The organism is Flavobacterium sp. FlaQc-28 (genome assembly GCF_044007415.1).
Lineage (GTDB): Bacteria > Bacteroidota > Bacteroidia > Flavobacteriales > Flavobacteriaceae > Flavobacterium.
In genome coordinates this window covers 1-115343 of record NZ_JBIPCM010000004.1, presented here as the reverse complement: position 1 = coordinate 115343, position 115343 = coordinate 1, and the positions used below count along the sequence as shown (strand labels likewise).

Here is a 115343-nt window from a genome sequence, read left to right as displayed (position 1 = left end):
CTAAAACAAGTTTTCCTGTATAGGAATTACAACTATTATTACCTGAAACCTGACTTTCTTTTGTATTAAAATTTATGGTTGGTTTCTTATTTGGATATAATCCTTCAAAAGCAATTCTTGGCCCCGTAATAAAATTAAGTTCCCAACTTCCATCAAGTTTAGCCACTGCATCACTTTTTTTGCCTTTAGAAACACTACAAGAAATCAGCATTATACTAAGAAAGGCTAAAATCGAAATTCTTTTCATCATAAAATAAAGTATTAAATTTAAACAAATTGAGCCTTTTTTTGAATAAAAATAGGGCCTAAAATCACTACTAATTTACGCATTATAATCCGTTTCGTATTGGTACTTTCAATAAATTACAAGGAATAGTTTGACTTTTTTTTAACTTTTACAACCTAGCTTTGTCGTTATTTTATGTTAAATTTACTTAATATTTAATTTAAATGCCCATAAATATGAAAAAAATAATCGCGTCTTTCGCTATAATTACAGCTTTAGTCATTGGTTGTAAAACAAATACAAAATCAAGTGATGCTAAAACTCTGACGGTTGCTTTAGAACCAAAAAGCAACAGCAAGGTAGCAGGAACAGCAACTTTTACAGAGAAAAACGGTAAGGTGACCTTTACAGCAAAAATATCTGGATTAACACCAGGTGTTCACGCTATACACATTCACGAAAAAGCAGATTGTACTTCGGCTGATGGAAGTTCTGCAGGCGGACACTGGAATCCAACTTTTAAAAAGCATGGAAAATGGGGCGTTGGAGAATATCACAAAGGTGATATTGGAAATTTCACCGCTGATGAAAAAGGAAATGGGACTATTGCAATGACAACTGATGAATGGTGTATTGGATGCGAAGATGAGACAAAAAATATTCTAGGAAAAGGTTTAATTGTTCATCAAGGTACTGATGACTTTACTACTCAACCAACTGGAAATGCCGGCGGAAGAGTTGCTTGTGCAGGAATTATCAAATAAATAAAACCTATAACCACTATTTTTTCACAAAAATCTAGTGGTTATTTTATTTTATATTCACACTAAAACAAGAAAAAGATATAGCTTTGCAGCTATAAATTGAAGTCAATGATTAACCCATCTGCACCAGGCTGGATAGACAAGTATTTTAGCGAACAAAAGTTTTCAGAAGCAATCCCTTTTGAGACTACAGATTCGTTCTACTATAAAGTTAGAGAAACTGGTTTTATTTATGGACATATTATTGCTATTGATTCTCGAATTCCAATTCCGATAAAAGGCTGGTTTAAAACCGAAATTTCGAAAGTCGCTTTACTAAATACGCTTTACAATGTTTTTTGTTTAGAAAAAAGAGATTTTGAACCTCTGCATTTTATTACCGAAGTTTTAAAATTCTACAAACAAATGAATCCTGAAGGTTTCAATTTGTTTAAAATTTTACTGCCAAAAGATACTCCTTCTTTATCTCTAGAAAATATAATAGATCAAAGAGTACAAACAAACGATAGTATTATCAGCAAAAACTTTTCACATTTAGTTACCAATGCCCTTTTGTTTATTGATGTTTTGGCATTTAGACAATATTTAGTGCATGGCGAAATACCTGAAAAATATTTAAAACGAATTGAAGAAACTGTTCTTGGAATTGTTGCACTGGCATTAAAAACCAAAACCATCAAATCTCAGCATGATGATTTGTTAATTAAACTTTTTGAAGCATCTATTCGTTACTCGAAATTCTCGAAAGTTACTGTTGAAACTTTAGAGACCTTACAACTGGACTATTTCAGCAATAAATTAGAGCAATATTACCTAATCGATATGGCTGGAATGGCTTTATGGAGTGATGGCGTTGTAGAAAATGAAGAAGCCTACTTTTTATATTCATTAGGATCGATGATGGGCGTTTCTGATGATTTTGTTTCAAATAGTATTGCTACAACAAATGCTTTTATTACCACTCATAAAAAGAAAATCCCCTATTTTAACTACTCCAATCCGGTAAAACATTTTTACGATCAAATGACACACAGCGTTGTAAAATTGATTGTAAGAAACAAAAACAGGTTGGTCAAGGAAATTATCCAAAGTAAAGAATTAATGGTTCTGTTGGCTTATTCTACCACCCGAGATTTGGATGCCAAGGAAAAGAAAAAAGTAAAAAAACAACTTTTAGATATTTGCAAAACCATTCCGTCGCTTACCATTTTTTTACTTCCAGGCGGAAGTTTATTACTGCCCATTCTAATCAAGTTCATTCCAACATTATTACCGTCTGCTTTTAATGAAAATCTAGACGAAAACGAATAAAAAAATCGCCCTTTTGAGGCGATTTTTTTAACAATTTTATTTAACTATTAAAGATCAAGTTGATAAACTTCATCAAGCTCTTCGTTTGAACTAATATTTACATTCAAGTCAGTAACAAAACCAGAATTTAATCCATAAACCCATCCGTGAAGCATTAAATCCTGACCATTCTTCCATGCACCTTGCACAATCGAAGTTTTTGCCAAGTTGTAAACCTGCTCTTTAGCATTGATTTCAACAAAAGCATTAAAACGCTCTGTTTCATCTTGAATTGAGTTTAAATATTTATCGTGTAAACGATACTCATCTTTAATATGACGAATCCAGTTATCGATAATTCCAACAGACTGCTGACCCATTGCAGCTTTTACACCGCCGCAGCCGTAATGTCCGCAAACAATAACATGTTTTACTTTTAAAACATTAACCGCATAATCCAGTACACTTAGCATATTCATATCTGAATGCACTACCATATTGGCAATATTTCTGTGCACGAAAACCTCTCCGGCTTTTGCTCCAATAATTTCGTTTGCAGGAACACGACTGTCAGAACATCCAATCCATAATAAAGGTGGAGTCTGTCCTTTTGCTAAATCAGCAAAAAAATTAGGATCTAATGCTAATGATTTCTCAACCCATTTTTTATTATTCTCAAGTAACTGCTTATAAAACTCTTTCATTTTTTTGATTTTTTGATTGGTACTTCAACATGCTTAAACATATTAAAAATAACTTAGGGTAAAGTTATCTAATTTTCTAATACTTCTCACCATGAAGAAATACCTTTAATTAATATAATTTGCTTAAACTTTTTCTTTTTGTACCATTTCTCTCTTAGCTACATCGTAATAATGCTCTATAGAAACATGATTATTATTTTCAGGCGTATTTTCAAGTTCGTATGCTTCTTTAAATCCTTTCAGCTTCACTTCGATATTTTCATCAATAGCACGAGTTTCTTTAAACTCACGAATTAAATCTAAAACATCGTGTGCAATATACTCCGTATCTTCTGCACTAATTACCACTTTAGAATTTTCAGGAATCTCATTCAATGTTAATTTAATCGCTGCTTTGTTCAAGAATGAAACCTCTTGCGCTAAATCGATATGAATAATATCTCCGTCTTCGTATTCTTCTTTTTTAAAGCTGTAAGCTCTTTTTAAGTTACCTCTTAATACGAAAATAACACTAATAATAATTCCTAACGCCACACCTTTAAGTAAATCTGTAGCCACAACAAATACTAATGTTGCAACGAAAGGTATGAACTGATACTTTCCTTTCTCCCAGAAATGTTTAAATGTTGCAGGTTTAGCTAATTTGTATCCTACTAAAATTAAAACGGTAGCTAATGTTGCCAATGGAATTTTATTCAAAATTGCAGGAATCGACAACACACTTATCAATAATAATACACCGTGAATAATCGCTGACATTTTTGATTTTGCACCTGCATTATTATTTGCAGAAGATCTCACTACTACAGAAGTCATTGGTAAACCTCCTAAAAGAGAACTCACAATATTACCAATACCTTGTGCTCTAAGCTCAACATTTGTATTAGTATAACGTTTTTGAACGTCCATTCTGTCTGCAGCTTCAATACATAAAAGTGTTTCAATAGAAGCTACAATGGCAATTGTAATAGCAACTACCCAAACTTGAGGATTTGTAACCGCAGCAAAATTTGGTGTAATTAGAATAGATTTAAATTCATCAAAAGATTTTGGAACTGGCAATGAAACCAAATGTTCTTTTGCAATCGCCAATGAGCTTCCTGAAGAAACAAAAAATTCATTTAAAACTACTCCTAAGATAACAGCAACAAGCGCACCAGGAACTAACTTTAATTTCTTTAAAAAAGGAACTTTATCCCAAGAAATTAAAATTACAAGCGAAACAACCGAAATTACCACTGCTCCTAAATGAATGTGATTAACTACATCAAACAAGAATGAAAATGAATTACTTCCGTCATTTTGAATGAAAGCCTGATCACCTTCAAAATCTGCGTCGTAACCAAAAGCGTGAGGTAATTGTTTTAAAATAATAATGATTCCAATACCTGCCAACATTCCTTCGATAACATTTGTTGGAAAATAATTAGAGATACTTCCGGCTTTTAAAAATCCTAATGCTAATTGAATTAGTCCTGCAATAAAAACAGACATTAAAAACACATCAAAAGCACCAAAATCAGTAATAGCGGTTAAAATAATAGCGGTTAATCCAGCTGCAGGTCCTGAAACACTAATATGCGACTGGCTTAAATAACCTACCACGATACCACCAATAACACCTGCAATAATTCCAGAAAACAAAGGCGCTCCTGAAGCCATTGCAATACCTAAACACAATGGAAGAGCCACCAAAAAGACCACTAAACCTGAAGCAAAGTCAGATTTAAGGTTGGCAAAAAGATTAATTTTTTTTGTCATAATACAATACTAAATAAATTATTCATCAAAGATTTACCGCACTTAATCAAAAATGCAGTTAGTTCAAAATAAATCGGAAGTATTATACTAAGTTGGGAGGGGGAGCAAAAATACTCGGTGAAATATTGTCAAGTTTTACAATATTTTCAGACGCTATTGTCTTTTTTTCAATATAAACAGGCATAACAACTTCATGTTGCAATATTGCTGGGTATACAGCTGCCTTAAGTTCTTTATGTGAATGCTCCTCTTCAGAAAAACTGAAAAATATAGACGTATCACTGCTTTTCTTCATCACCGTTACAATTGTAGGGGTCGATAAGAAAGCAATAAATATGAATAATAATATACGAGCAACTAATTTCATTCCCGCAAAAATAACGTTATACAAACAAAATCAAAGCGTCAAGCTGAAATTTTCATAGAAATTTAACATTCATAAAAATGGCAGAATAAGTAAATTACTCATTCTGCCACTTAATTTATTTAAAAACAAGTTATTATAACTCCTCATCAAGCCAAGCATTCATCATCCAGATCGTTTTTTCCTGCTCTGCAATAAAATCACTCATCATCGAATTCGTACCTTCATCGTTAATTTCAGCAGATTTATTCAAAATTTCACGCTCAATCTTTAATAAATCTGATAAAGAACTCACAATTAAATGAACTGCTTTTTCATCATTTGAAATATTTTTTCCAACAGTTAACTTATTATTTTTTATATAATCTTCAAATGTGTGCAAAGGCGTTCCTCCAATTGTCAAAACTCTTTCGGCGATCATATCAATTTTTAACTGAGAATCTGTGTATAATTCTTCAAATTTAACATGAAGATCAAAGAAGCGTTTTCCACGAATATTCCAATGAATTCCTCTTAGATTTTGATAATAAACTTGAAAATTTGACAATAGTACATTTAATTCTTTTACTAATAACTCTGATTCTTTTACTGGAAGTCCTAAAATATTTGTTTTCATGATTTTCGTTTTTATAATGTGTTTACTACAAATTTAAGGCAACTTCTTCAAAAAAAACATAAAAAAAAATTATATTTAGTTATTTTTGCATCAAAAAATTCTATTAAAATGACGATAACTCAATTACAATATGTATTAGCTGTTGCAGAGCATAAAAATTTTACGCTTGCTGCTGAAAAATGCTTTGTGACTCAGCCTACTTTAAGTATGCAGATCCAAAAAATTGAAGAAGAACTAAATATTTTAATATTCGACCGAAGCAAAAAACCTATTCAGCTTACAGATATTGGGCAAAAGATTGTAAACCAAGCAAAAAATATTGTAAACGAAGCTGACCGAATTAAAGATATTGTTGAACAGCAAAAAGGTTTTATTGGCGGAGAATTTCGATTAGGAATTATCCCAACCATTATGCCGACTCTTTTACCTATGTTTTTAAATAATTTCATTAAGAAATATCCAAAGGTTAAACTTTTAATTGAAGAGCTTAATACAGATGAAATTATTATAAAATTAAAAAACGGCCATCTTGATGCTGCAATTGCGGCGACTCCGCTTGAAGATGAAAAAATAAAAGAGATCGTTTTATACTTTGAGCCATTTGTAGCCTATATTCCAGAACATCACAGCAGTTTTCAAAAAGAAGAAATCGAAGTGGCTGATTTAAACATTAATGAGATTTTACTTTTACAAGACGGACATTGTTTTAGAGATGGAATTTTGAATTTATGCAAACATAGTGCTGATACTGAACAAAATAATTTTCAAATTCAAAGCGGAAGTTTTGAAACTTTAATAAAATTAGCCGACGAAGGTTTGGGCACAACATTACTTCCGTACTTGCACACTTTAGATTTAAAAGAATCCGATAAACTGAAGCTGCGAAATTTTAAGGAACCAAAACCTGCTCGCGAAGTAAGTTTAATTTACCCTAAGAGCGAATTAAAAATGCAAATCATTGATGCACTTAGATCAACAATTGCCGGCGTCGTAAAAGGAGCCATTGTTTTTCAAAATGTGCAAATCATCAGTCCGCTGCAAAAGAAATAAAAATAAAAAAGGAGCCAACTTGGCTCCTTTTCTTTTATACTTTAATTAGTAGTAGACTTTGTTTAAGTTCTGGTTTTTCAATTATAAAATTTAATAACCATTCTTGCAATTGTTCCATTTCGTATGGCAACAGTGTTTTGATAGCTTTTTCTAGTTCTTTACAAAAAAGTATCGGATCGAAACTTACTCTTTCAAGTATTGATTTCGTGTAATCAAACATTATTTTTGACATAATAAAATAAGATTTTCGGGGGTTATCTATTATTTTAAACTCGAGCCAAATTTAAGCAAATATCATTCATAAAGACAATTTTTAACTTATTTTTTTAAAAACTTTAGCAGCGAATACGTTTTCTTACTACACATAAATCAATCTAGAATCGTTCTAAACAACTCATTTAAACCTTTTTAAAAGCTCGAAACATTTCTCTTTTCCCAGGAGGACCTGTTAATTTTTCAACAGTAAAACCAACCTCAATCATACTTCTTTTAACAACTCCTCGAGCGGCGTATGTAACAAGAACGCCGTTTGGCTTTAAACTATTGTACATTTTCTGAAAAATGGCTGTACTCCAAAGCTCCGGTTGTACTCGATATCCAAAAGCATCAAAGTAAATCAAATCAAAAATTTCTAAATCGTCAATTTCATCAAAAAATTGTTTTCTTTTAGTTAACGAAAATCTTGAGTTGATTGTCGCTTCATGATCCCACTCGCTTTCATGCATTTTTTTAAATACTTCCGAAAAATTTTCTGCCTCTAATTCTTGAACATAATTCATTGCCAAAACTTCACTTGCATCAATCGGATACGCTTCTACTCCAACATAATTAATATACTGCTGTTTTTGTTCTGATTCTAAAAAAGTAATAAAAGCATTTAAACCAGTTCCAAAACCAATTTCAAGAATAGAAACCGGATTACTTTCAAATAATGACAACCCATTTTTTATAAATACGTGTTTTGCTTCTTGAATAGCACCATGTTTGGAATGGTAACTTTCGTTCCATTCTTCCAAATGAATTGTAGTTGAACCATCTAGCGTTTTAATTATTTCTCTTTTCACTATTTTCAAATTTTACAATGACTTTACATTGATTTATAGTCCATTTTCTTAGTCAAATTTAGTCAAAACAAATGCGTAAAGCCTTAAAAAACGACACTTTTTTCATAAAATCTTTATAAAACTTCGCTAAAATTTTAGGTTTATTATAAGATAAACAAATCTCAGTCAAATACAGGAATTAATGCAGTTTTACTAAACAAATTATATATTTTTCCGTAATTTTGCATTCAACAAAACCTAATCTTCATCAGATCATTACGTTAGATTTTCATTTGAAAGAATACAAATTAGATAAAAACTTTACATAATTATGAGTACAACTCAAACAAGCAAAATTGAAATCAGAAAAGCTGAATCGTCTAAGATAAGCTCTGTAGACTTTGAAAACTTAAGCTTTGGTGCTGTATTTACAGACCATTTATTAGAATGTGATTATAAAGACGGACAATGGCAGACTCCGGTCATTAAGCCGTATGCTCCTATTTTAATGGATCCATCTTCTAAAGTCTTTCATTATGGACAAGCTATTTTTGAAGGAATGAAAGCTTACAAAGATGAAAATAATGATGTTTGGTTGTTTAGACCTGATGAAAACTACAAGCGTTTCAACAATTCTGCTGTTCGTATGGCGATGCCAGAAGTTCCAGAAGACGTATTTATGGAAGGTTTGAATGAATTATTAAAAATCGACCAAGAATGGATTCAAAGAGGAAATGGTGCAAGTATGTACATCCGTCCTTTTATGATTGCGACAGGACCTGGAGTTATTGCAAATCCATCTGACGAATATAAATTTATGATTTTACTTTCTCCTGCAAAATCTTACTATGGAGGCGAAGTAAAAGTAATTATTGCTGAACATTATAGTAGAGCTGCAAATGGTGGAATTGGTGCTGCAAAAGCAGCTGGAAACTACGCTGCTCAGTTTTACCCAACTAACTTAGCAAACAAAGATGGTTTTCAACAAGTTATTTGGACGGACGATGCTACGCATACAAAATTAGAAGAAGCTGGAACAATGAACGTTTTCTTCAGAATTAATGATACTTTATTGACAGCTCCAACAAGCGAAAGAATTTTAGATGGTATTACCAGAAAAAGTTTAATTGCAATGGCTGAAAAAGAAGGATTAAATGTTGAAGTTCGCCCAGTAATTGTTTCTGAACTAGTTGAAGCTGCTAAAAACGGATCTTTAAAAGAAATCTTCGGAGCTGGTACTGCTGCAGTTATCAGTGTAATTAAAGGATTCTCATATAAAGGTGAATATTATGAAATGACTCCAGTAGAGAATTCATACGCTTCATTCTTAAAAGAAAAACTAACAAGTCTTCAAAACAAACTTTCTGAAGATACTTATGGATGGACAGTTAAAGTTCAATAATCCAAAACCATATAAAAAGAGAAACCCGATAGATTTAAACAATTTATCGGGTTTTCTATTTTTCTTTCTTATTAAATCGTGGAGATAAAGTTAAACTCAATCTTGTCATTTCGACGAAGGAGAAATCTTCGTGAGTAGCTCTACAAAAATTGTTGATTTGCTATGTGGAGTTTCTTGCGAAGATTTCTCCTTCGTCGAAATGACAAAAATAACGCAAAGCTTTGTAAACTTGCATTTTTATAAGAACAGCAGAAAAAAAACTTAGCACTCGATAGCTATCGGGATTGCGTTTAATCTTGTTTACAACAACTTCGAAAAATCAGGCTTAAAATAATTTGGTCCTTTCATTACTTTTCCATCTTCACGATAAATAGGCTTTCCGTCTTCGCCAAGTTTACTCATATTACTACGCTGAATTTCATCAAAAACAGCTTCAATTTTATCCTGCAAGCCATGTTCGATAATTGTTCCGCACAAAATATACATCATATCACCAAGTGCGTCAGCAATTTCAACTAAATCATTATTTTGAACCGCTTCAAGATATTCTTCATTTTCTTCTTTCATTAAATTATAACGAAGCTGTTTTTTAGTTTCTCCTAAATCAGCAATTGGCGTATGGCTGTGACCTATTTTAAAAGCAGTATGAAATTCTGTAACTGCATCCAGTTGTTTCTTCATGTTTTTATTTGATTAAATGAAATGGCAAATTAGCAACAAATCGTATACAATTCTCTAAATTTGTCAAAAATAATTTTTAAAGTATGTTTAGTCAAGGACAATTAATTTTCGGACTCTGTTTTTTTATCGCATTTGTAATCATAATGATTTTTGCTTACCGTAAAGATCTAGCACTGCATAAAGTTTTTTACAAAGGAAATTACAAAGTCCTTATTGCATTTCTTCTTTTTATTGCGATTTTATTCGTCATCAAAGTCTTTCTAAAAAGATAAGCAGTAAACTTAAACTTTCAAGAAAAGCACAATTTAACCTTTCCCCAATCGTTATTTTATAAAATCCAGTAATTGGAAAAAAAATTGAATCCAACTTTTATTTTTGTTATTAGTTTGGACTCGCAATAAAATTTATAACTTTACGCAAAACCTGCATCAATGAAGATTCTAAAATATTTATTTCTTTTACTATTATTAAGTTTAGTCGCTCTAACCGTTTTTGTTGCTACCCAAAAAGGGATTTTTTCTGTTGAAAGAAGCAAAGTCATCAATTCGCCAAAAGCTACAGTCTATAATTATGTAAATGATTTTAGAAACTATGAAGATTTTGAATCTTGGTCTACAGAAGATCCATCAATAAAAATGACTTTTCCGAACAAAACCAGCGGAAATGGAGCATCATTTTATTGGTCAGGTGATGAAGGTAATGGAAATGCAATTACCCTAAAAACAAAAGAAGGTGAAAGCATTGAACAAAAAATGAAATACGACGGCACGGAAGCTGATGTAACTTGGACTTTTAAAGATACTTTGGCAGGTAAAACAAAAGTTACCTGGAAAGCAAAAGGAACTATGAGCTTTTTGTTTAAAATATACACGGCGCTAAATGGCGGTTCTGACAAGGTTATTGGAACAATTTACGAAAAAAGCCTCGCAAATATTGACAAGAATTTAGATTACGAAACAAAAACTTATGCTGTGGAAGTAAATGGAGTAGTAAAGAAAACTGAAACTCCTTATATCAAACAGACTTTTACCAGCGAAATTCAAAAAGTAAATAAAAATGCCAGAATTGTTATTCCAAAACTTATTCAGTTTAGCGAAACCAATGGCTTAACTGCAACTGGAAAACCGTTTATTATTTATCATACTTACGACACTGCATCAGGATTGGCAAAAATTTCGATATGTCTTCCTATAAACAAAGAAATCTCAATTAGCTCTGGAAGTGATATTTTATCAGGGAAACTAAATGGTTTTGATGCTGTAAAAACAACTTTAAAAGGTGATTATTCGCATACAAACGAAGCTATTTCAAAAACAACAGCATATATTAATAATCAAAAGATAAAACCAGAATTAAGCTGGTCGCATCTTGAAGTTTTATCAATCAGTAAATTAGATGTAAAAAGCCCATCTAAATTACTAACAGAAATCTATTTCCCTATTATTCCTAAAATTGTTCCTGCAGCGCCAGTCAGCTCACCAGTTTATTCGTCTGAACCAGAAGAAGGTGCTGACACCGTAAGACCCGAAACAGCAAAACCTGCCGCAACGAAACCTGCAACACCAAAGCCGGCAGCTCCAAAACCTGCCACACCACCAACACAAACTCAAGAAGAAGAGCAGTCAGAATTTTAAACTTTTAAAGGTCATTAAACCTTTTGTTTAAAATTCATTCTAACATTATATAAAAGGTTTGATAAATCAAAAAGTTTGACAGACGAGAAGGAATTTATACAACAATTATTAAATCCTAAAACGCAAAATACAGCGTTTCAAAAACTCCTATCTGATTATCAAAAACCATTGTATTCTCATATTCGAAATATTGTTTTGAATCATGATGATGCTGACGACGTTTTACAAAACACTTTCGTTAAAGTATTTCAGTACCTAAAAAACTTCAAGGAAGAAAGCAGGCTTTTTTCCTGGATGTATCGCATTGCAACAAATGAAGCTTTGACTTTTTTAAATCAGAAAGCAAAACTAAATGGTATTACTTCTGAAAGTCTGCAAAATAAAACAATTGATAATTTAAAATCAGATGTTTATTTTGATGGAGATGAAATTCAGATCAAACTTCAAAGAGCAATAATTACATTACCAGAAAAACAACAGTTGGTTTTTAAAATGAAATATTTTGAAGAATTAAAGTACGAAGAAATTTCAGAAATTCTTGGAACATCGGTTGGCGCACTAAAAGCATCTTATCATCATGCTGTAAAAAAAATAGAAATATATGTTACATCAAATTAAACCTTTTACAGCAAAACTTATCTTATTGTTATTATGAAAGCATTTAAACTAGAAAACGAACCGAAAATATCATCAGGATTTAAAACTCCTGAAAATTATTTTGATACAATTTCGGTAAAAGTTTTACAGCAGATAAACGAAGAAGAAGTTAAAGTAATTCCGATATACAAACGCAAAAAAACAATTACCCTTATTGCTGCCGCTGTAGTAGGTATTGCATTAATGATTCCTGTTATCAACAATTATAATGCAACATCAAAAGAACTTGATGAAGCAACTTTAGAAACCTATTTGTCTTATCAATCAAATTTGAATCAATACGATTTAATTCGAGAATTAGACACTAAAGACATTGAAAAGCTGAATAAAAATGTTGCACTGGAACAAGAAACTCTAGAAGACATTTTATCTTCTAATCCAAATATTGAAAATTTAATTTCTGAATAAAAAACAAAAAAATTAAAATATGAAAACTAAAAATATACTAACATTCCTTCTGTTTTTAGTAAGCTTTTCATTTTATGCTCAAAATGACAAAGCAGATGATAAACGTGAAAAGATCAAAGCATATAAGGTTTCTTTTTTAACAACTGAATTAGAACTTACTTCAACTGAAGCTGAAAAATTTTGGCCTATTTATAATACTTATGACGATAAACAGTATGAACTGCGTCATAACAAAATGAAAACTTACCTGCGTAAACTAGATGATGATAATCTAAGTTCTCTTTCAGAAAAAGAAGCAGCTGCGTTATTATCTCAAATTGAATCTACAGATAAAGAACTGTATCTTTTGCGCGAAAAATACACAGCAAATCTTAAAAAAATACTTTCGGCAAAGAAAATATTAAAGCTTAAAAAATCGGAAGATGATTTTAATCGAAAATTATTAAAACAATACCGAGACAAAGCAGGAAAAAATTAAGCTTCTTAAAAATACAACAGCGATAAGAACCCTATATAATAATACTTACTTTATTATTTAGGGTTCTTGTTTTTTACTTAAAATTAAGTCGAACTACTTTATTATGCCCTGCAGCTATTGCTGTATTTCTATTAATAAAACGAACAGTAAAAAATTTAGTATCTGTAGATAATTGTGTCCAATTTTCACCTCCATTTTGAGAATACTGTATTCCCTCAGAGCCGACGCAAATAATTTCTTTTCCATTTCCTCCTGGAACATACTGGACGCATGATGCATATCCAAATCCCATATTCTGTCCTATCAATTCCCAAGTTTTTCCGCCATCTTTTGTAAAAGCCTTATTATCTACTTTTCTGCTCGGAATCTCATAATCACCTCCTGCAATAAAGCCGTGTTTAGAATCATAAAAATCTGCCGTAAAAATACCAGTCATCGCTTTTCCCTGCACAATTGGAGTCTCAACAACTTTCCATGTTTTTGCTTTATCTGCTGAATAAAAAACACGTGCTTTTTTTCCGCCTGAAACAAGCCAAGTATCATTTCCTTTAATAACAATATTAGTATTACTTGCGGCAAAAGCGGCTTCTCCAACTGCATTTGTAGGTAATTTATCCGATAATATTTTAGTCCAAGTTTCTCCGCCATCACGAGTAACAATTATAGAAAAAGTATCTTCTGTTGGATCTCCAATAGCAATACCTTCTTTATCATTCCAAAACTGCATGCTGTCGTAAAAAACTTTCGGATTAATCTCTTTGTAAACCAGTTTTACTTTTTTGTCTTTTTTATCAACAGAATAGAGCAATGCTGGATTTGCAACACTTAATAGAAACACATTTTTTGAAGTTTGTGCAATGCTTCTAAATTCTAACTTAAGTGTATCGCGATAAATATGTTCTTCAAACTTTTCTTTTTTATCTAAATCATAATAGCCAAAACGAGAATTATCAGCTCCATACCAAACTTTATTTTTATCAATTAAGATCGCTCTTATACTTATTTTATCTTTAAACAAAGTATCTATTGTCATTGATGTAAAACCACTGCTAAAATTAACTTCGGTTTTATAATTAAATGTTCTAAATGACATCAATAAAATAAAAATACTGCAAAATAAAACTAGTTTTTTCATATAAAAATAAGATTTGGCTGTTGCTAAAATACAATTTATTATAACATTTCAAATAAGTTTTCTCTTTTTTATAAAACAACTTTTTGCTCCTCTAATATCCATTAAACAAAAACACATCTCTAATCAAATAAAACACAATTAACTGAACAACAAATACTTAAAAACACATTAAGCAATAAATAAATTTGTGGCACAGTAATTGGATATCTCCCAATATTAATATTTAATAGATTTTATCATGAAAACTAAACTACTTTTTATAGCGCTCGCAGCACTAGTTTTAGGTTCTTGTTCAGCACAAAGCCAAGCTACTGTTTACGCAAAAAACTCAGATATTAGCGACAACTTAGATCTTAGAGCAGTTGCTTCGATGTTTGGAGAATCAGCAAATCTTCAAGATTTTGAAAGACGTTTAAATGACCCTAAATATCAAATTTCAAATCTTGATTTAAATGGCGATGATCAGGTAGATTATTTGCGTGTGATAGAATCTGTAGAAAACAGAACACACGTTGTAATTATTCAAGCTGTATTAGATCGCGACGTTTATCAAGATGTAGCTACTATTGATGTAGAAAGAGACAATTACAATAAAGTTAGCGTTCAGATTGTAGGAAACTCTTACTTATATGGTACAAACTATATTTATGAGCCCGTTTACAATGTCGTTCCAGTAATTTATTCTTCGTTCTGGGTTACCAATTACAGACCTTATTATTCATCATGGTATTGGAATTATTATCCAACTTATTATGCTGCCTGGAGTCCGTATCCTGTTTACAGATATAGAAATAACATCAACGTTTGTATCAATGTAAATAATAGCTACAACTACGTAAACTATAGAAGAAGCTATAGAGCTCCAGTACTTTACGAGTCAAGACGTACTTATGGTTACGAAAAAATCAGACCTAATTATAGTTTTGAACAAAGACATGCTAATACTGGAAACAGATACGATTTAGATCAAAGACGAATTGCAAGCAGAGAATCAAATAGATCTCAAAATACTTATAATTCAAACAGATCAAACACAAACAGAGTATCTTCCAACAACGATTCTGGAAACAACAGAAACTATAACGATAATAGATCAACTTCTAATAGAAATTATAACAACACGAATCGTTCAACAAATTCTAACAGAGAAAATTCAACAGTTGTATCAAATCCGGTAAGAACCGAAAATAACAGAAACAATTCGAATGTTTCCTCTCCAAGAACTTCTTATGAAACTAGAACAAATAGAGTTTCTGAACAATCAAATCAGCCATCAAGAAATTATTCTGAAAGCAGAGCAAGTTCAAACAATAGAATGAGTACTGAAAGAAGTGTTCCTGTACAAAGAACTGAATCATCAAGAAGCTATTCTGACAGAAGTTCAACAAACAGAACTGTCAATCAATCAGCTGCACCAGTACAAAGAACAGAATCACCAAGAAGCTATTCTCAAAACAGAGGTAGTTCTGACAACTCCTCTTACTCAAGACCTCAAAGCGCACAGCGTTCTGAATCGTCAAGAGGAAATCAGGAATCAAGAAGCAGCCAGCCACAGAGAGAAAGCGGTTCTGGTTCAAGAGAAGGCGGACGAAGAGGATAACTTAAATATTTCTATTTTTTATTTAAAACTAAAAGCACAATTTGGGGATTGTGCTTTTTTTTATCTTTTTACTTATAATAGCTGCTAATTTGTTTTAAAACAGTAAATTTGCAACCGTCTTTTATAAAAATATACATGAGCGCATCGCATAAAAACTTACATAGTAAGTTGTCTATAGGGGGTTTATTGATAACATTAGGGATTATTTATGGAGATATTGGTACATCTCCATTGTATGTAATGAAAGCCATTCTTGGCGACCATACCATTAATGCCGACATTGTATTAGGCGGTATTTCATGTGTGTTTTGGACTTTGACTTTACAAACCACTATAAAATATGTGCTTATAACTTTAAGTGCCGACAATCATGGCGAAGGCGGGATTTTTGCCTTATACGCTTTAGTCAAAAAAACCAAAATACAATGGCTCATTGTGCCCGCGATTATTGGAGGAAGCGCACTGCTTGCAGATGGTATTATTACACCGCCAATCTCAATTTCATCAGCGGTTGAAGGAATTAGAGCATTCTACCCAACAATGGAAACTCAAACCATTGTTTATATTGTAATTGCCATTCTTTTTGTCTTATTTACGATACAACAATTTGGAACTAAACTAGTTGGAAAGTTTTTCGCTCCAATGATGCTGATTTGGTTTGCGATGTTAGGAACATTAGGATTTATTCAGATTATGCACTTCCCTGAGGTTATTAAAGCTATAAATCCGTATTACGCATATCACTTATTGTCTGTTCATCCTGATGGTTTCTTTGTTCTTGGTTTTGTATTTTTATGTACGACAGGAGCTGAAGCTTTGTATTCAGACATGGGACATTGCGGTCGAAAAAACATTAGAATAAGCTGGATGTTTGTAAAAACGACTTTGGTATTAAATTACTTTGGTCAAGCAGCCTATCTTATTCACCATGAAGGAAGTACTTTACAACAATTAGGCGGTGAAAACGGAAATCCGTTTTACCTTATTATGCCGCATTGGTTCTTACCATTTGGTATCGTTGTAGCAACTTTGGCAGCGGTTATTGCTTCTCAAGCACTTATCAGTGGATCATTTACTTTGATCAATGAAGCAATGCGTTTGAATTTCTGGCCAAAAGTAAAAATCAAATATCCTACTGAAGTTAAAGGACAATTATATATTCCGTCAATAAACTGGTTATTGTTTTTTGGTTGTGTTGGTATTGTACTGCACTTTGAAAAATCAGGAAACATGGAGCATGCCTATGGTCTTGCTATTATTTTATGTATGATCATGACAACCATTTTGCTGAATTATTACTTAATCATGAAACGTGTAAAACTGTATTTCATGGTGCCTCTTATTACGATTTACTTATTAATCGAATTCAGTTTCCTTATCGCAAACATTACAAAATTTGCCGAGGGAGGTTATGTAACTTTAATCATTGCGAGTATACTTATTTCTATAATGACGATTTGGTATCTTGCTAAAAAAATCAACAAGAACTATACAAAAGTTGTCAAAATTGACGATTACAAAAAGGTATTAACCGAGTTGAGCGAAGACCTTTCTATTCCTAAATATGCTACGCACTTAGTATACATGACTAATGCAAATCGTGTTGACGAATTAGAGGAAAAAGTAATTTATTCGATCTTACAAAAACGTCCAAAAAGAGCCGATATTTATTGGTTTGTTCACGTAAACATTCTTACTGAACCTTATAAAACACAATATAAGGTTACAGAAATTGCTAAAGACGACATTTACAGAATCGATTTTAATTTAGGATTTAGAGAACCTACAAAAATCAATTTAATGTTTAGAGAAGTAATTCGAGATATGGTAAAACGCGGTGAAGTCGATATCACAAGTCGTTACGAATCATTGAACAAAAACAATATTATTGGAGACTTTAAATTTGTATTATCTGAGAAATTTTTATCTAATGATAATGACTTAAGATGGCACGAGAACATCATCATGAACTCGTATTTCTTCATCAAGAAACTAAGTTTGTCTGAAGAAAGAGCTTTTGGTTTAGACAGCAGTTCTGTTAAAGTAGAGAAATTCCCAATGGTGCTTCATGCTCCAGAAAACATTGGATTAACGCGTATTGTTCCTAAAGAATAAAAAACGTTCAAAATATTTCAAAAAAACACTCTAATTAAGAGTGTTTTTTCTTTTAATGAGAATCAGAAATAAGATTCAGTATTAAAAATTTAACTTTCAATCAATTAATAGTACCTTTGCAACTCAAATATTAGAAATGAGATTACACAGAAATTTAGTTTATACTACCATCGATTCTTTAAATGCAATTTTCAATGAAGGAGAATACGCAGACAAAGTGGTAGCCAGAGCATTAAAAAAAGACAAACGTTGGGGAAGTTCTGACAGGAAGTTTGTTGCTGAAACGATATACGAAATTGTTCGTTGGAAAAGATTATACGCAGAAATTGCAGAAGTTAAAGAACCTTATGACAGAGACAATCTATGGAGAATGTTTGCTGTTTGGGCTGTTTTAAGAGGATACCCAATCCCAGATTGGAGACAATTAGAAGGGACTCCTGAAAGAAAAATAAAAGGACGTTTTGACGAACTTTCGAAAGTGAGAGCTTTAAAAGAATCTATTCCAGACTGGATGGACGAATTGGGCGTAAAAGAACTTGGAGAAAAAATTTGGTCAAAAGAAATTACAGCTCAAAACCAGCCAGCTAAAGTTATCCTGAGAACCAATACATTAAAAGGTACCAAAGAAAACTTAAGAAACACTTTGATGGATTTAAATATTGAAACAGAATATTTAAAAGATCAGCCGGAAGCTTTAGTTTTAAAAGAAAGAGCAAATGTATTCTTGACAGATGCTTTTAAACAAGGGCTTTTTGAAGTTCAGGATGCCAACTCACAATTAGTTGCCGGTTTTCTAGATGTAAAACCTGGAATGCGTGTTGTAGACACTTGCGCTGGAGCAGGTGGAAAAACATTACACATTGCCTCTTTAATGGAAAATAAAGGACAACTGATTGCAATGGATTTGTATGAAAGCAAACTAAAGCAACTAAAATTAAGAGCAAAAAGAAATGGTGCTTTTAATATTGAATACCGTATCATTGACTCTACAAAAGTGATCAAAAAACTGCATGAAAAAGCAGATCGTGTATTAATTGATGCGCCTTGCAGCGGATTAGGCGTTTTAAAAAGAAACCCTGATTCTAAATGGAAATTACAACCTGAGTTTATCGACAATATTCGTAAAGTTCAGAGTGAAGTTTTAGAAAGCTATTCTAAAATTGTAAAACCAGGCGGAAAATTGGTTTACGCAACTTGTTCTGTTTTACCATCTGAGAATCAAGAACAAGTACAAAAGTTCTTAAAAACCGAAATCGGACAGCAATTTACTTTTGTAGAAGATCGTAAATTATTGGCTTCAGAATCTGGTTTTGACGGATTTTATATGGCACTTTTAGAAAGAAAGAAATAAGATTAAATTCTATCCCGATAGCTATCAGGATAAATCCCAAATTCCAATTTTCAAACTTGGAATTTGGGATTTTTTTATTTGGCTTTTTTAAGATTGTAAACTAGGTTTACGCAGCAGTTTTCCGTTTTCATTTTCTTTAAATTTCGGAACAAAAACAATTTCTTTTGGCTTTTCGAATTTCCCTAAAACATCAAAAAAATCTGGTCCAAAATCTTGTTTTTCGCCTTCAATCACTAAAATTAGTTTTTCACCTAAAGTCGTATCCGGCACACCCGTTACAAAAAAACGACTGTTAATTTTTCCCGTTAACTTCGCTTCAATCTGCTCAGGAATAAGCTTTACTCCGCCGCTGTTAATTACATTATCAAATCTTCCTAAAAAGCTAAACTGATTCTCATTTACTAAATCTACTAAATCATTAGTGACAATAGGCTCATCAGAAATCGAAGAGACATAAATAACCAAACAACCGCGATCATCTTTTTCAATCTTTACATTTGGCAAAATTGAAAAAACACTTTCCCCTACTCTTTTGGCAGCAATATGCGTTATGGTTTCCGTCATTCCGTAAGTTTCATAAATCTCCGTTTTTAAAGGCAGTAATTTTTCCTCAAGCGAACTGTCAATTTTTGCTCCTCCAATAATTAACTTTTTAATGTTTTTTAATTTTTCAATTGAATTTTGAACCTGCAAAGGCACCATTGCTACAAAGTCATACTGCTTATTATTATAAGCCAAAGGCTCTGTACTTGGTACAACAACATCAAGTTCTAAACCTAATATTAAACTTCTAACCAGCATCATTTTTCCTGCAATAAACTGAGTTGGTAAACAAAGCAGTGCTTTATCTCCCGGTTTTAAACCAAAGAAATCTCCTGTTGCCAATGCCGATTGGATCATTGCTTGTTTCTCAAGCCTAACTAACTTAGGAAGACCTGTTGTTCCCGAAGTAGTCATTTCGATATAATCCTTATGATCAAACCAATCCAGAAAAAATTCACCAATAGATCGCTCGTATGCATCGCCTTCTTTGATAAAACTATATCCAATTTGACACAAATCGGCTGCATTCAAATGATAGCCATCTAATTTAAAATAATTGTGTACATTTTTATGTGTTAAGTTTTGCATGATTGTATTTAATTTGATAATTCTGTTAGATTAATTTTACCTGTTAATTTCTCTTTCCAATTGGTCCAATTGTATTTTTTACTATAGATAAAAAGCAATATCGGATACACCACTACAACTGGAAAAATGACATCAAAACCCGCCGAAGGTTCTGATAAATCAATAAAAACAGAATGCGTCTGAAAAACAGTCCAATCTGCGGTAACCAATAAAGCTCCTACAAGATTATTAGCGGCATGAAAACCTAAAGCCAGTTCCATTCCGTCATCCATTAATGTTATAATTCCTAGAAACAGACCCGTTCCTATATAATACACCATTATAATGTATCCCATTTTTGTAACCTCAGGATTTAAAATATGCATAAACCCGAATATTAGTGAAGTCATCATAAGCGGAAACCACTTATTCTGTGCTAAATTAGCGAAGCCCTGCATTAAATAACCTCTAAAAACATATTCTTCTGTACTTGTTTGAATAGGAATTAAAATACTGCCTATAACTACTAAAATCAAAAACGGAATCAGCTTAAAATTCCACACAAATTTTTCAGGCGCTTGAAAATACAAGACAGAAAAACTTGCAATAGAAAAAAACGACCATAAAATAAAAGAGAACAAAATACGACTCCAATCGACTTTTTTTCTCCCTGTTGTAACTGACAACATGGTTTGATGATGTATGTATTTTACAACAAAATAAACACCTGCTAGAGCAAAAACAAACGAAATCATTATTAAGAACAGAGTAAGATTTGGTTCAAATATTTTTAATGCCGCATCATTATCGGTTGGAAAACCAGTTTTATCGGAGAAACTTTTCCAAAAAACTGCAATTGTAAAAGGCACCTGCCCAACAAATGAAGCTGTTATAATAAAAACCGATCCTAAAAGATACTTCCAAAATTTATTTTCAGGTTTAACACCTTGCTCTAAAAACATATATTTAAAATTTTTAAAATGAGAATTCTATTTAAATAGTAAATCCTATTTTTGTTATTGCTAAAATACCGCTTTTTTTAGAGAACCTATTTCAGCACACTTTAAATATAACAAAATGATACAAATTTATCACAATCCACGCTGCGGAAAATCAAGAAACTGCCTTGCTTTTATTGACCAGACAAATCAAGAATATGAAATAATTCCATATTTAACTGAAACACCAAGCTTTAGTGAATTAAAAGAACTTATTGAAAAATTAAACCTTCAGCCTAATGAATTGATTAGAACCAAAGAAAAAATTTGGATAGAAAACTACAAAGAAAAGACATTGACTAATGATGAAATTATTCAAGCAATGACTGATAACCCAATTCTAATTGAACGTCCAATTGTTATAAAAGATGGAAAAGCAATTATTGGGAGAGATTTAGATAAAGTAGCTTCTTTTTTAGATTAATACTAAATACCAAATTAACATTTTTTTATGATCTTACACTTTAAACCAAAAGCTACATTTGCGGTCTAAAGAATCAAAGAAACCAAAAAAAAATGAAGAAAATCAAATTCGCTGTAATTCTTGTATTACTTTTTACAAGTTTTTACAACTATGCACAGCAGGGACCGCCTGCAAAAAACAAGGTAAAAGTTACTGGGAAAGTTTTAGAAAAAGTAAGCAAACAACCATTGGAATATGCAACAATTTCAATAACTGCTCCAAACGATACTAAAGTTATTGCTGGTGGAATCACTAATCCTAAAGGTGAATTTGATGTAGCTGTTGCACCTGGAACTTATGATATTAAAATTGAATTTATTTCGTTTAAATCAACCGAATTAAAACAAAAAAGCATTCAAGGGGATACTAATTTAGGAGTTGTAAATTTATCCGAAGATGCAGCTCAATTAAATGAAGTTGTTGTTCGTGCAGAAAAATCAACAGTAGAAATTAAGCTGGACAAAAAGGTTTACAATGTTGGTCAAGATATGATTGTAAAAGGCGGAACTGTTAGTGACGTTTTAGACAATGTACCATCAGTTTCTGTTGACACTGAAGGAAATGTAAGTTTGAGAGGAAGCGATAATATTAGAATTTTAATTGACGGAAGACCTTCTCAAGCCATTAATGTTGCCGAAGCTTTACGCCAGCTTCCTGCAGATGCAATTGATAAAGTTGAAGTTATCACAAATCCATCAGCACGTTACGATGCTGAAGGCGGCTCAGGAATCATCAATATTGTTCTTAAAAAAGGTAAAAACCAAGGTTTTAACGGAACTTTTATTGCTTCTGGCGGACTTCCTGAGGCCTATGGATTAACAGGAAATCTAAATTATAAAACAGAAAAACTAAACTACTTTACTACTCTAGGCTATAACCACAGAACTAATGAGGGAGGTGGTTTAACCAACACCTCTTACTATAATGCTGATGGTACACCAAAAGGTTTCTTAGATGAAGATCGTGATACCAAAAGAGAATCTGACGGATTTAACGGAAGAGCTGGAATCGAATGGACTGTTGCGCCAAATGCTTTCTGGACAAATGCTATCAATTACCAAAAAAATTCTGGCGACACCAGAGATTTAATCAATTACAGTAATTTTGACTCAAATAGTAATCCTACAGGTAATTCTTTTCGTTTAAATAACGGAGAAACCAATAGTCAAAATATAGAATACACTTCGAATTTGATTAAAAATTTCAACGATAAAGGACACAAACTTACTGCTGATTTATCGATTTCAAGAAACACAGATAATAACAGCAGTATTATTACCGCTTCGCCAAACTATAATACAACGCTAAACGATCAAGTACAAAAACAAGTTCAATTACAAGCAGATTATGTATTACCTTTAGGCAAAGGTGGTCAGTTTGAAGCGGGATATAAAGGAAGTTTTGGTGATTTAAATAATGAATACTTCGTTACAGATGATTCAGGAGCAAAAGATCCAAACTTATCCAACACTTTAGAATACAAAGAGAATATTAATGCTCTTTATACCCAATACGGCTTTAAAGTAAATAAATTTTCGTATTTATTTGGTTTACGTTGGGAAGACACTAATATTCAAGTAAACTTATTAGACAATAACGATTTCAATACTAAAAAGTACAACAACTTGTTTCCAAGTGCTTTTATCAGTTATGAAATTTCAGATCAAAGCAACTTTACAGCAAGTTACAGCAAGCGTTTAACAAGACCTAGAGGCCGTTTTATGAATCCAGCTGTTAACTACTCAAGTAATGTAAATATTTTTCAAGGAAATCCTGATTTAGATCCATCATTAACAGACAAATATGACATTGGTTATATCAAGCGCTGGGACAAAGTAACTTTTAATACTTCAGCTTATTTTGAAGACACTAAAGATGTATTCAGCTTTGTTAGAACTCCAAACGGCGAAGAAGTAAATGGAATTCCTGTTATTTTAAGCAGACCTATAAACTTAGGAAAAGAGCAAAAATTTGGTTTTGAGTTTACCTTGAATTATACTCCATTTAAATGGTGGAGAGTAAACAGTAACTTCAATCTTTACAACGTAAAAACAACAGGAGAAAATACTTATGTTGACACTAATGGCAATACAGTAGTGCAAAATCTTGACAATCAAGCTAATTCTTGGTTTGCAAGAATCAACTCTAAACTGACTTTACCATACAAAATTGACTGGCAATTGAATGCTACTTACAATGGCGAACAAAAAACAGCTCAAGGTAAAAACTTAGGTCAATTTGGAATGAATACTGCTTTAAGCAAAGATGTTATGAAAGATAAAGCAACAATTGCTTTCAACATCAGCGATATCTTCAATTCAAGAATCATGAGATCGTACACTTACCTTCAAAATGATACCACTCTTGAAAGTCAGAGATCATATGGCGAAATGCAATTTCGTAAACGCCAATTCAATTTATCATTTACTTATCGTTTTAACAAACCTAAAAATGATAGAGAAAAAGCACCAAGAAATGACGGCGGTGGTGACGGCGGCGGCGATTTCCCTGGATAAGCTATATTAAACTCCAATACTAAAAAATCCAAATTCCAACTTTAAGTTGGAATTTGGATTTTTTTATTTTCAGTCTTTCATTTAGCTGTCCAACTTTCCTAAAGTTTAAAACTTTGATAAAATTATAAACTCAAAGCATTGGAATTTCCTTTTTTTTTTGGGGCACAAAAAAAAAGAACCCAAAGGGTTCTTTTTTATGAAATCAATCTAATATTAAATTGATTGTTCTTCTTGTCTTTTTTTGGCTCTTTTTTCTTTGAACATTTCCCAGCTTGCTCCCGTAACCCAATAAGATACGAAACCAACTAAGAAAAACATTAACCAAAACCCTATAGTTAGTACGGTTAAGAAAAGTAAAAAGCCTAAGTACTGTGAAAATTCAAACATGTTTTCCGGAATTTTTGAATGTTACGACAAATGTAGGTTATAAATTCTTCCTTGGCAATAAAATCTAAATCAATTTTCATGAAATAACATTTATACGTATATTTATATTCATTTTAAATAAGCTTTTTTTCAAGAATGTTATTCAACTCTCTAAAGTAGAACAACATGAGTATTTCTAGGAGCTGAAACCTGCTGTATGCTGTATCTTTTGTGTCGAACACCGCCACAAAAGGATGTCGCTTCCATCAGGGCTAGAGCAATCATTTTCAAAAGAAACTCATTTTTCAAACAAAAAAGCAACACCTTTTACATTTCACATTAACCGAATACATTTTACAAACAACATATTTACAACAAAATGAAATACAGAATAGAAAAAGATACCATGGGCGAAGTTCAAGTCCCAGCCGATAAATATTGGGGTGCACAAACAGAACGTTCTCGAAATAATTTTAAAATTGGAAATTCAGGATCGATGCCTAAAGAAATCATCGAAGGATTTGCTTATCTAAAAAAAGCGGCCGCTTATGCGAATTATGATTTAGGTGTTTTAGCAATCGAAAAAAGAGATGCTATTGCCGCCGTCTGCGATGAAATTCTGGAAGGAAAATTAGACGATCAGTTTCCATTAGTCATTTGGCAGACAGGTTCTGGTACTCAAAGCAACATGAATGTAAACGAAGTAATTGCAAATCGCGCACAAGTTCTAAAAGGCTTTGAAATTGGCGAAGGCGAACAATTTATCAAAGCAAATGATGACGTTAATAAATCACAGTCATCAAATGATACTTTCCCAACTGGAATGCATATCGCCGCTTACAAGATGGTAGTAGAAACTACAATTCCCGGAGTTGAAAAACTGCATGCTACACTGACCAAAAAAGCTTTTGAATTCAAAAATGTTGTAAAAATTGGCCGTACACATTTAATGGACGCCACTCCGCTTACACTCGGTCAGGAAATTTCAGGTTATGCAGCTCAACTTGCGTTTGGACTAAAAGCGCTAAAAAACACTTTAGCACATTTATCAGAAATCGCTTTGGGCGGAACAGCAGTTGGAACAGGATTAAACACTCCAAAAGGTTATGATGTAAAAGTTGCTTCATATATTGCAAAATTCACAAACCACCCTTTTATAACTGCCGAAAATAAATTTGAAGCTTTGGCCGCACACGATGCAATTGTTGAAACACATGGTGCACTAAAACAATTAGCTGTTTCTTTAAACAAAATTGCAAATGATGTGAGAATGTTGGCTTCTGGACCACGTTCTGGAATTGGCGAAATTCATATTCCAGAAAACGAACCTGGATCTTCTATCATGCCTGGAAAAGTAAATCCAACACAATGTGAAGCTTTAACAATGGTTTGCGCTCAAGTAATTGGAAATGATATGGCAATTGCAGTTGGTGGAATGCAGGGACATTACGAATTAAACGTTTTTAAACCAGTTATGGCTGCCAACTTCCTGCAATCAGCTCGTTTACTTGGAGATGCCTGCGTTTCATTTGATGAACATTGCGCACAGGGAATTGAACCAAATTATAAACGAATTAAAGAATTAGTAGACAATTCTCTTATGCTTGTAACAGCACTAAATACAAAAATTGGTTATTACAAAGCAGCGGAAATTGCTCAAACGGCTCACAAAAACGGAACAACACTTAAAGAAGAAGCTGTTCGTTTAGGCTATGTATCCTCTGAAGATTTTGACGCCTGGGTTAGACCTGAAGATATGGTTTAATTTTTTTGTTTCAGGTTTTAAGTTTTAAGTTTCAAGCTGAAATACCGAACGAATAAAATGAATTTAAAAAAGGGGATAAAATTTAAAATTTTATCCCCTTTTTTAAATAACGTGAAACTCGAAACCTGAAACAAAAATTCTTATTTACCATCTACATAATCCTGCAAATAACTGAATCTTTCAGTTAGTTTACCTTTTTCAGTGATTTTTGCACGTTTTAAAATTCCATCTTTATCTCCATTGAAAAAAGCAGGAATTACATGCTCCATAAATTGCTCTCCGAAACCTTCACTAGCATCTTTCGGAATTTCGCAAGGCAGATTATCTACTGCCATCACTGCAACAGCTGCGGGATGAAAAAAATCAACTTCTCGATCTTCCAAAGGAAAATAACCATACAAAGGTTCTGCAATGGTCGACGAACGGATTGTACAAGCAATTGGTCCATTAACATCACATGAAATATCAGCTACAACTTTCAACTTGCAATCACTCGCATTCAACATTTCTTTTGTCAAAATCATAGGAGCATTGTTAGCATAAAAATGACCTGCAAAATAAATATCTGAAACCTTAGTAAATCTCTCAAAATCTGAGGTATATTCTTCTGGGTGATTTACAAAATCTTTAAAATCTAAAATTTGACCATCAAGTCTTTTATTATATTCTAAAACATCCAACTGAACATAAACAGCCTGTGCATATTTTTTAGTCAAATAATTATCAATCGTAATTTCTTTTACTTTAATAGCGTCTAAAATTTCCTTAGCTCCGCTGCCCACTTTTCCAGTTCCAGTAACGACAAATTTCAAAGCCGGCATCGTTATACGCTTTAAATGCATAATCAAAGCATCTTTTCCCGAAAGAGTTTCTGCTTTAGGAAGCTTAAACAATTCAAACTTTAATCCAAAAGCCCGAATTCCATTATAAACTCCAACCATTCCAGCATACTTTCCGAAACCAATTAAACGATGATCGTTTGCATCAACAATTGTTTCGTGATCGTACAAATCAATATTTTTTTCTAAAATTGCCTGTAATAGCTTTCTATTATAAGGTTGTTTTTTGATGGTATGAGAAAAAAAGAAATAGGACTTATTTGGAATTAAATTTTCAACAGGAACTTCTTTCACTCCAAATAAAACATCACAGTTTGAAACGTCATCAGAAACCGTAATTCCCATACTTTTATATTGTATATCTGAAAAAATCCTAATATCAGAACTTTCTACCTCTACGACTGCTTCATGATACTGTTGTTTCAATTTAGCCAATTCATCAGGAGCAAAGACAACGCGACGATCTGGTGGGTTTTTTCTTTCTTTTATAATTCCAAATTTCATTCAAACAAGTTTAAAACATTAATTAATATAACTTTTTACATCGTTTTTGTTTCAAATATAACAAATTCCGTTAAAGTTTTGTTGTAAAAATACAATTTAGAATGTTTAAAAACCGTTTAAAGCTGACTAACAATCGACTACCTAAAACAGTTGTTAATTTTAAGTTAAAGAAAGCTGATTTGCATTCAAAAAATGGCCTAACATAAATATTGAATTCTATATATTTGTTTTTAAAGAACGATGCAAATGATTTTCCTTAAAAAGACAAAGATACCACAAATACTTTTTTCAATACTAGTTTTAAGTTCGTGTGGTAAAGACAAAAAAACAGATACAGCTACTACCTCAACAGTCGAAGATACATTACCTAAAATGAAGCCTTTAGGACCTGAAAAGAAAATATCACAGGCCTATAAAAACTCGGTAACAGGCAGAATAAATCACTTTTACAATAAAAACTGGCCAAACAACAGCATGAACGGCAGCTTTTTGGTCGCCAGAAATGGTCAAATTATATTTGAAAGATACAACGGTTTTGCTAATAAAAATGAAGGAACCAAAATTACTGCCAATACTCCTGTACAAATTGCTTCGGTAAGTAAAGTTTTGACAGCTACTGCGGTTTTAAAATTGGTAAATGCAGGCAAAACAGACTTAGATCAAAAAGTAAATACAATTTTAAAAACGTTTCCCTACGAAGACTGCACAATTAGAATGCTTTTAGATCATCGTTCGGGAATGCGCAACTATGCTTATTTCACAGATAGAGATAAATCGGTTTGGGACAGACATAACCAGCTTACCAATAAAGATATTCTAGATATTCTGGCTACAAAAGATATTGGATTAGAATCAAGAACTGGAACTCGTTTCAGCTACTGTAATACTAATTATGCTATGCTGGCACTGATTATAGAAAAAATCACGGGGCTTACTTATAAGGAAGCGATGTCTGAAATGATTTTTAAACCTTTAGGTATGACAAATACTTATGTTTTTGATGATGACAAAGACAGAAAAAAAATTGTTCCATCGTATAAAGGAAACGGAGTTGAAATTGGTTTTGATTATCTGGATAATGTTTACGGAGATAAAAACGTGTTCTCGACTGTACGCGATCTTTTAAAATTTGACCGTGCGAGAAACTCACCTGATTTTTTAAAACCTGCCCTATTAAAACAAGTTTATACGGGATACAGCAACGAACGTAAGGGAACTAAAAATTATGGTTTAGGAATTAGAATGATTAATTGGGAAACGGGACAAAACTTCTATTTTCATAATGGCTGGTGGCATGGTAATACTTCATCGTACATTACTTTGATGAAAGAAAATGTAACGATTATTGCTTTATCTAATAAAATGAACAGAAACACTTACGCTGTACGTAAATTAGCACCAATCTTTGGAGATTATCCTTTTAATTTTAAAGACGAAGAATAATACGAATAGTCTACAGCCGAAAGTCGTAAAGCAGTTCCTAATATTGACTTTGTTCTTTTTTAAACACCAACTAATTGCGGAAAAATAAAAAGAAGCAACAGGAAGCAAACATTTGACTTTAAAAACTTTACAACTTTTGACTTTTGACTAAATTGAGTAACAAAATTTTTCTGAAGAATTTAATAGATAGTAAATTCAAATAGCATAAATTTGCAAACTCATTTTTGGGGTCGACTGGTTTTGACAGCAAGTCGAATTGAACAGTAAGCACGTCGAGCATTGAGACCTTGCTCGTAAATATAAGATCTCACACTTTTACACGGCGAAAATAATTACGCTTTAGCTGCATAATCCGAATCATAGTAAGATTGCGCCACGTCTCTACAAGGTAGAGAAGCTGGATTCTCCTAGAAAGCCTTGGTTTGTGGCGTTCTGTCAAGGGGAACCGTAAAAATAAACCTAGATTTCCATGAGCTTCGGGTGGATTTCGAAAATTAAGAAGATAAGTGTTGGGTGGTTGTTTCTGGCCTAGCTCAACAACGAAAATCTAATCAGGAAATAAGCGTGTAGAAAGCTCTTTAGTTGCTTGTTTGGACCCGGGTTCGATTCCCGGCGATTCCACTCAACGGGATAATTGGAAAATTATCCCGTTTTTTTTCGTAGATAAGCAGCCCTTTATCCTTCATTTTCAAAGAATTAACAGCGAAAACTTCATGCATTGAAGGTGTTCGATAGATACCGTCTTGATAGTAGAGATTGCTGTCGAACACCAAATTTACAAATTCGCGTTTTTCCATTGTATTTGCTGTGCTGTATAAATTGGCGACATCAGTCATAACTTCTAAATGTTTTTCAAGAATAGCAAAGGCATTTAGTGATGTAACATCATTTAACCTGGTAATGCTGTCTTTAATATTCTCTATTGAAAATTTATAAGTCGCATACCATCTCTCGTATGTATCCTTGCTTACATCATTATTAATCCATTTCTCCTCCAGCATCTGCAATTTTTTTGTTGTCTCTGCTAGTTCTTCTTTTTTTAATGATGCTTGTTCTGCATTATTCTTTATTTCAAAATTTATCGATTTCTCGCTTCCTTTTCTAATCGAATCAACCATATTACGAGGTAAACTCATTAGTTCACACGCCTGCAAAAACTGGTTATGAGATTTTATAGCGCTAATATTATTATGCTTAGGGCATTTGCACTTATAATAGTAAAAATAAGTACCTCCCTTACCTCTGGAAGGTGCGCCGGTAAGAGGAATTCCACAATGGCATTTAAGAATGCCTCTTAAGGGAAGATTGTCATCAATTATTGTTTTAACTTTTTCCGGTTTCGCTAGCTTACTTTGTACCATTTTCCAAGTTGTAATATCAATTATCGGTTCATGTATCCCCGGAAAAAGTCCGCCCGGATTTTCTTTAAAGGGTTCCACTTTCAACAAACCTGCATAAACTGCACTTATTAGAACCCTCTTTATCGCATCATTTCCTGTTCTTCTAAAACCCATTTTAGAGGCCATTTCATAAATAAGGTAAAGAGGAACGTCCCGTAGATAAGAATCGTAAATAAAACGTACTACTTTGGCTTCACTTTCTATTACGACAAGTTTACGATCTTTACCGAAGCCTTCTTTTCTATAACCAAACGGAGGGTAATTGTGCACATAACGTCCCTCTTTAGCTCGGGCAGTATATAGGCCTCCTCTAATTTTAATACTTCTATTTATATTATCTTCTTCCGCAAGCAGTAATTGAAGTCCTGCTCTAAAGAAGCTCCCTGGAGTATCATAATCAAAAATGATACCTTCTGTCACGCTTACTACCTGTATTCCATATTTCCCCTGAAGAGTTTTAACCAGGCTCATAGCTTCACCAGCATTTCTGCTGAATCGATCCAGCTGATCCACTAAAAGATAGTCTACATTTTTATAATGCTTGACAATGAATTCTTGAAGTTTGATAAAATCAGGCCTGTCGAAAGTTTTCGCACTTTTCCCCCTGTCTATAAAAGTATCTACCAGCTCCACGGCATTATTTTTCAGCCACTGGTCGGTATACATTTCCTGTCTTTCAATGGATCCGTTACTCTGTCCAATCTGACTGAACCTTAGATATCTTATCGCCCTTTTCATATAGCTCTGTTAAAGTTTTAGACACTATTATTCGAATGAATAAATTTACTAACTTTTCCTCAGTTAGCCGGCTAAGTTCGCCATAACTTTCTGAAAGACCTTTACTTAAAACTTTTTTTTGCGTTTTTTTCTTTTTCATCTCAGTTATTTTTATAAAAAGAAAAAGCCCATAAAGGGCTGAAACTAAAGAAATAATTATGATTAATATTCAAAAAAAAAGATCTTACTCCCTTGGTTTTTTTTGAATGATGGCACATATCTGATATAACCATACTCAGCTAATTCCTGAATACATTTGTGATATGTATTTACAGATGAAAGCTTCGCTAAAGCTGCAATATCACGACCAAACGCCTCAATAGGATTAATAAAGCCTTTATCTCTTCTGTAATGCAATAATGAGACGTAAATAGCAATATGGGTTGAGCTAATTCGAAAGTCATTATTAATTGCAGAAAAAAAATCCGATAAAGGCCTTAAAGTTTCCATAATTCTTAAAGTGTAGGAGTTTTTCTTTTCTTTACTTTATTATCTTTCCTTACTGAATCACCTTCATCAGAATCTAGATTTTTTTTTTGATCTTTAGAAACTGATTCTTTTTGAGATTCAGCCTTCTTCTCTTCCTTGCTCTCTCGATGATTAATTCTTTGTAAATTTTCATCATAAACATTAACAGTCTTAAACTGGGGATTTGCCTCCACATACATTTTACTTTCAGTACCGCCTACAACAAAAGTCGCCGACTGAAGATTTCCTTTCTTTAGCGAATTCAAAAGGTCTTCTTTATACTTCGGAGTACTCAGTTCCTTTATTGAATGTTTTGCCAGACTTGCTTCCAGATCATACCCGTAGTTCTGATGGTATTGATTAAGTTTAAAATTTCCCTGAGAATCTGATTCTTTGAAGTTCATTTTTAACCAGCAATTATAACTCTCCCCTTCTCTATTTTTAAGATCTTTATTGACAGATCTGCCTTCCATCAAATTATAAGCCTCTTTCATTGTAATACTGGCGCTGTCTTTGTTGATGTAAAAGGTGTGTTCCAGACCAGGTTTATTCTCTTCTTTCTGGAGATTGACATGATAGGAATTAAAAAAGTACATATCTGTCTGCTCAGACTTTTTAAAATTTAAATCTACAGTTAGGGTATCTTTATTGGGAATACCATTGTTCATAATGCCGGTGTGCATAATTTTAAAATCCTGATCACCTTTCATCATTTTCTCTCTCAGTTCAGCATCAAACGTCTCTCCAAAGCCAGTGTATTTCAGCTGGTCTTTCAGGAATTCAAAATTTTTCTGATTCATAATATTTGTATTTAAATTGTTATCTAATATTTCTTTGCTCTCCCTAAACAGTTTGGCAAATCCAGTAAGTTCAAAAGCTTCATTATCGGACGTATTAATTCCGCTCTCTAAAACTATTCGTAAGTCATCAATAACTGATTCAACCGGCAGGCTCTGAAAATAATTCGCATCATTGGTCATAACCAGACAGTACTCCTTCGCATCCAATGGGTTTCTAAAAAACTCAATTGTGTTGGTATCAGTCACCTCATCGGTATTAAAGGCGGTAAATCGATGGCCGTTATAAGCCATTTCCTCAGCAAACGACAGCATCATTTCAGTGTCAGCTAAATTGATTATCATAATTTATTTTAAAGCTTAAAAAGTGTCACTGCTTAATTCGGAAATCGGAAAAACCAGATCAGTCAGATTATTATTTATATCTACTTCCAAATGTCTTCCGCCGTTTTTTTCAATCATCTGAATCGTTAGATACTTATTCTCAGGTATAGTAAATTTCTCCAGCGCATAAACTTTTATTATTTCAGATTTATAAGGAATTACAGAAGAAGATGAAGTCGTGTACAAAGGCTGCAGTTCAATTTCCTGTGAGGCAGTTCGTTTTGATTTTCTCTTATCCCTGATAAAAAAACGAAACTGATCAATATCATAGTTAATCTTTGATTTGTTTTCAAAAACAACACGCAGATACAAAACATCCTGTTGGATAAAGATCCCGTTGACCTCCAGTCTGATCTGATACTTTGATTTTTTTAAACCACTGATTTTTTTCTTTTTGGAATACGCAGCCAAAGCACACTGTTCAATTCTTTTCTGATTTTCGTTTTCTAAAGAAAACAGCACATCCCTGCTTGCAGCCACTGCATTTTCAGCCTTAAAATTTAAGTCAGGGCACGAATCGTCATAATTCAGTACAAAAACGTACAATTTCCCGTCAGAAGTTACAACTGTCAGATTGGTCTGGAAAAAATGCTGTTTAGCAGCTTTTACAAGTAATATATTCTCAACTCCTTTTGCTTTCTGTACAAGCACTTCTGCGCTTCCTTTATCTATACTCTTGATTGTATAAGGAAAAATAATGCTTGTGGTTTTAGAAAAACCTATTTGTAGATTTTTATACTGGTCTTCGTAAAACACAGTTTCCCTTGCGTTTGACTGTGGATTAACTGAAACACAAACCAGCAGCAAACTGATTAAAAACAAATAATTCGCTCTTTTCATATTTTCTCTCTTTTAAGGTTTTAAATTCTTTTGTTTTTCATCATACAGCAGCACCTGATACCCTGCCTTTACAACCACTTTTATGAGTTTTACCTTTTTGCTCATAAGACTTTTGGCTGCCTCGATGCCCATACCTGCGGCCTGTGCTCCCCATGAATCCGAAATCCCGGTAAGACCGAGAGTCTGAATGGATCTGTCAGCTGATGCTTTAGCCACATCCCTGTTAATTGCTCCGGGAATATAGATGCCGTCAATCCCGTCCATATCATAGACTGCCAGCTCGACGGGAAATATCGAATTATTGTACTGGATGTTTGTGATTTTTACCTCAAGCCTCTCCCCTTTTAAAGCCGCCATACCATACAGAAAAGTATTTCTGGGTATCATTGTTCCTTGGAGAAAAATATCATTCGTAAGTCTTAATTTAACCACCGAGCCATTGACAATAGTCTGCGTCTGATGCACAACTGCTTCAATAGAATTTTGAATTTCTTCAGCAGGCTGTGCTTCGTCCAGCGAATAAAATTCATTTGTTTTCAAAGAGGTCTGCCAATCGGCATTCCGCTGAAGTGAGCTTATGTTATTCTCTGCTTCTTTTTTCTGCACTGAATATATTTTGCCTTTTTTGCTCTCAGATGTTTGTTTAAGCCTTTCCTGCACGCGCTGCGGATGCTGTATATCCAAAATATTTTCCAGCATACCACCTAATTGCTGAAGTTCCGGATCAGGTTCCTGCGGTGCGCTCATGGCTGACATAAGTCCTTCGAGTTTTCTAATTTCTTCTGCTTCACCTCCAGAAGTGCCGTAATTCTCAAATTCCCTCATGTCCTGACCGTAAGTCGCGACAGTTGGCTGGCTGATTACTTTTTCAAGAGCCCTGAGCTTCTCATAAACTTTCTGTTCATTGCGGTCCTGAAAAGACTGAGAATTAAAAGCCGATCTGCTTTTTGGAAGCATGCGGGATTCAAAATCACTTGTGGAAAAAGAATCTGCTTTATCTTCCGAGACTTTATTATCAATATAGTTAGGATCTTTTTTTATCTGCTCGCGCAGTTTTATAGAATCAACTGCCGCCTGATCGTAATAGCTCATCTTATCCAGTGCTGAATCTTCTTTAAATTTAGGCAGAGGCAGATTAAAATTGAATCCTTTCTTTTCATCCTTCCCTGCCATCTTGGATTCCATTCTTCCGCCACCTAATGAATAAAATAAGAATGTGAGAAATGGAAATGTTATAAGAGGGAGCATTAAAAGCATCTTTCTCTTTTTAGATTCCTTTGGAGATAATGTTTTCTCTTGCATAATTTTAGTTTTTTAAATTGATCGTCTTAATTTTTGAAGCTGTTGAAACCTCAGCTTCTTTATAAAATGTCCTATACAGGTTACAAATTAAATAACCAGATGTCAAAACCGTAAAGAACAGAAGTCCCCAGATCAGTTTTGTTTTAGAGAGCCCATCTGTGACTCTCTTCATTTTTTCTGCCCATTTTTTCTGCAATAGCAGATAATACTTGTGATATACAAAAGGCTCAGTCTGTCTTGTAAAAAAGGATTTCATAAATCTCTATTTTCTGGTTTCTGCGGAAATATCTTTGTTTTCAATCGTATTATACCGCTCGATAAGAAAACCATGCGGATTATTATCGCTTCTTGATACATTGCGAAGCGCACCTTCTGTAAGCAGGCTTCTTTTTAAAATACTGGTAGTACGGATAATGTTCTGTCTGGCATAACATCTAAAACGGTAGGGATATTCACGGATATCAATGCTCACACTGTCAATCTGGATGGTCTGGCTGATATTTCCTGATATAATACCCGAATAAAAATTGTTTTCCTTCAGGTCATCATAAATCCGTTTTGCACTGTCGTCTGCCAGATATAGCGCTTTTGTGATATTCGTTTTAATGACCTTATCATCAGGATCAAGGGTAAAGAAAAACTTATGAAAGGTTTTCACATGGTCCCTTGCTTCAACAGCAATGTTATCTTTTCTTTCCGAAGCGTAAGCTTCCAGTGCTTTACCATTTGCCAGAATATATACTTTATCCTGCATAAGGCTCACTGTCTGGAAACTTTTATAGACAGCATAGCAGCTTATTATGATGCAGCCTGCAATTACAAGCATCGTGAAACCTCTTACATATCTAAATGCCGTATCAATGTTTTTCATTTTGGTAAACATATGCTTCTGTTATTAAGTCTGTTTAGAATTTCCTTTAAGCCTGTCATTCATATAGTTTCCTTTATCAGTAAAATAAGGACTGCTTCCTGCTGTCGCAGCCATGCTGCTGGTCATTCTGCGATCCGCATCTCCCATCGCATCAGCAGCCATTCCAACCGCGTTTGAAGAGGTTCTCACAACAGAATTGGCTGAATTGCCAAACATGCTTGTCACTTTATGACCCAGGGCTCCTCCTCCGCCTGCGTGAACAATATAATTGGCAACAGAAGGCACGGTAAAATATCCTATGATGCCTATTATCATGAAAATTAAATATGACATATCGGTCCTGCTGAAAAAAGTGTCACCTGTTGCCTGCACCTGCGAGAGGTCTAGCTTGAGCATGAGTTCCTGAATCTTTCCGATTATGCTTCCGAATATATTGGCAACAGGAAGCCAGAGGTAAATATTGATATATCGGGCAAGCCAGACAGTAAGCGTGTGCTGGAAGCCGTCAAATACTGCGATTCCAAATACCAGCGGACCTAAAATGGAAAGCACCACGAGCTGAAAGGTCCGAAGGGTGTCAATGCATAAGGCGGCAGCTTCAAACAAAACCCTCAGCACCTCGCTCAGCCATTCCTTGACCGAATTTCGAAAACTGTAAGAAGCTTTTTCCATCGCAAATTTGACATCATTGCCTATGCCTGCGAGCATGCTCTCATCCGATGGATCAGCACCGTCATGCGTATACTTATACCATCTGTCACGATCACCCGTACCTGCAGTCCCGACATACATCTTCCATGGATCGGTTTCTTTAATTGCTTTTTCTTTCTCTTTAAGCAGAACAGCAACTGCATTGTTAGAGCCTGTTACCATAGCTGCAGTAGCTGTAACAGTTGGTTTCATAACTCCGTTAATAAGTGCCAGAACCGACGGAAAAATCATAATGCAGAATCCTATTACAAAGGGACGGAAGAGCGGATAAAAATCGATAGGTTCTGCACTTGCAATATGCCTCCACACGCGTGAGGCGATGTACCATATAGTTCCAAAGCCTGCCAGTCCCTGCCCTACAGCAATTAGGTTAGAACACAATGGCATCATTTCATCATAAAGCTGGTCTAAGACCCCATGAAGACTACTCATATCATCACCAAGGCCCTGAGCCATGATCCTGAATGGAAACAATAATACCATAAGCACCGCTGATACTACTTTTTTATTTAATAACATCTTCATTCTTTAGTCTTTAAATGTCTGTAATCCTCTTGACGCGTAAACATCATTTTTCTCCCTTGCCCGCTGTAGAGCCAGCACGTTCGACGTGGTATTAAAGTTTCTGAGAAAAAGCAGTTTATCCTGCATCTGCTCATAGATATCGTCAACTGCCTTTAATCTTTCGTCGTCCGACATCCTGAGCTTATCTGCTGTTATGACCATCGTAAGTTCATCGAGATTTCGCAGGCTCTGATTAAGCAGGTTTCCGTAAACTTTCTCAAAGTAATTTATTTCCTGTCCGCTGAAATTTCCGCTTTTTATAAATCGGTTCATTCCGTTGCGGCTTTCCTTGACTATTGAAATCTGATATTCTACTATCTCTGATACCCTTTTGTAATTCTTTACCGCTGGACTTACCTGCATAAGCGCATCTAGAAAAGTTTTATGCAGGCTGAAGTTTCCTTCAGTCATATCTTTCACCGTTTTGTATCCACCTGAAAGCAGCTCATATCCCTTTTTCATATCACTGAGAATTTTCTTGAACTGGGATAGCTTTTCGATATTCAAAATCAGCTGCTGAATTTCTGCTGACTGCCCCATTGATTTAACTGGAATCATTAACAAAGTGATCAATATTGTCAAAATCAAAATCTTTTTCATAGTAGCTTAATTTATAATCCATATAATTCATCAACATTCTTAGAATCCTTTTTATCGGCAGATTTTGAAACCGACAGCAGTCTGGCATCCCTGCTGAAAGAAAGACAGAAATTATAATCCTCCAGCATAGTTTTGTGCAGAAGATCAATGCGCTCAAGCCTCTGGTCATCTTTTAGCTCTAGTTCTGCATCGGTGGTAATGACAAGTAGCTGGTCAAGAGTCTGGCTGCAGTTCTGAAGAAGTTTCTCAAAAGACCTCTCTATATAGTCCAGTTCATTACCATGAAACAAATCAACAGTTTTAAGATCTGACAAAGTCTTTCTACAGAGTTTCACTATTTTAAACTGCATGGAAATGATCTCAACAGTTTTATAATAATTCCGAACCTTTGGATTGATTTTTAAAAGTGAAGTAAAATAGTTACCATGCAGGTTGACTTCACTTTTTCTCGCATCCCCAATAAAATTGAGTCCCTTTGATACTGCCGAATATCCTTTCTTTGCATAGTCAATATAAACCTGAAGTGCCGCTATTTGAAGGATTAGTTCCTTCCTCTGCTTTGCCTGCCCGCTTATACTTTGATTAAAAACACAGAGCGCTACTAGTAGTACAGCTATCTTTTTCATGTTTTTTTTATTGAATTATGGAATTCCGTAAAATTGTTTCACTTGGTTTACATCTGCTTCTGTTTTGGCCCTCTGAAGACTCAGCAGTATGTTCTGCTGGTTAAACATTGTAAGGTCGTCGTAGTTCCCATCAATCTGATCAGCAGCCTTGTTAATGATTTCAAGACGTTTGAGATCGCTCATCTGGGTGGCAAAAGAATCCAGAATCAAAAAAATCTGGTCGATATTCTTCACACTTTCCTCGAGTATTCCTGTATATACGCGCTCCATATACTGGATTTCGCTGTCTTTAAAATGGGTATCCTGCTTGAAAAGATTCCAGGCTCTTTCATATTCCTGAACAAGCTGTGTCTGCTTTTTGGTAATCTCTCTTATCCTCTGATAATAGGTAATAATTGACTTTACTTTTGCGAGTTCTTCATAGTAGCCTTTGTAAAGATCTTTCTGTTTCTGAGTCCAGTCCGAGATCTCATCGAGCTTCAATTTGGAAAGGACATTTTCCACCTGCTTCTGTGCATTCTGAAGCCAGATCGTTTTATTCTGTAGCCGCTGGATTCTCAGGTCAATGGCTTTAATCACCTTTTTCGTAACAGCTTTTACAATTTCCAGTATCGGCAATACTGCAACTTTTTCCGCAGGTCTTGCCGAGGTGCCCACTAGCAGCAGGCAGACCATCAAGACTATTAATTTCTTTTTCATTATTCCTTTTCATTTAATTCCATTTCTCATATCCTGAGCCATTGCGGCTATTCCTTTCTTTATGTCCCCGCCAAACTTCTTCGCATAGGCATTCATTTTCACTTTCTCGCTTTCCTCTGTTGTATAAGCTAAGTATTCCTCCAGCGAAACTTCGGTTCTATAGACCTTTGAAAGCATCCCTCCCAGAGAGATAAACACTTCTTTGTATTTCCTGGCTGGATCATTGGCTTTATTTACAGAAAGTACAAGTGCCTTTTCTTTGTCTGTAAGTCCAAGCAGCTCCTGAATCTGGTCAAACTTATTCTGATATTTGCTCTGGTCCAGAAGGATCTTGCAGTCGCTGTTGTTGATAATTGCCTGCTTGACCACTGGCGAAGAAATAATATCCTCTACCTCCTGCGTGACCACTATCGCTTCCCCGAAGAATTTACGAACAGTCTTAAATAAATATTTTATATAATCCGCCATCCCTTCTTTTGCTATGGCTTTCCATGCTTCCTCAATAAGTATCATTTTTCGAATACCCTTAAGTTTTCTCATCTTGTTTATAAAAACTTCCATTATTATGATGGTCACTACTGGAAAAAGAATCGGATGGTCTTTGATATTATCCAGCTCGAAGACAATAAATCTTTCTTTTAGAAGGTCCAGATTTTCTGTCGCGTTCAGTAGATAATCAAACTCGCCTCCCTTGTAATAAGGTCTGAGTACATAAAGAAAATTATTCACATCAAAGTCCTTCTCCTTTACTTTATCTCCTTCCAAAATTGAGATAAAATCCACCTTCAGGAAATCATAGAAGCTATTGAAACAGGGAAATATCTCTGCATTATTATCCAATTTCTCGTAATAAAGCTGAAGGGCATTTGAGAGCGCTACATACTCGCTCCGGTTAAAGGTTTCGTCGTCTTTTTTCCAGAGTGCGAGCAGAAGCGTTTTAATGCTCTCTTTTTTCTCCGTATCCAGACTGTCTCCTTCTGAAATATAAAATGGGTTAAAACGGATAGGATTCTTTTCATCGTAAGTAAAATAATAACCGTTTACCATATCGCAGAGCCCTTTATAGCTGTGCCCGACATCCACCAGCACAATATGTGTTCCCTGCTCGTAATAGCTTCTCACCATATGATTGGTAAAAAAGGACTTGCCGCTGCCCGAAGGTCCCAATATAAACTTATTGCGATTGGTGCAGATTCCCATCTTAACAGGCTCATCACTGATATCAACATGAACTGGTTTTCCAGTCAGCCTGTCTCCCAGCCTGATACCACACGGACTCAGCGAAGATTTATATCCCGTTTCCATATTCAGAAAGCATACCGCCTGTTCCGTAAAGGTGTCGAAGGTGTCATTCATTGGAAAGTCAGCTTCATTTCCCGCCATTCCAGCCCAATAGATCTGAGGAGCTCCGACAGTTTCCTGCTTGGCAGCCGCATCCATCTGGGCAAGAGCTGATGACACTTTGTTTTTAATCTCTTTCAGGTCTTCCTTGTCCGTGTTCCAGGCCAGTACATTAAAATGGGCTTTAACCGGAAGCCTCTGCTGTGATAATGCCTCGTTCAGAAAATCATTCGTCGCATCCCTGGCAATCATATTCTCCCGGCTGTAGGCAGAGAGTGACTGCAGTCTGAGTCGCTTGCTTTCCAGCTTCTGGATGGTTTTCTGTGAATCCTCAATGAAGATATACTGATTGTAAATATGATTACAGGATAAAAGCTGGCCAAGGGTTGAAGCAAAACCAACGCTGAATTTGGTTTTATCGGTTGAATAACGATCAAAGTTGATTCTCGATCCGCATAATCCAGGCAGATCAGCTGCATCACCAAGTGTAAACAATTGGCAGTGTTTATCTCCTACTGCTAATCCTTCGTCAAACCTGATATCCTTAAAAACAAATGAATCTTCACGCTCTGATAAAAAACAGTATTTTTCCACAAGACCGATTCTTCTGCTCTCGCTTTTAAGCGATTCATTTCTCAAACGCTCCAGCTTTATAAATCCGCTGTCTTCCATAATCCTTTTAAACTGCCCGCAGGTATCTGCAAAATCCTGCAGAAGCTGGGGTTTTAAGGTTTCCTCGGGTACTATGGAACTTCTAAGCAGATTAGAAAACAATGAGGTTCCATTTCTTCTTCCCGCTGGTTTCTTGGTCAGCATGATATAGCAGGAATGATCCAGAAATGGTCTCTCATTAAAGAAACGCTCACTGCTTCTGGTCAGAAAACTGCTGTCTTCACTTAAAAAATCAGCTTTATAAGCACTTTCTAAGAACCAATCCTGTTTATGAAAAATACAAAACTTAGGCAGTAGCTTTAACGCCTTTATCCAGGATTGGTGGAAAGCTTCATACTCCTGGTCTGACAGCGTAAAAATTTCAGGCAGTTCTGCCTTAAAAACTATAGTTACATCGCCCTGTTTTGATAAAATACAATCATGTTCCACTGCCATAACCGGCAGCAGATCTTCCATCCGCTTCTCCATCCCTTATACACTTTTATCATTAACGCCCTATAGCTATATCTTTATAAAAACCGCTCTGCTGTAAACTTTAATCCACTTAGGAATCTGTTTTTTAGCCAGAGCCTTCATCATGCCGTATTCGCCGTAGGTATTACTCATTCTGTATATTTTAAAAACAAGAAAACCTCCCGCCGTTCCAATAAAACCAATGCAAATCAAGGAAGAAACTCCAATTATGTACAGGGCAGCAAACAGAATCATAAGACCTACAACACCTCCGCCCAAATACCAGATGTACTGTGCTTTAAGTCCCTTAAATTCTATACTCTGATTGATTCCTTTATTGATCGAATAAACACTGTTACTCATTTTTTTCTATCGTTTAAACCCCGAAAAAGGATTTAATGACCGTAGCTACCACCACCAGAAACACACAGCTTCCAAACCAGGCGGCTGCGACTTTTCCGGTATCAGGATCTCCGGCATTCCATTTTTGGTATACTTTTACTGCTCCTATCAGCCCGAGGATAGCTCCCACCGCATACATTAATTCAGTGCCTGCATCAAAGTAACTTCTCACTTTCTGGTTAGCTTCATTAATTCCTGCCACACCATCCTGGCTGTAAATAACATTACTAACCAGAATCATCAGGAGCGACGATCCCATAGCTCTAAATCGTCTAAAAAGACTTTTTAATTTCCATCTGCATTTTTTCATCACAAATCATTTTTAAAGTTATTCTTTAATAAAAAGAAGAGGAATACCGCCGTTGCTGCTCTATTTTTCCTGTCACATAAAGCCATACCGCACCAGAGAGAACGGGGAATATTCCTCCTCTGAATTTTTTAAAATACCGGTCCTTCCCAGAGACTGTCTGCTTCGCTGAGCGTCAAAAGCAGATTGGGATGCTTTTGAGATTCAAAGACCATTAGTTGGTTAATGTTTTCTCTGAGGGAGGAAATTTTGACATAAGGATATTCATCCAGAAGCATTCGCAGGTAGTTTTGAAACTGCTCTTTTGTTAGTCTCTTTTCTGCACTTCCTTTAACTGCTTCTTTAATACGCTGCGATAGATCTTCCGCATCTTCCAGGGTATCAAAAGATTTCGGAAATGAATCGGATATCGATTTTATTTCCTGCAAATTTTTAGAAGTTTTTTTTAGAAATGGTATTTGCAGTTTCTTTTCACCTGATAAGATTTTTTTTAAATCACTACTGTGAAATTTCAGTAAGATTATTAGATACCAGAAAATTATGGCAATACCAGCCGCGGTCAGATAACTGCCCCATGAAATATTTGTAAACATAGCTCCTCATTTTATCGTTCAACATTTTATCCTCCTCTATGAAAATCACCATCCGTTAAATTTTGATGGGATTTATTCTACAGGTCAAAGGAACGATAAGAATAAATTTTCTACAAGTACAACTTTTCTGTACCCTTTTTGTACCCTTTCAAAATGCCCGAATTTAAAGGGTTGTCAGATTATACACGACAATAAAATCTAGTACGATTTTATCTTACGGATTATTTTTTCAAGACTTTCAATCGCAATTTCCTTATCACGCTCTTCTGCATTATATGACTTGCTTCTCACTGACTGGTAAGAAAGGTTTCTTTTTACGGGAGTAGAAAGATAAGGTACTATACTTTTAAATATGTAGTTCATAGACTTGGCCTTAATAATTCTCGCCTCATCTGTAGCCCTTAAAATAAGTCCAATCTGATCTCCTGAAAGTATACATTCAAGTTTTGAATCTGCCTTCTCCACAAATTCACTTCCGACAGAAGCATCAATCTGTTCCTGCATTAGAATTGCAGCCTTTTTTTCAGCAAATCTGATTTCGCTGGAGAACCAGTATTCCAAAAATGAAATAAGATTCTGCTGAGACGGATTAAAGGTTAATTTTAAATCTGCGTTTATTTTAGACAGTTTCTTGCAGAAGTATAGCAGCTTTTCAAGTCTTTCAGATAAATTCTCAAAACCTTCTAAATACCTGCCTATTCTAGTAACCAGTCTCTCGGTATATTCTCTGGAATTAAAATTCATTCTTATAAGCATAAGATCAAGATTTGAAAAACCTTCAGATTCCGTAACTTGATCGTTTAATTTTTCAAGTTCGATGATGATCTCTCGATAATACAAAATCTGGCGATAGGTATACTTGCTCTTTCTGCTGTTTTGAAGTGGCGCAGCAAGAAGATCGACAACAAACTCCAATTCTAAATCATTCTCCCCGGTATTTTCTTTTTTTTTAATCACATTTTTTAAAACCTCTAGTGTCTCTTTTTTCCAAATTGAAAAATAGCTGTAGGACACCCTTTGGTCCAAACTCATAAAGGACGAATATCTGATTTCTATAAATGACAGCAAATCGTCCAGGGAACTAACGATCAGGTCAAATATTCTAAAAAATTCAGGAGAATTGAATTTTTCGATCATTCTTATTTCTACTACCCTGTCTATTAAAAAAACCAATGAAGAATGATATTTTCTTATAAGAAGTCTAATCTGCCTTTTACTTTTCAGCTCGAAAAAAGAATCTTTAATATGAATTTTAATTTTTTTTGATTCAGATACTATTGTTTTACTCAAATTCTCCAATTCATATTCCGATACTTTTACAGAAGAATTATCAGCATCAAATGAATTTATAATCAACGAATCAAACCATTCCAAAGGATAATTTTTAATCATCGTCTTATCGTTTTAATTAAACAATCTCTGGCAGAATATGGAGCTATCTTGGCAGCTTACTTTTTATTAGAACGAAATTCGGTTGGCAGCATACCGGTATGTCTTTTAAAAAATACGCCAAAGTTTTCAGCGCTGCTGAATTCTAATTCATCGGCAATATTAGCCACGGAATAGCTTGAGTCCGTAAGAAGATTTTTTGAAACATTGACAAGAGCTTCAATTATAAATGCCTTAGCTGTTTTACCTGTGCTTTCTTTTACCATCTTATTCAAATGTCCTGGAGTGATAAATAACGCTCCTGCATAAAACTGAACATGATGCTGTTTTCTCAAATGTATTGATAATAGAGTCAGGAATTGTATTACAATGCTCTCCCTTCTTGAAAAGTCAAGATTTAAGTCGGGTTTATATTTCGAATGTATAAACTTGAGTTCATATATAAATAAATTAAAGCATATCCGACGCAGCTTAGTAATTACTTCCGGTTTGTCATTGCTGTTCTGTAATACATACATTAATTTGTAAATAAGTGACAAAACTTTAAAATCCGTTTCCTGAAGACTAATCTTTCGATCTGATTTTAACATTAGAAAACTAAAAGCATCCGAAAGCTCTTTCTCATAACAATTATTAAATGCAAAATCAAAATTTGTCCTTACAAGATATAACTGGATATTATCCGTCGCTTCAAGCCTGGTGCAAATGGAATTAAATGGGATTACCAATAAATCTTTCCGATTAACCATATTAGTTTCGTCATGAAATCTGATATTCATTTTACCACTTTTGATTAAAAGCACTGAAAAATTTGAAACGGAAAATGGGACCGGTACAATATTTTTTGCACTATAGTCTGTAATATATACTACATCAATACCATCATTTTCAATGCTTTTAATCTCAGTATTTAAGATTTCTCTAATCATTTTTATTCTTTTAGTTAAGATCTCCTATTAGATTTCATCCTTGAAAAAATATTCCATCCATGTAAAAAACTGGAAATATAAATTAGACAAACAGCAGACATATAAGATATAGGCCGTTAATCTCGGACTCTCAATTATATTGTCCTCGTAAAGTACATACTGAACCAGCTGATCAGCAGCAAAAAGCTTCATTATAAAATAAAGGCTGCAAAGATTAAAAAGGAACAATAAAATATAAAACAAAGCTCTCTTTTTCATAAATCAGATAGATTAGAAAATTATTAATCAACTATATTAAAGAAGGAAGTGATTCAACTTCATTTACGTCTTTACATCATTGATGTCTGGCACCCCTACTGGTGGTGGAAGTCTCCCAATCTCTGTCCTTTCTGTCCTTTTCACTAAATAAAACTGCTTCCGAAATCGAGGAAATAGATAAAATGGATTCCTTTTCATCTGTTAGAAGTGTTGAATCCTGTCTTTTTGAAATCTCGTATTCAATTATAAAATCATCCACGATGTAGTACTGCTGGCCCCGAAGATTTCCGAGATTAACTATATACCCCTTCAGATCAAGTTTCAATGATGACCCCAGTGTACTTTCATCAACAATTATAAATAATGTTGAGACAGGATCCTCCGTAGAAGAAATTGTATCTAAAGCAGAACTGCTTTTCTCAAAAGTCTTTAGTTCATTTCGCCCAGGTTGGGCTTTTAATACTGAAATGATCTTTTCCTTTAATTGGGCAGGAACTAGAAGTACGTAATCTCCCGCCGGAACTTCCTGAAAGTTTTCCTCTAAAGCAGGCCCATTTTTAAAATCTGCAGTTTTCTCTTTGCTGATTGTTTGGCTGGAAACCAAGCTTAAATCAGAATGGTCAAAATCGTCATTTGAACATGAACCTAAAAAAATAATTAAACCAGTTAATAGTAAATTTTTCATAATGCAAAATGGTTTGGTTAATTGAGAACTTGTCTCAGTCCATTTTACCCGGGCCAGCAGAACTTTTGCTCAGTGCTTTACTGAATCTTTCGCTGTTGAATTCAAGGCAAATCTAAATTGCAAAAAATCATAAATCAAGTCCATGTATGTGGATTTTCGGAAAATCCACTATCGATTTCCATGAAATCAATAATGTATTTTTCTTACATTAAATATTGAAATTCAAATAATTACATTATTTTTGAAAGTTGCTCTATAGCGACTTCTACATTTTTTTTTATTAATCTGATTTATGCTTTCATCAGAGCATAAACTCAAAATTTCTATTTATTATGAAATGTAATTTATCGGTACTGCTGCTTCTATTTCTAATTAAATCTTTAACTGCCCAGAATACTCCGAACAGAATTCCTGATTCCCTTATTTTTAAAAGTTATGGATATCTGGATGATAAAATTTATCAATACAAAAATGACAGTCTGAAAGCATCTCCATATTTATATGCCTATTTAAGAAAAGCCCGAAGGGAAAAGAATCATGAAGAGTTAGTTAATGCATATCAAAATATGCTGCATCAGTCACCTATGGCTCTCCGTTTAAAATACGCTGACAGCATGGTGCAGTCAGCTGTAAAGTCAAGAAGTCCTGAACTGATTGGATCTGCTCAGCTATCCAAAGGAATAGTCTATTACAGTCAGAAAAATTATGTAAAAGCCTATGATTATTATATTAAAGCAAATGAAAGCATTTCCAAAACCGAAAATGATTACCTAATCTACAAAACCAAATATCATATTGCCCAAATTAAATTTTACCTCGGATTTTATGATGAAGCCATTTCTCTTTTTAATGACTGCATTGAATATTTTAAAAAAAATCAGCCCCGCCCCTATTTAAATTCACTGCATTCACTTAGTGTTTGTTACAATAAGATTGGAGATTACAATAAATGCTCCGAAACTAATGTACTTGGAATTAAAGAATGTGAACGGCTTAATATACCGGAAATGGAATTATTTTTTAAGCACTCCGAAGGAATCAATCAGTTCTTTCTAAATAATTATCATACTTCGATTCAATTGCTTCAGGAAGTCTTGCCGCAGTTAAACAGCATGACAGAGTTTGCAAATGAATCAATCGCCAATTTTTACATTGGAAAAAACTACTGGAAACTACAGCGTCAGGCAAAAGCTGTCCCTTACTTTAAAAAGGTGGAAAAAGTATTTATTGAGAAAGGTTACATTCGTCCGGATTTAAGAGAAGTTTTTGAATTAATGATTAAATATTACAAGAAAGAAAATAACCTGAAATCCCAGTTGTATTATATAGACCAGCTTTTAAAAGCAGATTCTATATTAACAGATACTAATAAGTACCTAATGGGCAAAATCCATAAGGAATATGACACGAAGGAAATTCTCCTTGAAAAAGAAAAAATACAGCAGCAGCTTGTAAAAGAGAAATATTATGATGTTATTTTGATTAGCGTGGTTGTCGTTCTGTTCTCCGCTGTCATTTACGGGACCTATAACCACTTTGAAACCAAAAAGCGCAATAAGATCAAATTTGATCTGCTACTGGAAAAAAATGAAAAGAGCACCTTCCAGAAACAGTCACCCGATAAATTCGAAATTACCGATATTTCGCAGGAGACTGTACAGCAGCTAATAAGACACCTTGAAAAATTTGAAAGGGATAAAAAATTCCTGCACAAAGAGGCGACACTAGCCACTTTAACTGTACGGTTTAATACAAACAGCAAATACCTTTCAAAAGTGATATATCATCGCAGCGGCAAGCGTTTTGTTGATTATATCAATGACCTAAAAATTGATTATCTGGTGGAACTGCTGCGAAACTCAAGCATGCATAGAAATTACTCCATAGGCTCTCTTGCTGAGGAAGCCGGTTTTACTTCCACTCCCCGATTCACCAATGCATTCCACTCTAAAACGGGGATTTCTTTCAGTTATTTTCTTAAAGAGCTGAAGAAAGAGAATTCATGAAAATATTTTTTTAGCAAAACCGTTTTCAATTAATGCAAAATTTTACTTTTGCCCGATTAATTTAAAAAAATTGTATAATGAAAGACCTAGTTGCAAAAATCAACGCTGAAATCGACACGTTTAAAACAGAATCTGAAGCTTTAGCTGAAAAAGGAGTTAAAGCTGCCGGGGCTAGAGCACGTAAATCATCTTTGGAAATTGAAAAACTTTTAAAAGAGTTTAGAAAAGTTTCTATTGAGGAGTCAAAGAAATAATTTTCGGCAGTCTTACTTACTTTTAAAAGAAGAGAATGGGGTTTTAAACCCCATTTTTTTTAGATTTTTTTTTTTGATAGTGATTCTGCCGCTTGATCTTGATGTTATTTTTAAGAGGAACTATATTCTTAATTTTATAAGCAGGGAACATTATTATTTTTTAGCAGGCAGCCTCTCCCGCTTTGCGTTGCAAAAGAAGTTCACTAAACTCCTATTGAGATAAAAAGTAAGTGTAGTAGTCTTTTATGCCAAAAACCCGGCACAAAAGGATTTCCACTGCATACGAGCGAAGCGAACTAGTGAAGCAATCGGGGCTGGAGATAAGCACACACTCTCATATAATCAAAACTAATTTTACAAAAATAAATTTAGATGTTAACAATAAGTTATATCAAATGGCTACTATAGTACTCTTTAGAGTAAAATAATACTGTTGATAAACTTTGATTATTTCTTCTATCTTAATGCATTCGTTTTTTAAATTTGACACTTAGTGTCAAATGAAAATATGTCAACAAAAACTTTAGGAGAAAAACTTCGAGAATTAAGAGAAAGTAATAATTTGCCTTTGCGAAAAATATCTGCAATTGTGGATGTAGATGTTGCCATTCTTAGTAAAATGGAAAGAGGAGAAAGGCCTCTTACTAAGAATATTATAATGCAATTGGCAGAAATTTATCAGTATAACTCGGAAGAGTTATTAATATTATTTTTGTGTGAAAAAATATTACTCGAAATAAAAGACGAAGATTTGGGTGAAAAAGCTTTAAATATAGCCAACAAAAGGGTTAAAATTTTAAAAAGGAACCAGTACAATGGAGATTAAACGGTTAATAGAAAAATATCAGTCTGATAGAAACTATTATTTGTCTGATAAATATAATGAAACACTACTACGCAGTGACTTTTTAGATCCTTTATTTGAGCTTCTTGGATGGGATATAAAGAACCATTCTGGTAAATCTACAAATGAGAGAGAAGTAATACTTGAAGAAAGCCTGAAAGCAAATGCATCTGAACATTCTAAAAAACCTGATTATACGTTCAGACTTTTCTCGGAGCGCAAATTTTTTGTGGAAGCTAAAAAACCTCATGTCCGAATTGATTCAAGTGATGATACGGCAAAACAGATCAGAAGATATGGTTTTACAGCCAAGCTAAAAATTTCTGTTTTGTCTAATTTCGAATATTTAATGATCTACGATGTTTCAGTAAAAGTGGATCAAACAGACAATTTTCATAAGGCTTTAATTAAAAAATATCACTATACCGAATATGAAGAGAAATTTGAAGAGATAAAAAGTTACTTAAGTAAGGAAAGTGTATATAGTGGTAATTTTGATTTAATATGGAAAGATATTGAAGCAAAAATTCAACTTTACTCAATTGACGATCTGTTTCTTAATCAAATTAACGAATGGAGATCATCTTTAGGCGCAGAAATTTACAAATATGATCCCAGCATCAGTGAACAGCAATTAAATGATACTGTACAAAGCTATCTTAATAGAATTTTATTCCTGAGAGTTTGTGAAGACCGAAATTTAGAGGATTATCAAACACTTTTGAAATTTGCAAGCACAAAGGATTTTTCATCCCTCATTAAGAAGTTCCAGCAAGCAGATAAAAAATATAATTCAGGTCTCTTTGATCAATTATTAGTAGATGTAATTATTGAAAATGTTTCATCAGTGTTCTGGAAGATTATAAAACAGCTGTATTATCCTGACAGTCCCTATTCATTCTCCGTATTTTCGTCAGATGTTTTGGGTTCAATTTATGAAATCTTTTTATCTGAACAACTAACTATTAAAAGCGGTGATATAATACTTGTAAAAAAACCTGAAAATATTGATCGAGACATCATAACTACCCCCAATTTTATTATTAGCGATATTTTACGCAAAACGGTTCAGCCTAAATTCGATAATAAAGACTTTAATGAAATTTGTAATTTAAAATTTGCCGATATTTCTTGTGGTTCGGGAGCATTTCTATTGGAGCTTTTTCAGTTGCTTAATGATAATGTTATCGATTTATTTTTAAAAACAGATATATCTCAGCTGGTACAAACTGGTCCTGACAATTATAAACTTCCCTTTACAGTTAAGCGTTCTCTATTATTAAGTTGTATTTACGGTGTGGATAAGGATTATAACGCTGTAGAATCAGCAAAATTTGGTCTGTTATTAAAATTGTTAGAGAATGAGGATGCGACATCAATTATTGGAAATAGCCCTATCCTTCCAAATTTAGATCAAAATATTTTCTTTGGTAATAGTCTTGTTCAACCTTCACAAGTTTTATTAAATGAGGAGCAAATCATAATAAATCCATTCGATTTTGGAAGTCTTAAATTTGATGTTATTGTTGGAAACCCACCATATATGAAATCAGAGGACATGAAAAACATAACACCTCTCGAACTTCCAATTTATAAAAACAATTATACATCAGCACATAAACAATTCGACAAATATTTTCTTTTTATAGAACGAGGCATTAATTTACTTAATAATGATGGAATTCTAGGGTACATCGTACCGAGTAAATTCACTAAAGTAGGATCCGGAATTAAACTACGAAACGAACTATCTGCAAATGGTTATCTGTATTCATTAGTATCATTTGGAGCAAATCAAATATTTGCTGATAAAACCACATATACAAGTATTCTTATAGTTGGTAAAAGTCCTAGACAAAGCTTCACTTATAACGAAATAAGTAATCTAACTCAATGGAAAATTCGAGATTTTTACAGTATTCCTACCGATGAAATTGAAACAAATTCTCTTTCTAGTGATCTTTGGTTTTTAGTTCCACCTCACCTTAAACAAGCATATGATACAATCAGTAAACAAAGTGAAAGTCTTAAAAAAATTGTTGGTAAGGACAACATAAACAACGGTATACAAACAAGTGCAAATGACGTGTTTATATTACAAGCAACTAAAGAGGAAAATGGGTTGGTACACTTTGTAAAAAAAGGAAAACCATATTATATTGAAAGAAATATTCTGAAACCTTATTATGCTACTGATAGAACTAAAGGCGGTGAAAAACTAAATACTTACAGAACAATAATTCCAAACTCTTACGTTATATTTCCCTATAAATTTAATAAAGGTAAAACTGATTTTATTTTTCCAGATGATTTAAAAAAACTATATCCATTAGCGTATAGATATCTGGAAGAAAATAAATTAAGACTTACTCAGAGAGATATTAGTCCTCCCGCAAAAACCGAACATGAATGGTATAGATTTGGAAGAAGTCAATATCTTGAGCTGGGAAATATTTCTGAAAAAATAATTGTAGGTGTTATGTCGTCTGGTGAAAAATATCCTTTAGATTTTTCACAAACTTTACATACGGCCGGAGGAACTGCGGGTTACTGTAGTATCTTTTTATCCACTGATAATTTATATTCGATATACTATATTCAGGCTGTTTTAAATTCAAAATACGTTGAGTGGATAATTCATCTTAAAGGAGAAGTTTTCCGTGGTGGTTATATTGCCAGAGGAACAAAAGTTTTACATAATTTGCCAATTCGAAAAATAGATTTTAATAATTTAAAGGAAAAGACTTTACATGATGACATTGCTACAACTCAAAAGCAATTAATTGAACTTCAAAAACAAATTGATAAAAACAGTGGAAACAATAGATTACTAACTCCACTTATTGGACAATTTGAAAGAACAAAAATTGAGATTAACAAAATACTTAAAGAATTATACGGATTTGGACCGGACGATTCTCTTATACCAACAATAAAAGAATTATATGAAATTAATTGAGAATGCAAGTGCAGATAAACTTAGAGGCGGTTTTTATACACCCGAACCAATAGCTGCGTTTATTCTTAAATGGGGTATTAATGGCAATCATAACGATGATATTCTCGAACCAAGCTGTGGCGATGGAGTATTTATAGAGCAGTTGAAAAATAGTGAATATAATTATAAATCTATAACTGCAGTTGAATTTGATTCAGTTGAAGCAAAAAAAGCTGCAAAAATTAAACTAAATAATAAGACAGTAATAAATACAGATTTCCATTTATACTGTAATGAAACATTACAGCGATTTAATCTGATTATTGGCAATCCGCCTTATATTAGATTTCAATATTTTGATGAAGAACAACAAATGGAAGCTGCAAAAATTTTTAATCGTGCAGGATTAAAATATTCTAAACTTACCAATGCATGGGTTTCATTTGTTGTTGGCTCTAGCCTACTTTTAAAAGAGAATGGCAAAATTGGTTTTGTGCTACCTGCAGAACTTCTGCAAGTTTCATATGCACAACAGTTACGAGAATTTTTAGCTCATTTTTATAATAAAATAAATATTATATCATTTGAAAAATTAGTTTTTCCTGATATACAACAAGAAGTGGTTTTACTTCTTTGCGAAAAAAACAATAGTGGTTCTCATTTGATTGAACATTTAGAACTTAAAGATGCAGACGACTTGAAAAATCTTGATGTCGAAGTTTTAAAGAGCCCTTCAAAAAAAATAGATTTCAAATCTAATAAATGGACTTATTATTTTCTTGAGCAGGAAGAAATTGATTTTCTTGAGAACATTGCAACAAAGCATAATATCCCAACAATCGGTAAATATGCAAAGGTTGAAGTTGGTATTACAACTGGTGCCAATAATTACTTTACAGTACCTCTAACAACAGTTAATGAATATGAGCTAAATGATTTTGCAAAACCAATGGTTGGAAGAAGCGTTCAAGTAAATAGTGCTATTTTTAATAAACAAGATTGGGAAATAAATAGCAATTTAAATGCAAAAGCACATTTGTTAGTATTCCCATCTAGTAAAAATTTGAATGATCATAAAGGCGCAAAAGCTTACATTAAGTTTGGTGAAGACATGCGAATAAATAAAGGCTATAAAACAGGTATTAGAGATGACTGGTTTGTAGTTCCTTCTATCAAAGTCTCAGATGCATTTTTTATTCGTAGAAATAACTTATACCCTAGACTTATAATTAATGAAGCAGGAGCTTATAGTACTGACACAATGCACCGAATCTTTATCAAGCCTGATACAGAAATTGAAGCATTTACAGCTAGTTATTATAATTCTTTATCACTTGCTTTTTCTGAGGTTACTGGACGTAGCCACGGAGGTGGTGTACTAGAATTAATGCCAAGTGAAGCTGAACGTATTCTATTGCCATATCAATTAAATAATAAAAAATTATTACTAACGATCGATAAGATGCTTAGAGATAAAAAAAACATTGATGATATATTGAAAATTACTAATATTGAAATATTAAAAAAGGGCTATGGTTTAACTCAAAAAGAAATTAACTTAGCAGATAAAATCTGGAAAAAATTATCTAACAGAAGATTAAATAGAGGTAAATAAAGAAATGAGAAGACAACCGACAACACAACAAGTAACATGGTTCTTAGATTTATATCGTAATAATCAACTAGATTTAGAACCGCCCTATCAAAGAAAAAGTGTTTGGAGCGCGAAAGATAAAAAATTTTTTTTAGATACTATTTTTAGAAATTACCCTGCTCCACCTATTTTCATACATAGGTCAGTTGATGATCAAGGATATTCAAAATACCATGTTGTTGATGGCAAACAACGATTAGAAACAATTTTAGATTTTTTTGATGATAAAATTGCTATGGCTCAAGATTTTGGAGATACTAATTTAAATGGTAAGAAGTTTAAACAATTATCTCCAGAATATAAAAGAAAATTTTGGGATTATACTCTGGTGGTTGATTTTATAGATTCAATAAATGGAAATAACATTGAAGAAGTTTTTGATAGGGTTAATAGGAATGCGAGAAATTTATTACCTCAAGAGCTCCGACATGCGAGATACAATGGGTGGTTTATAAATTTTGTTGAAAACGAAGCAGATGAAGATTTTTGGTGGAATTTCAAAATAAGTACACGTGGTCGAGATAAAAGAATGAAAAACGTTCAATTTGTTTCCGAACTTTTGATGATTATTATTGAAAATAATATTGTAGGTTTCGATCAGGACCATATTGACAGCATTTATGCGCAATTTGATGACATCGAAGAAATGCAAGAGACTGGAGAATTTTCGCTCGATGATTTTACTGCAAGACTTAATTATATTAAACAATTTCTCTTGGAAGCAGATACACACAATGGCTGTATTTCAAATTTTGCAAGCGGATCCAATAATAACTTTTACACTTTATGGGCATATATCCAATTAACTAGTCCTGAAGATCCAGTGGATTTTGCTGAAAAATATACTGCTTTTATGACTAAGGTAGTCAATGTAAAACAGCAACAGGCTGAAGGAGTACCTGTAGACGAATTTGTATTAATTTATTTCAGTAATTCTACAGGTGCCGTTACAGATATCAATCAAAGGCTTCAAAGGCTTACTGCATTGTCAGCAATATTTTAATATGAAAATTGTACAATCAATACAAAATTTGTATAATGATCATTATGTTTTTTATGACATTTTAAAAAAGCATTCGGATGAAATTTTAATGCTTAATAAAAAACCTGAGTGGCATTATGTTAGTCGATTAAAGAAAATCGAAAGTTTTGCAATGAAAATTGAAACTGGAAGATTCAATAAAGATGAAATTTTCGAAGATTTCTTTGCGTCAACAATTGTTGTTCAAAATCTATCAGAGATAAATATTGCAATTCAGTTTATCATAACATATTTTGATGTAAAATTTAAAAGACCCCAAAATCAAAATTTTACTCATAAAGATTCATTTTCTTTTCCTTTTGATGATTTACGTCTTTATCTTTCACTTAAAGATCCAGGAACAGGAAAACTAGCATCAAAAATATATGATCTTGTATTTGAACTCCAAATAAAAACTTTCCTTCAACACGCTTGGGGTATTGCAACCCATGATTTGATATATAAATCCAGTAAAATTAATTGGAGTAAAGAACGCATCGCATATCAAGTCAAAGCTACCCTCGAGCATGCAGAAGTTTCCATTAGCGGCGTAGAAGAGCTAAGTAAGGTTACAGAAATATCTAAAGAAAATAAAGAGGTAAAACAAATAAATCTTATGATTACGATGCTGTCGAAACATTGGGACGATGTTGACTTACCTGCTGATAGAAGAAGACTTGCACAAAATATAATCAGTTTAATTACTGCTCTAGGTATTTCGTTAAAAGATTTAAATAAAATTATAACAGAAGAATCTTCTCAAGGGAGAGGTGCTAAAATTCGTGATCTATCCCCTTATTTAATTATTGTTCAAAGTCTTTATCATAATAAAAATACTGAGTTTTTGAAATATTTAAGAAGCAAAAATGGCAAGCAAAAAATACTTATTGCAAAAGAATTAAATTTACCTAAATTGTCACGAATTATAAAGGAAAAAATAATTAATATAGATTAGATTTAATCTCAAATTTAATATTATTCAGGTAATATTTAAATTTGAAAAAATAGAAAATTAAACGTATAATGGCAAACCTAGCAACTAGTATAGAAGATCAACTTTTAAAACTTCAACAACGAGGAATGATACTTGATATGGAAGAAAATAAAATTAAGGAAGTTCTCTTAGATATTGGTTACTATCGTTTAGGTTTTTATTGGCATCCATTTGAAATTGACGAGTCGCATAACTTTCAAGAAAACACAAGATTCTCAAATGTACTCTCGTTATATTATCTAGATGTAGATCTGAGGTATTTACTTATTAAATATATTAATAGATTAGAGCTAAATTTCAGAACAAACTTAATATACTGGACGTCAATTAAGTATACAGAAAACTCTATTTGGTACGCAGATAGTACAATAGTATCCGAAGATTATTTGAAGGATATTAAATCTCATTATAACACAAACTTCAAAACTAAAAACTTACAAATAAAGCATCATCACGTAAAATATCCTGAGGATAAATTTGCTCCATGTTGGAAAACTTTTGAATATTATACTTTTGGTTCAATTGTAAAAGTGTACGAAAATTTATTGGATCAAGATTTACGAAAACACATTTCACTAAAATATAATGTCAAGAAACCTCATATTTTTCAAAATTTTTTAAATACACTAGTTTTTGTAAGGAATAGTTGCGCTCATAGTGGTGTAATTTATGATTTACACATTAATGAAGGAGTAAGTCAACTGCCAGATGTAAAGTTTAATAATTCTAATAGCCATAATTTAGATGCCGCGATTAGAATATTATTATATCTAATGGAAAGTATATCATCAAATCGAAAGGATAACCTTAAAAAATCAATTGAAGACCTATTTAATTCATTTTCAGAAAATGAAGTAGTGAAAAAAATAATCGAAGATAAGTTAGGTTACATTTATTAATTCAGTATTTTTTAATTCGATTTTATTTTGTAAATTTGCAAACTAAAGTGTCCTATTCTTCATTTGCATTAATGGTGCACTATAAAAAAATAAATAGCCTCAGAAAATCTTCTGAGGCTTTTTTTCTAAACAATATTGGCTCGCATTATTCATTAGAAATTAAATAATTTCTTACGAATATTCAACCCTTTTGCCAATTGCAATATTGAAGATAGCTGAATATTTATTTCTCCCTTTTCAATTTTACTTCTGTTACTATGATCTGATGGTTTGGAGATTAAATTAAGCCATTATTCGGATTTGCCAAATCTTCCAAATACAAAACCACCTTTAAATTCAGCCAAAAACCCCAATCTCGCCCAACGGCTATTATAGCCAGTGTTTTTTTTATTCCTCGTTTGTCGGTATATACTTTTCTTTGCAATAATTTTCAACTTCCGTGTCATTTACAAAATAATTGTCGCAAAATTCGTTAAGTTCCTTTTCAGCACCAGAAACATATTTTTCGCTTGCGGTCATTAATTTTTCAGTTTGTTCAATGAATTTTTCAAACTCTTTATTCATTTTACAAAGCTTGTCAATTGTCTTAAAGTCTAAGTCGCGAAAAACTGAAGGATATAGTACTTTGCTTTGATATGGATTTGCATTAAGCTCAATAATTCCAAGGCCAAACGATTGATTTAGTCTTGCCATTTCTTCCTTTAAACTGTCGCTAAACTCAAAAGCTACTAAATAGCCATAATTCGCCCAACTTGAATTTGAAACTGCTTGAAAAAAAGCTTTTTTAAGTTCGCTGTCGCTGTTTATTTCTCTTTTTAATTCATAAGAGCTCACTTTAAAAGTGTCAACACGATTAATCGATTTTAGAAAATTTTGACTTGCTTTTGTCTGTAAGTTCAAAAATTTAATTCCTACCATATCAGGATGCGTCCAAATTTGGTTGTTGTCCTTTCCGTTTGACTGTTCGTGAAAAATTGTTTTTGAGTAAGTGTCTGTATTTTTGAGGTAGCTGCTTAAAAGTTTATGTAAATCCCTTTCTTCGTAAATTTTAGATTTGTGCGTTTTTACAGGTTTAACAGTAAGTACTTTCGTGTCTCCACTTAAAATTTCAACGCCAATGTTTTGCTCGTTTTTTGTCAAGTAGTACGCATAAGTTCCACCGTCTTGCTTAATTCGCTTTACTCTAGTGTCTCCATTACGAATGAAGTCGCCAAGCAAAGCAGAAACCGTAGATGCAGGAGTTTTTCCGGCTATAAACTCGTAATAATTATTCTCAACTATATGATTATAAATTTCCATATAGTTTGTCAAAGCATTTATTTCTTCAAGACTTTTTAAAATAGCTTCTTTAATTGTCATTTTCAATTTGGTTTTCTATTACGGTTAGTTTTTTTTTACCATTGGTTATAATTTACTTATTTAAGTAATAAAATGGCTTAAGTAAGTTATATTTTGGCTGGCTTTATGCAATTGTCCAAATTTCAAAATCAAACATACAAAACTGCTTTTGTTTTATTTTACGGTTTTCCATAATCTGCCTTAATTATTAGGATGCAAAATAATCCTTTTAATAATGAAAAGGCTACCGTATAAATACCTATTTTAAATTTTTACTAAGTAAAAAAAGATGCCGAAGCATCTTTTTATTTATTCCTTTTCTAAGTCAAAATTAAAATTGAACAATTCTTTAGGTTCAATATCAAGCCCCTTTGCTATTGATATTATCGTACCTAACGATGCTCCGTGTTCGCCGTTTAAAACTCTATATACCTGCTTGAGTTCAATCTTTCCAACAGAAGCAACAGTCATGACATCCTTTTTATTATCATCCATTACCCTTTGTAAATTCTGACCAAATGCTATATAATATTTTTTTCTAATCTCCTTCATAGAGTGAAATTGAGACAATTAGAACAAAAAAAATTGTCAAATTTGACAATTTTGTGATTTTTTTCATATATTTGAATTCTAAAAAATTATTTAAAGAAATTTTAAATAGGATTTTATTAATTTTGCGACTCTTCAATTAAAAATATTTGAAGCATTCGCTTTGAATCTCGAACAGAAAACTGGCGTTTTTTAAACCACGAGAGGATAAGTAAGATGCTCACGTCATTGGCGTGGGCTCACTTATTGTGGTTGGTGCCGCCAGTACCTCTGTTCGATAAGCTGAGTTCCATGCCTTTTTTATTATAGCAATCAGATAAATTCATAGCAAATCTTTCCCTTATTATTTAAAGTCTCGCATTTAACGTCGAACCTTTAATCTATTTACACGTGAAGTAAAAACTTGTAATTATGACCATTAAGCTGTTTACTTGATGCATAAAAAATGGCCCTCTACTGCAGCGACCAAACTAGAGCAGAGGACCGTAGCTAATCAAATACCATTTAACTAACCAATTCCAATATTATGAATTATTTTTCATTTTACAAGGGTGGGAAGGTGCTTTATTGCCTTATTTTTACAGGCATTTTATTGACTTTTTCCACCGTTTATTCCAGAAACTTTCGAAGCTCCAAATTGCTTCCCTACCAGCGGAATCTGGTTCAGGGTATTGTAAGTGATGGCTCCTCTCCTCTGCCCGGAGTTACGATCACTCTTAAAAGCAATAAGAATTCAGCCGTAATAACAGATTACAATGGCTCATATTCACTTGAAGCATCTCCGAGGGATACATTAATAGTATCTTTCATTGGATTCAAAACTAAATTTATTCCAGTAAATGAGAGATCTAAAATTGACATTAAGCTGGAATACGATACTACTACCCTACAGGAGGTTCGGGTAAATGCTGGTTATTATTCTGTAAAAGAAAGTGACCGAACGGGGAGTATTGCCCGAATTACCTCCAAAGATATTGAGACGCAGCCTGTGACTAATGTACTGGCCACAATGCAGGGCCGAATGGCAGGAGTAAGTATCACACAGACAACAGGAGTACCAGGTGGCGGATTTGATATTAAAATACGCGGACAAAACAGCATCCGAAATACTGCCAATGCTCCTCTGTATATAATTGACGGCGTACCCTATGCTTCCGATCCAATCGGATACAGCCAGACATCAACCATATATCCGTCGGCCACCAGCCCGCTGAACAGCATCAATCCGGACAATATAGAGAGCATCGAAGTACTTAAGGATGCCGATGCAACTTCGATTTATGGTTCTAGAGGAGCAAATGGCGTAGTGCTCATAACGACCAAAAAAGGAAAGGCAGGAAAAACAAAATTCAGCATTACAAATTCCACAGCCGTAGGAAAGGTCACCAAATTTATGAATCTAATGAATACCCAGCAGTATCTGGCTATTCGAAGACAGGCTTTTGTGAATGACGGGATCCCATTTGGTACAGCCGATTACGACGTCAACGGCACTTGGGACCAGAATCGCTATACAGACTGGCAAAAAGAGCTATTGGGAGGCACCTCCCAGATGAACGACCTTCAAGGCACCATTTCGGGAGGTTCGGACCATACCCAGTTTCTTGTCAGTGGAAACTACCACAAGGAGACTGCAGTATATGCTGGTCATTTTGCCTATAAAAAAGGCGGAGGACAGTTCAGTCTGAACCACCGCTCGGAAGACAATAGATTCCGTCTGAATTTCTCTGCAGTTTACAATATACAGGACAACAGCCAGCCGGCGCAGGAGCTCACTTATTCTGCGCAGACTCTTGCTCCCAACGCTCCCACACTGTACAATTCCGACGGATCGCTGAATTGGGAAAACCAAACATGGGAGAATCCTCTTGCCGCCCTCAATTCTGTATTCAAATTCAGAACCAAGGATCTGGTTGCCAATACTGCCTTGTCTTATGAGATCGCAAAAGATCTGACTCTCAAGAGCAGTTTTGGGTATACCGATCTGAATACCGTCGAAACGCGTACCTCTCCCTCAACAGTGTATAATCCGATATATAATGTCAGCAGCAGCCGTTCCTCGATTTACTTAAACAGCACCAACCGGTCGTCCTGGATTATTGAGCCTCAGATCAATTGGGAAAAGGAAATTGCAGGAGGAAAATTCAGCATTCTGGCGGGTGGAACTTTTCAGAGCCAGAACAACAGAACGCTATATCAATTCGGCAGCGGATTCAGCTCCAACGACCTAATCTATAATCTGGCGGCGGCCAAAACCGTCACTGTCCTTGCCAATGATGAGATCCAATACAGATACCAGGCGTTTTTTGGCAGATTGAACTACAACTGGCAGCAGCGCTACATCATAAACCTTACCGCGAGACGAGACGGCTCGAGCCGTTTCGGGCCAGGTAATCAGTTTGCTAATTTTGGCGCCATCGGGACTGCTTGGCTTTTTTCAAACGAAAGTTTCCTGAAAAATAGAAGATGGATCAGTTTTGGAAAAATACGCGCCAGCTACGGTACAACAGGAAGCGACCAGATTGGCGACTATCAGTTCCTGAATACCTATACCACGACAGGCGTCCAGTACAGCGGGATTGTCGGACTGCAGCCCTCCAGGTTGTTTAATCATGATTTTGGATGGGAGGTCAACAAGAAATTGGAATTCGCTTTGGAACTGGGATTACTTGGCGACCGAATTTTCGCAACTGCGGCATGGTACCAAAACAGGTCATCAAACCAGCTCGTCGGCATACCGCTTCCCGGAACTACCGGATTCACTACTATTCAGGCCAATCTAGATGCCACCGTTGAAAATAGAGGGCAGGAATTTACCCTGCGCACTGTAAATTTCAATAAGGGAAATTTTCATTGGTCGACAAGCTTCAACCTGAGCTTCATGCGCAACAAGCTATTGAGCTTTCCCTCGCTGGAAACTTCTACATACAGCCAGAAATACAGAATAGGCATGCCGCTCAATATTGCATTGGTTTACAACTCAGATGGAGTCAATCCACAGACTGGCATCTACGGGTTCGAGGATCTTAATAATGACGGCCGCATTTCTTTTCCTCTGGACCGCCAGACTGCGGTGGACATGAACCCGAAATATTTCGGCGGCCTGCAGAACCAATTGTCCTACAAGCGCTGGAATCTGGACTTTCTGTTTCAGTTCGTCAAGCAGAAAAACAGGCTCCTTCCGATGAGTCCTGCCGGAATGATGTCAAACCAGCAGGACAGGATCACTGATCTATGGACAAAAACCGGTGATCTCTCCCAGTACCAGATAGCCACCACAGGCAGCAATAGCGCCGCCGTAAATTCAAATTCAAATTACTGGGAAAGCGATGCCATGATTTCTGATGCTTCCTACATACGCCTGAAAAACATTTCGCTCACTTACGAGCTTCCGCTGAGCCTCAGGGAAACCAGCTGCAAGGTAATGTTTCAGGGACAGAATCTGCTGACCTTCACAAAGTTCAAAGAGGGCGATCCTGAGTTTGTTACCTCCGGCTTTCTGCCGCCGCTTAAGATCATTTCACTTGGGGTACAATTAAACTTTTAATACAAAATGACAATGATACATCTTATTAAAAAATATGCTTCAGGAATATGTCTCCTGTTCATTCTCGGTGCTTGCGATTCTTTTGTGGAAGTAGACCTTCCAAATTCACAGCTCACCAACACAGCCGTATTCGAGAATTATGAAACAGCCAATGCGGCATTGATGAACATCTATGCCAAAATGCGCGATACAGGTGTCCTGACAGGTGTAAATACCGGATTATCGAATGAACTGGGCAACTATACCGATGAAATAACGGCTTATGGTACTGCATCCAATTCAAGCATGCCGTTCTATAATAACGCACTGCTTCCAACCAGCACGATTATTGCAGGATACTGGAATTCTACCTATAATCAAATTTATGCCGCAAACGCTTTGCTGGAAGGAATTGGAAACTCCAAGAACCTTTCTGCTGAAGACAAGAAAAAGCTGACTGGCGAAGCATTGTTCATCCGCGCACTGGCACATTTTTATCTCGCGGGACTTTTTGGGGATATTCCCTACATCAAGACGACAGATTATCGCCAAAACAGTGCGGTGGTCAAAACTCCGATCAATATTGTATATGAAAACATAAGCGGAGATCTCCAGAATGCTATCTTGCTTTTATCAGATAACTACAGCAGTAACGACAGGATCCGCCCCAACAAGCTGGCCTGCCGAGCATTACTGGCAAGGCTATTTCTATATCGGAAATCTTATGCCGAAGCGGCAAATGAGGCTTCTGCTGTCCTGAATCAGACCGGAACTTACTCATTGGAATTGGATCTTGACAAAACTTTCTTACTGGCGTCCAAAGAAACAATCTGGCAGTTTCAGTCAGTATCGGCGGGGCAAAATACAAAGGAAGGCTCCATCTTTATTTTTCAGGCAGGCCCTCCTACCACCATAGCGCTGAACCCTGTACTTATAAATTCATTTTCCGCAGGCGACCTAAGAAGGACAAACTGGATAAAGGCCGTTTCCAAAGGAACCAGCACCTGGTATCATGCCTTCAAATACAAGGAACAAAATACTACGGCCGTATCCAAGGAATATTCAATCGTGTTCCGTTTGGCAGAGCAGTATCTAATACGTGCAGAAGCAAGGGCTTTTCAGGGCGACTTGATCGGTGCAAAGGAAGATCTGAACAAAATAAGAAGCCGCGCAGGACTTGGCAAGACGCCAGCGTCGACCAAAGAAGAAATTCTGGAAGCCGTGCTTCAGGAAAGAAGATGGGAGTTTTTTACAGAACACGGACACCGCTTTTTTGACCTAAAACGTTTTGGCAGGCTGGATACCGAACTTTCATCGGTAAAGCCGGGATGGACATCCACCGATAGCCTTTTACCGATCCCACAGAATGAATTAAGCACCAACCCAAACCTGCAGCCTCAAAACCCAGGCTATTAAAATATTTGAAATGCCATGTCAACAATTATAATAACCCAGTCCAAAAATCGGTTTTTTAGAGCATTGCCTCTAGTTTTATTTTGTATTTTGTATTTAGTAGCCTGCCCCTTGTCGGGGCAGGCATTACAAAAAAAACACCTTGCTCCAGCAGCTTATCCTTTATGGGGCCGCATTGAAACTGGCCCGGCGGCACCAAATGAAAAATGGATCAGCTATGGAATGCACTACGAAATTGGAGCCGACACATTGTACCTGCAAAATGCTGCGAATGGTAGAACATTCACATTCCCTTCTGCTTCGAAGCCTTTTTTTACAAGGGATAATTTTTTTATGTGCATAAACCAAGACACACTTCGGGTTCTTGATCCGCAGACAGGCAGAAATGAAAACATCAAAGCTGTACAGCAGTATGTTTATTCAAATGCAGCCAATTTATTGGTTATGTCTATTGGCGGCGGCAGAAAGACAAACACAATGATCATCAAGTCTCCGCTTGGAAAAACCCTTCAGGAGATTGCCGACGTCGAGCAGTTCTCAATAAGTCCCGATGGCCGAAAGCTTCTCTATACCGTTCTGTTCAATGACAAAAGCTCCATTTTTGTAGTTGACCTCTTGAGGCCTGGCACTACAAAATGGATTTTGAAATCAGCTGATTCCCAATATGAAACTTTTACATGGCAGAAAGATGCAAAAGCAGTCGCTTTTTACTGCAAAACTGCAGCTCAGAAGCCAATTAAGTCATTATTGCTCTACAAGCTGGAAAAAGACCAATTGACAGAGCTTGATCCCATAAGACAGGCAGGCTTTCCAAAAGACTATTCAATTATAAAAGAAGCCCCCTTCGAAATCATAATTTCTGACGATCTTGAGAAGATTTTTTTTCCGATCAAAAAAAGCAAGAAAACTGTCCTTGATCCTGAAGACTCAAAAGTGGAGGTATGGAATGCAAACGACAAATATGTATATGCTTTCGAACAGCGCCATGGAAAATTTGAGCAGGCCTCAAAAATAGTATTATGGGAACCCGAGAAAGGAACTGTAAATCAGATCAATTCTGCCGAGCTGCCTATGATAATCCTTTCAACTGACCACAAGTACGCCTTGTTGTCAAATCCAAAAGCGTACGAACCTCAATATGAAGATGACGGTCCCCGCGATTACTTTATCCTGGATCTTGCTACTTTAGAAAAAAATATTTTCCTTGCCAAACAGTCTGCTTATCGTCTGGATATTTTAGTTTCTCCGACCGGCAGATACATATCTTACTTCAGGGATAAGAACTGGTGGGTCTATGATGTTGCGGCTAAAAAACACAGCAATATTACTGGAAACCTCGGGGTGCCATTTTCTGGCAAAATTCATGAATTAAAAGATAATTTTGCATTTGGAAACCCGGGCTGGAGCGTTGAAGATAAAGAGATATTGCTTTATGATGAATTTGATCTATGGGCTATTGCCCCAGACGGCAGTTCTTCAAGAAAGCTGACTCATGGACGCGAATCAAAAATAAAGTATCGTCTGAATCTTGTTGATGATGTAAAAAACATTTATGAAAGCCCAAAACTTGCTGAATATAATTTAGACAGGGAGCTTTTTTTCCGCCTCGCAGGAGAAGATGGAAAAACAGGTTATGCCGTCTGGAAAAAAGGATCCGCAGAAAAAGTAATAACCTACGGGGATTCGTCTGTAAACGACCTTCATTTTGGACTAAAAAAGCAAAGACTCTTCTGGCTTGAACAGCGATTTAACCTGTCTCCAATACTTATGTCAAAAGAAAAATCGTCGCCTGCCAAAACTATCTTCCAGAGCAACAAACAGCAGCATAATTATTACTGGGGGAAAAATGAATTAATTCGTTTCCAAAATTCCAAAAAACAAAATTTAAAAGGAATTTTATACTATCCCGCAAATTATGATGCTCAAAAAAAGTATCCAATGATTGTACGTATCTATGAAAAACAGTCACAGAAACTCCACAATTATATCAATCCGACGCTATATAATGAATCAGGATTTAATGTAACGGTTTTTACAACGGAAGGCTATTTTGTCTTCTTGCCGGATATCGTTCACGAAAAGGAGAATGTCGGTCCTTCAACCGTAGACTGTGTCGTTTCCGGAACAGAGAAAATACTTGAGCTCGGACTCGTAGATCCGAAAAAAATTGCCCTTACGGGACATTCTTTTGGAGGATATGAAACCGCTTTTGTCATTAACTACAGCCATATTTTTGCAACAGCAATAGCCAGTGGAGCAATTGTGGATCTTACCCGAAAATTCCTGACTTTGGGAACTAATAGAGGCCAGCCCCAAATGTGGCGCTTCAACACAGGAGGCTGGCGAATGGGAGAAAAAACGCCTTTTACCAACCGGTCAGATTTCGATCGAAATTCTCCGCTTGAGTCTATAGAAAATCTTAAAATCCCGCTTCTCATGTGGTCTGGAAAAGAAGATACCCAGGTAGATCCTTTTCAAAGCATGGAATACTATCTTGCACTTCGAAGGCTGGGCAAAAAATGTGTTTTTTTGCAGTATCCTGGTGAAGGGCATACCTTGGAAGATTCTGCCAATCAAAAAGATGCTACTATACGGATGTTGCAATGGCTTGAATATTATCTCAAAGGAGAAACAACCACCGAATGGATCAGTAACGGGACTCTCTAATTAAGGTAGACTGTTGTTAAAAAAATAATGCCGTTCCAAATTGGAACGGCATTATCATTTTGATTATTGTTTAATTTGGCTGCTCGGGACGATACAGCTTTTCTGTACATTCTCCATTGGGATCTTTTCCCCAAACCTGTGCTCCTACATCATTTATGCGGCACGTGAATTCACTTGGCTCATCCTCACAATCTCTTGTGATGTTACTACAGCTGCCATCCGGATTAAGCACATATCCAATTTTAGGCAACGCATCCTTTGCTTTTTGCATCGAAGTAGTTGCAAAAGCTCCTGAAAGTGCAAGTATCACTACCGCAAATGGGCCTGCATTTTTTAAAAATAACGTTTTCATAATAATAAATATTAAATTAAACTCTGATCTACTTTTTTCTACAGGTATTCGATCTTTTTTTCCTGATACCGGCCAGTATATTGTATTGGCTAATCTTTTATAAGATCAGCACTTTTCATTTCTTTTTTCAGTACAGGTTTCAAATCATAAACTACTATTTCACTTCCTATAAGCCCATATAGATGCGAAGGGGTTACAACAAAATTTTTCAGTCTTTGACTGCCTATATTATAGACTGGAAAACTTAGTAAATAGGTATTTTTTGTTAAATCGTAAACATCAATTATGCAGGCTTGGTCCCATAATTTTCCTATTTCATGTTTTCCTTTTATCTTGGAATAAACAAAAAGAAGATTTCGGCAGACCGCCGCATTTGCATTTACGATAAGTGGCGGTGCAGACATTTTTCTCACTGTATGATTCTCCAGATACGAAACTTTAATTTTGGCTTTTGTGATAGTGTCAATTGTATTTCCCCTGAACTTCAAGTCTCCTTCTTTCCCCGCTACGATAAATTCATTGCGGTAATAGTACAGATAGATGATCCGATCCGGATTTTCAGCGTAAAGCAACTTTCCGTCAGTATCGAAAACGCCATCAATCTGCTTTTGAAGCAGCGTCTCTTTATACTCTATTTTCTTTTGGCTTCCAGCTTTGAAAACACCAAGTATATTGGCAAGATTTTTTCCATTATTGGAACGAAATACAACTGCAGTGCTGTCAATTGGTTCTGCCTGGTCAAAATAATGGATTCCATCAAGCTTTTTATTGATTTTCCAGTCCGCCGTGACGCCCCTGAAAATTACTGGCACAGAACCATCTTTTAGATAAAAATACTTGTCTTTGACAGCTATCCTAACCATTTTGAATGGAATCTTTCCTGGATCAAATGTGATCCTGTCGATTCGGCTGTTATTCAAGGTCATGTCGAACGACAAAAGCTGCAATGGCGCCGTAGAATTTCCAAGGTATATTCTGCCATTGGAAGTGCCTGCAAAATAATAGGAGTTGAACTTGATATCTTTCTCAGCAAGAGCAGTTGCTGCATGATTGGGATATCGTCTTATAAATGGATTCTCGTAATGCATTATCCTATCTGACCAAATATATAAGATGACTATTGCTGCAGTACTGAAAACTGCAATACCGGCAAACCATTTAAAGACGTCCCTGTATCTTTGAGATCCACCATTCTTTGCTTTTAATTGCCTGTTTAGAATTATTGCACCGGCCGCAAGCGCGAGGAAAGCTATATTGAAAATCATATGAATATTCCAGCTCATCTTTTCCAGTATGCCGCCGCAGGAACACGGCACAAATGAACTGTAATGAAGTACAATAAAAATATAAACCGTAAACATGGACATAAGGCCAAAAGAAGCAAACAATGCAGGATTTCTGAATTTTGGAATCAGCAGCATCAAAGCAATTATTAGCTCAGAAAGCGGCACTGCCCAGGATACCCATCCGGCAAATGCACTTAAGAGCGGTGACTGTCCCACCTGCACCTTAAAATTTTCAAAGTCTAATAATTTACTTGCTGCAGCATATACAAACAGCAAAATATATAGAAGACAAATTATCTCAACAATAACACTTTTTGCATTAGTTTTTGAATTCATGATCTTTATTTTTCAATTAAAAACTAGCGTGAACTTCAATCAGAGGTCAATAAAAATATTTCACAAAAGTAATTGGGATATTTCTGACATACACTTTAAAAATCAAGCCAAAAACTTTGAAAATCAGGCAGTTTTACGTTATCATATCATTTCAAAAAAATGCCTGCACTTTGTAAGAATCATGCAGGCAATAAATAATAGTGCTTATTTTTGGGATCAGCCTTTTATCGAGGCGCTGATTCCGGCAAGTTTTTCGTGCAGTTCAATTAGACCCGCTTTCTGCAGGCACTCCTCAGAGAGACTCTCCAGTTCTGTCCTTCCCTGCTCGTTTATACTCTCCAGAAGAACCGATGATCCTTCCCTGATCTTTAGTCCGTCTTTTATCAGATGGCTTAATAAGAGTACATTTTTTCGTGAAATTTTAAGATCTATTTTCACTGTCTCATTCATGCCAGGGATACTCAGAACAGTATCAAAAACCTTGGCCGCATCAATTGCTGTAAACATAATTCATCATTAAAAAATTAATACTCGCTCAGTGTAAAATTATAAAGGATCTTTCATATTCACCCTACTCAAAATTTGGGGAGGATTGCAGGGCTTGCACTCCTTTTCTAATTTAGCTTTATCATAAGCCCTATACTGAATTTCAAAGCTGTTTTTTATTGCAATTAAACGGTGCGATTAACAGTGGATGATTTAGATTAATGAACTGCTTAGGATTCTCGGATAAACTTAAAATAAAGCTGAAAGTGGTTTTATTGAAGCTTTCGGACTGCGGTTTTCTGCAGTCAGCAAGATGTCTGGTTGTATCACAACCAAAAATCTTGCTGCCCCTCTGCTCGGAACTCGCTGGCAGTGAAACTTTAAGGTTGAATGAAATTGAAACAATGAAAAAGAAAAGATTATGGAAGAGAAAAACAGCAGCAGAAACAGATGGCTGCACATCCGGCTGACCAAAGAAGAATTTGATTTTATTGATAAGAATTTCAAAGCATCAGCCTGCCGCAAACGCAGTGATTTCGTCCGCAGAAATCTGCTAAGAAAACCCATTGTAATGAGATATAGAAACGAGTCGCTCGATAATCTGCTGCAGGAGCTTATCCAGCTCAGAACACAGCTTAATTTCATGGGAAATAATTTCAATCAGAGCGTTAAAAAACTCCACACCCTTTTTGAAATTTCAGATTTCAGAATTTGGATTCTGGCTTTTGATTCCGACAGGAATAACTATTTTTCGCTGGTTGAAGAAATAAAAAAACACATTGAAAATCTCGCCCAAAAATGGTTGCAGTCATAAACACAGGACACTCGATTAGAGGCATCTTCATCTACAATGAGAATAAAGTTTCCCAGGGTACAGCTGTGTGCATCGGCGAGGGAAATTATCCAATCGATATTGAAAAAATGTCAGAAAATTTTAAGCTCGGGGTATTTTTAAAACAGCTACAGCTCAATGAAAATGTCAAGCGCAGCGCAGTGCACATCTCGCTGAATTTTGACCGTTCGGACAAGGATTTATCAAAAGAGAAACTCATGCAGATAGCCTCTTCTTACATGGAGAAAATTGGATTCGGCGCACAGCCTTATCTGGTCTACCAGCACCACGATGCGGGACATCCGCACCTGCATATCGCGGCCATAAATGTGCGGGCAGACGGATCCAGGATTAACATGCACAATATTGGAAGAAACCAGTCCGAAACGGCACGGAAGGAATTGGAGATTTCCTTTAATCTGGTTCGGGCGGACTCGAGAAAAAAACAGAGTCCGGCGCTTATTAATGCCATTGATGCGGAAAAAATAAAATATGGGGCAATAGATTCCAAGAGAGCCATCGGAAGTGTATTGAGTGCAGTTATTCCGCACTACAAATACACAACCCTCGGTGAGCTGAACTCAGTATTGAACCTCTATAACGTGAAGGCGGAAAGGGGAAAGGAAAATTCAAAAATGTTTCAGAATAAAGGACTGATCTACCAGATTCTGGATGAGAGCAAAAAGACGGTCGGGGTTCCTATAAAAGCCAGCAGTTTTTATTCCAAGCCTACCCTTTCCCGGCTTGAAATTAATTTTGCCGCCTCCAAAACTTCTCGCATGATAAACATGAAAAGAACACGAAATGCGGTGGATCTGCTGCTTTTGAAATACCCATCAATTACGCTCTCGCAGCTTGAAACGCGGCTGGCTAACCAGGGCATTACGGCAGTTGTCAGAAAAAATGAACAGGGGTTTATATACGGCATGACCTACATAGATCATAACACCAGATGCGTTTTCAACGGAAGCAGTCTCGGACCTGAATATGCAGCCAAAGGTCTCCTGCAGCGTCTGGGCCATTCCTCCCATTATGAGAAGCAGTATACAGTTGCTGATGGTACCGCTCAGAAGCACGGCTCTTTTATTTCCGCAGGGGAAGTGCAGCGGATAATTGATGAAGTGCTTTACGCCGGAACGCCGTCAGATTACGTTCCCAGAGAGTTTAAAAACAAGCGAAAAAAAAGAAAAAGAAAAGGACAGTCAGATAATAATTAACACATAAAAATCAACAGTATGCAGACGGGAGAAAATGAACAGGCGCTTAGAAAAATTTTAGATATGACTAGACTGATGGGCATCACACTGCTGCTCATCCATTTTTATTATTACTGCTTCGATTCCTTCAGGCAGTGGAATCTTGCACCTGATTTTGCCTGCAGGATACTGGAGAATATTTATCGTACGGGGCTTCTGGACAGCTTCCATAAATCAAAGCTTTTTGCACTTGGACTCTTGGTTATTTCCCTCATGGGGGCCAGGGGAAGAAAAGATGAAAAACTCCATTTTAGAACTGCTTTTTATTATATCTCAATGGGTCTCCTGCTTTACTTTGGATCCTATTTGGCTTTTGTAATATTTGCAGATGCTAAGGTCTGCTCCGTACTATATATCTCACTGTGTTCTTTGGGCTATCTGATGACGCTTTCCGGGGGCACCCTGCTCTCCCGCATTATCCGCAGAAAGCTGGGTTCAACAGATATTTTTAATAAGGAAAATGAAACTTTCCCTCAGGAGGAAAGGCTTATTGAAAACGAATATTCCGTTAACCTTCCCGCACGCTATCATCTCAAAGACAAAGTGCGCAGCAGCTGGATTAACATTATAAATCCCTTCCGAGGCATTCTGGTTCCAGGCACGCCGGGTTCGGGAAAATCATACTTTGTAATCCGCCATATAATCACCCAGCATATTGCCAAGGGCTTTTCTATGTTCATTTATGATTTCAAGTTCGACGACCTCACTGTTATCGCCTATAATGCCTGGCTGGAATTCCGTCATCTTTATGCCGTGGAACCCAAATTTTACATCATAAATTTTGACGACCTCTCCAGAACCCACCGTTGTAATCCTCTTGATCCTGCGGCAATGACAGACATTACCGATGCCGCTGAATCTGCCCGCACAATCCTTATGGGACTCAATCGGGAGTGGATTAAAAAACAGGGCGACTTCTTTGTGGAATCTCCTATAAATTTCCTGACAGCCGTCATCTGGTATCTTCGAAAATACAACGATGGCGAGTTCTGCACCCTGCCCCATGTCATTGAAATGATCCAGACCGACTATGAAAGCCTTTTCACGATTCTGAGAACAGAAAAAGAGATCGAAGTGCTGATCAATCCCTTTGTCAGCGCATTCCTGAATGAGGCAGTCGACCAGCTGGAGGGTCAGATAGCATCGGCTAAAATCTCGCTGGCGAAACTCTCCTCTCCCCAGCTTTACTACGTACTCTCGGGCAGTGATTTTACACTCGATATCAATAATCCATCCGATCCGAAAATTGTTTCAATGGGGAACAATCCGCAGAAAATGCAGACATACGGGGCAGTGCTTTCACTTTTTGTCAGCCGTCTTATCAAACAGGTAAACCAGAAGGGAAAACTTAAAAGCAGTCTTATTTTTGACGAGTTCCCCACCATCTATCTCAATAATATTGACAGTCTGATTGCAACGGCAAGAAGCAACAAAGTGAGCACCTGTCTTGGAATTCAGGACTTCAGCCAGCTTCGTAAAGACTACGGCCGTGAGCAGGCTGATGTGATCATTAATATAGTCGGAAATATTGTCTGCGGACAAGTCAGCGGGGATACGGCAAAACAGCTCTCAGAGCGTTTCGGAAAAATAATGCAGGACAGGGAGAGCCTTTCCATCAACAGCAGCGACACCTCCATCAGCCGTTCAAGACAGCTGGAATCCGCAGTGCCTCCTTCGAAGATTTCTTCGCTGAGTTCGGGAGAATTTGTAGGCATGACAGCCGATAACCCGGACTGCAGAATTGAGCTTAAAACCTTTCACTGCGAAATCATCAACGACCACGAAAAAATTAAAAAAGAAACAGATAATTACCAAGAAATTCCGATCATACGGACAATTGATAATGTTATCATCCAGAAAAATTATCTGCAGATCAAAATTGAAATTCAGGAAATAATCCACAGTGAAATGGAAAGGATAATCAAAAATCCTGCACTTTCATCGCTGGTTCTCAAAAAAGAAAAATAACTTTTAATCCTTAAATGTTTTCTTGAGGCAGTAAAAAAAGAAATATTTTTTAGCTGCCGGATTCTTTTATAAGCTGCAGTGTCCTTTCGTCCTGCGCTCCATTGTAATATTTCTCAAGCACCTGCCTGAAACATTCATGCGTTTCAGGCAGAAGTCCAAACAGGGTCATGCAGGATTTCAGTTTTCTTTCATCTGACCTGCCCAGAATTTCCAGTGCCTTTTTATTTTCAATTTTTAGCATTGCATTAGTAATTTCCACCAGACGATTGCCAAGTATCGGATGATTCAAATACAGTGAGGCTTCTTTTAGGTTTTCAATGCCGTAAAAGATGTTATAATCCGTGAATCCCAGTCCTCTTAGCTGGGGGAAAATAAACCACATCCAGTGGGTCTGTTTGCTACCCTGCCTGATCTCGCACAGTGCATTGCCGTACGTTTCCTTTTGTGCCTCTAAAAAACGGTCCAGATCATATTGCTTTTCCATTGCATTGCTTTTTTGTCACCTGAAATTACAAAATATTTCAATACCGGTCCCACAACAGGCATCTGAAATAGGGGTTCAGCCTGCTGTAAAGATTGATAAGGAAATTTTCAATGAAAAACGGATTAAAAGAGCCGCGAAAATAGCACCCGCAGGCTCCTGCATGCGCATAACGGCCTTGCCGCCCTTCGGGACTTATAGCACTCCGGATCCTTTATCGGGCGCTTGATTTTGTGCTTTCTTTTTTCCCGTTTTTTCTTTGAAAAATTTCATGCGGGGCTTTAGAAAAGACAAAAAAAATATTCACTTAAAATTTTACATCATGGAAATTTCAGGACGACTTACAAAAGATGCCGTAACGGCAAAAGTTTCAAAAGACAGGGAGGTGGTAAATTTCTCCATTGCCATAAACGACAGCTACAGACCAAAAGGGGCTGACGAGCTAAAAAAGATAGTAACCTACATCGACTGCTCCTATTGGATGGGTTCCAAAATGGCGCAGTGGCTTAAAAAAGGCACTGTGGTCGAACTCTTCGGGCGTATAGGTCTGAATGTCTACAATAATGCCGAGGGCAAAGCGCTCGGTTCGCTGACCTTTCACACCAGTAATATTAAAATACTGGTTTTCCCGAAAACAGAAAACAGTTCTTCTCTTCCCGCAGTTCAAAAGAAAAATACAGATCAAGACACCCCTGACGACCTGCCTTTCTAATTGGAATATATACCGTTTCACATCAAAATTTATACGCCATGAAAGCCTTTGAAAAATCAGTTTACATAGAATATCCCGTATCCGCCCAATTCAAAAAAATAGTCCTCTCCAATATGGATTCCTATGACGGGACAAAAAAAGAGCAGTTGAAATCTTTTTTGGAAGACCTGCAGAAAAATGGATGCATCTGCGGGATGATTTCAGAGTTTATCTACAACTCGGACTGCAAAAAATTCTATATCCAGCATTTGGATGATTTGGAAAATATCCGATACGAAATTGAAGATTTCCTTGGGGAATCTGTCAAAAACCGCCACCGACTGCCCCATTACACTTTTGTATGCTGGCTCTGCTTTGAAGAATACTGTTTTGATATCTACAGAAACAGTTTTGAATAACGCTTTTTCAATCTTAAATCTTCCTTTATGAAAGCATCAGATAAATTTAAAACCGCCATAGAAAGCTACCTGAGCGAAAAAGCGCAGAACGATTCCGTTTTTTCAGCGGACTATAAAAAAGAGAGCAAAAACCTTGAAAGCTGTTTCCATTACATTTTTGGCGAGGTCAAAAAAACAGGGGAATGCGCCTTTGACAATCAGGAAATCTTTGACATGGCTGTGAAATACTACACAGACGACACGATTGGAATGCCTGCCCCTGTTCAATGCAGAGTAGCAGTAAGCCCCCCTGCCAAACCTGATTTGTTCTCCACTGCTCCCGCAGTTTCTCAAAGCACAGTTCAAAAAATAGAAATAGTACAATCCGTGAATCCTGTACAAAAAACCCTAACACTCTTTGACTTATGATACCCAAAACAGTTATAGAAAAAGAAATCAGCGCCTTAAGCACCACCCTTGCGCCCATTACTGCGCAGATGCATCAGTGGGCGGAAAAAAACATTTTCCTGAAATGGGCGGTGCTCTCAAGGGGAAAATTCCATTGTCTGGAATGCACCCATTCGTGGAAACCCGACAGCCAAAGCCAGTCCTGCAAAAATTATATTAACTGCAACGCCTGTCAAGGCAGGCTTAAAATGCATCAGCACAATCAGGTGCATTTCAAAGAAATCGAATACTTCGCCCTCACCGATACCTGCTCTGGGTATCAGGTGGTGCGCATCATCTGCTCGCATAAAAACATGAAAAAAAATATTCTTCCCGCCTATTCCCATACCGAAGTCATGCAGCATTGGATAAATCCAAAAGGGGAAGTGCGCACCATCTCAAGAAGCACCAATGTTTTTTCCAATGCCTATGATGCATGGCAGTACTATTCCCTTTTAGAAATCCGCCCAAAGGATTTTCAGAACTCCCCAAAATTCCGCATCAATCCCTATAAGGTTTATCCGCACATGAAAGTGATTCCGCTTTTGAAAAGAAACGGTTTTAAAACTTCCGTGCACGGCATTGCACCGCAGATACTCTTTACTGCTCTTTTAAAAGACCCCATTGCAGAAACCCTTTTAAAAAGTTCGCAGACCTCTCTGCTCAAGCATTACCTGAATTCCCATGAACAGCACCTGCGTGAAAACTGGCAGGCAGTAAAAACCTGCCTTAAACACCGTTATCAGATTCAGGACATCAAAATTTGGGAGGATTATATTGCCCTGCTCCGATGGTTTAAAAAAGACCTCAACTCCCCTGCGCTTGTCTGCCCTGAAAATTTAGACCAGGCGCACGACAGGTTTGTTGCCAAAAAAAGGGAGTTGCAACGCAGGAAGCATCTTTCGCAGATGCGTGCTGAAATACAGAAAGCAGAGCCGATTTATGAAAATGATAAAAAACAGTTCTTCGGACTTTCTTTTACCGATAATGACCTTACCGTAAAAGTCCTTGACTGTGTGCAGGATTTTCTCTATGAGGGCGACACGCTCCACCACTGCGTATTTACCAATGAGTATTATAAAAAGAAAGATTCCCTGATACTCTCAGCGCAGATTGAAAACAGACCCGTGGAAACCATTGAAGTGTCCCTTTCGAGAATGGAAATTATCCAGTGCAGGGGACTTCGCAATAAAGCCACTAAATATCACAGCAGGATTCTTAGGATTATAAATAAAAACCTGCCTGAGATTGCCCGGCGGTTGAAAAAACAAAAAAAGCAGACTGCTCCTGCTTAAACCATTTTACTATTGATACCGCAGATTTTACACTGCGGTATTTTTTTTCGCGCGCAGACACTTTAAGGATCACGGGGCAGTCCCGGCTTAGGGGCTATTGTGGAATGTTAAGTCAATTTCACCACAAAGTTCGGGCACGTCCTTCGGTTCTCCGCAAAAAATTCCCCCATAAATGCAGGGCTGCGCTCCTGCTTTATTGCGTTGCTTTCTGCGTTCGCTCGTCCCTGCCCGCACAGCGGTGCTGTAATTAATCTTAAAACTACAGCAATTATGAAAAATCAACATCAAAACACAGACTGGCAGAAAGTATCAGAAATCGAACTGATCTATAAAACCAAAGTAAAAAGCACTGAAAGACCGTGTATAACTTCTTCCAGAGATGCTTACCGAATACTGCTTGACAGCTGGGATCCCGGCAAAATAGAATTCTTTGAGCAGTTCAAAGTGCTGCTGCTCAGCCAGTCCAACAGGGTTCTGGGAATCTACGAGGTTTCCTCAGGAGGCATCTCGGGAACTGTGGTGGATATGCGCATGCTTTTCGCGGCAGCCCTGAAAGCTGCCGCCGTCGGGATCATCATCACCCACAACCATCCCTCAGGAAAAACATCACCTTCCGAGGCCGACAGAAATATGACCCGAAAAATCCGAGAAGCAGGAAAACTGCTGGATATTCCGTTGCTTGACCACCTGATTGTAACTCCCGAAACCTATTACTCTTTTGCAGATGAAGGCGCCCTTTAAAGGCGTTTTCATCTTTCATGCCCTTGTGCTGTTCTGGTTTTTTAAGTAATTTTGCCCTATGAATCATGAAGAAATAAAACGATATTTTGAGAACAATCCGCCGCCGAAGGAAGTTGTATGGACCCAGTGGGCGAAGATTACCGACACTCAGGTTTTCCTCAACAGCTGTTATACCACCATTAGAAATTTTAACGGTCCTGTCGATCGCATAAAATAGTCCAAATTAAAAAATTTGGCTATTTTAGCTTTAATTCATGAGTGGGAAAAAGAAGGCACTTCGCAAACCCGCAAACGTTATGTGCTAGCTGATCGGTACGCCACAAAAGCTGAAAATAAACCTAAAATAAAAAATAGCATGATACTTTTCAAAGTAGAAGCTTAAAAACGAAAAATAATGGCGTTAGAATTTGAAAACGAAATTGAAATTATTGAAGTAATGGAAGGCTACTTAATAAATTCTCGTCCACCATAGGAAGTTAGAAACCAAGTTGACATCAATTATAAAATAGAAAGTCAAAGCATTATTATTTTTGAAATTCGTCCCGTTTGGGACAATCCAAGCGAAAAAATGGAGTATAATGTAGCAAAAGCAACGTTTGTGAAAACCGAGAACAAATGGAAAGTATATTGGTTTAAGTCTGATATGAAATGGCATACTTACAAACCAAATGAAAAAGTAAATAACCTAAAAGAGTTTGTGAAAATTATTGAAGAAGATAAATATAATTGTTTTAGGGGTTAAACAAGAACTTTTATTAAACAGCCTGTCTTCGTTAGTATTGACAGCAGTGTATTTTGCACTTCTTGCCATTTCTAATGAACTTTCTACATTAATTATAAAATCATTTATTTTAAACACTTTTTGAGAAAATATTCTGCGGCTAGACAAGTACATTAAACTTATGAGAAAAATTCTGAGCATGGGAAAATAGTAAAAAAACAGGACACGACCAGATTCCGCTTTTAAGATTGAATTGCAATGATGCAGTAATTTTATAATCTGTTAATTATCTACATAAATAAATAAATAAATAAATAGCTATAAACCTGGTAATCAAAAACATTCCTCCTGCAAATAATCCAACCGAAAATAACAATGTCATAAAGAAATTATCTTTTGGCGTTTTTTCGCTTCTAAGTTCCAAGAGTATTTGACATTTGCATAAAGAAATTTGTTAACATGTCGAGGTACACTTTTTTTTCCTCTGCCTGCTTTAATATAACATCTGAAGTCAAGTATTTGCTAAAGCGCAGGTTTTACAGAAATATAACAAGTCTAAGTTTGTGGCAGAATCGTGGCGAATTTCATTCTGAAAAAGCAAAACCACAATAAAATAAGGTTATAAGAAGTTTAGGTTCGAAACTTTTAGAAATCAATTTTCTAAGTGCACCTACAGCTCTCCGCGAAAAGCACCTCATTGAGGTGCTTTTTCCATTTCAATACTTTCCTTAATTTACAGAACTCTATATTTTGGATCAATACTAGAATTCTGATTTTTTTTCGAACCCATTATGATTTTTATAAATTCTTACTTTTAAAAACCATCATTTTGTCTCTTGTCATATCATTTATCGTATAGGAGATCCCACCCATTCCCAAACCAGAAGTATCTCTTCCGCCAAATGGCATCCACTCTACTTGAAAGACAGTATTGTCGTTTATCATAACGGCCGTAGCATTTAGCTTTTTTGTTACTTCTAAAGCAATATCAATATTTTTTGTAAAAACAGCGGCCCGAAAATGAACATCTAAAGCGTTTGCTTTTTTTATTGCTTCTTCCCTATCTGCAAAAGGATAAATACAAACAACAGGATCGAAAATTTCATTAACAGATACTTTAGAATCTTCTGATGGATTAAACAAAACGGTCGGCTCAAAACAAGTATCAGAAATTCTTTTTCCTCCTGTAATTAATTTTGCACCATTTTCAATTGCTTCGTTCACCCATTCTTCTACGCGATTTACTTCTTTTGGTGTAATAAGAGATCCTACATCTGTCGCTTTATCAAACGGATATCCAACAATTAATTTATTGGTTGCCCGAGAAAATTCTTCAATAAAACGATCACATATTTCCTGATTTACATAAATTTTCTGCACGGAAACACAAACCTGACCCGCGTGATAAAATCCTCCTTTACCAAATCCGGAATCATTTCGCTAAAATAGGCATCACTTTCAACAATTACCGGTGAAGCTCCGCCATGCTCCAGGGCACATCTGGTTCCGGGAGACAATTTACTTTTTAAAGACCAACCTACTCTTGCGGAACCAATGAAAGTGAAGAAATTTACTCTTGGATCTATAACTAACAATTCTGCAGTTTCATTATCACACAAAACCACTTGCAGCCATCCTTCAGGTAAACCAGCTTCTTTTAAAATAGCAGCCAATGCTATAGCTTAAAGAACTTGGAGATACATTGAGACTTTCTGAAAGCTCTACAAATTATTAAAAAATTTAGTATGCAGAGTTTTGTGGCAGAATTGTGGCACATAATGGTGACATTAGGGTTATAGCAGAACTTGACAATGGAGCTGAATTTGTTGTTGCTCTACCTTTAAAACAGTTTATACAATTTAGAACTTAAAACTTTATGAAGATATTTACATTACTTTATGCAATATTATAAGCAAAGGATAGAGGTTTCAAAATGATTATTCTTATTTGTCAGCAATTAATCTGATTTTTTTAACTGCCAAATAGTTGATCGGAGTACTTTATTCAAGTTCCAAGATTTTTTAAGGTAAATTTGATATCATTTACTATTAATCACTTGATATTGGCGTTTCAAATTCAAATTCATACCTTCCAAAGTATAATGCTCCATTTTGGCAAATGCTGCTTTACAAAGATGAATAAATTTCATTATATATATATAAATACAAATTCAAAAAACACTTTAATTTTTTGAAGTTGTATTTTTTTAATCTACAGTTCTATAAAGCTGAAAAATGAAATGTACACAAAAATGAAATGTGCATTTTGTTTTTTTCTTTAAACTAGAAATCAGGTACCAGCATTAAAATCGAAGAGGTCCATTAGGCTACCCGTGAGGCTAACCATAAGTAAAATATATTCATAAAAGCGCAGTATAGGACCTATACACCAGTTATCCAAAGTTATTTATCCGCAAAATATATATTCCATTTTGCTGGATAAACAAAAAAATATCTTGGAAATCTCAATAGATTTGGAGCTGTAGCTAATATATCAATATTGTGAAATTGTACATTTGATTTTTTCACTCATAATACTTTGAAATTTTTCAAAAAGATAAGAGAAAAATCTAAAAAACTTAACAATAAAATTACAAATAAGTTTAAATTACAGAACTAAAAAGATAAAAATTAACAATCTTAATACTAACAAAAAGAATGATTTTTTCACTTTTTTAAGTGCTAAAATCACATCAAAAATGCGAGCAAAAAAACAGCAAATTTCGCATCAAAAAACAGTGCTTTTTCCATTAAAAAAACTTAAATTTGCAACTCAGTAAAAAAAGACAAATAAATAATTTACACCTTGTAAAACAAGGAATTATTCTATATTTCTCTTAAAGTTTTCTTATGAAAAATATGCACGAAATTTTAGAAATAAATCCCCATAATTTTGAGTCTGTAAAAGACATTATTTTTGAGTCAAAACTGATTGATGAAAAGCTGCTAAATTTAGAAAATGCTGTGCAATTTATAAAGCACAAACTGGACAGAAATAAAGCTAAAGTTTTTATCAAAAAAGAAGATGATATTCCGGTAGCATTTATACTGCTATATTATAAAGTAAGTCCGCTTTCTAAAATAAAATACAATTGGCATATTTCATACCTGTATGTCAAACCAAATTTTAGAAGAAAAAACATCGGTAAACAAATTATAATGAAATGTATTGACTTTGCACGAAAAACAAAAGTGGATCATATTTCCTTAAATACGGATACTGAAAATTATGCCGCGCATCAGCTTTATGAAAGTTTTGGTTTTATCCGGAAAAATTTTATATCGAACTATTATTATTACGAAATGAAAATATCATATGAGTAACTCTTACTTCTTTTGACGTTTCAGTATTCATAAAAACACTTAATACTCTTTATTAAAACCTACCTAATTTATGATTATTACATTACTTAAAAATTATTTAAAAAATTTCAGTCAGTTTTCTGTCGAAGTTAAAGTTTTGGCTATTACTACTTTTATCAACCGATTAGGCGCGATGGTGGTTCCTTTTCTTTCTAAATATATGTTGGAAGAACTTCATTTTAGCTACAGTCAGATCGGATGGGTTATGGTATTTTTTGGTATCGGATCTTTTATAGGAACCTGGATAAGCGGAAAATTATCAGACAAAATAGGGTTTTATAAAGTCATGGTTTTTAGCTTATTCACCAGCGGACTTATCTTTATTTTGCTCCAGTTCCTAACCACTTTTTACAGTTTTTGTTTTGGAGTTTTATTACTCACTACGGTTTCAGACATGTACCGCCCGGCAATGTTGGTTTCATTAGATACCTATGCCGGTAAAAAAGAAAGAACCAAAGCGTTATCATTAGTTCGGTCTTCTGTAAATCTTGGTTTTATGTTTGGCCCGCTGATTGGCGGAATTATTATCACCCTTTTAGATTATACTTTTCTGTTTTACATTGACGGATTAACTTGTATTTTGAGTATTTTATTATTTGCCATATATGTAAAAGAGAAAAAACTGCCTTATAAACTCAACACTTTCAAGCACATAAAAGAAGATAATTCTATTTTTCAGGATAAACCATTTTTAATTCACCTTATTGTTACATTGATAACCGGTATTTTATTTTTTCAAATGTTTACCACTCTTTCTCTTTATTATAAGGAAGTTTTCAATTTTACGAGTATAGAAAGCGGGTTGTTTTTAGCATTAAATGGAGTTCTGATATTGCTTTTCGAACTTTCAATTGTGAGTTATGTAGAATCTAAAAAAATCAATAAACTTTTAATAGTATCTTATGGTATACTCTCCATGGCAGTAAGTTATCTGTTTTTATTAATCGAACATAGCATTTTTGCGCTTATTGCCATGATGGTTTTTATGACTATTGGCATTATGTTTACGTTTCCTTTTGCAAATTCATTTGTAAAAAAGAGATCTTTTAAAAAACAAGAAGGAAAATTTATGGCTGTTTTTACAATGAGCTATAGTGTTGCTCACATTTTGAGTACTAAAACCGGAATGTCCATTATTGCCGATTATGGATATAGAGCCAATTGGCTGTTTTTGACCTGTTTAGGTTTTTTCGGTTTTATTCTGGCGTACCGTTTGGTTTTTATTGTTAGTAAAGAAAAAGAAACTATTAAAAAGAAAATTGTAGAATCATTTTTTACAGCCAGCGCTAAATAGTACTGATGTTTTAAAATTGTTTCAATTGAAATAATACTGCACAAAAAAACTCGTTGAATTATCTTTCAACGAGTTTTTTTGTTCATTTATATCTGAAAATTCAAATCAATAATCTCATGCAAATTATTGAATTTAAATGATTTACATTTTTTCCTTAATATCTTTTTTGAATTTATTCAAAAGCGCTTTTGTCATTCCTAAATTTGCTTTTGTAGAATCAACAGCCAGATAAATAAAGTATTCATTATTTTCTGAGATATCAATAATGTGAATTTGATTTGTTAGTGTGATCATAATATTATCAATATTTTGCTCCAATCCTAAAGCGCTAATTGCGTTTAGTTTCGCTTTTACTACTTCTAAGTTAAAAGCTGAAGCCAACTCAGGATCAAAACTAGAAACAGAAGAATCACTGTAATAAGAAATACCACTTTTAATTTCGGTTACTGCAACTGCAACGTAACCAGGAATGTTTTTTTTAACTTCATCCCCAAATTGTTGTAAAAAATCTGACATATTAAATTGTTTTTAAATTATTGTTTGTATTTATTAATGGCGCCTAATGGTTTGATAAACAATTAAACAGAGATTAAATTTATTTTTAAAAAGGTTGTTTTTTCTAAGATTAAAAATTGTTTTTAATTTTTTTAGAACGATCAACAACGTATGAAACCAACCAGGCTATTTGCCCTTCTTTAGCAAAATATATTTTCTTTGATTTCAAATCAGGAATACTTTCCAGACAGGCAATCAAAATATTATTTCCGGAAATTAAATGCTTTTGACTGTACGTATTAATTACTTTATCTGCTTCCTTATTTGTTTTGGCCAGATTTTCGTATTTAATAAAGTTGTTTTTCAAAATGGCATCATAATTTACAATGTCTTCCATTTTTAAAGGCACAAAATGATCATCTGAATTATTTTCATAATATAGAGTCACAAATGCCCACACAGCTCCACCCGACAGGTAAATTTTCTTTTTTTCAAGTGGTAAAGGTCTGGTTCTAAGCATTTCCTGAATTTTATCTCTTAAAAGAGGCACGTATTCAAATGATTTTTCTCTATAGACCGCCATATCATTTGTTTCCCTCGGAATTACAATCGTTTTATTGATTGCTTCGGTAAGGGTAATTGTGCCGTAATCTAATTTTAAAGGGAAGAATTCAAATTTGTTTCCGTTTAGTACATCTACATATCCGCCTTTTGTGTTTCCACCGCCTATATCCAGAACAATGGCATCCTGATAATCTGATGGAGGAATAGAACCTTTTAAAAGCATTTTGCCCTCAGTTTCTGCAGTAATATATTCAAGGTCTTTATTGGTCACTGCTTTAACTTTATCGATTAAAGCCTGCTTATTTTGCGCGAGAGCAACTCCCGAAGAACCTACGATATAAATATTTTCATCATCAACACTGTATTTATTTCTAATCTTTACCAGATTTTCAAAAACTACAACTGCTGCTTTATTAATATCTTCTTCAGCCAGATTACCATCAATAGCAATTCCTTTGGCAATTCCGACATTTTCTGTCCAGTAAGCCAAAATATCATAATCTCCTTTTTTAATATTATTGACATCTATTACCGAAATCTTGATGCCTTTACTTCCTATTTCGATACCTGCATAAAGACTTTTTTGGGCAAATGCTCCAAAAGAGATTAAAAGAATAAAAAGTAAAAAATAGAATTTCAAAAAGTATTTGTTTTTCATGCGATTCGTGCTATTATTTTTTTTTGTGTTTTTGTATTTCAATCAATTACGTAATTTTTCTAATTATGGTTTATTAATTCCGATAATTATATTTTAGCAAAATAGTAATGTGCATCGACTTACTGTATTAAGCTGCGACGCCCCATATCTGTTAACCTTGAAAAATAGTGTAGTTTTATATTTTAAAATAAAAGAACGTGCAAAATTGACGTTTATATGCTTATGAATTTGTAGCCAATTTATAAATCATTTGTAGAATTTATTCGACAGGGATTTCTGATTTTAAAATTTTGTTTGAAAGAGGAAAAGCTCTTTTTAATTTTCTTTTTTTAGAAAAGAACAAAGAATTTTATGCAAACAAACCCTTAAAACACACAAAATCAGCAACATGAATAATTCATTTACTTAGATTGTTTTAAATATAAAATTTAGAGTAAAATGTGTTTAATTATTGCTGAAGAAGAAAACAGAAGAAAATTCGGAAAATGGTGTCGTATTATTTCTAATTTGAGAAAAAAAACAAATCAGAAAATATCAAAATAATGGCTATTCTGTAAAAATGAGAAAAAACTAGTTTTTATAAACTCTTAAAATTTCGACCAGTTTTACAATATTATTGATTCCTAGTTTATCAAAAATTCTGGTTTTAAAAGTGCTGACAGTAGACATTTGAATATTCAGTTTATTTGAAATTTCAAGATTTCCATCGCCTTCAACCAAAAGTTCTGCTACTTCAATTTCTCTGTCCGAAAGTTTTTCTAACGGATTAATAGGATTTTTTAGTAAAGCATTTTCTAAAATGACTTCTTTTACAACATCGCTAATATATTTTCCGTTTTCAAGAATTAATTCAACGGCTTTAATAATCTCTTCATCTTTAGAGTATTTATTCAGAAAGCCATCTGCACCTGCGTGAATGTAACGCAAAGCATATCGCGCCTCGTCATAAGCCGAAAAAATCATTATTAGTAAATCAGGATAATTTGACCTGATTTCTTCCACCATTTTGGTGCTGTTTCCTCCGGGAAGGTTTATGTCAAGAAAAAGTAAATCTTGTTTTTGATTTAGTTGGACAAGTAGTTCATCAAAATTATCTGCATGCAATATAGTGACGTCCTCAAAAGCTTTTTTCAGCAGTAGTGAAACACCATGTCGAACAACACTGTGATCATCTACCAATAATATCCTTAAATCTTTTCTTATTTTCATTTATTAAACTACTGTATACTAAAACGATTTTCTAAAACAGGCATGTACGCCATATAGCTGTAAAATATATTTTTAAGGAATTACAAATACAACCATGACAAATATACCATAAAGTAATAAAATCAAGCAGAAATAAAATCTTAAAATTTGTCAAATTGCGCTATTTAACTAGAATTTCAACCAGAATAGCTGAATTATTTTAATCCAATCTAAAATATTTACGGCTAATGCACATAAAAATATTGAGCGTAATTATTTTTTTTAAACTGACTTTCTAATTTCAGTAGATGATTTTTCATGGTTCTTGAAGAAGGTTTTTTTTGAACCTTTTTTTAGCCGATCATCTGCTACTGTCTATAACATTGCTATTGTGCTTTGAAATATTCATAATCATTTTTTTAAAATTACATTACAAAGCTATACAGTATCACAAAAGAAAGCTTATACCTTTCACACCTATAATTACATTATTATTACCAAGTTATATTAAAAAACCAGAAAGCATTCTTATTAAATACGTAGATCTTTTAAATGAACTTTTTTAGGAAACTGATAATTATATAACTTGAGTTTTCAATTCTCAATGTCCCCAGTAAAATTTTTTCTGCTGAACATTGGTTTGGATTATTTTTTTTATTACCGTCTCATTTTCGGATTTTAATAAAGCTGAAAAAATGAAATGTACACAAAACTAAAATGAAATGTGCATTTTGTTTTTTTCTTTAAACTAGAAATCAGGTACTAGCATTAAAATCGAAGAGGCCCACTAGGCGACCCCTTTGGCTCCCCATAAGCAAAATTACAGTCATTAAAGCGCAATACAGCGCCTATATACCAGTTATCCAAAGTTATTTATCCGGCAAAATGTACATTTCATTTTGCTGGATAAACAAAAAAATGTCTTGGAAATATCAATAGATTTGCAGCTGTAAGTAATATATCGAAATTGTGAAATGTTCATTTGATTTTTTCAGTAATACCTACAGATCATTCATAATTAAATAGGCTAAAAAAAAAGAGTTTGTCAGTTTAATTTTTTTTGCAATGATTTTTTTTAGAATTGCGGGTGCAATTAGATCTAGAAGCGGGATTATCTTTCCCATTTCCAAAAATTTAAAAGCGCAGAACCGATAAAAAAAAACATTTTAAAAACAAAATACATCCTTTTATAAATATAAACACAATACTTTAACACAAAAATATAAAATTATAAAAAATAAATCACAAAAATTAATTTTAAAATTAATTAATATTGTATTAAAAAAAGTCAAAAAAGCGGTTGTAATTGCCCCGTATCAAACCTAAAAAAAACACCAATGAGTAGCTGCAGCAAAAAAATCGTTATTATTGATAGTGATGAGATGACCACTAATATTCTAAAATTTATTCTTACAAACGAAGGATATGAAATAAACATTGCAAAAGATGCCATAGATGCTCTAAAAAAAAATACCGGCAATAATGCCCGATCTGGTAATTACCGCAATAATTATTCCGTTTAAATCCGGTTTGGAAATAATCCATTATATTAAAGAAAATTTCAAGAACATCCCTGTAGTGGCGCTTTCTTCATTAGGCGAAGAACAAAACACAGTAGAGGAAGCCTTCAAACTGGGTGTTGATGATTTTATAGCAAAACCATTTAATCCAGATGAGCTTTTATTGCGAATAAAACGTTTTTTACAGTAGCTTCTTATTCTTTATAAACCTGCCGAATTAAACTTTTAAATTATCAAATTATAGTACAAATAAAATGACCGCAGCTATTACTATATGGCTTAATCAAAAATAAAAAATCCCCTTGGCAACGTAAATTGGAATCAATATAAATATATTCACTTGCCGAACACAGCACTAACAAAGGCAATCCATTTAATATTTTTATTTTATGAAAAATAAATTTCAGCAAATTATAAGTACTGAACATAACATTCTCAATAAAGAACTCGCTGAGATCGATCGCAAATACAGGCCTTTTAAAAAAATTTGCATTATTTTGATTATTCTGATTTTATTGTCAATTCTAACAGACATTCTATAAAAAAGAAGGCCCCTATCTTCCGGTTGAAATACAAAATTTATTGCTTTTGAAATAAATCACAAAAATGACCCTAAATTATAATGAACTGCTCATTTATATTGAAAAAATTGAAAAGCAGCTCGACCTACTAAAAAAAGAAGAACAATTACATATCGATGCTTTGAATTTTAAACAAGCTGATCAATTGGCTTCAAAACAGCAGTTTATAAAACTGCAAATTTTAAACTATCTTGCCTATTATTTCCAGAATGCCAAGCAGGATAATGAAACTTGTAAAGAAAAAATAAATAATCTGAAAAAAAAATATTTTCTAAATAAGTTTTAAACGAAATAGCATTATTAACTCCGAGCTTAAAAATCAGTTTGAGATCAAAAGTTCCATTTTATAAGATTTTTTAAGATTATATAAACGACATTTTAAAATTTATGTTTTCTATATTGGAATTATGAAACCCTTAGTCAAATTAATATAACCAGGCTGACTAAAAAAAAACTAGATTCGCAAAAAACTAGCTATGCAACACGATTTAAAGCTTTTAAAAGATATAGTAGACAACACTCCCTTACCAATTGCAGTTTATACAGGTGAAGATCTGATGGTCGCGTTTGCAAATCCTGCAATGATTATGACCTGGGGAAAAGGAGATCAGGTAATAGGAAAAAAGTATCTTGATATTCTTCCCGAAATTCAAACACAGAATATCTCGGAACAGGCACATTCTGTGCTTAAAACGGGGATTGCTTTTCATGCCAAAGACAAAAAAGTAGATCTGGTAATAAATGGCGAGATGAAATCACATTATTTTAATTATAGTTTCATTCCCCTTTTTGACGCTGACAGAAATATCTACGGAGTGATGAATACCGGGGCAGACGTTACTGATTTGCATCAGGCCAAACAAAAAGTCCAAAATTCTGACGAAAGACTGAGAATGGCTATTGACTCGTCAGGCATGGGAACTTATGAAATAGACCTTGCCACAAAAAAAATCACAACCTGCGGGAATTTCAATATCATATGGTCCATTGAAGGGGAGATTGTAAACGAACAGCTTATTGCAAAACTGCATCCTGAGGATCAGGAGTTACGTGAAAAGGCTCATCAAGAAGCGCAGCTTAATGGAAAAATGTCATATGAAGCGAGAATTGTACACGATGACGGTTCTATTCGGTGGGTAAAAATAGACGGTAAATTCATCAAGGACGAAGATGGAAATTCCATCACTATTATTGGAATTATACAGGATATCCACAAGCAGAAACAATTTGAAGAAGAGCTAAAAAAACAAGTCGATGAAAGCACTAAAGAACTGCAGCGGTCCAATGATGAACTTCTTCATTTTGCAAATGTGGTCAGCCATGATCTGAAAGAACCAGTTCGAAAAATAAAAACCTTCAACAGCCTTTTAAGAAATGAATCCCAAATCAATTTTAGTGAAAATTCAGAAAAATACATCAATAAGATAGACCAGTCCTCCCAAAGAATGCAGTCTATTATAGAAGGAATTCTTGCGTATTCTACTCTAGATAAAAAAACGCAGCCTGTCGAGAAAAAAAACCTCGACCATGTCATTGAAAACATAAAAACAGATCTTGAACTTATAATAAAGGAAAAGGGCGCCATACTGATTACTGGAAAACTTCCTCCTATAGAAGGGGCAAATATTCTGATTCAGCAGCTTTTCTACAATCTGATACACAATGCACTGAAATTCTCAAAGGCAGAGGAGCCGCCAAGGGTAGTAATAACTTCTTCTATTATAAAAAATGATGACATAGACTGCATTGAAATAACAATACAGGACAATGGAATAGGTTTAGACCCAATCCACGCTGAAAAAATATTTGATGCTTTTGAAAGACTGAACTCAAAAAACCACTATGAAGGAAATGGCCTTGGTCTTGCAATCTGCCGAAAAATAGTTAACAGACATGGAGGTACAATCATTGCCAGCGGTGAAAAAGATAATGGATGTAAATTTATTGTGACCCTGCCATTATTACAAACTGAAGAGACAATTTGAGCAAACTGATCTGGTAGTTAATCTAAAAAGAAGCTAAACTCTATTTTAAATTTACTCTTTGGTAGTATATAATAAAAACTGTAATCTAATTTTAAGAGCAACAATCAAGATTCCTTATTTTAATGGCAAAAACTGCGACCTGTATTTTACTTTGTTTTAGAAGCAGATCACACCTAGTTTCAGATATATTTAAATTACATCAGTACTTTTAAATCGACTTGTCAGATTTTTACGTTTTTAGCATTTCGAATCTATCTATTTATGCCTTCGGAAATTTTATCTTTGACCGACCAACAATCAGCCCTTACAGGAAAAATCCCATATAAATTTGAGTATTATCTTTAAATAAATTCATATTAAATCATGAAAAAATTAGATACAGCAAAATTAAAAGAATCTTTAGCTTATATTGAAAGTAAGCAACGTGAAGTACAATTGTCACAGAAATTTGATAATCGAAGTTTGAATTCTATAATTAAGTATTTAAAAAACGATATGATCAATAATTTTAGACTAATGGGACATGATGTCTATATTTTTAAATAAAAATGGCAATACGGAAGATTTTATAACTCGTGTGCATAAAATTATTGAGAGTCATCAATAAAATTGAACCTGCAAATTCACTTTAAAATTTATATTTTTTCCAAATCCAGATAAGGTGTTATGTAATTAGAGAAATTCTGTACTGTCCGTTTAATATTTTTCGAACTTTGATTCCCAGAATTATTGCCAGCAGAGTCTGTTGTATAGGCACTCATAGAATGATCAATTTCACTGTTGGGTAAGTAGATTACTCGCAGCATACTAAATAAAAGCAGAAAATGCTAGGATGAATAATTAAAAATCGAAGCTGCGTCTTTCTTTCTCAAAACGAAGACACTTTAATGAGCAACGGCTTCTTAATACAAATTTCAAAAAGAAACAGCCACGGCTCGCACAATAATACTCTTAATCTCTTGTATTGTCTAAAGAGCTTTTCCACCCAACGAAATCTCCAACTTCTTTTGCAGTTCGGATCATAACTAAGTCCAATTTTTTTTGAATTACCTTACGCAAAAAAAAATTAAACAAAATATTCCAAAAGTTGGAATGAAGATTGATTTTATAGTGACAATGTACTTTAGTGCGTCCAAGTTCAATCTCTGAAAAAGAGAGGTAACAGTCTACTGAATACAGTGCAGTAAAACTCTTGGAAGTAAAATTGCTGATATTTACCGTAAATGATGTCTCTGGAATGTAGTCCCGCAATAAATATTTTGCCGTACTGCCTCCTTCGAAACAAATCAGATGTTCAATTCCTTTTTTGGCCGATTGATCTTTAAAAGATCCATAAACGGTATATGGAAAAAACGGAGACACCTGAAAGGTTTCCATGAGATTTAATGAAAAAAAATAATGAAAGGATTCCCCTATTGGAGCAGAAACCTTCACAAATGAATATATATCCATAGCCATATAACTTTCTAACTTACAAAATAAATTCGAAATATAATGTTTTTATTGAGTTTTATAATACCTTGCGCCAAGATAGAATTCCCTAGTGCGCTTATACATTTGCTGTTAAAATAAAAAAGTAAATCTTAATCTTCGAATTATCAGTCCTCACATTTTCATTTCAACTCAGTATTTATTCCTACAAAATAATTGAGAGAAAAAAAGAAAATAGATACGGGAAAATAAGGTCAGCCAAGAAAACAAAACCAAAATAAGTATTTTTTTTTTTACGAGTTAAAATTTGTGCTGGATTTAGACCCGAATCAATTAATCTATTTTACCGGAATTGGGTCGTCCCTTTTACAGAATTTATACCGTGAACAAGTTAGATAAAGCAAAGCTGAAAAAACCTCACCTTATATTAGAAGTGAAGAAGAAAGTGAAGTACTAAGATTAAAGAAATTTGATATTCGAATTGAATTCTGAATTCCATAATTTTAAGTACTTAAAAAAGACATGACCAATAATTTCAGGTTAATAGAACATGATATTGACATTTTAAATGACATTAGCAATATTGGAAAATTTCACAATGTATATGCATAAAATTATAGCGTTTAATCAAAAAAACAACTTAAGTTTTTAAGTTTACACCTTTTTTTATTACTGCTAAGGCTAATTTCATTTAAAATATCAACAAATATTCATTAAAACATTTTATTTGCCCTTAATAACTAAATCAACAGTATCCTAAAATGATAGTAAAATAAACCCGTATTTTATTATATACTTGATGCCGTACGGAGAGGTTGTAATCAATTATATTGGCCGGGTCTTTTTAATTATTCTCTAAATCAGCATTAGAAGAAACTTTTAAGCTATCCGCTTTGTGCCACTCGCTGCAAAGTTCCCATTTCCCTTACATTTCAATATATCTCACAGCTCTAAGTATTGTTGGATAGAACTAAAATACAATAGTTAAAAAAGCATCATCAAATTAACTAATAGAAATTTTACATTCCATCATATTTTTTTCACTTACACTAAATATAAAATTTACTTACTAACCCCTTCCAAAACAGCAGCCAATCCTAATTGAGTGCCATATGGAATGGCAGATAAATCTATCCAAAAATCAGGATTATCGTTAGAGTAGGGAAACTTCTTTCCCTCTTTTTGTGCATTTGCAAAAACTTTAGGATTCGCTCTATTATTAAAAAAGTAACATCCATTTGGACTGCCCCCGCCGTACGGTCTCCTGCCTTGTTTAAATAAGTTCCAACTGGTATTGGTCCGGTATGCATCCCTAAAAGCAGATTAGGAACAGGAACCCCTTTTTTATACATTTCATTGGCTATGGCAATTGCCCCAAAACCTGTTTCCTCGGCTGGATGGCCTACCAGGACAAGAGTTCCTTTCCATTTACTTTTTAAATCTGACATAAGTTTTGCAATCCCGAGCATCCATGTCACATGTGCATCATGACCGCACGCATGCATTACCGGAACCTCTTTGCACTGTTCATTCTTCATTTTCTTTTTGCTGGCAAAAGGCAGGTTGACAGTTTCTGCTACAGAATTACAATCCATATCGGCCCGATACATAACAACTGGACCATCTCCGTTTTTCAAAATACCTACAACCCCTGTTTTTCCTACTTTTTCTATCACCTGATACCCTAGAGATTTCAGTTCTCCGCTCACAACGCCTGCCGTCCTTACCTCCATAAAAGCAAGTTGGGGTTAGCATGGAGATCTTTATATATTTCAACAAGACGAGCTCCCTGCTGATCACACATTTCCTTTATCTTTTCAACAGATATGCCCCCAAATAGCCTCAATACCTGTCGGGAGTTGCTTCACCTGGGCAGATAACGGCACTATTATAAAAATATAAATGAGTAAATTATTTTTTTTCATATTCTGTAAGTTCTAAAGCTTTATTCACAAATTAATCCTAGGTACGTTCTATATTTTTGAATTTAAAATTATAAAAATTCAAACTTTATTTAATTAAAAATAAAGATCTTAAAATTTAACTAAATTCTTACGAAGCTTTTAATATAAAAAGTTCAGGTTCTGTGGCATCTGTCAGAATCAAATATAAGAATTTAAGTAATTTAAAAGTTAAACTGCCAATTTACAGAATGATTTAAACATAGTTATCCTTGGTCTTATTGTACCTGTTTACCTAAAAGTAAATAAGAAGGAGGCATTTTCTAATCACTGTGGTAATCAATACTCCAATGCTATATTAGAAACAGTGTTTTAGTGTTTTCAGCAATACAGCAAATCTCAGAGATCTCGTTAATAAGAAAGCCTGAAAAATCTACATTTTTCAGGCTTTCTGTTGTGGTTAGATAAAATTTACTTAATTACTTCGGGATTCACAATTATAAATTCAGTTCTTCTATTTAATTGATGATCTGTTTCAGAGCAATTAACGCCGTTTGAACATTTATTTACTAATTCTGTTTCACCAAAACCTTGAGCTTTGATTCTAGAAGGATCAATTCCTTGACTTACAATCCAATCTTTAGAAGATTTTGCTCTTCTGTTAGATAAAGACCAGTTGTACGAATCGCGCGCTCTGCTATCTGTATGTGAGCCTAAATCAATTTTAAGTTTTGGATATTTCTGCATGATTCTTACCACACGGTCAAGTTCAATCTGTGCATCTGGTCGAATATATGATTTATCTAGATCAAAGTATATTGGATTGATTTTGATCATTAGTTTACCTCTTACGTAAACAAATTCGCTAGAACCCAAATCTAGATTAAGAGCAAGCTCCAAATTTGCTTCATTGGTTGAGGCAAATGTCTTTTCATCCATATCATAGTAATCTTTTATGGCTCTTACTTTGTATGAAGAATCACAGTTTACTTTAAAATTAAAAACAGCAAATTTATCTGCAACTATACTTTCAACTTTATCGCCTTTTGCGTCATATAAAGTTACTAAAGCTCCAGGTAAAAGTGCTCCTGATTCTTTTTCACGGACTATACCTTGAACGAATTGGCTGCATTTTGCAGTAATCGGATTCGCTAATTCTTCAAAAGAATAGATATCATCATCTCCTTTTCCTCCATCTCTGTTAGATGAAAAGTGACCAGTTTTTTTTCCGTTTTGGAAAACCAAAGAGAAATCATCTTTAGCCGTATTAATTGGAAAACCTAAGTTTACTGCTTCTCCAAAACCTTTTTTATCTTGAATTTTTATAGCATAAATATCTAAACCGCCGTTTCCGTCTTTCATACCATTCGAGGAATAATAAAGTACATTCTCAGCATTGATGAAAGGAAACATTTCGCTTTTTGTAGTGTTCACTTCTGGTCCTAGATTATAAGGTTCGCTATACGTTCCATCGCTTTTTATTTCTACTGCCCAAATATCAGTAAGTCCCATTGAACCTGGTCTGTTTGATGCAAAATACAATTTTGTATTATCAGCATTTAATGAAGGATGCCCTGTATCGAACTGATCGCTATTGAATGGTAGTTTTGTGATGTTTTTCCAATTACCATCAGCATCGATATCAGCTTTGTACAATTGTATTAAAACCCAGCCTTTATCGTTTGTGCTGTATTTTTTACTATCATAATTATCTCTAGAAAAATAAACTGTCTTTAAATCTTTTGTAAATGTTACATTGGATTCGTGCATTTTAGTGTTTAAATCAGTAGAGAATAATTCTGATTCTACAAATTCACCATTTGCGGTTACAGTTGCTTTGTATAATTCTAAAAATGGCTGGCTGTTCAAATACCATTTTCTATTTCTAGATTGTTTCGTTTTTTTTGATGAAGCGTATATTGCGCTGTTTTCACCATAATACGTTACACCAAAATCAGAATATTTAGTATTGGCATCAATATTTTTAATATTATAATTTTGAGAATAAACGACAACTCCAAATAACAATATTATAAGTAAAGTAATTTTTTTCATATCTTATCTTTTATCTAGAAGAATCGAGGGCTTTTTATTTTTTTCTTGTATAAGTCAAATAATATCATAATCTCATGAGATCCTGAATTAAACACTCCATAATTAGAAGTTGTGTAATCATAAGCGTATCCAATTCTCATATCTTGACTTATATTATAACCAACCATTGCACTAACTGAGTCATCTAATCGAACTGAAAGTCCAAACTCTACTTTTTCCTGCACTAATAAGTTTAAAGACAAGTCTACTGAAAGAGGTGCTCCAGATACTGCTTTTAACATTGTAGAAGGTTTCAATTTTAAGTTTTCATCCAGATCAAACACATATCCAGAAGTAAGGAAAAAGTGTGCTTTTTCTGAAGCCGAAGAATAGATTCCGTTCTTCTGGTCCAGGTATCTTGATTCGATAAAATTCGGTACAGATAAACCGGCATAAAAACGATCATTATAATACATTACACCCACACCAAAATTAGGCGCAACCTGACTTATTGGTGCATTTAACGGATCCGGATCTACTGTCGTAAATTCTCTTATGTTCAGAAATGTTGCTCCAGCTTTAATACCGAATCCTAACTTATCTTCTTCAGAAAGATTTAAAGTATAAGAGAAATCAACATATACATTATCTTCTTTTACAGGTCCGATTTCATCATGAATCACAGAAAAACCTAATCCCACATTTTTTCCAACGGGACCATTTATAGACAATGTAGCTGTCTGAGGTGCACCATCAACTCCTACCCATTGTGTTCTTCCTAAGATTCCAATGCTTGTATATCCTTTTGAACCAGCATAAGCAGGATTTATAATATTCATGTTATACATGTATTGTGTATACTGAGGATCTTGCTGGGCAAAAACAGTACTAGTGGAAAGTATCAAAACAAAAATTCCAATTAGTATTTTAATTTTTTTCATAAAATGAGTTTAATTTTTGAAAGGAAAGAAGATTTCTAATTCTTCTCTCCTTAAAGAATTGTTTTATTTTTTTAAATACACCCAGCCTGTTTGTGGCTTTCTTTCGTTATTGTTGAAGTGAATAGTATAGAAATAAGTTCCTGCCGGAAGCATATCTCCAGAGACATTAAGTCTTCCTGTCGAATAACCATCCCACCATAATGGTGTTGTGAACTTATCTCCATTATGTTTGTACTTGTAGACAAGATTTCCATATCTATTTACAATTTCCATACTGAAGTTTGGATATAATACTTGCAAATGCTCTATTTCGAAAACATCATTTATACCATCACCGTTTGGAGTAAATCCTTCTGTTATTGTTAAAGGAACTGTAGGCTCCAATGTTACTGCATCTTGATCGTCTTCCTGTAATTTATTATTTCCAGGAGTAGAATCGATATCTGTTTCATTTGCTGCTATAACTGCTGCAACGTTTGTAAAGTCACCTGCTGGCAATACATAAGCTGTTACTTTTAATGTTTGTACTCCATTGATATCAATAGTTCCTACATTCCATATTCCTGTAACTGCATCATAAGCTCCAGTTGTTGTTGTAGCGCTTAAGAATTTATAACCTGACGGAAGCAAATCTTTTACCACTACACCTGTACCCCTGCTTGGTCCTTTGTTGGTCAATGTTATAGTAAACTCAGCATTGGTTTCTGCAATTGGTTTTAAGTTATCGACTTCTTTTGTCAATTCTAAATCTATTACAGCTATAGGCGCTGCAGTGATACAGCTTTGATCATTTGCTGGATTTGTATCTACTTGGTGCATTGCTTTTATGCTTGCACAATTTTGATAATCTCCAGATTCGTTAACAATAACATCAACAATCAGAATCTCTGTTTCTCCGTTTAGGATCTTACTTACTTTCCAGTCTCCTGTTACATAATCATAAATTCCTTTTGTAGAACTATAATTTACGAACGTATAACCTGAAGGAAGTAAATCTGATACCACGATGTCTGTTGCATCTATATTTCCATTATTTGTTAATAGAATCTCGAATGAAATCTCAGAATTTACTTTTGGATTAGTAATGTTTTTCAAGATAGTTTTCACAACTGCTAAATCTACAGATTGATTAGGCCCTGCCGATGCACAAGCATAATCATCTTCTGAAACGTTTCCATTTCCAGGAGTAGAATCAATATCTGGTTCGTTTGCTTTTGTAATTTCTGCACAGTTCATGTAATTTCCATTATCTTGAACTTTAACATCAACTAATAAAACCGCTGTGTTTCCTGTTTCTATAAAACCTAATTTCCAAAGACCTGTTGCAGGACTATATGTACCAATAGTCGAACTATAGTTAATGAATTTATATCCTGAAGGAATTAAATCTACTACTTCAACTCCAGTTGCTTTTGTTGGTCCGTCGTTCATTACTCTTACTTCAAAAGTAATTACATCGCCTACCGCTGGATTGGTAAAGTTTCCAACAACTTCTTTTGTTAAACTCAAATCTATATATGCCGTTGGCACAATCGCAACACTGCCAATATTATTTGCTGGATTAGAATCTGCCTGATCCGCTTTTACCGCAGTAGTTGTGTTTGTTATCGTTGTACCGTAAGTTCCTGCATTAACTCTTGCATCGATTGTAAGAGTTGCAACTGCTCCGTTTACAAGATTTCCAATTGTCCATAATCCTGAACCATTGTTGTAATTTCCTGCTGAAACGACGTCGCTTACATAAGTTACTCCTACAGGTAATTTATCTACTAAACTTACATTGGTTGCGTTACTCGCACCGTTGTTTGTTACTCTTATTGTATAACGAACAATTTCTCCTTCGTTTGGTGTAGCATTGTTTACTGTTTTAACAACTGCCAAATCTAAGTTTGTAACTGTTATTGTTTCAGTAGGATCATCAAGTGTTCTATTGGTATCAAATTGATCTTGCGTATTCGATACTGTATTGGTTAATACATTACCTCCTTGATCTAAACCAACAAGTACTTTAATTTCTATAGATCCTTCTTCACCTGGCTGTAATGTACCTACTGTCCAGTTTGGAGTTGTCCATACTCCTTTTCCTGGAGTAGCTGAAACAAAGGTTAAGCCTGCCGGTAAATCATCTTTAACTACTAAGTTTGTTACTAATGTTGTTCCTTTATTGGTTACTGTAACGGTATAGGTTACTGTTTCTCCAATGTTCGGAGTGCTATTGTTAACTACTTTCTTCAATACTACATCAGCACCATTTTGAACTATAATGGTTTCTGTTAAATCATCACCAGCAGTTGTTGGGTCAGATTGATCACCTTTGGCAGCAGTTGTTGTATTTACAATTGTTTTGCCTGCTGATCCAGAATTGATTATTACATTAATATCTAAAACTTTGCTTGTTCCATTTGCAAGGTTTCCTATTGTCCAGATACCAGAACCATAATTATAGTCGGCTCCTTGATTGTTGCTTACATACGTAACTCCAATTGGAAGAATGTCTGTTAAACGTACTCCCGTCGCATCACTTGGACCGTTATTTGTAACTCTAATACTGTAAGTAATGGTTTCTCCTTCGCTAGGGTTTGCTTTACTTACTGTTTTTTCTGTTACTAAATCGGAACTTGTTACAATAATTGGCTCTGTTAAATCATCTCCAACTGTTGTTGGATCTGATTCATTTCCTGCAGCCGCAGTCACTGTGTTAATGATTGCTACTTGACCAGAAGTTCCTGCCGCAGTAATTCTCGCATTGATTAATAATGTCGCAGAAGATCCAATATTGATGTTTCCAATATTCCATTGTCCACCAGTATAAGTATTAACCGTTCCTCCTGTTGCAACGTGTGATACATACGCTAATCCTGCTGGTAAATTATCTGTTAAACCTACGCCTGTAGCTATGCTTGGACCATTGTTTACTACTGTTATTGTATACTGTACAATATCTCCTTGATTTGGATTTGATTTATCAACTGTTTTTGTTGTAACCAAATCAACAATTTTCACTGGAACTACAGTCACATCTGACTGATCAATTTCATTAGGTGTGTTATTTCCGTGAATGATTCCATTTGGATCTAATTGATCTACTTTAGTCACTTCGGCAACATTTGTATAATTTCCTGCTGCATTGATTTTTGCAATAACAGTTAATGTTGCTGTTGAAGTATTTGTCAAACTTCCTAAATTCCATAATCCATTAGATGAATTATAGGTTCCTGTGCTAGGTGTTGCGCTGACGAAAGTATATCCGCTTGGTAATTTATCTACGATGTTAATACCTGTAGCGTTACTTGGTCCGTTATTTATTGCTGTAATTAAAAACTCAACATTATAACCTATTCTATGAGGAGCTGCGGTTACAATTGTTTTTGTAAGCGCTATTTCTGATAATGCATTTACAGTATCAATATCCGTTTGACTATTATTAGTAGTATTAGGGTCTTGAACAGAAGATGTTGCGCTTGCTGTATTTACAATTTGTCCAGTATAGCTGCTTGGAACTGCAATTGTTACTGTGTATGTAACCGTTTCTCCTACATTTATACTGCTAATTGTTGCGTTACCAGCGTTTATATCTCCAGTACCATTTGCATTTGGCAATATAGTTCCTCCTGTTCCAACGGCTGTCCATGTTGTTACCGCCTCCAATATTGGATCGGTGATATCATCAAGCACCACTACATTTGTAGCTACGGCTGGACCATTATTTTTAACGGTAATAGTATAAACACTATTTGTTCCAGGAATATATTTGTCTTTATTATCTGTTTTAGTAACAACTAAATCTGCTTGAGGTATTACTCTAATAGTGATTAAGCTGTTATTCGATACATTCCCTTCATTATCTTTAATGTTATAATTGATTGGTGTAGGATCTGTAATGAAACCAGGATTTGGTGTGAATGTTACTCTTCCATTTACTAAATCTACAGTCCATCTTCCCTCTCCCGGAATTGTTATACTTGTAATATCTCCTGATGGATCCTGTACTATATTGGTTCCATTTCCAGGATTAACCAAACTTACTGTCGTTGTATCAACTAAATCTCCTGTAATATCATTAGCTGTAACATCAACAACTACTGGCGTATTAATCGGATTTCCAATTGATAAATCTGGTGAAGTGATCGGAGCATAATCTATTGTTATAGTAGCTGCATTCGAACTATTACCTTGATTGTCTTTTATTGTATAATTGATTACTGGCGGATCTATTGTGTATCCTGCTTCTGGCGTAAATGTTACATTTCCAACAGCATCTGCAATCCAAGTACCAACTCCTGATACTGAAACTTCTCTAGGAGAAACCTGAATACCTCCAAAGACACTTGATGCATCTAATACTACTGTTGCTACATCAACTGTATCTCCTGTAGTATCATTTACAGCAACATTTATCGTTACTGGCAAACCTGGTGTTCCTGGTGTTGTATTTCTATCACTTGTTGCTACTGGTACATAATCTATTGTTACCGTTGCATTGTTAGATAGATTGCCATCATTATCTTTTACATTATATTGAATTGGCGTCGGATCTTTATGGAAAGTTGGCAACGGTGTAAATGTAATTGCACCTGTTGCTGGGTCAACACTCCATTTTCCTTCGTTTGAAACATCAAAACTTGTAATTCCTTTTGAATCTGTAACTATAGCTGTTGCTCCAGCAGGAGTCAATAAACGAACTGTTGAAGGATCGATAGTTCCGTCTGGATCTGAATCTACTCCTGAACCGTTGTTCACTAATGGATTTACAGTTACTGCTGTATTAATAGCATTTCCGCTGCTTAAATCATTATTTGCTATTGGCGCTTGCGCTACATACGTTACTGTTATCGTAGCAGTATTACTTAAGCCCGTTTGTGTTTCTGTTAATTTATAAACTATTGGTGTTGGATCTGATGTAAATCCTACTTGTGGTGTAAATATTATTAGACCAGTAGTTGGATCGTAAGTCCAAGTTCCTTCTCCAGACACTGTAAATGCTGTATCTACTCCTGGTGTATTAGGATTTAAATCAACAATAGTATTAGCTGGAGTCGCTAGGCTTCCGTCTCCTAATCTATCATTCGTTAGAATATTTAATGGAGATGAAGGCTGATTTGTTGTATTACCATTACTAATATCATTCGTAGCAATTGGTGGTAAACTAACCACAATTGTTTCGTCTAAATCATCTCCAGCTGTTGTAGGATCTGTTTGATCTCCTTTTGCTGCAGTTGTTCTATTAATTATAGTTAAACCTTGAGTTCCTGCATTTACTTTTGCTGTAATTTCTAAAGTAGCAGTGCTATTAACTCCTAAGTTTCCAAGAGTCCATAAACCAGAGGCATAGTTATAAGTTCCAGCAGTAACAGTATGACTTTCATACGTTAAACCTGCAGGAAAAATATCTGTTAAACTTACGCCTGTAGCACTAGTAGGTCCACCGTTATTTGTAACAACGATGCTATACTTTATAGTGTCACCTTCATTAGGTCTAGATGCAGAGATACCTGCAACCGTAACAGCTGATACTGTTTTTACAGTAACCAAATCTGCTACATTAACTGGAGTAACTACTGCAACACTCTGATCATTTTCTACTGGATTATTATTTCCAGGTATTGAATTAGGATCAAATTGGTCTGAACTTGTTACTTCTGCAACGTTGTTATAATTTCCTGTAGCTAATACTTTGGCAGTAATAGTTAAAGCAGCAGTTGCTCCGTTTGCTAAACTTCCAACAGACCAGCCTCCAGAATTACTATCAAATGTTCCTACTAAAGAAGTTGCGCTCACAAATGAATAACCAGATGGTAATCTATCTGTAACAACAACATTAGTTGCAGCACTAGGTCCATTATTTGTAACCACTATATTAAATGTAGCATTTTCACCAACATTAGGAGATGCATTTACTACTGTTTTAACTAAACTTAAATCTGCAATAGTTCTTGGAGTGCTAGAAACTGAACTTGTATTATCTGTAAGATTTCCATCAGTTTCAGTACTTGTTGCTGTAGCCGTATTAAGGTAAATACCCGTTGGTCTTACAGTAGCAGAAATATTTAAAGTTCTTGTCGCTCCGTTTGCCAAGTTACCTATTGTCCAGTTACCAGAAACATTGTTGTAGCTTCCTGCTGCATCATCGCTTACAAAAGTGTAACCGTTAGGTAATATATCATTTACAACTACTGTTGTAGCATCACTTGGTCCATTATTTACAACTTCAATTGTAAACACCACTGTAGATCCTACGTCTGGAGTTGCATTATTTATTCTTTTAACTACTGCAAGATTTACTAATGCAGATGGTGTCGTAGTTACTGTTGAAAAATCATCTCCAGTTCCATCATTTGGTGCAGAATCTGAATCTAGCTGATCACTTGCAATTACTTCAGCGTTATTTACATAGCTGCCATTTTTTAAAACTTTGGCAGTAATTTGAATGGTTTCTGTAGTATTTGCAACAATTGGTCTTGAAACTGTCCAGTCTCCAGTTGTTCTATTGTACATACCCGCAGTTGAAACTGCACTTACAAATTCATAACCAGTAGGCAGTAAATCTCTAATAACAACACCAGTAGCATTGCTTGGTCCAGCATTTGAAACTGTAATTGTAAAGTTTACATTATCGCCTACTTTTGGAGCAGCCACGTCAACAATCTTATTAACTGATAAATCAGCAATTTGTATTGGAGTTACTATAACTTCACTTTGATCATCTTCTGTAGCATCATTATTTCCTGGAGTAGAATCTCTATCTACTTCATTCGTTCCTGTAACTTCTGCTACGTTATTATAATTACCTGTTGGCAATACTCTAGCTTGAATATCTAAAGTAGCCGTTCCTCCATTTATTAGAGTTCCTAATGTCCATGAACCTGGTGTATTATTATAACTTCCAGAAGATGGAGCTGCACTAACAAATGAATATCCTGATGGTAATTTATCTGTAACTATAACTCCTGTTGCATCACTTGGTCCTGCATTTCTCACAGTAATAGTAAACGTTACTACATCACCAACATTTGGTGTAACAGTATTAACCGATTTATTTAAACTTAAATCTACTAAAGGTCCGCGTGATATTGTTAACTGATCTTGATCATCTTCTGTTAAAACATTATTCCCTGGCGTAGAATTTACGTCTGTTTCATTAGCCTGAATAACTTCAGCAACATTGGTATAATTTCCTGTTGCATTGACTCTAGCTGTTACATTTAAAACTGCTGAAGCTCCATTTGCGATTGTTCCAATAGTCCATAATCCAGTTCCATTGACATAAGTTCCGCTTGAAGGTGTTGCATTGACAAAAGTGTAACCGCTAGGTAATAAATCTCTAACTTGTACTCCAGTTGAATTGCTTGGTCCTGCATTTGAAACTCTTACCGTAAATACAACATCTGATCCTGCTAAAGGACTAATATTATCTACTGATTTAGTTAATGATAAATTAATTAAAGCAGTTGGAACAGTAGTTACCGCTGAACTATTATTAGCAGGGTTTGGATCTGTTTGACCACTTGCTGTTACTTGTGCAGTATTTCTATATTCATTAGCTGTTCCTGTTATAGGATTTACTTTAACTACAATATCTAAATATTCTGTTTTTCCATTTAAAACACTTCCTGAAAGTGTCCAATCTCCTGTAGTTGTATTATAAGAACCAGAAGTTGAAGTATAGCTCACAAAAGTATAACCAGAAGGTAATAAATCGTTCACAATTACTCCTGTAGCATCACTTGGTCCAGCATTTCTTAATGCAACTGTAAACTTAACATTATCGCCTACTTTTGGAGCTGCATTATCTACAGTTTTAGTAACTACTAAGTCTGCTAACTGAACTGGCGTAATAACAACTTGCTGCTGATCATCTTCTGCAGCATTGTTATTTCCTGGTACCGAATCAGGATCAAATTCGTTGGAATGTACTACTTCTGCAACATTTCTGTAATCACCAGTTGCATTTATTCTTGCAACAACAGTTAACACTACTGAAGCAGTATTATTTAAAGTTCCTATATTCCAAGAACCTGTAGCATTATTATATGTTGTTCCTGTAGCTGTATGACTCACATACGTATAACCTGAAGGTAAATAATCCAGTACACTTACAGAAGTTGCAGCGCTTGGGCCAGCATTTCTAACCGTTACCGTAAAAGTAACATTACTACCTACATTGTATGGACCTGCGCTTACGACTTTTGTTAAACTTAAATCTGCAATTGCTCTTGGAGTACTAGAAACACTGCTTGTATTATTAGCAGTATTTGTATCCGTTTCAGCACCGGTTACAGTTGCTGTATTGATATAATTTCCTGTTGCATTTACTCTTGCAGAAATTACTAAAGTAGCTTTTGCTCCGTTTAATAAAGTCCCTATAATCCATTGACCAGACACATTATTATAGCCTGCTCCTGTAGTACTAAGCCATGTATAACCACTTGGCAAAATATCATTTGCAACTACTGCCGTTGCAGTACTAGGTCCATTATTTACCACTTCAATGCTAAATTGAACTGTAGATCCTACGTTTGGCGTAGCATTATTTATTTGTTTCGTTATCGCTAAATCAACATTTTGAGTTGGAGTAAGCGTTAGCAAATCTTGATCATCCTCTGAAGGAATATTATTATTTGGTGTTGAATTTGGATCAATTTGATCACTTGCAGTTATCTGCGCTGTATTTGTATATTCGTTAGTTGCTCCTGTTGTTGCATTTACTCTTACTTGGTAAGTTAAATTGAGAGTAGCACCATTTAAAACTGATAATCCAGTCCAATTTATTGCATTTCCTCCGGCATTAAAAGTACCCTGATTAGAAACACTTCCTGTAATTAAACTAAAACCTGCTGGTAAATTATCTCTTACTGCAATTCCAGTTGCATCACGGTTTCCTTTGTTTGTAACGGCAACAGTAAAAGTTACAATATCTCCTACTCTTGGCGATGTAAAATTGGCTGTTTTAACCAAACTTAAATCTGTCTGACCTACTAATGTAACTTCTACAGTATCAGAATCAACCGCACAAGAACCATTAGAAACAGTAAATTTGAACACATATTTACCTGGAATAGTTCCCGCAATTTGTGTAGTTGGACTATTAACATCTAAAATAAATGGAGTATTTGGTCCTGAAACAAATGACCACGTACCTGTATTTGGTGCAGGATTTGTTGCTGCCATAGTAACAGTAGCGTATTCTCCTAATGTTTGGTCTGGACCAGCATTTACAGGTGCGATAGCAGGATTAATTGTTATCAGCATTGTATCCTCTAAGTTACATCCTCCGCCATTAGAACTTGACCATTTAAATTCATATGTTCCATTTGAAAGACCTGAAACTGTAGCTTGAGCACTAAATTTATTAGAAAAAATAGCTGTTGTTGGTCCTGAAACCTGAGTCCATGTTCCCGTTCCTGGGTTTACAGGATTCGCATTCATTACAGCACTTGTAGCATTACATAAATTTTGATCAGGACCTGCGTTTGCTGGCGTTGGAGGTGCTCCTGTAAAAGTAATATTTACAGTATCTGTACTTACAGCACAAACAGATCCATTTCTTACTGTCCAAGTAAAAGTATAAGTTCCTACTGGCAATAAATATGGATTAGCAATTGTTAATGTCGATTTTGGATTATTTGGACTGTCAATAACAATTCCACCATTAGATGGATCAGTAGTTAATGTCCATGTTCCAATTCCTCTTGTTGGCGCCACCGCATCAAGCTGAGTCGCTAACTGACAAGCACTTTGATCTACTCCAGCACTAGCCGGGCTTGGAGGTAAATATGCATTTATTCTAACAACATCACTTAAATTATCACAGCTTCCATTGCTTGCTGTCCATTTAAAAATGTATACTCCTTCTGTTAGTCCAGTAGCTGTTGTGCTGTTTGAATTAGCTGAGGTTATCGCGCCTCCTGTTGGTCCACTTACTTTACTCCATGTACCAGTTCCAGAAGTAATTGAATTACCACTTAAAGTGATTGAAGTACCAGCAGATAAACATATATCTTGGTCAATTCCAGCATTAGGTGTTGTAGGCAGAGCACTATTTGTAACTGTCATTGTATCAGTTGTAGCTCCACAAACTCCAGCACTTGCTATGTCATATTGAAAAGTATAATTATTTCCAGGTACAATTGTAGCTCTTGCCGTAGAAGACGAAAGCGCTGTAATTGTTGCACCAGCTCCAGAATTTACACTCCAAGTACCTGTCGATCCTTTTGTACCTTGCAAAATAATTTCGGTTGCATTACAAAGAACCTGATCTGGACCAGCATCTGCAGGAGCATATACATTTAATGTTAAATCTGCAGTTGATGTTGCACATGATGGTCCGTTTGTACTAGACCATCTTAATACATAAGTTCCTGTTGTAAGTCCAGAAACTCCAGTAGTTCCACTATGTACATTCGCAAATGTTGGATTATTCGGACCTGAAACAACCTGCCATGTTCCTACTCCGGCTGTTATTGTATTTCCTGTTAAATTCGCACTTGTAGTACAAACTGATAAAGGTGAATTTGTAACTACTGCTGTAGTTGGCGGTAAGCTTACTTTAAAACTAACTTCACTTGAAGCAGGATCACAAGTACCTCTGTTAACTACCCATTTAAAAACGTAGTTTCCAGGTGCTAAATTACTATATACTGCTTTTGGATCATGTATATCAGAAACTGCCCAAAAACTATTTCCTGAAACCTGAACCCATGTTCCTACTAAACCTGCTGTCAGGGTATTTCCATTCATGGTAACACTATTTCCAGAACTATCTGTACAGATATCTTGGTTAGCTCCAGCAGCAGAAGTTGGTGTTGCAGCTATTGTAAGAGTTGTAGTGTCTGAAAAAGTAGAACACCCAGGATCAGATGAGGTAGTCCATCTAAATGTATAAACTCCATCTGCTGATAGTATTATAGAAGTATTAGGATCATTAGGATTGTTAAAAACAACTGTTGAAGGTCCAGAAACTTGAGACCAAGTTCCTGTTGTACCTGTTGCAGGAGCTGTAGCTGATAAAGTCGTTGTAGTTGTTCCTGAAGGCAGACATTGGTCTGAACCTGCTTGTGCAGGAGATGGAGAAAATGTAGTTGTAGTATTCACCACAACATCACTCGATGCAGGAGCACAATCTGATGCGGCACTAGTAACCGTCCATCTAAAAGTATATGAACTGCTTTCCAGCATTCCGTTAACATAAGTTTGCGGACTTGTTGGGTTTACAATTGAAGCACCTCCTGGATTACCTGGAACTTGTGTCCATTGTCCCGTTTGACCTTCTACTAATGGACCTGCATTTAAGAAATAACTACCTGCACATACTGTTACAGGTGTTGTTCCCGCATTTGCAACAGGTCCTTGTGAAACTGTTATGGATGTTTCGCTGTAAGTGTCAACTGCATTTGTTCCTCCAGATATATTCCATCTAAAAACATATATTCCAGGAATTAAAGCACTTACAATCGGATTGTAATTATTTATATTATCAAAAGTTGCAGCATTTGGTCCGCTTACTTGTGACCAATAACCTGACAATCCTGACGTTGCCATCAAAGCTGGATTATTTCCTGATAATTGAGTTGATGTAACACCACAAAGCAAAGCAACTGTAGTACCCGCATTTGACGGTTCAGGGCTTAATGAAACAACCACATTGATATCAGCAAATGCTTCAGAACAACCAGTAGCAAAACTGCCACTTGTATATCTTCTTACTCTAAATGTGTATGTTCCAGGCTTTGTTAAATTTGAAAAAGAAAAATTACTGCCGTTAGCATTTGAAGAAGGTGAAACACCAGCAGGACCACTTACAAAGAAAGATTCGTTAGCATTCCCACCAATTGTACTCATTGGTACACTTCCAGAAGTAGCATTAACAGGTAAAACAATAGTAGGCGTACCATTGTTTAATATAAGACTTGTTGGACTGCTTACATATCGTACTGTAAAAGTAGATTGAGTTTCACAATTTGGATTGACTGCACTATTTCCTCTAATTTTATAGATAAAAGTATAAGTTGCATTATTAGTAAAATTTAACCCTGTGATTTGTGTAGTTGGACTATTTGGAGACACGATAGTTGCTCCTGAGTTTGTAGTCCATTCAACAGTTTCTCCCGCATACAAAGGCGTGTTTCCTTGTAATATTGTTGAAGTAATTGAGTTATCACAAAAAGATTGTGTCGTATTTGTTCCTCCTGCAACTGTTACGTCTTGTGTTGCAGCTGGCACATTTATAGTTACTGTATCAGAACCAACCGCACATGGACCTTGAACTGACCATCTAAACACATAAGTTCCCACTTTTAAATTAGAAACTCCTGCGGTTGGAGTATTAGGATTTGTAATTGTTGGTACGGCAGGACCTGATACAAATGACCAAGTTCCTTGCTGTGTTCCTGTTCCATTTCCTCCTATTGAAGCATTTAAATTTGTAGATTGTGTAGCAGTGTAGCATTCTGATAACGTTTGATCAGGACCCGCATTTGCTATAACCTCACCTCCATAATTTGTTACAGTTATTGATGAAGATGATGAACAAGAAGAAGAACTAATTGTCCAAGTTAACTGAGTATTACCAGCAGCACTTGGAGATAATGATATTGTTGCATTTGGCGAACTTGGATTATTTATCGTTACACCTGCATTATCTGCACCGGTTTTAACCCATAATCCTGTTTCTCCAGGATTTAAAGGAGCATTCGCAGACAACGCATAAGAGCCTGGACAGCCCTGTATGTTTGTTCCTGCTTTTGAAATTGTGATCGGATTTACTGTAATAGTTACATCTTGAAAAGTTATTCCTATCGAGCAGACTCCTGATAAACGAAAGGTATACGAATTACCTCCAAGAGCACCTAAAACTGTTGTTACTGCGCTATTAGGATTTTGAATAACTACTGAAGGACCCGCAATTTGAGTCCACTTATAGCTTACTATATTTCCTCCTACTACACCATTTAGAACTAGTGGAGTATTTGCACAAATGGTGCTAGGTATTCCTGCATTTACAGAACAATCTTGTGCGTAAGCGCTTTCGTTAAAAAAAAGAACCGAAAACAATACTAAGAAACATGAAAGTATAGTATTAAAATTGGATTTTTTGTGTGTAGACTTGTAGTTTTTTCCCATAAATAATCTTAAAATAATGTTCTTTTATAAAAGTTTTCCTTTTAAATCTTCTTTATTTAAATTCCTAACAATTTCATTTTAAACAGAAACTAACAATTAAACCAACAAGAGGTCATCGGCAGTTTTGTAACTTCCTAGACCTACGTGTAAAATATGTTATCAGCAGTAAAATGGTTTTATCTAATAGACAAACCAATTCCTCTCTATTTTCAAAACAAAAACTCAAGTAATGCTAAAGGCATTTTAGATTTTTTACTGCATTTTTATTTTGAGTCCTAAATTCACCGTTTCAAGCAACTTGAAAAGCAAAAAAAATAATTTGATTTTTTATTTTGGATGAGAGAATGTATAAGAAAAAATCTCTCTGCAAATAGCAGTTTTAGTCCCTTATACAAATGCCGGGCGAAATTAATGAAATCATGTGCGGAATTTTTAAAGAAGGCTTGCCCGATTACGTAAAATAAAAATCCTTCAACTATTACAAAAAAAATAACTAACTAAATACTAGCGCCTTATTAAAAAAAGAAATAAATTACCAATTAAAATAAAATAGGAAAAGGACTACCATTTAGGTTTTGAATTTAAAAAAGTAGCTTTAATATCTAAATTAATCGCACTTATCAGTAAAATACACAGCTCTTATTTTAATAAGATAATAAAGAAAGATCAGAAGAACCGATTGCTTTTGATTTAACGTATAGATGTTTTTATAACGGCTGTTTTTTTATATAAAATCCTAATTTTTCATTCTTTCTTCATCACACCCTTCTTGAAGATCCGTAATAAAAGTTAAGGGCGAAACTCCCGTTACTTTTTTAAAGGTCGTTGTGAATCTGCTGTGAGACGAAAAACCACATAGATCTGCAAGAAAACTTATTTTATATTTTAAAAAGTCACTGTCATTTCTTAAACGATCAGTAATATAATGTATTCGTAATTCATTAATATAACCAGCAAAATCTTTTGATTTATTTTTATTTATTACATATGATAAGTAGCGATGATTAATAGAAAGTTTAGCGGCAACATAATTTAACGAGATATCTTTATCGAGATAAAAATGAGATTCTTCAAGCTTTTCAATTTTTTCTAAAATAGCACTTTCTGTTACCTCCGACATATATTCTTTAATAGGTTCAGCCTTACTTTTTATTTCTTCTTTAGAACTATCGACAGCACTAGTATCGTTGCTTATTTCTAAATCTGGTCCATTTTTTTTTGTTCTTAAAAAAAGTAAGGCTGCTGTCACAATTATGATAAAAATACAGCACCCAATGACAATGGTTTTTATATTTTCATACTTGGACTCACTGACTGCCTGCTCCTCTTTTAATGTTGTAATTAGCTCGTTGGTATTTATTTTACGGTTTTTTTCTTCATCTTGCTTTAACTTCAAATTCAGTTCATTATACGAAATATACTTTTTATAGTTTGTTTTTTTATAAAACTGAATCAAAGAAGTATATACTTCTTGTTTTAAAGTAAAAAAATTAGAGGCTTGTGCAATGTTTTCGGCTTTCTGGTAATAAAGAAGTGCCTTGTTATCAGCACCTGCAGCAGCATAAACGTTTCCAAAACCATTGAATATAAAACCTTTTAAAGGACTCTCTGATGAGGCCGATGCCGCAAGTTCTTTCTCGGCTTTTTGATAATAGTTTAGAGCTGTATCAACCTGATGGAGGGAAAGATAATTTTTAGCAATAAGCTCATCATTGACCGCTAACTGAAATTTTTTATCAATACTGGAATCACACAATTCAAATAATTTTTTTCCAGCTTTAAGATCTATAATCGCCTGAAGATAATTCGATGAGTCCATTTCATAATATGCCTTTTCCTGGTACAAATTTCCTTGAAATTTATACATTTCATTTTTGTCTACGATTTTTTTACTTACTGAAATTGCTTTTTGTAAATGTACTTTTCCAAGGCTGTAAATTTCATATTCCCGATAAATTGTCGAAAGAAACCCATTTATTCTGGCTTGAAGATTATAATTTTTATCTATAACAGCCAGACTATCCGCACGTTTCAAGGCCTTAACAGCCTCGTTTCGCATACCATTTTGGCGTAAAAGACTTGCTCTAAGCATAGAAGCTTTTATACGTTCAGCATTATTAGCTGAAATTTTGTAAAGATAAGCGGTATTTTGAAGTGCTTTTTCTGGATTTGAACTTAGCAGTACTGTAGAAGTTTCGTTAAAAACTTTGTCATATTTAGACTTCTGAGAATAACATAAATCACTAGAAAACAAAAATATAAAAAGAAAAAAAATAGATTTTAGGCGCATATAATAAGAAAATAAAGCACTACAGCATATTGCTGCATATTCGTTAAATCAATTAATCAGTTTAAAAATTCAGTTAGATAAGCAAAGCTAATACTAATACAGTTTAGCTCTTTCATCTTCATTTTAATAGTAGGTTAAAGACTTGGGGTTCCTTAAATAATAATTTAAAATGTACTTTATTAAACTTAGAACAATAACTAAAAGTCACATACTTTACCAATTATTCTAATAAAACATCTCTGTGTAGAAATTACACTCTACACCTTGCAAATTTAAAACATCAAATATACATAAACTAAATAAATTCATTTTAAAATTTCAAAAAAATACATTTTATTGCTATGACTTTTATTTTGCTAGTATAGCTTTTTCGCCCATTTTAAAAAATGGTTCTTCTACTTGGTGCAGCCCCAAAAGATTACTTTCTTGTTTGCTGAAAACTTAAAGAAAACTTCTAAAAAGACATCCATTTAATTTGCTCTTTTTCTTTTAATAATTAATCTGCGTAATTCACTATGTCTTTCTACCACCAAAAATCAACAATAAAAAATTAAAAAAAGAAAACAAAGTCTAAAATAAAGAAAGGAGGAAAGTCTGTGGTAGCTTTTGTTTTTCAGTTTCATTATCTGTTGAATGAATTTACATGCCTACAAAATGTGATGATACCCGCAGTACGGCTTGGTTGTTATTCCAGAAAAGAAATAGAACACAGAGCTTATGAAAAACTCAGTATTCTGGGACTGAAAGATCAGGCTTTAAAACCCGCCTCCAAACTTTCGGGAGGACAGCAGCAGCGTGTTTCTATCGCTAGGGCGCTTATTAATGATCCTTATCATGGTATTAATCTGCCATGGAAATTTTAACGCTAAGCAAAATAATTTGGTTTCGATTTTTTAACTTTGTATGGTTTTGTTTTTCAGCTTGTTATGTTTTTATATTTTTTTTTGAATAACAGTGAAATTTCAAAAATAATATAGGAAGAAAAGTATGGTTACAATTTGATCAATTTTGCCTTACTTTGCATGATTTTTCATGCTTTTTAATTCAATTATAGAATGTCTCATATTGCTTTACTAGATACCAAAACCTTTTTTTTTTTATATTTCTTCTGTAATTTATTTATTTGTATCCTTATTTTCAGTTACTGGTTTTCTCATGCAGTTAACCACAATAGAGACATGCTTAAACAATTTGGATGGGGAAAATTATTGCTTTCGGTTGGATGGCTGCTCATTTACATACGAAGTGATTTATCTGATTTGTTATCTATCAATTGTGCTAATTCACTTGTTCTGGTGTCTTGTTATTTTGAGTCTGCAGCAATATTGTCGCTCATTAGAAAAAATCCTGAAAAATGCTACCGCGCACAATTCATTATTACAGCAACTGCAGTTTTCATCTTTAATATTACAGCATTTTGCACAGAATCTATAAATGCGCGTATTTTATGTATGAACGTCTCGGTTTTTATGATTTATATTATACCTGTAGTTAATTTTTTCAGGGAACGGCAGAATAATTTTTTCAGAACATTTTATGGAGTTTGTTACGTTTTTTTTGAGATCATTATCGTAGTAAAAATGTTTTACAATGTTACTCATCCTCAGGAAGCTTTTTTTACCTACACTTCTTTTGAAAGTTTGTTTTTTGCTTGCCAATTTCTCCTTACTTTAGTTGGTACAGTCGGTTTTTTACTTCTTGCGAAAGAAAGTCAGAATGTAAAGATTCAGAAACTGCTGGATGACCGAAATCAGTTTTTTTCTATAATAGCGCATGACCTCCGTGGACCCTTAGTGTCTTCAGTGCGTCTTTCAGATTTATTTATCCAGGATTTTGAGCAGTACAGTACGACGGAAATTAAAGATACTATGGTTATGCTTCATGAATCAAATGAAAACACATACAAATTATTGGATCATTTACTGGATTGGGCAGGTTTACAAAATGGCAGTATCGAATCTAGACCTGTAAAAATATCTTTACAAGATCTGATTATTGAAAATAAAGAGCTGTGCAGAAATATTGCTTCAAATAGAAACATAACAATCACTTTTAAGACAGCTCAACAAATTTGGGTTTATGGTGATAAAAACATGTTCAATATTGTTGTACGTAACCTGCTTACTAATGCTATAAAGTTTACTCCCAGAGGAGGCATAGTAACTATTGCAACACAGATTATCAAGAAAAATGCGCTTGTTTCGATTTTAGATAGTGGTATTGGAATGTCAGAAGAAACAAAGCAGGGAGTCTTTAAACTCACTAAAAAAATACTCCATAGAGGAACTGAAAATGAGAATGGAAGTGGTCTTGGACTTCTGCTTTGTAAAGAGTTTGTAAACAGGAACAATGGTGATATATGGTTTGAGAGTGAAGTAGGTAAGGGAAGCAATTTTACATTTACAATTCCATTGGCAGACAAAAGAAGTACGTTAAAGAATAGTTTAGTAAATATTTAATTTTTTTAAATTACTTTTTCTACAGATAAGTAATTCACTTGTGTAATTTATTGATTTTAAATAATTTGTGATTTTTAAAAAAAATGTGGTGTGATTTGTTGTGTGATTTATATTCAATAAACAATCATTTTTATTTTCTTAAAACGTCAAAGATACAATTCTATTTTTTAATCATAAGAACGATTTAATTGTCCTTATGATTATATACAAAGCTGGCAGTCTTACTATAAAAAATCCATCTTTAAAAAAAAAGCATTTTCAGTTTTATATATAATTTAAGGTTGAATCAGATCAACTCAAAAAAAATAAATAGAGAAAATGAAAAAAAGATTGCACACCAGTTTCGTCAAGTTTATTGTTGAGAAATACGATAAAGAAAGTCAAGAGCTCCCAGAAGAGGAAACCAATTGTCGTAAAGATATCAGCGATGAATATGATGAAATAATGCATTATGGCGATGAAGAAAATGAAACTGTGGAAAATGATGGTGAAAGTATAGATGACTTGATTACTCAGTATCTTTCATTAGTGAAACAATATAAAACAAAAGCAGATGGTAACATTCTTAATTAAACAAAACAGGAAGTATTATGATATTGAAACAATGCGACAAATTCTAAATGTATCAAAGTCTAAAATTCAAAGAGAACTGAAAAAACAGGTTACGGAAATAGTCAAGTATAAAAATTTACATCTTTATAACGAACATACTCTGTTTAACTTGATGGAAGTAATTCTAATAGAAAAATTAGAAAAGATGAATGATTGACTATTATAAAATTAAAAACTTGAAAAATAAGATTGCTATAAATAAAGAAAAGTTGCAGTCGGAAACCGATATTAAAAAGAAAGAAAAGTTGAGGTGTTTAATTCAAATAGACATTTTAAAAATAAAAATTGAACGATTAAACTAAAATCAAAAAAAGAATGTTTTTTACCATTCTTTTTTTTGATTTCATCTACACGATAAAGTATTTATATTGAAGCTTCACGAAGTTTAAAAAGCGAGCAACAATAAGATGATACAAAATATATAAATTTATATTTATAGACTTACTTGCTCATTTAAATTTAATAGTGGGTTTCTAATAAATAAGTGGAAACAAAACGAGATCACTTTTATATATAATAAAAAAGAATTTATTATATGAAAGTTATTATACCCCAAGAAGTCATTAATTGTATTTCTAAAATCGGAAATAAAACTGCACAGAAAAGCGGTTATAAAATTTATACTGCATTGAGTTTGATGTCTAAAAGACAAAATAAGTACGGATATTTCCCAGTTCCATCTACTTATTTGGAAAAGATAAATAAACGCTACAAAAGAGCCCTAAATGCTTTACAAGAAGCAAAGATTATAAAACCATATACTAGAATAGAACAACATCCCCAATTATTATTTGAAAGCATAGAAAAAAAATATTACAATGTATCAAGAGGTATTTGTATGAAATATAAATTCCTCATTGACATTACAAAAGGAATTATTGAAGAAATAGATTTTGAGAACAGAAGAAAGTATAGATGGTATTCCATAATCGAAAATTCAATGACTGAACTTGGTTACGAAGGCAAGATTTCAAGAGATACTTTTGGAAGACGAGTACATCATCCTATAATACGAATTTATAAAAAAGATTTAAAAGGTGATTATTCCGGTGAAAGTGTACACCTAATTCCGGTTTAAACTGGACAGTTTATTCTTTAGAAAATGAAGAGTTATTTTACTGATGTTTTTCTTGGTTTAAAATTAGGTAAATTTTTTACTGCTTTT

The 115343-nt window shown here is 34.5% G+C and carries 94 protein-coding genes, 1 other RNA gene and 1 pseudogene (1 of these 96 running past the window's edge); 49 read left to right on the top strand and 47 right to left on the bottom strand.

Going from position 1 to position 115343, the window contains the following annotated elements:
• A protein-coding gene (locus ACHRVL_RS12430) for an META domain-containing protein (RefSeq protein ID WP_395413180.1) crosses the window boundary here: on the bottom strand, positions 1 to 250 show its 5' portion. The gene continues 188 nt to the left of window position 1, outside the view; 250 of the gene's 438 nt are visible here — the first part of the coding sequence; its start codon is at positions 248 to 250; its stop codon lies off the left edge, out of view.
• Positions 251 to 462: 212 nt separating this feature from the next.
• Here ACHRVL_RS12430 and ACHRVL_RS12425 point away from each other — a divergent pair, with 212 nt between their 5' ends.
• Complete coding sequence (locus tag ACHRVL_RS12425; protein WP_395413178.1) at positions 463 to 990, top strand: superoxide dismutase family protein; 528 nt, start codon at positions 463 to 465, stop codon at positions 988 to 990.
• 108 nt (positions 991 to 1098) lie between these two features.
• Positions 1099 to 2301: an LETM1-related biofilm-associated protein gene (locus ACHRVL_RS12420; RefSeq protein WP_395413176.1), complete on the top strand. Its 1203-nt coding sequence runs from the start codon at positions 1099 to 1101 to the stop codon at positions 2299 to 2301.
• Between the two features lie 47 nt (positions 2302 to 2348).
• Here the strand turns inward: ACHRVL_RS12420 and can are convergent, their stop codons facing one another.
• The 4 genes from can to ACHRVL_RS12400 form a co-directional block, all read right to left on the bottom strand.
• The gene (can, locus tag ACHRVL_RS12415) at positions 2349 to 2984 is read right to left on the bottom strand and encodes a carbonate dehydratase (RefSeq protein WP_395413175.1); all 636 of its coding nucleotides are present in this window, start codon (positions 2982 to 2984) and stop codon (positions 2349 to 2351) included.
• Positions 2985 to 3107: 123 nt separating this feature from the next.
• Positions 3108 to 4745 (bottom strand): SulP family inorganic anion transporter, encoded by a 1638-nt coding sequence (locus tag ACHRVL_RS12410; RefSeq protein WP_395413174.1) that lies wholly within the window; start codon positions 4743 to 4745, stop codon positions 3108 to 3110.
• 82 nt (positions 4746 to 4827) lie between these two features.
• Complete coding sequence (locus ACHRVL_RS12405; protein WP_395413172.1) at positions 4828 to 5112, bottom strand: hypothetical protein; 285 nt, start codon at positions 5110 to 5112, stop codon at positions 4828 to 4830.
• Between the two features lie 133 nt (positions 5113 to 5245).
• Entirely contained in the window at positions 5246 to 5725 is a 480-nt protein-coding gene (locus ACHRVL_RS12400; RefSeq protein ID WP_089053277.1) for a Dps family protein, read from the bottom strand.
• A gap of 108 nt (positions 5726 to 5833) precedes the next feature.
• On the opposite strand from ACHRVL_RS12400, the gene ACHRVL_RS12395 reads away from it, so the two are divergent.
• Complete coding sequence (locus ACHRVL_RS12395; protein WP_395413169.1) at positions 5834 to 6775, top strand: LysR substrate-binding domain-containing protein; 942 nt, start codon at positions 5834 to 5836, stop codon at positions 6773 to 6775.
• Between the two features lie 34 nt (positions 6776 to 6809).
• Here ACHRVL_RS12395 and ACHRVL_RS12390 read toward each other — a convergent pair whose 3' ends face one another.
• Together ACHRVL_RS12390 and mnmD are read right to left on the bottom strand one after the other, a co-directional pair.
• Positions 6810 to 7007: a hypothetical protein gene (locus tag ACHRVL_RS12390; protein WP_089053175.1), complete on the bottom strand. Its 198-nt coding sequence runs from the start codon at positions 7005 to 7007 to the stop codon at positions 6810 to 6812.
• A 166-nt stretch (positions 7008 to 7173) separates the two neighbouring features.
• Positions 7174 to 7839: a tRNA (5-methylaminomethyl-2-thiouridine)(34)-methyltransferase MnmD gene (gene mnmD, locus ACHRVL_RS12385; protein ID WP_395413167.1), complete on the bottom strand. Its 666-nt coding sequence runs from the start codon at positions 7837 to 7839 to the stop codon at positions 7174 to 7176.
• 310 nt (positions 7840 to 8149) lie between these two features.
• On the opposite strand from mnmD, the gene ACHRVL_RS12380 reads away from it, so the two are divergent.
• Positions 8150 to 9220 (top strand): branched-chain amino acid aminotransferase, encoded by a 1071-nt coding sequence (locus tag ACHRVL_RS12380; protein WP_089053173.1) that lies wholly within the window; start codon positions 8150 to 8152, stop codon positions 9218 to 9220.
• 300 nt (positions 9221 to 9520) lie between these two features.
• Here ACHRVL_RS12380 and ACHRVL_RS12375 read toward each other — a convergent pair whose 3' ends face one another.
• Positions 9521 to 9901 carry a hypothetical protein gene (locus tag ACHRVL_RS12375; RefSeq protein WP_395413164.1) on the bottom strand — a complete coding sequence of 127 codons (381 nt, stop codon included), beginning with the start codon at positions 9899 to 9901 and terminating at the stop codon, positions 9521 to 9523.
• A 431-nt stretch (positions 9902 to 10332) separates the two neighbouring features.
• Here ACHRVL_RS12375 and ACHRVL_RS12370 point away from each other — a divergent pair, with 431 nt between their 5' ends.
• The 4 genes from ACHRVL_RS12370 to ACHRVL_RS12355 all read left to right on the top strand — a co-directional run bounded on the left by ACHRVL_RS12370 (position 10333) and on the right by ACHRVL_RS12355 (position 13078).
• The gene (locus tag ACHRVL_RS12370; RefSeq protein ID WP_395413161.1) at positions 10333 to 11535 is read left to right on the top strand and encodes a transcriptional regulator; all 1203 of its coding nucleotides are present in this window, start codon (positions 10333 to 10335) and stop codon (positions 11533 to 11535) included.
• A 75-nt stretch (positions 11536 to 11610) separates the two neighbouring features.
• The gene (locus tag ACHRVL_RS12365) at positions 11611 to 12153 is read left to right on the top strand and encodes an RNA polymerase sigma factor (RefSeq protein ID WP_089053169.1); all 543 of its coding nucleotides are present in this window, start codon (positions 11611 to 11613) and stop codon (positions 12151 to 12153) included.
• Between the two features lie 33 nt (positions 12154 to 12186).
• Entirely contained in the window at positions 12187 to 12600 is a 414-nt protein-coding gene (locus tag ACHRVL_RS12360) for a hypothetical protein (protein ID WP_395413159.1), read from the top strand.
• A gap of 19 nt (positions 12601 to 12619) precedes the next feature.
• Positions 12620 to 13078 carry a sensor of ECF-type sigma factor gene (locus ACHRVL_RS12355; protein ID WP_089053167.1) on the top strand — a complete coding sequence of 153 codons (459 nt, stop codon included), beginning with the start codon at positions 12620 to 12622 and terminating at the stop codon, positions 13076 to 13078.
• Positions 13079 to 13151: 73 nt separating this feature from the next.
• Here the strand turns inward: ACHRVL_RS12355 and ACHRVL_RS12350 are convergent, their stop codons facing one another.
• Positions 13152 to 14213 (bottom strand): oxidoreductase, encoded by a 1062-nt coding sequence (locus ACHRVL_RS12350; RefSeq protein ID WP_395413157.1) that lies wholly within the window; start codon positions 14211 to 14213, stop codon positions 13152 to 13154.
• 238 nt (positions 14214 to 14451) lie between these two features.
• Between ACHRVL_RS12350 and ACHRVL_RS12345 the strand changes: the two genes are divergently transcribed.
• From ACHRVL_RS12345 to ACHRVL_RS12335, 3 genes are all read left to right on the top strand, one after another.
• Positions 14452 to 15813 carry a hypothetical protein gene (locus ACHRVL_RS12345; protein ID WP_395413156.1) on the top strand — a complete coding sequence of 454 codons (1362 nt, stop codon included), beginning with the start codon at positions 14452 to 14454 and terminating at the stop codon, positions 15811 to 15813.
• A gap of 135 nt (positions 15814 to 15948) precedes the next feature.
• Positions 15949 to 17928, top strand: a complete 1980-nt coding sequence (locus ACHRVL_RS12340) for a KUP/HAK/KT family potassium transporter (RefSeq protein WP_395413153.1) — start codon at positions 15949 to 15951, stop codon at positions 17926 to 17928.
• Positions 17929 to 18064: 136 nt separating this feature from the next.
• Positions 18065 to 19279 (top strand): RsmB/NOP family class I SAM-dependent RNA methyltransferase, encoded by a 1215-nt coding sequence (locus tag ACHRVL_RS12335; RefSeq protein ID WP_395413150.1) that lies wholly within the window; start codon positions 18065 to 18067, stop codon positions 19277 to 19279.
• A gap of 87 nt (positions 19280 to 19366) precedes the next feature.
• Here ACHRVL_RS12335 and ACHRVL_RS12330 read toward each other — a convergent pair whose 3' ends face one another.
• Together ACHRVL_RS12330 and ACHRVL_RS12325 are read right to left on the bottom strand one after the other, a co-directional pair.
• Positions 19367 to 20410 carry an AMP-binding protein gene (locus ACHRVL_RS12330; RefSeq protein ID WP_395413149.1) on the bottom strand — a complete coding sequence of 348 codons (1044 nt, stop codon included), beginning with the start codon at positions 20408 to 20410 and terminating at the stop codon, positions 19367 to 19369.
• A gap of 8 nt (positions 20411 to 20418) precedes the next feature.
• Complete coding sequence (locus ACHRVL_RS12325) at positions 20419 to 21351, bottom strand: lysostaphin resistance A-like protein (protein WP_395413146.1); 933 nt, start codon at positions 21349 to 21351, stop codon at positions 20419 to 20421.
• Positions 21352 to 21466: 115 nt separating this feature from the next.
• Here ACHRVL_RS12325 and arsC point away from each other — a divergent pair, with 115 nt between their 5' ends.
• Both arsC and ACHRVL_RS12315 read left to right on the top strand, forming a co-directional pair.
• Positions 21467 to 21811, top strand: a complete 345-nt coding sequence (arsC, locus tag ACHRVL_RS12320; RefSeq protein ID WP_395413145.1) for an arsenate reductase (glutaredoxin) — start codon at positions 21467 to 21469, stop codon at positions 21809 to 21811.
• A 92-nt stretch (positions 21812 to 21903) separates the two neighbouring features.
• A complete protein-coding gene (locus ACHRVL_RS12315; protein WP_395413143.1) occupies positions 21904 to 24366 on the top strand; it encodes a TonB-dependent receptor domain-containing protein in 2463 nt (820 codons plus the stop codon).
• 213 nt (positions 24367 to 24579) lie between these two features.
• On the opposite strand, the gene ACHRVL_RS12310 is transcribed toward ACHRVL_RS12315, so the two are convergent.
• On the bottom strand, positions 24580 to 24753 hold the full coding sequence (locus ACHRVL_RS12310) for a hypothetical protein (RefSeq protein ID WP_089053158.1): 174 nt from the start codon (positions 24751 to 24753) through the stop codon (positions 24580 to 24582).
• A 358-nt stretch (positions 24754 to 25111) separates the two neighbouring features.
• Here ACHRVL_RS12310 and fumC point away from each other — a divergent pair, with 358 nt between their 5' ends.
• Complete coding sequence (gene fumC, locus ACHRVL_RS12305; protein WP_395413141.1) at positions 25112 to 26497, top strand: class II fumarate hydratase; 1386 nt, start codon at positions 25112 to 25114, stop codon at positions 26495 to 26497.
• Positions 26498 to 26637: 140 nt separating this feature from the next.
• Here the strand turns inward: fumC and ACHRVL_RS12300 are convergent, their stop codons facing one another.
• Positions 26638 to 27840, bottom strand: a complete 1203-nt coding sequence (locus ACHRVL_RS12300) for an NAD(P)-dependent oxidoreductase (protein WP_395413140.1) — start codon at positions 27838 to 27840, stop codon at positions 26638 to 26640.
• A gap of 240 nt (positions 27841 to 28080) precedes the next feature.
• On the opposite strand from ACHRVL_RS12300, the gene ACHRVL_RS12295 reads away from it, so the two are divergent.
• Both ACHRVL_RS12295 and ssrA read left to right on the top strand, forming a co-directional pair.
• Entirely contained in the window at positions 28081 to 29283 is a 1203-nt protein-coding gene (locus tag ACHRVL_RS12295) for a serine hydrolase domain-containing protein (RefSeq protein WP_395413138.1), read from the top strand.
• A gap of 226 nt (positions 29284 to 29509) precedes the next feature.
• Positions 29510 to 29907, top strand: a transfer-messenger RNA (tmRNA) gene (gene ssrA, locus ACHRVL_RS12290).
• On the opposite strand, the gene ACHRVL_RS12285 is transcribed toward ssrA, so the two are convergent.
• From ACHRVL_RS12285 to ACHRVL_RS12200, 18 genes are all read right to left on the bottom strand, one after another.
• Entirely contained in the window at positions 29862 to 31421 is a 1560-nt protein-coding gene (locus ACHRVL_RS12285) for a recombinase family protein (RefSeq protein ID WP_395413136.1), read from the bottom strand. The two genes, ssrA and ACHRVL_RS12285, sit on opposite strands and share 46 nt — an antisense overlap.
• Entirely contained in the window at positions 31372 to 31560 is a 189-nt protein-coding gene (locus ACHRVL_RS12280) for a hypothetical protein (protein ID WP_395413134.1), read from the bottom strand. Before ACHRVL_RS12280 ends, ACHRVL_RS12285 begins: the two co-directional genes overlap by 50 nt.
• A 62-nt stretch (positions 31561 to 31622) precedes the next feature.
• Complete coding sequence (locus tag ACHRVL_RS12275; protein ID WP_302097057.1) at positions 31623 to 31910, bottom strand: hypothetical protein; 288 nt, start codon at positions 31908 to 31910, stop codon at positions 31623 to 31625.
• A 5-nt stretch (positions 31911 to 31915) separates the two neighbouring features.
• A complete protein-coding gene (locus tag ACHRVL_RS12270; protein WP_395413132.1) occupies positions 31916 to 33070 on the bottom strand; it encodes a hypothetical protein in 1155 nt (384 codons plus the stop codon).
• 15 nt (positions 33071 to 33085) lie between these two features.
• Positions 33086 to 33949 carry a conjugative transposon protein TraN gene (traN, locus tag ACHRVL_RS12265; RefSeq protein ID WP_395413130.1) on the bottom strand — a complete coding sequence of 288 codons (864 nt, stop codon included), beginning with the start codon at positions 33947 to 33949 and terminating at the stop codon, positions 33086 to 33088.
• Positions 33950 to 33961: 12 nt separating this feature from the next.
• The gene (gene traM, locus ACHRVL_RS12260) at positions 33962 to 35251 is read right to left on the bottom strand and encodes a conjugative transposon protein TraM (protein ID WP_395413128.1); all 1290 of its coding nucleotides are present in this window, start codon (positions 35249 to 35251) and stop codon (positions 33962 to 33964) included.
• A 262-nt stretch (positions 35252 to 35513) separates the two neighbouring features.
• Positions 35514 to 36122, bottom strand: a complete 609-nt coding sequence (gene traK, locus ACHRVL_RS12255) for a conjugative transposon protein TraK (protein ID WP_395413126.1) — start codon at positions 36120 to 36122, stop codon at positions 35514 to 35516.
• A gap of 24 nt (positions 36123 to 36146) precedes the next feature.
• Positions 36147 to 37358, bottom strand: coding sequence for a conjugative transposon protein TraJ (gene traJ / locus ACHRVL_RS12250; protein ID WP_395413124.1), 1212 nt, complete (start codon positions 37356 to 37358; stop codon positions 36147 to 36149).
• A 3-nt stretch (positions 37359 to 37361) separates the two neighbouring features.
• The gene (locus tag ACHRVL_RS12245; protein ID WP_395413122.1) at positions 37362 to 37997 is read right to left on the bottom strand and encodes a TerB family tellurite resistance protein; all 636 of its coding nucleotides are present in this window, start codon (positions 37995 to 37997) and stop codon (positions 37362 to 37364) included.
• 11 nt (positions 37998 to 38008) lie between these two features.
• Positions 38009 to 38623, bottom strand: coding sequence for a hypothetical protein (locus ACHRVL_RS12240; RefSeq protein WP_395413120.1), 615 nt, complete (start codon positions 38621 to 38623; stop codon positions 38009 to 38011).
• 15 nt (positions 38624 to 38638) lie between these two features.
• Complete coding sequence (locus ACHRVL_RS12235; RefSeq protein WP_070908221.1) at positions 38639 to 39322, bottom strand: conjugal transfer protein TraI; 684 nt, start codon at positions 39320 to 39322, stop codon at positions 38639 to 38641.
• Between the two features lie 9 nt (positions 39323 to 39331).
• Positions 39332 to 41803, bottom strand: coding sequence for a TraG family conjugative transposon ATPase (locus ACHRVL_RS12230; protein WP_395413119.1), 2472 nt, complete (start codon positions 41801 to 41803; stop codon positions 39332 to 39334).
• A gap of 33 nt (positions 41804 to 41836) precedes the next feature.
• Positions 41837 to 42151, bottom strand: a complete 315-nt coding sequence (locus tag ACHRVL_RS12225; RefSeq protein ID WP_395413117.1) for a DUF4133 domain-containing protein — start codon at positions 42149 to 42151, stop codon at positions 41837 to 41839.
• A gap of 13 nt (positions 42152 to 42164) precedes the next feature.
• On the bottom strand, positions 42165 to 42449 hold the full coding sequence (locus ACHRVL_RS12220; protein ID WP_223704658.1) for a DUF4134 domain-containing protein: 285 nt from the start codon (positions 42447 to 42449) through the stop codon (positions 42165 to 42167).
• Positions 42450 to 42628: 179 nt separating this feature from the next.
• Positions 42629 to 43090 carry a hypothetical protein gene (locus ACHRVL_RS12215; RefSeq protein WP_395413116.1) on the bottom strand — a complete coding sequence of 154 codons (462 nt, stop codon included), beginning with the start codon at positions 43088 to 43090 and terminating at the stop codon, positions 42629 to 42631.
• Positions 43091 to 43288: 198 nt separating this feature from the next.
• Positions 43289 to 44482 carry a hypothetical protein gene (locus ACHRVL_RS12210; protein WP_395413114.1) on the bottom strand — a complete coding sequence of 398 codons (1194 nt, stop codon included), beginning with the start codon at positions 44480 to 44482 and terminating at the stop codon, positions 43289 to 43291.
• Between the two features lie 56 nt (positions 44483 to 44538).
• Positions 44539 to 45408 carry a helix-turn-helix domain-containing protein gene (locus ACHRVL_RS12205; protein WP_395413112.1) on the bottom strand — a complete coding sequence of 290 codons (870 nt, stop codon included), beginning with the start codon at positions 45406 to 45408 and terminating at the stop codon, positions 44539 to 44541.
• A 334-nt stretch (positions 45409 to 45742) separates the two neighbouring features.
• On the bottom strand, positions 45743 to 46351 hold the full coding sequence (locus ACHRVL_RS12200; RefSeq protein ID WP_395413110.1) for a hypothetical protein: 609 nt from the start codon (positions 46349 to 46351) through the stop codon (positions 45743 to 45745).
• Between the two features lie 332 nt (positions 46352 to 46683).
• On the opposite strand from ACHRVL_RS12200, the gene ACHRVL_RS12195 reads away from it, so the two are divergent.
• The 8 genes from ACHRVL_RS12195 to ACHRVL_RS12160 all read left to right on the top strand — a co-directional run bounded on the left by ACHRVL_RS12195 (position 46684) and on the right by ACHRVL_RS12160 (position 56961).
• Positions 46684 to 48357, top strand: a complete 1674-nt coding sequence (locus ACHRVL_RS12195; RefSeq protein WP_395413108.1) for a helix-turn-helix domain-containing protein — start codon at positions 46684 to 46686, stop codon at positions 48355 to 48357.
• Positions 48358 to 48434: 77 nt separating this feature from the next.
• On the top strand, positions 48435 to 48611 hold the full coding sequence (locus ACHRVL_RS12190; RefSeq protein ID WP_395413106.1) for a histone H1: 177 nt from the start codon (positions 48435 to 48437) through the stop codon (positions 48609 to 48611).
• 508 nt (positions 48612 to 49119) lie between these two features.
• Positions 49120 to 49437 (top strand): helix-turn-helix domain-containing protein, encoded by a 318-nt coding sequence (locus tag ACHRVL_RS12185; protein ID WP_395413104.1) that lies wholly within the window; start codon positions 49120 to 49122, stop codon positions 49435 to 49437.
• Complete coding sequence (locus tag ACHRVL_RS12180; protein WP_395413102.1) at positions 49427 to 52414, top strand: Eco57I restriction-modification methylase domain-containing protein; 2988 nt, start codon at positions 49427 to 49429, stop codon at positions 52412 to 52414. Before ACHRVL_RS12185 ends, ACHRVL_RS12180 begins: the two co-directional genes overlap by 11 nt.
• The gene (locus ACHRVL_RS12175) at positions 52401 to 54008 is read left to right on the top strand and encodes an Eco57I restriction-modification methylase domain-containing protein (protein ID WP_395413099.1); all 1608 of its coding nucleotides are present in this window, start codon (positions 52401 to 52403) and stop codon (positions 54006 to 54008) included. Before ACHRVL_RS12180 ends, ACHRVL_RS12175 begins: the two co-directional genes overlap by 14 nt.
• Positions 54009 to 54012: 4 nt before the next feature.
• The gene (locus ACHRVL_RS12170) at positions 54013 to 55050 is read left to right on the top strand and encodes a DUF262 domain-containing protein (protein ID WP_395413096.1); all 1038 of its coding nucleotides are present in this window, start codon (positions 54013 to 54015) and stop codon (positions 55048 to 55050) included.
• Between the two features lies 1 nt (position 55051).
• Positions 55052 to 56023, top strand: a complete 972-nt coding sequence (locus ACHRVL_RS12165) for a hypothetical protein (protein WP_395413095.1) — start codon at positions 55052 to 55054, stop codon at positions 56021 to 56023.
• 68 nt (positions 56024 to 56091) lie between these two features.
• Positions 56092 to 56961, top strand: coding sequence for an Abi family protein (locus ACHRVL_RS12160; protein ID WP_395413093.1), 870 nt, complete (start codon positions 56092 to 56094; stop codon positions 56959 to 56961).
• A gap of 387 nt (positions 56962 to 57348) precedes the next feature.
• Here the strand turns inward: ACHRVL_RS12160 and ACHRVL_RS12155 are convergent, their stop codons facing one another.
• Together ACHRVL_RS12155 and ACHRVL_RS12150 are read right to left on the bottom strand one after the other, a co-directional pair.
• The gene (locus tag ACHRVL_RS12155) at positions 57349 to 58320 is read right to left on the bottom strand and encodes a hypothetical protein (RefSeq protein ID WP_395413092.1); all 972 of its coding nucleotides are present in this window, start codon (positions 58318 to 58320) and stop codon (positions 57349 to 57351) included.
• 288 nt (positions 58321 to 58608) lie between these two features.
• A complete protein-coding gene (locus ACHRVL_RS12150) occupies positions 58609 to 58851 on the bottom strand; it encodes a helix-turn-helix domain-containing protein (protein ID WP_395413090.1) in 243 nt (80 codons plus the stop codon).
• A gap of 523 nt (positions 58852 to 59374) precedes the next feature.
• Between ACHRVL_RS12150 and ACHRVL_RS12145 the strand changes: the two genes are divergently transcribed.
• Genes ACHRVL_RS12145 through ACHRVL_RS12135 form a run of 3 tightly spaced genes read left to right on the top strand, consistent with a single transcriptional unit; the run spans position 59375 to position 66454 of the window.
• Positions 59375 to 62395: a SusC/RagA family TonB-linked outer membrane protein gene (locus tag ACHRVL_RS12145; protein WP_395413088.1), complete on the top strand. Its 3021-nt coding sequence runs from the start codon at positions 59375 to 59377 to the stop codon at positions 62393 to 62395.
• 12 nt (positions 62396 to 62407) lie between these two features.
• A complete protein-coding gene (locus ACHRVL_RS12140; protein ID WP_395413087.1) occupies positions 62408 to 63790 on the top strand; it encodes a RagB/SusD family nutrient uptake outer membrane protein in 1383 nt (460 codons plus the stop codon).
• A 15-nt stretch (positions 63791 to 63805) separates the two neighbouring features.
• Positions 63806 to 66454 (top strand): prolyl oligopeptidase family serine peptidase, encoded by a 2649-nt coding sequence (locus ACHRVL_RS12135; RefSeq protein ID WP_395413085.1) that lies wholly within the window; start codon positions 63806 to 63808, stop codon positions 66452 to 66454.
• 70 nt (positions 66455 to 66524) lie between these two features.
• Here the strand turns inward: ACHRVL_RS12135 and ACHRVL_RS12130 are convergent, their stop codons facing one another.
• From ACHRVL_RS12130 to ACHRVL_RS12120, 3 genes are all read right to left on the bottom strand, one after another.
• The gene (locus ACHRVL_RS12130) at positions 66525 to 66806 is read right to left on the bottom strand and encodes a DUF6520 family protein (protein WP_395413083.1); all 282 of its coding nucleotides are present in this window, start codon (positions 66804 to 66806) and stop codon (positions 66525 to 66527) included.
• Positions 66807 to 66895: 89 nt separating this feature from the next.
• The gene (locus ACHRVL_RS12125) at positions 66896 to 68428 is read right to left on the bottom strand and encodes a MauE/DoxX family redox-associated membrane protein (RefSeq protein ID WP_395413081.1); all 1533 of its coding nucleotides are present in this window, start codon (positions 68426 to 68428) and stop codon (positions 66896 to 66898) included.
• Positions 68429 to 68644: 216 nt separating this feature from the next.
• Positions 68645 to 68935 (bottom strand): hypothetical protein, encoded by a 291-nt coding sequence (locus ACHRVL_RS12120; RefSeq protein ID WP_395413079.1) that lies wholly within the window; start codon positions 68933 to 68935, stop codon positions 68645 to 68647.
• Between the two features lie 400 nt (positions 68936 to 69335).
• Between ACHRVL_RS12120 and ACHRVL_RS12115 the strand changes: the two genes are divergently transcribed.
• From ACHRVL_RS12115 to mobC, 3 genes are read left to right on the top strand one after another with little or no spacing between them, the layout of a single operon-like run.
• Complete coding sequence (locus ACHRVL_RS12115; protein ID WP_395413077.1) at positions 69336 to 69728, top strand: plasmid mobilization protein; 393 nt, start codon at positions 69336 to 69338, stop codon at positions 69726 to 69728.
• Positions 69713 to 70963, top strand: a complete 1251-nt coding sequence (locus ACHRVL_RS12110) for a relaxase/mobilization nuclease domain-containing protein (RefSeq protein WP_395413075.1) — start codon at positions 69713 to 69715, stop codon at positions 70961 to 70963. The genes ACHRVL_RS12115 and ACHRVL_RS12110 overlap by 16 nt, the downstream gene beginning before the upstream one ends.
• A gap of 18 nt (positions 70964 to 70981) precedes the next feature.
• Positions 70982 to 72970, top strand: coding sequence for a conjugal transfer protein MobC (mobC, locus tag ACHRVL_RS12105; protein WP_395413074.1), 1989 nt, complete (start codon positions 70982 to 70984; stop codon positions 72968 to 72970).
• Between the two features lie 49 nt (positions 72971 to 73019).
• Here mobC and ACHRVL_RS12100 read toward each other — a convergent pair whose 3' ends face one another.
• On the bottom strand, positions 73020 to 73454 hold the full coding sequence (locus ACHRVL_RS12100) for a DUF1810 domain-containing protein (RefSeq protein ID WP_395413072.1): 435 nt from the start codon (positions 73452 to 73454) through the stop codon (positions 73020 to 73022).
• A 319-nt stretch (positions 73455 to 73773) separates the two neighbouring features.
• Between ACHRVL_RS12100 and ACHRVL_RS12095 the strand changes: the two genes are divergently transcribed.
• The 8 genes from ACHRVL_RS12095 to ACHRVL_RS12060 all read left to right on the top strand — a co-directional run bounded on the left by ACHRVL_RS12095 (position 73774) and on the right by ACHRVL_RS12060 (position 77765).
• Positions 73774 to 74163, top strand: coding sequence for a single-stranded DNA-binding protein (locus ACHRVL_RS12095; protein WP_395413069.1), 390 nt, complete (start codon positions 73774 to 73776; stop codon positions 74161 to 74163).
• 38 nt (positions 74164 to 74201) lie between these two features.
• Positions 74202 to 74561, top strand: a complete 360-nt coding sequence (locus ACHRVL_RS12090; RefSeq protein WP_395413067.1) for a hypothetical protein — start codon at positions 74202 to 74204, stop codon at positions 74559 to 74561.
• Between the two features lie 27 nt (positions 74562 to 74588).
• Positions 74589 to 74969 (top strand): Cas9 inhibitor AcrIIA9 family protein, encoded by a 381-nt coding sequence (locus tag ACHRVL_RS12085; protein ID WP_395413065.1) that lies wholly within the window; start codon positions 74589 to 74591, stop codon positions 74967 to 74969.
• A complete protein-coding gene (locus ACHRVL_RS12080; protein WP_395413064.1) occupies positions 74966 to 76282 on the top strand; it encodes a PcfJ domain-containing protein in 1317 nt (438 codons plus the stop codon). Before ACHRVL_RS12085 ends, ACHRVL_RS12080 begins: the two co-directional genes overlap by 4 nt.
• A gap of 270 nt (positions 76283 to 76552) precedes the next feature.
• Entirely contained in the window at positions 76553 to 77023 is a 471-nt protein-coding gene (locus ACHRVL_RS12075) for a RadC family protein (RefSeq protein ID WP_395413062.1), read from the top strand.
• A 58-nt stretch (positions 77024 to 77081) separates the two neighbouring features.
• The gene (locus tag ACHRVL_RS12070; RefSeq protein ID WP_012026361.1) at positions 77082 to 77240 is read left to right on the top strand and encodes a DUF6965 family protein; all 159 of its coding nucleotides are present in this window, start codon (positions 77082 to 77084) and stop codon (positions 77238 to 77240) included.
• A 15-nt stretch (positions 77241 to 77255) separates the two neighbouring features.
• The gene (locus tag ACHRVL_RS12065; protein ID WP_159436643.1) at positions 77256 to 77405 is read left to right on the top strand and encodes a hypothetical protein; all 150 of its coding nucleotides are present in this window, start codon (positions 77256 to 77258) and stop codon (positions 77403 to 77405) included.
• Positions 77406 to 77591: 186 nt separating this feature from the next.
• On the top strand, positions 77592 to 77765 hold the full coding sequence (locus tag ACHRVL_RS12060; protein ID WP_395413059.1) for a DUF3024 domain-containing protein: 174 nt from the start codon (positions 77592 to 77594) through the stop codon (positions 77763 to 77765).
• A gap of 777 nt (positions 77766 to 78542) precedes the next feature.
• Here ACHRVL_RS12060 and ACHRVL_RS12055 read toward each other — a convergent pair.
• A pseudogene (locus tag ACHRVL_RS12055) lies at positions 78543 to 79369 on the bottom strand (aldehyde dehydrogenase family protein).
• A 1224-nt stretch (positions 79370 to 80593) separates the two neighbouring features.
• Here ACHRVL_RS12055 and ACHRVL_RS12050 point away from each other — a divergent pair.
• Both ACHRVL_RS12050 and ACHRVL_RS12045 read left to right on the top strand, forming a co-directional pair.
• Positions 80594 to 81067 carry a GNAT family N-acetyltransferase gene (locus ACHRVL_RS12050; RefSeq protein ID WP_395413057.1) on the top strand — a complete coding sequence of 158 codons (474 nt, stop codon included), beginning with the start codon at positions 80594 to 80596 and terminating at the stop codon, positions 81065 to 81067.
• 70 nt (positions 81068 to 81137) lie between these two features.
• Entirely contained in the window at positions 81138 to 82400 is a 1263-nt protein-coding gene (locus ACHRVL_RS12045; RefSeq protein ID WP_395413055.1) for an MFS transporter, read from the top strand.
• A gap of 141 nt (positions 82401 to 82541) precedes the next feature.
• Here the strand turns inward: ACHRVL_RS12045 and ACHRVL_RS12040 are convergent, their stop codons facing one another.
• The 3 genes from ACHRVL_RS12040 to ACHRVL_RS12030 all read right to left on the bottom strand — a co-directional run bounded on the left by ACHRVL_RS12040 (position 82542) and on the right by ACHRVL_RS12030 (position 85326).
• Positions 82542 to 82916 carry a hypothetical protein gene (locus ACHRVL_RS12040; RefSeq protein ID WP_395413053.1) on the bottom strand — a complete coding sequence of 125 codons (375 nt, stop codon included), beginning with the start codon at positions 82914 to 82916 and terminating at the stop codon, positions 82542 to 82544.
• 109 nt (positions 82917 to 83025) lie between these two features.
• The gene (locus tag ACHRVL_RS12035) at positions 83026 to 84117 is read right to left on the bottom strand and encodes an exopolyphosphatase (protein WP_395413051.1); all 1092 of its coding nucleotides are present in this window, start codon (positions 84115 to 84117) and stop codon (positions 83026 to 83028) included.
• Between the two features lie 570 nt (positions 84118 to 84687).
• The gene (locus ACHRVL_RS12030; protein WP_395413049.1) at positions 84688 to 85326 is read right to left on the bottom strand and encodes a response regulator; all 639 of its coding nucleotides are present in this window, start codon (positions 85324 to 85326) and stop codon (positions 84688 to 84690) included.
• Between the two features lie 1316 nt (positions 85327 to 86642).
• Here ACHRVL_RS12030 and ACHRVL_RS12025 point away from each other — a divergent pair.
• The 5 genes from ACHRVL_RS12025 to ACHRVL_RS12005 all read left to right on the top strand — a co-directional run bounded on the left by ACHRVL_RS12025 (position 86643) and on the right by ACHRVL_RS12005 (position 89937).
• Positions 86643 to 86828, top strand: coding sequence for a hypothetical protein (locus tag ACHRVL_RS12025; RefSeq protein WP_395413047.1), 186 nt, complete (start codon positions 86643 to 86645; stop codon positions 86826 to 86828).
• Complete coding sequence (locus tag ACHRVL_RS12020) at positions 86788 to 87015, top strand: response regulator transcription factor (protein ID WP_395413045.1); 228 nt, start codon at positions 86788 to 86790, stop codon at positions 87013 to 87015. The genes ACHRVL_RS12025 and ACHRVL_RS12020 overlap by 41 nt, the downstream gene beginning before the upstream one ends.
• A gap of 416 nt (positions 87016 to 87431) precedes the next feature.
• On the top strand, positions 87432 to 87692 hold the full coding sequence (locus ACHRVL_RS12015; RefSeq protein ID WP_395413043.1) for a hypothetical protein: 261 nt from the start codon (positions 87432 to 87434) through the stop codon (positions 87690 to 87692).
• Positions 87693 to 87882: 190 nt separating this feature from the next.
• A complete protein-coding gene (locus ACHRVL_RS12010) occupies positions 87883 to 89391 on the top strand; it encodes an ATP-binding protein (RefSeq protein ID WP_395413041.1) in 1509 nt (502 codons plus the stop codon).
• A gap of 363 nt (positions 89392 to 89754) precedes the next feature.
• On the top strand, positions 89755 to 89937 hold the full coding sequence (locus ACHRVL_RS12005; RefSeq protein WP_395413040.1) for a hypothetical protein: 183 nt from the start codon (positions 89755 to 89757) through the stop codon (positions 89935 to 89937).
• 405 nt (positions 89938 to 90342) lie between these two features.
• Here the strand turns inward: ACHRVL_RS12005 and ACHRVL_RS12000 are convergent, their stop codons facing one another.
• The 6 genes from ACHRVL_RS12000 to ACHRVL_RS11975 form a co-directional block, all read right to left on the bottom strand.
• The gene (locus ACHRVL_RS12000) at positions 90343 to 90768 is read right to left on the bottom strand and encodes a hypothetical protein (RefSeq protein WP_395413038.1); all 426 of its coding nucleotides are present in this window, start codon (positions 90766 to 90768) and stop codon (positions 90343 to 90345) included.
• Positions 90769 to 91952: 1184 nt separating this feature from the next.
• Positions 91953 to 92555 (bottom strand): M20/M25/M40 family metallo-hydrolase, encoded by a 603-nt coding sequence (locus ACHRVL_RS11995; RefSeq protein WP_395413036.1) that lies wholly within the window; start codon positions 92553 to 92555, stop codon positions 91953 to 91955.
• 639 nt (positions 92556 to 93194) lie between these two features.
• A complete protein-coding gene (locus ACHRVL_RS11990) occupies positions 93195 to 94778 on the bottom strand; it encodes an OmpA family protein (protein WP_395413034.1) in 1584 nt (527 codons plus the stop codon).
• Between the two features lie 14 nt (positions 94779 to 94792).
• The gene (locus ACHRVL_RS11985) at positions 94793 to 95698 is read right to left on the bottom strand and encodes a type IX secretion system membrane protein PorP/SprF (RefSeq protein WP_395413032.1); all 906 of its coding nucleotides are present in this window, start codon (positions 95696 to 95698) and stop codon (positions 94793 to 94795) included.
• A 63-nt stretch (positions 95699 to 95761) separates the two neighbouring features.
• A complete protein-coding gene (locus tag ACHRVL_RS11980) occupies positions 95762 to 108817 on the bottom strand; it encodes a PKD domain-containing protein (protein ID WP_395413030.1) in 13056 nt (4351 codons plus the stop codon).
• Positions 108818 to 109553: 736 nt separating this feature from the next.
• The gene (locus ACHRVL_RS11975; protein ID WP_395413029.1) at positions 109554 to 111071 is read right to left on the bottom strand and encodes a helix-turn-helix domain-containing protein; all 1518 of its coding nucleotides are present in this window, start codon (positions 111069 to 111071) and stop codon (positions 109554 to 109556) included.
• Positions 111072 to 111703: 632 nt separating this feature from the next.
• Between ACHRVL_RS11975 and ACHRVL_RS11970 the strand changes: the two genes are divergently transcribed.
• The 4 genes from ACHRVL_RS11970 (at position 111704) to ACHRVL_RS11955 (ending at position 115256) form a co-directional block, all read left to right on the top strand.
• Entirely contained in the window at positions 111704 to 111970 is a 267-nt protein-coding gene (locus tag ACHRVL_RS11970; protein WP_395413026.1) for an ATP-binding cassette domain-containing protein, read from the top strand.
• A 315-nt stretch (positions 111971 to 112285) separates the two neighbouring features.
• Complete coding sequence (locus ACHRVL_RS11965; protein WP_395413023.1) at positions 112286 to 113566, top strand: sensor histidine kinase; 1281 nt, start codon at positions 112286 to 112288, stop codon at positions 113564 to 113566.
• Positions 113567 to 113884: 318 nt separating this feature from the next.
• Entirely contained in the window at positions 113885 to 114139 is a 255-nt protein-coding gene (locus ACHRVL_RS11960) for a hypothetical protein (protein ID WP_395413022.1), read from the top strand.
• 574 nt (positions 114140 to 114713) lie between these two features.
• Positions 114714 to 115256 (top strand): hypothetical protein, encoded by a 543-nt coding sequence (locus ACHRVL_RS11955; protein WP_395413021.1) that lies wholly within the window; start codon positions 114714 to 114716, stop codon positions 115254 to 115256.
• Positions 115257 to 115343 lie beyond the last annotated feature (87 nt).

Coding starts and splice junctions, on each gene's coding strand:
- ACHRVL_RS12425 (WP_395413178.1), top strand. CDS start 463: ATGAAAAAAATAATCGCGTCTTTCGCTATAATTACAGCTTTAGTCATT.
- ACHRVL_RS12420 (WP_395413176.1), top strand. CDS start 1,099: ATGATTAACCCATCTGCACCAGGCTGGATAGACAAGTATTTTAGCGAA.
- can (WP_395413175.1), bottom strand. CDS start 2,984: ATGAAAGAGTTTTATAAGCAGTTACTTGAGAATAATAAAAAATGGGTT.
- ACHRVL_RS12410 (WP_395413174.1), bottom strand. CDS start 4,745: ATGACAAAAAAAATTAATCTTTTTGCCAACCTTAAATCTGACTTTGCT.
- ACHRVL_RS12405 (WP_395413172.1), bottom strand. CDS start 5,112: ATGAAATTAGTTGCTCGTATATTATTATTCATATTTATTGCTTTCTTA.
- ACHRVL_RS12400 (WP_089053277.1), bottom strand. CDS start 5,725: ATGAAAACAAATATTTTAGGACTTCCAGTAAAAGAATCAGAGTTATTA.
- ACHRVL_RS12395 (WP_395413169.1), top strand. CDS start 5,834: ATGACGATAACTCAATTACAATATGTATTAGCTGTTGCAGAGCATAAA.
- ACHRVL_RS12390 (WP_089053175.1), bottom strand. CDS start 7,007: ATGTCAAAAATAATGTTTGATTACACGAAATCAATACTTGAAAGAGTA.
- ACHRVL_RS12380 (WP_089053173.1), top strand. CDS start 8,150: ATGAGTACAACTCAAACAAGCAAAATTGAAATCAGAAAAGCTGAATCG.
- ACHRVL_RS12375 (WP_395413164.1), bottom strand. CDS start 9,901: ATGAAGAAACAACTGGATGCAGTTACAGAATTTCATACTGCTTTTAAA.
- ACHRVL_RS12370 (WP_395413161.1), top strand. CDS start 10,333: ATGAAGATTCTAAAATATTTATTTCTTTTACTATTATTAAGTTTAGTC.
- ACHRVL_RS12360 (WP_395413159.1), top strand. CDS start 12,187: ATGAAAGCATTTAAACTAGAAAACGAACCGAAAATATCATCAGGATTT.
- ACHRVL_RS12355 (WP_089053167.1), top strand. CDS start 12,620: ATGAAAACTAAAAATATACTAACATTCCTTCTGTTTTTAGTAAGCTTT.
- ACHRVL_RS12350 (WP_395413157.1), bottom strand. CDS start 14,213: ATGAAAAAACTAGTTTTATTTTGCAGTATTTTTATTTTATTGATGTCA.
- ACHRVL_RS12345 (WP_395413156.1), top strand. CDS start 14,452: ATGAAAACTAAACTACTTTTTATAGCGCTCGCAGCACTAGTTTTAGGT.
- ACHRVL_RS12340 (WP_395413153.1), top strand. CDS start 15,949: ATGAGCGCATCGCATAAAAACTTACATAGTAAGTTGTCTATAGGGGGT.
- ACHRVL_RS12335 (WP_395413150.1), top strand. CDS start 18,065: ATGAGATTACACAGAAATTTAGTTTATACTACCATCGATTCTTTAAAT.
- ACHRVL_RS12330 (WP_395413149.1), bottom strand. CDS start 20,410: ATGCAAAACTTAACACATAAAAATGTACACAATTATTTTAAATTAGAT.
- ACHRVL_RS12325 (WP_395413146.1), bottom strand. CDS start 21,351: ATGTTTTTAGAGCAAGGTGTTAAACCTGAAAATAAATTTTGGAAGTAT.
- arsC (WP_395413145.1), top strand. CDS start 21,467: ATGATACAAATTTATCACAATCCACGCTGCGGAAAATCAAGAAACTGC.
- ACHRVL_RS12315 (WP_395413143.1), top strand. CDS start 21,904: ATGAAGAAAATCAAATTCGCTGTAATTCTTGTATTACTTTTTACAAGT.
- ACHRVL_RS12310 (WP_089053158.1), bottom strand. CDS start 24,753: ATGTTTGAATTTTCACAGTACTTAGGCTTTTTACTTTTCTTAACCGTA.
- fumC (WP_395413141.1), top strand. CDS start 25,112: ATGAAATACAGAATAGAAAAAGATACCATGGGCGAAGTTCAAGTCCCA.
- ACHRVL_RS12300 (WP_395413140.1), bottom strand. CDS start 27,840: ATGAAATTTGGAATTATAAAAGAAAGAAAAAACCCACCAGATCGTCGC.
- ACHRVL_RS12295 (WP_395413138.1), top strand. CDS start 28,081: ATGCAAATGATTTTCCTTAAAAAGACAAAGATACCACAAATACTTTTT.
- ACHRVL_RS12285 (WP_395413136.1), bottom strand. CDS start 31,421: ATGAAAAGGGCGATAAGATATCTAAGGTTCAGTCAGATTGGACAGAGT.
- ACHRVL_RS12280 (WP_395413134.1), bottom strand. CDS start 31,560: ATGAAAAAGAAAAAAACGCAAAAAAAAGTTTTAAGTAAAGGTCTTTCA.
- ACHRVL_RS12275 (WP_302097057.1), bottom strand. CDS start 31,910: ATGGAAACTTTAAGGCCTTTATCGGATTTTTTTTCTGCAATTAATAAT.
- ACHRVL_RS12270 (WP_395413132.1), bottom strand. CDS start 33,070: ATGATAATCAATTTAGCTGACACTGAAATGATGCTGTCGTTTGCTGAG.
- traN (WP_395413130.1), bottom strand. CDS start 33,949: ATGAAAAGAGCGAATTATTTGTTTTTAATCAGTTTGCTGCTGGTTTGT.
- traM (WP_395413128.1), bottom strand. CDS start 35,251: ATGCAAGAGAAAACATTATCTCCAAAGGAATCTAAAAAGAGAAAGATG.
- traK (WP_395413126.1), bottom strand. CDS start 36,122: ATGAAAAACATTGATACGGCATTTAGATATGTAAGAGGTTTCACGATG.
- traJ (WP_395413124.1), bottom strand. CDS start 37,358: ATGAAGATGTTATTAAATAAAAAAGTAGTATCAGCGGTGCTTATGGTA.
- ACHRVL_RS12245 (WP_395413122.1), bottom strand. CDS start 37,997: ATGAAAAAGATTTTGATTTTGACAATATTGATCACTTTGTTAATGATT.
- ACHRVL_RS12240 (WP_395413120.1), bottom strand. CDS start 38,623: ATGAAAAAGATAGCTGTACTACTAGTAGCGCTCTGTGTTTTTAATCAA.
- ACHRVL_RS12235 (WP_070908221.1), bottom strand. CDS start 39,322: ATGAAAAAGAAATTAATAGTCTTGATGGTCTGCCTGCTGCTAGTGGGC.
- ACHRVL_RS12230 (WP_395413119.1), bottom strand. CDS start 41,803: ATGGAGAAGCGGATGGAAGATCTGCTGCCGGTTATGGCAGTGGAACAT.
- ACHRVL_RS12225 (WP_395413117.1), bottom strand. CDS start 42,151: ATGAGTAACAGTGTTTATTCGATCAATAAAGGAATCAATCAGAGTATA.
- ACHRVL_RS12220 (WP_223704658.1), bottom strand. CDS start 42,449: ATGGGATCGTCGCTCCTGATGATTCTGGTTAGTAATGTTATTTACAGC.
- ACHRVL_RS12215 (WP_395413116.1), bottom strand. CDS start 43,090: ATGTTTACAAATATTTCATGGGGCAGTTATCTGACCGCGGCTGGTATT.
- ACHRVL_RS12210 (WP_395413114.1), bottom strand. CDS start 44,482: ATGATTAAAAATTATCCTTTGGAATGGTTTGATTCGTTGATTATAAAT.
- ACHRVL_RS12205 (WP_395413112.1), bottom strand. CDS start 45,408: ATGATTAGAGAAATCTTAAATACTGAGATTAAAAGCATTGAAAATGAT.
- ACHRVL_RS12200 (WP_395413110.1), bottom strand. CDS start 46,351: ATGAAAAATTTACTATTAACTGGTTTAATTATTTTTTTAGGTTCATGT.
- ACHRVL_RS12195 (WP_395413108.1), top strand. CDS start 46,684: ATGAAATGTAATTTATCGGTACTGCTGCTTCTATTTCTAATTAAATCT.
- ACHRVL_RS12190 (WP_395413106.1), top strand. CDS start 48,435: ATGAAAGACCTAGTTGCAAAAATCAACGCTGAAATCGACACGTTTAAA.
- ACHRVL_RS12185 (WP_395413104.1), top strand. CDS start 49,120: ATGTCAACAAAAACTTTAGGAGAAAAACTTCGAGAATTAAGAGAAAGT.
- ACHRVL_RS12180 (WP_395413102.1), top strand. CDS start 49,427: ATGGAGATTAAACGGTTAATAGAAAAATATCAGTCTGATAGAAACTAT.
- ACHRVL_RS12175 (WP_395413099.1), top strand. CDS start 52,401: ATGAAATTAATTGAGAATGCAAGTGCAGATAAACTTAGAGGCGGTTTT.
- ACHRVL_RS12170 (WP_395413096.1), top strand. CDS start 54,013: ATGAGAAGACAACCGACAACACAACAAGTAACATGGTTCTTAGATTTA.
- ACHRVL_RS12165 (WP_395413095.1), top strand. CDS start 55,052: ATGAAAATTGTACAATCAATACAAAATTTGTATAATGATCATTATGTT.
- ACHRVL_RS12160 (WP_395413093.1), top strand. CDS start 56,092: ATGGCAAACCTAGCAACTAGTATAGAAGATCAACTTTTAAAACTTCAA.
- ACHRVL_RS12155 (WP_395413092.1), bottom strand. CDS start 58,320: ATGACAATTAAAGAAGCTATTTTAAAAAGTCTTGAAGAAATAAATGCT.
- ACHRVL_RS12150 (WP_395413090.1), bottom strand. CDS start 58,851: ATGAAGGAGATTAGAAAAAAATATTATATAGCATTTGGTCAGAATTTA.
- ACHRVL_RS12145 (WP_395413088.1), top strand. CDS start 59,375: ATGAATTATTTTTCATTTTACAAGGGTGGGAAGGTGCTTTATTGCCTT.
- ACHRVL_RS12140 (WP_395413087.1), top strand. CDS start 62,408: ATGATACATCTTATTAAAAAATATGCTTCAGGAATATGTCTCCTGTTC.
- ACHRVL_RS12135 (WP_395413085.1), top strand. CDS start 63,806: ATGTCAACAATTATAATAACCCAGTCCAAAAATCGGTTTTTTAGAGCA.
- ACHRVL_RS12130 (WP_395413083.1), bottom strand. CDS start 66,806: ATGAAAACGTTATTTTTAAAAAATGCAGGCCCATTTGCGGTAGTGATA.
- ACHRVL_RS12125 (WP_395413081.1), bottom strand. CDS start 68,428: ATGAATTCAAAAACTAATGCAAAAAGTGTTATTGTTGAGATAATTTGT.
- ACHRVL_RS12120 (WP_395413079.1), bottom strand. CDS start 68,935: ATGTTTACAGCAATTGATGCGGCCAAGGTTTTTGATACTGTTCTGAGT.
- ACHRVL_RS12115 (WP_395413077.1), top strand. CDS start 69,336: ATGGAAGAGAAAAACAGCAGCAGAAACAGATGGCTGCACATCCGGCTG.
- ACHRVL_RS12110 (WP_395413075.1), top strand. CDS start 69,713: ATGGTTGCAGTCATAAACACAGGACACTCGATTAGAGGCATCTTCATC.
- mobC (WP_395413074.1), top strand. CDS start 70,982: ATGCAGACGGGAGAAAATGAACAGGCGCTTAGAAAAATTTTAGATATG.
- ACHRVL_RS12100 (WP_395413072.1), bottom strand. CDS start 73,454: ATGGAAAAGCAATATGATCTGGACCGTTTTTTAGAGGCACAAAAGGAA.
- ACHRVL_RS12095 (WP_395413069.1), top strand. CDS start 73,774: ATGGAAATTTCAGGACGACTTACAAAAGATGCCGTAACGGCAAAAGTT.
- ACHRVL_RS12090 (WP_395413067.1), top strand. CDS start 74,202: ATGAAAGCCTTTGAAAAATCAGTTTACATAGAATATCCCGTATCCGCC.
- ACHRVL_RS12085 (WP_395413065.1), top strand. CDS start 74,589: ATGAAAGCATCAGATAAATTTAAAACCGCCATAGAAAGCTACCTGAGC.
- ACHRVL_RS12080 (WP_395413064.1), top strand. CDS start 74,966: ATGATACCCAAAACAGTTATAGAAAAAGAAATCAGCGCCTTAAGCACC.
- ACHRVL_RS12075 (WP_395413062.1), top strand. CDS start 76,553: ATGAAAAATCAACATCAAAACACAGACTGGCAGAAAGTATCAGAAATC.
- ACHRVL_RS12070 (WP_012026361.1), top strand. CDS start 77,082: ATGAATCATGAAGAAATAAAACGATATTTTGAGAACAATCCGCCGCCG.
- ACHRVL_RS12060 (WP_395413059.1), top strand. CDS start 77,592: ATGGAGTATAATGTAGCAAAAGCAACGTTTGTGAAAACCGAGAACAAA.
- ACHRVL_RS12050 (WP_395413057.1), top strand. CDS start 80,594: ATGAAAAATATGCACGAAATTTTAGAAATAAATCCCCATAATTTTGAG.
- ACHRVL_RS12045 (WP_395413055.1), top strand. CDS start 81,138: ATGATTATTACATTACTTAAAAATTATTTAAAAAATTTCAGTCAGTTT.
- ACHRVL_RS12040 (WP_395413053.1), bottom strand. CDS start 82,916: ATGTCAGATTTTTTACAACAATTTGGGGATGAAGTTAAAAAAAACATT.
- ACHRVL_RS12035 (WP_395413051.1), bottom strand. CDS start 84,117: ATGAAAAACAAATACTTTTTGAAATTCTATTTTTTACTTTTTATTCTT.
- ACHRVL_RS12030 (WP_395413049.1), bottom strand. CDS start 85,326: ATGAAAATAAGAAAAGATTTAAGGATATTATTGGTAGATGATCACAGT.
- ACHRVL_RS12025 (WP_395413047.1), top strand. CDS start 86,643: ATGAGTAGCTGCAGCAAAAAAATCGTTATTATTGATAGTGATGAGATG.
- ACHRVL_RS12020 (WP_395413045.1), top strand. CDS start 86,788: ATGCCCGATCTGGTAATTACCGCAATAATTATTCCGTTTAAATCCGGT.
- ACHRVL_RS12015 (WP_395413043.1), top strand. CDS start 87,432: ATGACCCTAAATTATAATGAACTGCTCATTTATATTGAAAAAATTGAA.
- ACHRVL_RS12010 (WP_395413041.1), top strand. CDS start 87,883: ATGCAACACGATTTAAAGCTTTTAAAAGATATAGTAGACAACACTCCC.
- ACHRVL_RS12005 (WP_395413040.1), top strand. CDS start 89,755: ATGAAAAAATTAGATACAGCAAAATTAAAAGAATCTTTAGCTTATATT.
- ACHRVL_RS12000 (WP_395413038.1), bottom strand. CDS start 90,768: ATGGAAACCTTTCAGGTGTCTCCGTTTTTTCCATATACCGTTTATGGA.
- ACHRVL_RS11995 (WP_395413036.1), bottom strand. CDS start 92,555: ATGGAGGTAAGGACGGCAGGCGTTGTGAGCGGAGAACTGAAATCTCTA.
- ACHRVL_RS11990 (WP_395413034.1), bottom strand. CDS start 94,778: ATGAAAAAAATTACTTTACTTATAATATTGTTATTTGGAGTTGTCGTT.
- ACHRVL_RS11985 (WP_395413032.1), bottom strand. CDS start 95,698: ATGAAAAAAATTAAAATACTAATTGGAATTTTTGTTTTGATACTTTCC.
- ACHRVL_RS11980 (WP_395413030.1), bottom strand. CDS start 108,817: ATGGGAAAAAACTACAAGTCTACACACAAAAAATCCAATTTTAATACT.
- ACHRVL_RS11965 (WP_395413023.1), top strand. CDS start 112,286: ATGCTTAAACAATTTGGATGGGGAAAATTATTGCTTTCGGTTGGATGG.
- ACHRVL_RS11960 (WP_395413022.1), top strand. CDS start 113,885: ATGAAAAAAAGATTGCACACCAGTTTCGTCAAGTTTATTGTTGAGAAA.
- ACHRVL_RS11955 (WP_395413021.1), top strand. CDS start 114,714: ATGAAAGTTATTATACCCCAAGAAGTCATTAATTGTATTTCTAAAATC.